Origin of the sequence: Allorhodopirellula heiligendammensis (genome assembly GCF_007860105.1) — a bacterium.
GTDB lineage: Bacteria > Planctomycetota > Planctomycetia > Pirellulales > Pirellulaceae > Rhodopirellula > Rhodopirellula heiligendammensis.
Genome location: NZ_SJPU01000001.1, coordinates 1,053,104 through 1,168,446 on the forward strand (window position 1 = coordinate 1,053,104; position 115,343 = coordinate 1,168,446).

Below are 115,343 nucleotides of genomic sequence, written 5' to 3' on the forward strand. Positions count from 1 at the left end.
AACTCGCCCACACCGAAATTGCGATCGAGCGTCTGCATACCTTGTCGACTGCCCGCGGTCTGAGGCAGCTGACCGCTTAGATCATAGGTGACGTCTCGTTCATGGATGCGTCCCCCGATCGCGGGCATAATCAGCAGCAACCATCCCGCCGCCAAAGTCCAGATCGGGTACCGAGTCAGCGCGATCGATGCAGCATTCCACGCTCGACTGCCACCATTCATTCGCCGGTGCTCCGTCACGCGATTTGCAGGTTGCTCGGCACCGCTCGGGCTGCGACTGGGCAACAGAGAAATGACGGGTCGGCGGTCGGAACTGGTGATCTTGTTTGGCCAGAACACGATCGGTCCTAACAGCCGTAGACATGCAGGGGTCAAGGTCATGCATACGAGTAAGCCGATGCCTAGGCAAATGGCAATGACAGGTCCCGTGTGGTGAAACTTGCCGAACTCAGCAAACCACATCATGCCGAGCCCCACGATCGTCGTCAGCGCACTGCCGAGCAGCGCACTGCTGACGCCTCCAAGGGCGCGTTCGCAAGCGACCGGCCATGGATGGATGGCGGCTTCCTCCCGCAACCGAGAGATCAAAAACAAACAGTAGTCCGTGCCGGCACCAAAAAGAATCACCACGACAAAAATTCGACTCGTCGTGTACACCTTCAAGTCCAAACCCAACCCCGGGCTACTCGCCGATATCCCCGCAAGTGTAGTCACGGCGGCGGTCGCCACCATCACGGCCACCGCAATCGTGACTAACGGAACTGCGACGAGCAAAGGGGCTCGGTACACTACCGCCAAGATGATCAAAATCATGATGATCGTGAACGATTCGGTATACGCGATCGCCGAACTCGCTGCCAACAAGGTCTCGCCGCCGATCGCGGCCGACCCCGTGATGCGAACTTGAAGATCATCCGCCTGCGCAAGTTCGTCGGCACGCAAGTATTCACGCTGATACTGAACGCACTGCTCGACAATCTGCCGTAGTTGAGTGAGCAGCTCGATATTGCCTGTTGCTGCCAGTTCACTGGCGAGCGGCAGCACGGCGATTCTCGCGTGGGTCCGCCGTAGTTGCGCGCCAATGACAGGTTCCTTCCAGCTGTAAACGTCCAGTAGAACTTGCCATTCATCGAGATCGCGCTCTGCGATTGGAATCGTGCTGGACTCAATGTTGGGAGCGAGTACCTTGGCTGACGCAAGGTCCTCTTCGATGAGCGCTGGATCGGCACAGCGAAACCTCGCTAGCTCTCCACGATCCTGATAGGCGATCGCCAGTCGTGGTTCGTAGGCGGTTGGGGCACGTGAGGGAACACGGTCTCCGAGCAGTTTATAGAAGTCTGCATCGATTTCGATCGCTTGATCGAATGCCTCCACCGCTGCGCCCAGCCAACGCTGGGCAGAGTTGCTCCTCTCGTCGAGAATCACTGGCTTCGTGTCGGCCGAATCCGCCGCGCCCTCTCCCGAGTTGGCACCCGCCTCGACAGTCAGCTCCGTTGAATCAACGATCGGAGTAACATCCCCCGATGCTGCATTGGGCAGCATATCAGGCTGAGGCAACATTGGTTCGTCAGGCGGTACGTCACCACAGGCGATGCGTTCGGATCGCTGCCAACAAACCTCACCTAAGCGGTGGTAAAGCCGCCGCAAAACGTCGAGACCGAGTAGATGATCCCGCGTGGCAAACGGCTCGTCATCTTTCGCGAAGACGAGCACCATTTGGCTACGTGCTCGTGTCCCCTTGAATGCCCGATCGAGCAGACGCCCACCGGCCACACTATTCTGTGTCGACGGCAGGTAGTCAAAGTCACCATCGAGCGCCACCGACTTCCACGACGGCGCCATACCCTTGGCGAGTACCGCGATGAGCAGCCACGCTATGACAATAAAACCAGCGTGCGCCATCACGCGGCGTGCGAATCTCATCGACAGCGGATTGGCTTTCAATCGATTTACTTTCTCGGTTAGCACAGGTTCAGAATGCTACCGATCTCCCTGTGGAGGACCACTTCCACCGCGGTCTCGACCGCCTCCACGCTCACCGCCGCGGTCGCCTCCCCGATCTCGGTCGCCGCCACGGTCCGAACGACGGTCTCTGCTGCCGCGATCATCGGTGCGTCGGTCAGAACTACGAAAGTCGGAAGCTCGACCTCGTGCCGATTCGCCCATCGTCGTTGTGCCTAACGCGGACATTGCCTGCCGCAAAGTTTCGGCCGAAATATCTCCGGAAAACGTGACAATCTCAATTTCGCCACCGGGCTGGGCGGCGCGATCGAGTTTTTCGATCATCGATACAATCAATTCTAACAGCGATTCACCTTCGGCGCTCACCAACAGCGTGTTGCCAAGCTCGTCGACACCAATTGATAACTTACCATTGAACGAAAAGTCATTGCCACCACCGCTACGACCGCTCTCAGAGTCTTCTAACCCGGAACCCTCACTGCGATTGCTCGAACGTTTGCTGCCGTTGTTGCCACCACCTCCGGCTGAGAACGCCTTGTCGTTACTGCTGAGCAAATCACGGTAGGCCTCTTTGACTGTCTCAGCAATTTTCTCACTACGACCATAGCGAACGGTGACAAGTTTCGTAAACCGGCTGAGTTTGGGATTGACTGGCTCGGCAACATCCCACAGTTCGATCAGCTCGCGAATCGTTTGCAGCTGCGCCCCTGAAGCACCGGTGACAATGATGGTTCCCGTATCCGAATTGGGTAAAAACCTCAGTTTGCCGCCTTTAGCAAGTCCCGTGGGTCCGTCATCGCTCGCATCGCCACCACCGAAGATCCAGCGATAAATATCATTTGAGTCATCATCCTTTTCCTCAGGATCTTCAAAGTAATCCTCCAAATCGAGTGTCAGCAACGTCACCGAGGCGTTCTTGATTTTGAAGACTTCATAAGATCGGCTCGGCGGTTTGATGTCGAGCATCAAATTCTCTAGCTTATCGAGCGCTTTCGTGTCGCTGCTCGACAGCACCAGGTTGCCCTGCGCGTCAAAACGTATTTCAACGGGGGCGGGATTGGCCTCGTCCGACTGGCTCGCAGCAGACTGGTCGGCGGTCAACATGACGGCGGCATAGGCCGCTTGATCCCGCGGCCAGGCACGAACGTCATTCCCGTCTTTCACAATAGGTTCGTCGTCGGACTTCTTCGACGGTTTGTCGGGCTCCGATTGGGAGTCCAGCGACTCTTCGGAACTATCCCCCTCCTCGGTCTCGGCACCGCTCCGGCCGGCAGGATCAGAAAGCTCGTCTTCACTCGGCAAGATCAACTCATTGGGTGACATGGCCTGCCACTGCGCTTTGAGCTGCCTCAAGTACTCGAGTGTCTCAGGATTGGCTGATGCTTCGATCACGCGGACGGTTTGCCCGCTGCCGCCGGGCGGTGGAAGTTCACCAAGCTTGATCAACAGCGAGCGCACTTCCTCCATTTCCGCCTCGTTGGCCCACAACAGCACCTGCCGGTAGCTCGTGTTCGCCGCGACGCGGAATTCGTCGTCGTCCGTATCCTCGTCATCGCCGCCTCCGAAACCGTAATACGAGTATCGGCTGCGACGACTGTTGTTGTCGTCCTCCTTGCTCTTGCCCATCAGAAATGAAATGGATTCAGTAACGGCAGCTGCATCAAGCCGCCGCAACTGCAAAACCTCAAATCGGCGTTTTCCGCCATCGAGGCGTTCGATCAATGATTTGATAATGAATCGATCTGCGGCCGCGCCGGACACGATGACGGCCTTGTTGTCCTTATCGACACGAATTCTCGTCGTCGGTTCGAGCACGTTCATCTCCTGAGCAATCTCGATCAGTTTCTCGGGATCCAACGACACCAATCGATAAACTTCAACGCGGCTGGTAGCGTCAGTGAGCGACTTCAGTGAACCGCCAGGCACGTCGATTCGCTTGATGAATTCTGCGGCGATGGCCACCCGGTCAATGGGTGCCCGCACGAGGACCGAGTTTTGCCGCACATTGGCCACGATCGAAATTTCCACTTCGCTTTTGGCTGGAGGAGGTTGTCCCCCCTGTTGCTGCTGTTGCTGCATCCGCCGCATCATCTCCATCTGATCGCGGCTCATTGGTGCCGCACTCTTCTCTTTGACGCCGAGGAACTCCTCGAGCAGCGTTTTCGCCTCCTCCGCTGGAATGTGACGCAACCGAAATTCGGGGGCCAAGGCATCGCGGCTGGCCGAGTCACGCTCTTCGCCCAGCAGACGGGCAACCTCGCGAAGATTGACCGCTGCGTCCATTGCCTCGATGCGGTTCGTCGTCGCCAACGCAGTCATCTTTCCTGAGCCACTGAGCATCGGTGCCAGCTCGACAGCCAGTTTTTCAGCCGACAGCCAGCCCGCGTCTAACATCGTTCGCACGAACGAGTGATTGGGCAGTTTCTGTAGCTCTTCGACAGTCACCCAGTGCACCATCCCGGGATTGATGGCGTCCGTCTTCACGATGGTAATGCCACCCTCCAGCTCGAGCATCGTGTAACCACGTGCCAGCAAATGACGATTGATCAGGTCAGCAGTGTCAGAGATCGACAGGCGCCCGGGACTGACGAGGTTGACAGCGTCACCCGGCAATTCTTGCCAATCAATTGGTTGACCCGAGATATCTGACAGCCATCCGACCAAATCAATCCAGCCTTGATTGCGGAACCGGAAACCCACCTTCCCGTCCTCGCCCACGGTGGCCTTGAGTTCGGCAGGATCTCCTTGAGGCAGGTCTAAACCGTCCCGACGAACAACTTTTGGCGGGTTGGATCCTTCGCCACCGTCTTTTTTGGCATCGCCCTCACCCTTAGCCTCGTCCGGCTTCTCCCCTTCTTTGCCGGGCTCAGTCGGCCCACCTGAACCTCCGGGCTGGCCCGGCGGAGGTCCGCCTCGCGATGGACGCACCATCCCGGGCGGTCCTTTGGAGAACGGATCTTGAGCCACAGCGGTGGAACATGTCGTCGTCAATAGCGCAGCGGTCGCCAGAATTGGAGCTGTGGCCAGTAACTGAGTCCAAAAAATACGCACAGTGAGAACAATCGCCAGCGGAAACTAAAGTCAGAGCGAACTCGACAGCCGAGAACTCTGGCCCACTAGTATGACTGTATTCTCGCCGAAAAACAAACCATTTTTGCGATGTAAGGGCAGAGTGATGTCCGGTGACGATTTAACGCCGGGGCAACCAACCAGCAACCGATGGTTGTTTTTTCAAGCTGATCTCTGATTCACACCGAAGATCGCGAGCGCCAGCTTCGAATCGCGCGAAAAACACCACTGCCTCCCCGACCGGCACCTTCTCGTGCCAGCGGATGGGGACTGTGATCGCGTATCCGCTCGCAGGGTTTGCCAAGCTCGATGTCTCAAGCTGCCGCAATTTCTCAGTATCAAAATCCCAGCGACCTAACTTTGCCTCGTCTCCGCTCTTGTTGGGATCCAGCGCGATGATGGTAAGGCGCGAGTTATTGGTAGGTAATGGACGTGGGGTCGCTGCATCGGGCGATCGCAGCGGATCGATCGGATCGTGCGTCCGGCCTAGAACGGCGATTGGATGGCCGAATTGATCGTCCGCCCGAATCGTCAGGTCCACTCCTTCGGTCACGACTACAGGCGTCCCCTCGGCAACACTCTGCTCACCACTGGGATTCCGCAACCTCGTTTCTTCTTCCGCGCTGATTCGCACCCGGCTGGTGGTGGCATCGATCCTAATCTTGGTAGGTTGAAGTTCAATTTTCGGCGTGGAACCCGCAACCGGCCCCAGACCGCCGAGCATGCTCACGCCTGGCAACTCAATCTTGCTCGGATCGTCATCGGACTGCCCATCACGTGAACTCGGCGGTAGCGGGATGCCAGGATCAATTGGCTCAATCTCCAAGTCCTCTGTGCCCGGAGGGACAGGGCCGCCCGGTGGCGGCAGCAACTGAAAGCCAGGAGCCTCGCTCTTGCTCTCACCGGATTCTCCCTTGTCTGGATCGGTTGGAGTAGGAATAGGAACGGGGCGTTGCAATGTCCCTGGGTCGACAAGCGTACCAGGATCGACCAGATCGCCGGGATCCACCAACTCTCCTGGCTCGATCAGTGCGTCCATGTCTGGGAGGTCATCATAGTCATCGTCCCTCGCGCGGTCCGTGTTCGCATCTGGCACCGGAGCCGCCGGCGGGTTCGCGTCCGGAGTCTTCGGTCCGGGAGGGATCGTTTCACGGGGAGGATCCCGCAGCGGCCTGCCACGGTTGGGGGCCCCCTTTGTTGTCCCTGAAGCCCCGCCATCGGTCCCGTCACTCGCCCGAAATTCAGGTGAGTTCGCAGGCACATAAGTTGGATCGGATTCTGCCGGATCTACCTTTCTCGACGCCGTGGAATCGGCGAGTCGCTCGCGGCGAAGTTTGTCGATCAGGATGCGGTTTTCGTAATCGGCTTCGTACAGCTGGTCCTCTAGCTGCCGTACCTCACGCTGCAGCGATTGCCGATAAAGATCCTCCTGTGCTCGGCCGCGACATCCCGTCAGCGTGAGCAGCACGCCCACGCACAGTACGCCTGCCAACGGCCATTGCCACGCGGCCTGGGCGGCACGCGATCGAGCTCCTTGGTCAGCGGTCGTAGGGCGGTCGGGAATGCGTTTCAACGGTTCGTTCGCATGGAAAGTCAATTGGCAGATCACTTAGTTACCTAGCGAACTATCAAATCCAACACCCAGCCGTCAACGGAAATTCGTCTCTGCGAGCGATGTGGACGATGTGATCAAGAAAAGTGCGCCCACGGTCTTGACGCACCTGCGGATGACCCGATAAACTCCGCCCCTCACAGGCCAACCAGGTTCACTGGGTGGCAACAACCTCGGGGGATTAGCTCAGTTGGGAGAGCGCCTGCATGGCATGCAGGAGGTCATCGGTTCAAGTCCGTTATCCTCCACTACCCGGAACATGAGCCGCTGATCAAATGCGATCAGCGGCTTTTTTTAAAGCCTTTTCGGTGTGAATCGCTGGTCGGAAAAAGTTCAATCAGTTCGTGCGATTTGGGGCATGAATTCGCAAGTGGTTTTTAACCAATGACTTGCGGGGTTTCACTGTCCACTATCCTCACCTCGTGTTTAAGCTTGTTTCAAGTCCGGCTCGGGGAGCTTGGCTTAGTCTGGTCACACTCCGACCCGTTAACCCTCGGTCACAAGTGCTTTTGTAGCGAAGGGTTATGTCGTTTAGAAGCGATGTCAGACATTCGGAATTGGCCGGTCGGAGAGTAGCACAGATGCACGCGTTGGTGAACTTCATGCCCTCGCGAGCCAAACGCTCGACATTCGGCATCTGCAGCACCGGCGTGCGGGAATTCGGCATCGAGTCATCCATAGCAATCCTAGACCCGTTCCACGCCCAGGCATCAATATGCAGAAGAACGATGTTCGGCTTCTCAGCGGCCAAGCCTGTGCCAGCCAGCAGAAATGCGAATAAGAAAGACAAACTCGCTTGAGCGATTGATCCCGCTGGATTCATGGAAGTTCCTGGATCGTTATGACTACACGTTGTTTGTTTACAGGAATTCAAATACTTATTCATTGGTCTTTGATCGAAACTTGCGAACACGAATCGATCGAAACGAAACGTGGCGTGCTTTCTCTGGTGACTTCTTCACACCGTGTACCTGCAGCGAGATCACGCCCGAAGGATACCTCGCATACGCTTCATCATCGGCGACATCCGCAACTTGTTTGCCATTGATCCAGGTTTGAATTCGCGGGCCGACGGCCACTACACGCAGCTTGTTCCATTCTCCGTTGACCATCAGCTCGTTCCGAGTCAGGTCTTCCTGGGGCGTGATCCAGGCACCATTGCCCTGGTTGAAGATGTGTCCGGAACGCCCCGGAGATTTTCCAATATCGACTTGAGGGCCGTGGGTCGATTCCCTCGCTTGGCCTTTCGCGTTCTTGCGAGTCAACCCGGTCCGGATTTGAATGCCCGAGTTCAAGTCCGTGTGGTGAAGTTTGACTTCCAGTTCGAGTTCGAAATCACCGTACTCTTCGACCGTGTGTAGAAACTGAGTCTGGCTGGAACTCGTGCCGACGATGACGCCGTCGACAATCGCGAACTGCTTGTTGTCGCGAGAACGTTTCCAGCCATCGAGATTTTTGCCGTCAAACAGCGTGGCCCAATTATCGGCGAAGGCGGAGCCACAGCAAAGCAAGATCGCAACGAGCACGATGGTTGAAAAACACCGTAGCGTTGTCGAAAGATTAGAACGACAGGATGAAGCGGAAAGCATTTGAGGTCCTTGGGCTAGACAGTGGGAAGCGCGAATTCGGGACGTCGTTCTTTGGTCAGCAATGCATTCGCCGCGTCATCGCCGATGACCTGCTCTTCGGTGGCATCCCAGTTGATTGTGCGGCCCGTAATCCGACAAATGTTGATCAGGTGCGCGACGCTGGTGATCAAATGCCCGACTTCAACGGGAGCATTGGGTTCCTCCCGTGACTCAATGCAGTCGAGCCAGTTGCCGACGTGATTTTCGGACTCCTCGCCTTCGAAAGGAGCAAGCAGCGTCGTCGGGTTGCAGGCGAAGCGTCCTCGGTTGATTTCCAACTTGCCTTTCTCGCCAATAAAGATGCCGCCAAAAGCCGGTCCATTGTCGCTTTCGAGTCGAACAACCGTGCCGTCAGGGTAATAAAGACGGACTCCGCTCTGGCGAACGTCTTTTGCATCCGTGATCGGCTCGATTCGCGTTGGCGCGACATTATCCCAGCCCATCGCCAAATGAACCATGTCCAGGGCGTGTGCACCGCGATCGCAAATGGGGCCTCCGGTAAAGGTATCAAAATTTCGCCACCGACGGTGAAGTTGCTCGTGGTAGTCGAGCAACGGCGCCCGGTCGCAGAATTGATCCCAATCCATGCCTTCGGGAATGTCCTGCTTTTCGAGACCCGTTGCCCCGCGCGAGCCGGAGTAGTTCTTGACGAGAATTGTGTGCACTCTGCCGAGGCCGCCGTTTCGAACAAATTCACAGGAATATTGGTTGTTAGCCGTGCTGCGTTGTTGCGTTCCGACCTGCAACACGCGTTTGTGCTTGCGAACGGTTTTGACTAACGCACGGCCTTCGGGAATGCTGAAGCTGAGCGGCTTTTCGGCGTAGATATCTAGCCCTTTCGCACAGGCGATAATCGCCGCCCGCACACGTACGTGATCCGGTGTTGCGATCATGACCGCGTCAAGCTCTTCTTGCTCGAACATCTGTTCGTAATTTTGATAACGTTTCCACGCTGCGCTGGCTTTTGGATCGTTCTTATAGTCAGCCGCAAGAACATCGATCTGCGGTAGATAACAATCGCAAACGGCGACCAATTCGGCTCGATGCGACTCGCGAGACAACGCGCGTATCAGCCATTTGGCTCGATTCCCCGCTCCAATCAGCCCGACTCGCAACTTGGCATTCGCCGATGCTGGCGAGGCAGCGTAGATTGCTGACGGCAACAGACCGGACGCAGCCAGCGTGGTGGTCGCGCCGAGCGATTTCAATGCGGTTCGACGTGAAGGGTGGTTCTGAGCGGAAGGATTCATGGTAGGTCCTGAGGTTCGGGTTGTTTTCATAATGTGAAAGGACTGGACGATCTCTTCTCTTTCCCTTGTTGGGTTTCCCTACGCTTCTTGGTCAGGGCGGAGGGAAGGGGCTGAGCGGCATCCTCGAAGCCGGGGACCAAGGCGCGGAGCTTTTTGACAGTACTGGCATATTTCGGGTTATCGATCTGGTTGGTCCATTCGTGAGGGTCCTTGGTCGTGTCGTAGAACTCCGCTTCTTCGGCCCCATAGCGGGTGTAGCGTCCGAGTTCGTGGCGGATGCTGATGTAGGCAAGGTCCGTTTTGGTTTTATTGCACAATCCGGTGATGGCGGTGCTTTGCCACGGAGCCTTCGGATCTCTAAGCAGGGGGACCAGCGAGCGTCCATCGATGTACGCGGGGGGCGTTAGACCGCAGAGTTCGGCTACGGTGGGGTAGATATCCAACAGGGATACGAACCTTTCCGACATGCCCCCGGCTGTGGTGACCTCCGGCGCGCGGAACATCAACAACGTGTGAGTCCCCTCTTCCCAGAGTGTGGTTTTTTGCCAGTGGTGCTTTTCCCCCAAGTGGAAGCCATGGTCGCTGAGGAAGACGACAATGGTGTTGTCCTTGTAGGGGCTTTTTTCGAGGGCATCGAGGACGCGCCCCATCTGCGTATCGACGTAGGTAGTCGTGGCCAAGTAGGCCTGCACCGCCTCTTTATGTTTGCCGGACTTAATCACCTTGTCGGCGAAGCTCCCGATCCCGTCACTCACTCCTTTCGCCAGGGGAGGAAGGTCATCCAGGTCATCCTCCTTCAGTTCGGGAAGGACAATCTGGTCCAGGGGGTACATGTCAAAATACGTTTGCGGGACATACCAAGGCATGTGAGGATTGAAAGAGCCGTAGGCCAGAAAGAATGGCTTATCGTGTTTTTTCTCTAAGACCGCGATGGCTCGATTGGCTCCTCCGGTGTCATTCATTTGTTCTTCGGTGAGGTGGATCGGTCCCCAGTCCTGCTCGCCCCCGCTGAGTTTGGCCAGAGGCGCACCGGGAGGAGCCGGATCTCTTTTGTGGCCGACTTTATCATCCCAGTGTTCTTTCTGGTCCCAGCCGTGGGTGATTTTGCCGTAACCGAAGGTGTCGTAGCCACTCTTCTTGAACAACCCGGCCAGAGATAGCACCGCATCCTGGTTGAGTGCCTCGCTACTGCTGATGGTCTGCGCGTTGTTGTAGATACCCGATTTCCAGGGGGCTACACCGGAAAAGAACGCCGTGCGAGATGGCGAACAAACCGGCGCGGCGGTATAAGCTCGCGTAAAGTTCACTCCACTGTTGGCAAGCTTTCGAAGATTCGGTGCGACCACCTTGCCTGCATAGCGATCCGCGTTTTCCAACATCCAGCTGTTCAAGTCGTCGGCAACCAGGAAAAGCACGTTCATCGGTCTTTCCGTCGGTGTCGCTGCCCCGACCGACTGTGTGAACAGCGCAATGATGGCACCGGCTAAGAATTGTATGAGTCTGAAACGCATCTATTGTTTGCTCCTGTTCTTTCTGTTCTTCTTTGTCTTTGGATCGTCCGCACCAGGAAATCTGCCAATCGGTCGACTGTTGGCTTCGAGTTCGCTGACCGCTTCGTTCATTCTGCATCGCAGGTCCGCCACAATTGCGGGCTGATCGGCTGAGACGTCTTGAGTCTCACCGGGATCGGCTTGGAGGTTGAAGAGCGAACCCGCTGGAGCGGATGGACGCTTTCCCTCTCGACCGCTCTTTCCGCCTGGCTTTAGGTCTCGGACAAGCAGCTTCCACTGCCCGTGACGAATCATCGAGCCTGGCACGATGAATGATTCGTGGATTGGTTTTTCAACCTTCTCGCTCTTCATGTAAGGCAGGATGCTTCGGCCGTCGATGACACGGTCGCCCGGCGGATCGACTTCGGCGATCGCGCAGAACGTCGGCAGCAGGTCGATGATTCCGGTGATCTGAGGGTTCGTTGAACCGGGTTTGATGGTGCCTGGCCAGCGCATGATGCACGGCACACGAATGCCGCCCTCAAAGTCAGTCCATTTGCCATCGCGGTATGGGCCAGCATCGCCGCCGTCGATGCCAAGCACGGGGCCGTTGTCCGATGCGAAGACGAACAGCGTGTTTTCCGCGATGTCATGTTCGTCAAGTGCGTTCATGAGTTCACCGACCTGCCAGTCGATTTCACGAATCACATCACCGTAAGTGCTTCGCCGGGAAGTCTCTTTGAAAAGCTCATTCGGAATCCACGGCGTGTGCGGCAACGGCGAAGCGTAGTAGAGAAAGAACGGGCGTTCTTTGTTCTCTTTGATGAAGCCAATCGCGGCGTCGAGCAGTTTCGGGGAATGCTTTCCGTCGGTCTTGTGCTTGATCGACTCAATGCGTTTCAGGTTCCGATAGATGCCCGTACCCTGGTCGAGATCGATCATGAAACCGTAAAAGAAGTCGAAGCCGTGACGAGTGGGATTAAACGCGTCCCATTCGCCCAGATGCCACTTGCCCACAATTCCCGTCGTGTAGCCGGCGGTCTTCAGCAGCTCTGGCGTCGTGACTTCGTCCGCGTGAATTCCAATGCGGTCTTTGTTGTAGATGACTTTGGTGCAACCCGCGCGGTGCGCGTGCGAACCAGTCATGAACGCCAGACGCGTCGGCGAGCACCGCTGATGCACATAAAAGTCGCTGAACTTCATGCCCTGCTTGCATAGCCGGTCGATGTTTGGTGTCTCAAGTGAATCCGAGCCGAAGCAACCGAGGTCGCCGTAGCCCTGGTCGTCCGTCAGAAAGACAACGATGTTCGGTTTGTCGGCGGCTTCCACGACGCCCGCAGTCCACGCGAAAAGCACAGCGCAAATCAGGCTGCGTACGCCCAATCGTAGGATTCGGTATCTCATTGGTCCGTTGATCAATTTACGTGTCATTATTTCCGTTCCACAGGCAGTAATTGCAAGGCGTCTATGATCACAAAACCCGTCGTGTCTGCGTTCGTTATTTGAATTTCTGTTTTCACATCCGCACTGAGATCGACCGTTCCGATCGGGCGAAAATGTTTGCCGTTTGGAAGCGGCACGGTTTGATCGACTTGGATGCCATGGCTGTGGGGACCGGACGAAACGGTCACGGGGACGTTCTCCGCACGGGTTTCGTGCGCCGAGTAAGCCATGAGCAACTGATATCGCCCGGACTTTGGCGCTTTGAATCGAAAGTTCGCGGTCGCTTTGCCATCGCCTCTTGATTTCGCATCGTTTTCTCCGCTGAAGATGTATCCGTCTTCGACGTATGGTTTGAAATTCGTTGATGGAGACCAATTGCCTGTCAGCTTCGCTTGCTTGTCGTCCAATACAATTCCGGAAAACGAATCCGCGGCAATGGAGCCGTTCGCGGATGGCTTCTCAGGCACTTTCGGCAATTCCAGAACCTGTTTTTGAGCAAGCAATCGCTCGCGCAGTTTCGTGTAGTTGAGTTTCTGCACGGGTACTTCGTCTTTCGCTGCCAATGCGGCCGCAACACCCGCTCCCTGGCCGATCACCATCCATGCGCCTTCGATCCGGAGCGACGAGATGCCCACGTGGGTGCATGACAGCGCGATGGGCACGAGCAGATTGTCGCATTGGTCCGGCTTCGGCAGTATCGCGCGGTAGGGTACGTGGTAGGCGTAGCCAACATGCTGACCCTTCACACGCACGGGGAAGATCGTGCCTTCGTTGATCACGCCGCCATCCTTCAGCGCGATGCGTTGGACGTCATGTGAGTCGATGGGGAAGGAAGAGATTGCGATCGGGTCGTCCTTGTCCGGCTCGTCGATGATGTCCCTTTGGCTGATGACATACATTCCCTTCATGCGACGCGATTCGCGGACATAAAGGGCGGGCGGGAAGTGATCGTGTTCGACGAACTCGTCCTTGCAAAGACCAAGCTTTGCATATTGATTGCGGATCTTCGCGGGGACTGCCGGGTCGGTAGTCAGGAAGTGGATGAACTCGAGGGTGTATTGTTTGTGGGCTTCCCAGATCTTCTTTCTCCCTGCTTCGTCGGCCGAGTGCCATTCGTTAGCGCCGCCGACCAGGCCGATTGAAAATTGTCGTCCGATCGAGTTGTTGCCATCGAACTTGTTGTTGGGAAGCTTCAACTGGCCGAGCCCAACATTTCTGACCGGCAGGGGATACCTGTCATAACCAACACTTCCACCGCCACTCTTCAAATAGCGGCGGATGATCTCAAACCGGGCCGGGTCGTAGTGGTCCGGTTTGGGCATGGGCACGCGGTTGTCCGCGCTGGCGGTGAGGCACAGTCGGAAACTGTAGGTCATGATGTTGTTGTCGCCCGCCTTGTCATCGCCTGCGTCATCAGTGGTGAGCAGCGGCAACAACTTTCCGTTCTCATCGAAGCCGTTGATGTTCATCTTCTCCTTCGGGTATTGCTTCCCGGCCAGCGACTCGCCGTATTCGTCACGCCCCTCGCGACCGATGGTCCAGTCGACACCAGCGACCGCCATCAGGTCACCTTCGTAACTGCCATCGATGAACGCTCTTGCCGTGAACGTGCCATTCTTCGTGACCAGCGATGTGATACGCGGGCCTTCTTTCGTGACCGACTTGAGATAGCGTTCGGTCAGCACCGTGACCCCGGCCTCGTTGAGCATCTTCCTGGTTACCCGCATCGCGACATGTGGCTCGAACGTCCACTTTGCAGTGTTCTTCTTCGAAGGCTGGTAAGGCGCTTCAAGACCGCGATCGGTGTAGTCTTTCACGATCCGAGTATGCCATTCGTCGAACAGGCCGATCAGGGTACTGCGGACCATCTGGTTCGAGTCGCAATGACTAAGTCCACCGGTGCTCAATCCGCCAATGTGGTTCGTGGGTTCGAGAAGAATGACCGATGCGCCTTCGCGAGCGGCAGCAATCGCGGCGCAGAAGCCGCCTGGGGTAGAACCGTAGACGATGACGTCCGCTTTGCGGGGTTCGTTCACGTGAGTGTGCGAAGGAAACAAAAGGAAAGCGGCGAAAGCGACAGCAATGAGGTGACAAATCTTCATGGGAAATCCAGTATTTATCTTTCTGTTTGACCCCGTTGGGGCGAGTTTGTCTTTGGAAGGTGTTTCTTTAGTCGCCCGATCACCTTGGTGTGCAACCCCGAAGGTAGCGGCTTTGAAGCAATGTTGTTCCACTCATTCGGGTCGGCTTGGTGATCGTAAAGTTCTCCGCTGCCATCGGCGTATCGGATATATCGCCAACGCTCGTCACGCATGGCGTGATTGTTCCGCCCCATCGTTGAAATGGCGACATGCTTCCAGTCCGCGTTTGGGTTCTCGAGCAATAGCTGGAGACTGACGCCTTCGAGCTTTTGATTCGCGGGCAGGCCGCAGAGCTCGATCAGCGTTGGGTAGATGCTCAACAACTCGACCGGCTTGCCGCATTTGCCTTTAGAGCCACCGGGCAGGCTGATGATGAGTGGGACGTGCGTCGTGCGTTCCCAAAGTGAAAACTTCGACCAGCGTTGTTTCTCGCCGAGGTGGTAACCGTGGTCGGAGAACAGGACAACGATGGTGTTCATTGCGTGCGGGCCCGTGTCCAGCGCATCGAGAACGCGGCCGAGTTGTTCGTCGGTCCACCGAACGCTAGCGAGGTAACAGTGAACCGCCTGTTTCCAGCGACCTTCTTTCCGCATCCAGTCATGTGTCGGAATCTTTGGATTGCTCATCGACACCTTGCGCGCAGCGTCGGGGATGTCATTCCAGTCATCCTCATCAACTCGCGGTAGTTGCACGTTCTTGAAACTGTCGTAAACGCGACGTGGCGGAAAGAACGGTACATGCGGACGGTAGAAACCAAAGCCGAGGAAAAACGGTTTGTCGTGTTCTGCGCCAAGTTGCTCGGTCACCCAGGTGGCCACGACGTGATCGGCGAACTTCGATTCGTCGTAGTCCTGGGGGCCGAAGTCCCAGATGCCGTGCCATCCTTTCGGCTTGTCGTGAACTTTCTTGTCGAGCCCCTTGCGCCAATGTCCCGGACGCGGCCCCACGACTTGGAAATAGTCTTTCACGGGAGCACTGCTGTGAAACACTTTGCCTGCGGTCAGCGTCTTGTAACCATTGGCTGCAAAATGGGCAGGCAGACTGACATGCGAACTCAAGAACTCGGGCTCTTCGGCAACGGGATAACGATTGCTGTAGAAGCCAGTCGAAGAAGGTCGACGTCCCCACAGCAAGCTAATCCGTGAAGGATTGCACATCGTCCCCTGACAATGTGCGTTCGTGAAAAGCATCCCCCGCGCCGCGAGGCGATCGATGTTCGGCGTTTGCGCCTGCGAGTGCCCACCGAGGCAGCCGACCCAGTCGTTCAGGTCATCGACCGCGATCAGCAGGACATTCGGCGACTCAGCTTGAACGCCGACCGTTCCTGAGCTCGCGAATATCAACAGGCAGCACAAGACCAACTGCAACAGCTTCAAGGTCTTCTGTTTTTTATGCCATCTGTTGGCAAAGTGAGGTCTTCGCAATTTGAAGTGGCCAATGCTCATCGTTCGCTTGCAACTCCGGCAGGACGTAGATTCTTTCTGAGTTCCGTTTCGAAGGTCGCTAGTTTCCGCTTCAGACGCCGGGCGATCTCGGGATGTTCGTCGATTAGGTTGGTATTCTCGCCGATGTCATCACTCAGGTTATAGAGAGTTTCAACGCTGACCTTCTTCGGCTGGCTTTCCGCGGCGGGTTGTTTCTTCGACTTCTTCACCTTTGACGGCTTGTCGGTGGCCATTCGATACTTCCAATGGCCGACGCGGATTGCATCAACGCTTCGGCCTCGCAGGTAATAGATCGCTTCGTGAGGTGACTTGGCGTCCGGCTTTTCGGCGAGCAAAGGCCAGATATCTTTGCCATCAATCACGCGGTCGTCAGCAACGTCACCGCCCGCAAGTCTTGTCAGCGTCGGCAGCAAATCCATGCCGGTGATTGCTTCGTCGGATTCTGTGCCCGCGGGAATTGTTCCCGGCCAGCAAGCGACGAAGGGGACTCGGACGCCGCCTTCGAGAGTCGAGCCTTTGCTGCCTTTCAACGCGCCGGCGCTGCCGCCTTTGCCAGTGTTGGGGCCCTTGTCCGACGTGAAAATGACCAGCGTGTTCTGATCGAGTCCAAGTTCCTTCAGGGACCGCAGAATCTCGCCGGTGCTCCAGTCGAGTTCCTGAATGGTGTCGCAATAGATGCCTCGTTTGCTGCTGCCCACGAACTTCTCGGACGCATGCAGCGGGATGTGCGGCATGTTGTACGTTAGGTACACAAAGAACGGTTTGTCTTTGTTTTCGGTGATGAAGCGAATGGTCTCACGCGTGTATCGCTGCGTGAATTGCGTCTGGTCCGCGGGAACTTCAATGACAACGTTGTCGCGAACAAGCGGACAGGCCGCCGTCTCTCGCTTGAGGATTCCGTCGCGAGTGTAACCTTCGCGAAACACGCAGTCGGCTGCGTACTTCTTAATCGTCGGGTAATAGAACTGGCTGTTGGATGACGGCGTTCCGTACCAATAATCAAACCCATGATTCAGTGGCTGAAACATGTCCTGGTTGCCCAGATGCCACTTACCAATGATGGCCGTCGCAAAACCCTGACCTTTCAACAGTTCCGGTAACGTGATTTCGTCAGGGTTCAGCCCATGATTGTTTCGCGGAAACATCACACCGCCAATACCTACCCGAGTCGAATGGCTGCCGGTCATCAGCGCCGCGCGAGTCGGAGAGCAAACAGCCGAAACATAAAAGCTGTTGAACTTCGCTCCCTCAGTCGCCATGCGGTCGATATTTGGTGTGGCAATATCCTTGGCCCTGAAGCACGACAGATCGCCGTATCCGAGATCATCGGCCAGGATGACGATGATATTTGGGCTCGTTTGGTCTGCCCTCGCATCACCGGGAGAAACCGCCGCCACGCAAATCACTGAAAGGCAAGCGATGAGCGCTCCCTGGATGACTGACCGAACGCGTTTATTCATAGGAACTCTTTTGCTGTGCATGTTAGCGTCCCGTCTTCGATTGATTCTGCTTCAGTGCGGGGTCGGTGTAGGGCAGATACTTTGGATGTGGAATGTAATTGCCTTTACCTTTCTCCCAGCGGAAGGTTTCGCCTTCGACGACCAGATCGCGACGCGAGTTGAGCTTAGGTTCTGGCTCGGCAAACTCGGTCGGTGCCGATTCCCGCCGCCTGGTGATAACGTCCGCGTACTGCGGATCAGAAGCGAGATTGTTCCACTCGTGCGGATCCTCCTTGACGTTGTACAGCTCCTGGTTCTTGTCATCGTAATGAATGAAACGCCAGTCGCGATTCATCAGCGTGTATTCGCCGGGGTTGATGTACGGAAGGTAGACGGTGCGGTCGTTTGCTTCGGCGGGCTCTTTCAGCGTCGATGCCAGCGAAACGCCTTCGAGTTTCTGTCGCGGTGCAGGAAGGTTGCATCGTTCAACCAGCGTTGGGTAGATGTCGATCAGGCTGACGGTCACGTCGGTGCGTTCACCTTGGGCGACGCCGGGGCCGGCCCAGACGAACGGCACGTTGGACGTTCGTTCCCACAACGTGTGCTTGCCCCACTGGCCTTTTTCGCCCAGGTGATAACCATGGTCACTCCAAAGCACGACGATGGTATTGTCGGCATAGGGGCTTGATTCGAGCGCGTCCAGAATCCGCCCGACCATCGCATCGGCGTAGCTCGTGCAGGCAAGGTATCCGTGCAGAGCGTCCTTCCAGGCTCCCATTGCGACGAGCTTGTCGTAGTGCACTTTCTTGCGATTCTGGCGTTGCTTACGAATCTTGTCAGGTAAATCTGCCAAGTCATCTTCTTTGAACGCCGGAGTCTCGATGGCGTCTCGATCATACAGATCAAAATATTTTTGAGGACAGTAATTGGGGTAATGAGGAGCATAAAAGCCGCAGGCCAGAAAGAACGGTTTGTCGTGTTTTCGACCCAGTTGTTCGACCGCCCAGTTGGCTCGGATTGTGTCGGCCATCTCCTCTTCCCGTTCTTTCGGAACTGCCCCCCATTCCAGGAACAGTCCGCCGGTAATCTCTTTGCCTTTGTTGTAAACGCTGGCCGGAAATGGCTGTGGCACGGGTGTGTCACTGCTCCACGATTCCAGCGCCCAACCGCCTTCACGCTGGAACTGATTTCTCAGGAAGAACTCTGTCCAACCACGCTGGTCGATTGCTCCGGCTGGATGATGGAACAGCTTGCCAGCGCCGAGCGTGGTGTAACCCGCTTTGGCGAAACTTGTTTGTAGCGACTCAATCTCCGGATGATGCACAAAGTAGTTCGGAGTCTCGTAGCATCCGGTTGTTGAAGCGTACTGGCCGGAAAAGATCGCCGCGCGACTGGGCGCACAGAAGACTCCGGCGGTATGAGCGTTGGTAAAGCACACGCCACGAGCAGCCAGCCGACTAATGTTGGGTGTGATCGCATTCGGTCGTGAATCGAGACAGCCAACAAAGTCGTTCATGTCGTCGACCGCCAGGAAGACGACATTCGGCTTGGTGTTGTCAGCACTGACCATCGCGGTAGGTAACCCTCGTCACCTGGATCACCTCGCATGTGCCACTTGCCAACGTGACCGCTGAGGTAACCAAGCGGCTCCAAGGCTTCGGGGATCGTCATTGTCCCTGGATCAATCGTCTGGTCCGAGACACATGGAATGACGGGAAAGTTCTTATACTGGCGGCCTTCGTCGTAATACTCTTGCCCGCGGGAATTCATGTAGACGGTGTATCCGTTCCTCGGCGACGACTGTCCCGTCTGAACACAAACTCGCGATGGAGAACACTGGGGCGAAGCGTACGCGTTGCGAAACTTCATGCCTTCCTTGGCCAATCGTTCGATGTTCGGCATCTCGAGGGCGGGCAGACGCGCGTGCTCAAGCGACTGGTCCAAGGTGCTTCGCTGGAAGAAGTTCTTCACACGCTGGTGAATGTGGCAGAAGAATCGCGACCCGACATGATTGCGTCGGTGCTGTTGGTCGACCGGAAAACTGGCTGCCTCCGAAATGGCGCGTCTCGCAAAATTCCTGAACACTATTGCCGGATTATCGAAGGAACGATGCCGGATCCAAATGCCGGCTCATGCGGCACGGCGGCATTCACTGGCAAACGCGTGATTGTGGAAGATATTAGCACCGATCCGCTTTGGGCCCGCGATCGCGAAATTGCGATGGATGCCGGTTTTCACGCGTGCTGGTCGGAGCCAATCATTAGCTGCCTGTCCGTCGCCGGCACTGCGCACGTATGGGCAGTCCAGAATCGAGATTGTCCGCCGCTGGGCAGTTGTTCGTCGCCGCGCTCGTGTTGATGCTGAACTCTCGGTGAGCTATGCCAATGGCATGCACCTTGCGATAATGGCATGCAGCCTGCGATACATGAAGCCCAGTTGAAACAGAAATCAGACGGCCAGCCCGCTTGTGTGGGATTGACTGCAAACACGCAGCCTGGACCACGCGGCACTCAACACATATAGGAATATCGAAATGCTCACCGCGACCACATCTTCCTCTCCAACTCAACTGATGAGTCCCCTCCAAATCGGCGAACTCACGTTGCGCAACCGAATCGTCATGGCTCCGCTCACGCGAGCCCGCGCGGGTGAGAGTCGAATCGCCAACGACTTGATGGCCGAGTACTACTCACAACGTGCGTCGGCGGGACTAATCATCAGCGAAGCAACCGTGATTTCCGAACAGGGAATCGGTTGGCCAGACACGCCGGGTATCTATAGTGACGAGATGGCAGATAGCTGGACGCGGGTCGTTGATGCAGTCCATGATCGGGGAGGCCGAATATTCCTTCAATTGTGGCACACTGGACGTGCGTCGCACAGCGAATTTCACGATGGCGAGTTGCCGGTCGCGCCGTCGGCGATTGCCATTGAAGGTGGCGAAGTTCACACGCCGACAGGCAAGAAGCCGTACGAGATTCCGCGAGCACTGGAAACCGACGAAATACCCGGAATCGTCGAAGACTATCGGCAAGCCGCAAGGCGCGCGATGTCAGCTGGATTCGATGGTGTCGAGATTCATTCAGCCAATGGCTACTTACTTGACGAGTTCTTGCAGGCGAAATCCAACCATCGCACAGACCGGTACGGCGGTAGTATCGAAAACCGATATCGCTTGCTGGGTGAAGTCGTCGATGTCGTGACAACGGTCTGGCCCGCCGATCGTGTTGGCGTGCGTCTCTCACCAAACGGTTCCTACAACGGCATGGGCTCGTCAAACTATCGAGAGCAGTTCACTCACGCAGCCCAGAAACTCGATGCGTACGACTTGGCTTATCTGCACATCATGGATGGAACGGGTTTTGGTTTTCACGAACTCGGACCAGCAATGACGCTGAACGATTTCCGCGAAGTGTATTCAGGGCGACTGATGGGCAACGTGGGTTATGACAAGGAAGCGGCCAACGCCGCCCTTGCCAGTGGGGCCGCCGATCTGATTGCATTTGGTCGCCCCTACATCAGCAACCCTGACTTAGTTGAACGGTTTGCCAACGACTGGCCGCTTGCGGAGACTGCAGACATGTCGTTGTGGTACACGCCGGGCGCACACGGCTACACAGATTTTCCGACGTACACCCCGGCCAAGTAAAACAGGCAGTCTGCACTACGTTGTTCTCAAGAAAGTGAAATGACCCAAAATTCCTCCGATCCCGCCGAGACGCTGATAGCGAGTCCCGGTTAACAGCGCTGCCCGAGACCCGGAGCACACTGCGCAGTCGACATAGAAGTCATCAAACACCATCCCCTCGGCCGCCATGTGGTCGATGTTAGGCGTCGTAACGTCTTTCGTCGCTGCTTCGTCTTGCGCACCAACGTCCGCCCAACCAAGATCGTCGGCCATGATGATGACGACATTGGGCAGAGTTTCGGCAAACGTTATACTGGGCGACGTTAATACAGCCAGAATTGCTAACGCGATCTGTGTCAAAACAGTTGAGGTAAATCTCAGCTGCGCAACAGTTGTCTTGATCATCATGGTTGTTCCTTTGCCTTGACTGCCACGCCGTACATCGTTGAGTGCATGCCGGCGGGTTTGCGATCAGGTGGGGGACCGAGTTTGAGTTCGCCCTTGCCGACCGACTTTTTCCAGACCTCAAATGTCATGTAGATGCCATCAGGTCCTGATTCAGCGTCTGGATGATTGGAGATTTCGCGATGCCATGGACCGGTGTGCAACCGGGTGCCAGTAGGCTCAAACTGAGACTGCAACCAATCAGGCACCTCGTTGGGAGCCACAAGCAAATAGACGTCGGCCGGTCCGTTCAAAACCAGCGACAGTTCGAAACGCTTGAAATAGCTGACGCGATAGTAGGTGCGAATCAGATCGGCTCCTTCCAACCAACTCGGAAACGGCTCACCCGGCATGGATGTCCAGACCGGGTTTTCCTTGTCTGTAAACGCCAAGGCGCCTGGTTTCATGCCTCCTCGCACCACACCGTAGAACCGCCTCAGTTCACCATCATGAAGATTGTCGTCAACTTCACGTACCACACCCGAGCTTGGTATTCCGGTCAATCCCGTGCGGTCTGCTGCGAGCGAAATCTGTTGCCAACGCTCGTGGCCGCCGCGGGCGGAAAATCGCAATGCTTCGCCTTCGGTCAGCGTGACGAATTCGCCCGAATTCGATCGCATGGCTGGATGGAATTCAACCGAACCGGAGAACACGGCAACCCGAGATTCACCGCTTCGGCCGGCTTCGATGCCAATCTCCGTACCCAGGTCGACGACTTCTCCAGCATCGGTAACGACAGTGAAACCTTTACCGTTCTCGCCGAGGTTAGCGCTCAGGCAGCCTGCGACGAGTCGAAGACGCATGTTGCTTTCAAACGTTGCCTCGACGGGCGTTACCAGTTCCAAACGCACACCAGACGCAAGCATCATCGTCAATGTTCCGGACTGAAGCTGGATATCCGTCAGTTTCAATTCGTCCCCGACACGCAGCGGAGATTCATATCCCGAGCGCAATCGAGAGACGAGATAGACTGCCTCACTGGCGAGTCGGCCTTGTCAATCAACACGCAGCTGCGGATCGGACTTCCAGACAAGGCTGTGCGTGGACCGCCTGAACTCGCTCGTAAAACGGAGCAAAAAGGCTGGATGCCCGGCATTCAGTTCTTCGCCACCTTAGGATGCCGTGAATATGCGTTTCATGTCAGGGAGACTTGCTGTTTGGAGATGGATACCCTGCCTAAGATCTCGGGTCCCGCCCACGCTGCGCCTCCTGCGTCACTAACAAAGGTTCCGCTCGGCAGTTCCGACGGAAATGGTTTGCAGCGATGTGTGACGCTGACGAGCCCAGGATTTTCGTTCTCAATGCACATGGAACTATCCTCATGATTGCCAATGACCACCAGCACGCTGCGACCGCGAGTACGGGCGCACAGGACTGCGTCCCGACCCCATCGACTCATCGCGACCGCGTTAGAAGCTTCCCAACGCACCTCAGCGGCGCCGTTGGTTTTCTAGCTCTATGCCTGGCTACGTCGGGGCTCGCCTACGATCGTTCGCTATGGGCCGCGGATAAGCCACGCGTGATCGTGACTAGTGACGGCGAAATCGATGACGAGTGCTCCATGGTTCGTTTCCTGCTGTATGCAAATGAGTTTGACATCGAGGGGATTATCACCTCCAGTTCGCAGTATCACGCACACGGTCACAATTGGGCTGGAGACGATTGGGCAGAGCCTTATCTGGCAGCGTATGCTGAAGTGTATCCGAACCTCGTTAAGCACGACCCCCGCTATCCGGCGCCTGAGTACCTGCAAGCCCGCACTCTGCTGGGTAACGTGAAGTCAGAAGGTGAAATGGATGAGGTCACTGCGGGCTCCCAGCGGATCGTGGAAGTATTGCTGAATGAATCGGACGCGCGTCCAATCTGGATCCAGGCCTGGGGCGGGACCAACACCATCGCTCGAGCATTGAAAACGATCGAGCAGCAGCATCCCGAGCGAATGGCCGAGGTGGCCGAAAAGATCCGCTTCTATTTGATCTGGGAACAGGACGAGACTTACCAAAACTACATTCGCCCGCACTGGGGAAAGTTTGGGATCGAGACCATCATCTCTGATCAGTTCATCGCCTGGTTTTACCATTGGACGAAGTACGTGCCCGCGGAAGAACAGAAATATCTGGACAGTTCCTGGATGCAGGCGAATGTTCTCAACGACCACGGACCGCTGTGTTGCCTGTATAAGGCACATGTGAAGGGCGACCGAGGGTTCAGCGCAGGCGATTTCCGATCTGAAGGAGATTCGCCCGCATTCTTCTATAACATCCCCAACGGTATGCGCAGTGATGAATCTCCAGGCTGGGGCGGTTGGGGCGGCCGCTTCGTCAAAGTTCGTGAGAACACGTGGCTCGATCCTGTGCTGGAACCGGGCTACCAATATCCTGAGGGTCGCTGGTACACAAATTCTGCGTGGGGTCGCCAGCGTTTGAAGCAAGAAATCCCTAGCGATGCCGAGTTGATTGCCTATCTCAAACCTCAATGGCGTTGGGTCGCCGCGCTGCAGAACGACTTTGCTGCGCGAGCGGATTGGTGCGTCAAGGAATTCAACGGAGCCAATCATGCTCCCATCGTCAGCGTAGACGGAGAATTGACGCGGCAGGTGAAGTCTGGCGAGATTGTGAACCTCGCTGCCACAGCAATGGACCCCGATGGAGACGAACTGAACGTCCGCTGGTGGCGTTATGACGAAGCGGATTCGGCGAAGGCAGCCGTCACCATCAACAAGAGTGACAGCCTGACCGAGGCCAGCTTCGTTGCGCCGAACGAACCTGGCAAACAAGTTCATATCATTCTCGAGGTCACCGATGGTGGCACGCCACCGCTGGTTCGTTATCAGCGTGTTGTTTGCAATATCCAGGGCGATTGAGTTGATTCCTTTCGTAGACCGCTGACGCACCGATTTTCACAAGCGATTCTCATGAGACAGTTCCATCACATCCTCTTCATAGTTTTGTCTTTGTTCGCCGTACAAGCCGCGGCGCAGCCAATTCACGTCAGTCCGTGTCGCAAGGTTGAACCCCTGCGCCTGGCTGACGTGCAGTGGACGGACGGTTTTTGGAAACAACATTTCGACACGTGCCGCGACAAAACGGTCCCGGCTCTGTGGGATATCATGCGAGGAACAAAGTACAAACCGTACCTGGAGCATTTCCGCATCGCCGCTGGTTTGTCAGAAGGTGGATATCACGGTGCGCCTTTCAACGATGGCGACTTTTACAAGTGGATCGAAGCAGTTTGTGCGATCCAAGCGACCGGGCCCGTCCCGCCATGGGATTCGCGCCTTGAGGAAATCATCGAGATCATCGGAAAGGCACAACGAGCGGACGGTTACATCCATACCCCGGTATTGATCGCCAATCTCAACGGCGATGAAACAGTCAAGCCATTCGGCGATCGATTCAACTTTGAGATGTACAACATGGGGCATCTGATGACAGCGGCTTGTGTGCATCATGATGTGACTGGCAAGGACAGTCTTATGATCATCGCCCGCAAGGCGGCCGACTTCCTTGACGAAACCTATCGCAATCCGACAGCCGAGCAAGCGGGACACGCGATTTGTCCGTCGCACTACATGGGCCTTCTCGATCTCTATCGCGCCACCGGCGAACCACGCTATTTGAATCTCGCCCGAAGGCTGATTCAAATGCGAGACGAAATCGTCAGTGGCGGCGATGACAATCAAGATCGACTGCCATTTGCTCGCCAGACCGAAGCGGTCGGTCACGCTGTCCGTGCCACGTACCTGTACGCTGGAATTGCTGACATGTATTGCGAAACCGGTGACGAAAAATTGTGGGAACCGTTGACAGCGATCTGGAATAATCTCGTCGAGAAGAAACTCTATATCACTGGCGGTTGCGGTGCTCTGTACGATGGTGCTTCGCCAGATGGATCAAAAAACCAGGCTGCGATCACACGAGTTCATCAGGCTTTCGGGCGTAACTATCAGCTCCCCAACACTACTGCCCACAACGAAACATGTGCGAATATTGGCAATGCGCTTTGGAACTGGAGAATGTTTCTCGCCAGCGGTGAAGCAAAGTACATCGATGTGATCGAGCGGGCGTTGTATAACTCAGTGCTCTCCGGCGTGAGCTTGGACGGAACGGACTTCTTTTATACCAATCCGCTGCGAGTATCTGAATCTGCTCCGGTGGACCTACGTTGGCCCCCGGAGCGGGTTCCGTTTGTAACGTCTTTTTGCTGTCCGCCAAATATCGCGCGGACGATCGCTCAGGTCAGCGGCTTTGCGTACGGAAAGTCTGACGACACGATTTGGGTGAATCTGTACGGTAGTAACGCACTTGACACTTACCTGGCAGACGGACGTCACATTGCCATCACGCAGCGTACTGCATATCCATTCGATGGCAACGTGCAGATCACCGTCACCGAATGTGACCGACAGCCGATGAAAATCAAGCTGCGGATTCCAGGTTGGGCAACTTCGGCGACGCTCAGCGTCGACGGTGAACCGACGGCACAGGAACTGATACCAGGCACATACGTTTCACTTGAAAGAGTCTGGCAGCGAGGCACCGAAATTGCACTGTGTCTGGCGATGCCCCCTCGGCTGATCGAGTCGCACCCTCTCGTGGAAGAAACCCGGAATCACCTTGCTGTCCAACGTGGCCCAATCGTGTATTGCCTGGAATCGATTGATCTTCCGACTGGGACATCGTTGGAGGAAGTGCGAATTCCTTCTGATATCACGCTGCGGTCGCGGCACGACACGAGCCTACTCGGCGGAGTCAGTGTTCTCGAGGGCACCGCCATCTCGAAACCCACCGGCGCCTGGCAGAACCAACTCTACCGAGAGTTCGACGCTTCTAACGCGACCCCAGTCCCGATCAGACTGATCCCCTACTACGCATGGTCGAATCGAGCCAAGTCCGAAATGTCCGTCTGGCTGCCGCAAGAGTAGCCCAGCAGCCCTACGCGCTTCCCCAATGAGGTACCCCATGAAGATTTCACGACGCCCGCGCATCTCCGCCCTACTCCATGTTGGGCTCGCAGTCGCAACTTTACTCAGTGCCAATCGTATGCTTCAGGCAGACTGCAACGCGGCCAGCAATCAGCTGGTGGGATGGGCTGCGGTTGCCGGAAACGGCTTGAAGACAACAACCGGCGGCGGCGATGGAGACGTTGTCACCGTTCGCTCGATTGACGCCCTGCGAAGCGCCGCGTCGAGTGACAAGCCGCTTGTCATTCGGATTGAAGGAACTCTAACCGGTGGTGGCAAGCTAAGCATTGCTTCTAACAAGACGCTGATTGGAATCGGCTCCGATGCGACGCTGAAAAAGACAGAACTCAATATGAGCGACGTATCAAATATCATCATTCGCAATCTCACGATCATGGATGCCCGAGATGCAATCGCAATGCGCCGAACACACCACGTTTGGGTTGATCACTGCGATTTGTCGGCGTGTGAGGATGGTTTACTCGACATCACCAATCAATCCGACTTCGTGACCGTTTCGTGGACGCGATTTTCAAAGCATCACAAAACGATGCTGATCAACAGCGGGACCTCGCACCCTGAAGATGAAGGAACGCTGAACACCACCGTTCATCACTGCTGGTTCGATGGATCTGATACCCGCAATCCGCGCGTCGGGTATGGGAAGGTTCATGTGTTTAATTGTCTTTACAATTCCAATGACTACGGGATTGGCTTGCATTCTCGCTGTCTTGTCAGGGCCGAACGAAACTACTTTGACCATACTCGCAACCCAATCAAGCAAATGTATCGTGAGAATCCTGCGGATATCCATCACGGCTTCTGTGAGTCAGTTGAAAACATTTTTACAAACTGCAGCGGCACGCAGGATAACGAGTCTCAAAGCTTCTCTCCCACAGATTTCTACCGGTACGACTTTGCGATGGATGCTGCCGCCGACGTACCGGGGATTGTGAGAGCCGGCGCGGGTCCAGCGACACAGTTTGAAACAATCCCACCGCCCCAATAAGCGTATTTTTGCTCCAACGAATACATAGAGGTGATCCAGTGTCAAGATTCCTAACAGGATGTGCAAAGAAACTGGGGATTTTTGTCCCGGCGATCCTACTTGCGATGCTTTCCCATCCGGCGTGTGGCGAAGAGCGACATCGCGTTGTCGTGTCGACCGATATCGGCGGCACGGACCCGGACGATTTTCAGTCCATGGTGCATTTGCTTGTGTACGCGGACGTCTTGGATATCGAGGGACTGATCTCATCGCCTTATGGTCCGGGCCGCAGACAGCATATTGAGGAGGTAATCGATTGCTATGACAATGATTTTGCCAATTTGAAAACTCATTCGGACGCTTACCCAATGCCGAGTGCCTTGCGAGCGATCACCAAGCAGGGAGAGACTGAAATTGCTCCTTACGGTGGAGTGCGTGAATCAACGGAAGGTTCGCAGTGGCTCGTGGAATGCGCACGGCGCGATGATCCCCGACCGCTGCACGTCTTGATCTGGGGTGGAATCGAAGACCTCGCCCAGGCACTGCACGATGCGCCGGACATCCTGCCGAAGCTGCGGGTCTACTACATCGGTGGACCGAACAAGAAATGGGGACCGCATGCGTATCAGTATATCGCCGATCACCATCCCAATCTCTTCATCATCGAAGCAAATTCGACATATCGCGGCTGGTTCACAGGTGGCAATCAGGCGGACGCGTGGGGCAACAAAGGGTTCGTGCAGCAGCATGTCGCTGGCCATGGAGCACTGGGCGACCTCTTCGATCAGAAACTCGACTCCATCAAGATGGGTGATACGCCGTCAGTCGGCTGGCTGCTTAACGGAACACCCAGTGATCCCTCCCGGCCCAGCTGGGGTGGCCAGTTCGTCCGCGCATGGGCACGACCCTACTTGCGACTCGACCGCGTTGCGACGACCGCTGACCAAATCGAGGTGTTTGGAATTCTCGAAATGGTGCTGAACATCAACGATGATTCGCTGGCAAATCCAGAAGCAGAGTTGATCGTTGAGAACCAAGAGATTCCCGGGTACGTGCCAGGCGACGGGACGATCAGGTTCCGCTTCTGCCCAAAGGCCATCAAAACTTACTCGTTTCGAATCCGCAGCAATATTGCCGCTCTTGACGAACAGACTGGCGGAATCCAGTCCAACGCTCCGCCTGTTACTCTGGCCCAGGCCCCCTCACCGAATCTTCCAAAGTGGTGGACCGATGATCCTGATACTCAGAACGCCGAGGGCGAGCACCATGGCGCGAAAACGGTTAGTCGCTGGCGCGGTGACTACCTCGCCGACTTCGCCGCACGCATGTTGAGATGTCAAACTCCGTCTGTGACGAAACCAGCTCATTAGCCGAAGTTCCATTTCGATGCCGCTAACATCGATGCCGCTATCCTGGATGACAACGGCATCGATCGCGGTACCTGCGAGGGACCGCTAGGCCAAGCCCATCGCGGCGGCTTCGTCGGTGAAGATCGTCTGGGCTCGATCTGGACCCACCGAGAGGATGCCGACGGGTACACCGACGAGCTCTTCGATCCGCTTGACGTAGGCGAGCGCGCCGGCGGGAAAGTCACCGACCGATCGCACATCGTCGACGGGTGAATTCCAGCCGGAGATCGTTTCCAGAATGGGTTTGCAGCGGCGCAGTTCATCCGCGTGGCTGGGGACATGGTGGATTTCTTTGCCGTCAAGTTCGTAGGCCACGCAAACCTGCAGTTCCTCGAAATGAGCGAGCACGTCCATCATCATCAGGGCCAGCCGTGTGACACCGGACAGGCGTGCGGTGTAGCGGACTGCGACGGCATCGAACCATCCGCAGCGACGTGGCCGCCCGGTGGTCGTGCCAAACTCATTGCCGAGTTTGCGAATCTTGTCACCGGTCTCGTCACTGAGTTCCGTGGGGAAGGGACCGCCTCCGACTCGAGTGCTGTAGGCTTTACAAACACCGAGCACATGATCGATCCACTTCGGCGGTACGCCCGCACCAGCGCAGACACCCACTCCGCTGCTGTTGCTGCTGGTGACGAACGGGTAGGTGCCGTGATCGATATCGAGTAATGCACCCTGGGCACCCTCGAATAGCAGTTTTTGATTGGCTTCGGCAGCGTCCAGGATCAGGTCAGTGGTGTCAGCGATCATCGGTGCCAGACGCTCCGCCCACGAAGCCGCCAAGGGAACCATCTTTTCCGGTGAGATAGTGGCCAGTTCTTCATCGGAGGCCCCGAGTTGTCGCAGCAACACGGTTTTTTGCTCTGCGACAGTGGCGATGCGTTCGTCGCGGGACGGTTGAATGAGATCCGTCATCCGGATCCCATAGGTACGCCCAACCTTGTCTCGGTAACATGGCCCGATCCCGCGATTGGTCGTGCCAATCGATTCCCCTTTGACACTGACTGCGTTGATCGTGGCATCTTCGATCATGTGCCATGGCATGACGAGGTGCGCCCGATCGCTAACCTTCAAGTTCCCTAGGACGTCGATGCCACGGGCGGTCAGCCCATCGATTTCCTCAAGCATCGTCGTGGGATTGATGACGACCCCAGGAGTGATGAAGTTCTGCACGTCACCATGCAAAATTCCAGAAGGGATATGGTGCAGTTTATAGACCTCGTCTCCAGCGACGACGGTGTGGCCGGCGTTGGCACCACCTTGGTAGCGGATGACACAATCAAAACGAGGTGCCAGCAAATCGACGAGTTTGCCTTTAGCCTCGTCACCCCACTGCAAACCAATCACGCATGTACCGGACAAAACGAAAAACCTTCAAAGAGAGAAAAGTAAGGGTGCAGGTAATAGTGAGGATTCAGAAATATTGGACTGGCGGGCGAGGGTAACGATTGTATCGCACCGAGCACGCTGTTCATTGACAAACCCTTCGCGGCTTCGACGTGGTCGCAAAGATCGAATGATCCGTCGGGCCCTTCGCCAGCCGGCGAAATGCGCAGGCTAACGAAGATGGCTACGGCTGTTGCTCTGCGTTCTGACGAACGCAGTTGCGTTACATTGTTTCTACTTTGCAGCTTCGACGACAGCGGCGGCATTGATGTGGAAGTGCTCGTAAACGGCATCGTAGGGGCCGCTGGCGCCGAAACTCTCCATCCCGACAAACTTTCCGGCCGATCCGATCCAGCGATCCCATGACATCCGGATGCCCGCTTCGATGGCAACGCGATTGGTGACGGTCGGTGGCAGAACTTCGTCGATGTACGACTGGTCTTGCTGGGCAAACAGGTCCATGCATGGCATGCTCACGACGCGTACTTTCTTACCAGCAGCGGTGAGGGTTTCTGCGGCGTCACGGGCCATGAACAATTCGCTGCCGCTGCTCATGAGGATCACATCTGGAGTGCCTTCGGAGTCGCTCAGGATGTACCCACCACGACGGCAGCCCGTGGCGGACGCATACTTGGTGCGGTCGAGCGTCGGCATGTTTTGCCGGGACAAAACCATTGCAGCGGGATGATGAGTGTCGAGCATTGCAGCTCGATAGCATTCAGCGACTTCGTTGGCATCACCGGGGCGATAGACGTTCAACCCTGGAATCGCGCGGCAGGCGGAAAGATGTTCCACGGGCTGGTGTGTGGGGCCGTCCTCGCCCACCCCGATTGAGTCGTGCGTGAGGATGTACAGCGTCGGCAAATGCATGATGCTGCTCAGACGCATCCCGCCTCGCATGTAATCGGTAAACACGAAAAAGGTCGCCGCGTAACCGCGTAGCCCGGACAGGCACAGACCGTTGACGATACCAGCCATCGCGTGTTCGCGGATCCCAAAGTGCAGGTTGCGGCCAGCGAATTGGCCGGGCAGGAACTCGCCGGCACCGTCGAAGGTCAGGTCTGACTTGTTACTCGGCGAGAGGTCAGCGGATCCGCCGATCATGAATGGCACATTGGCGGCAATTGCATTGAGTACCTTGCCGGAACTGTTGCGGGTGGCATCACCTTTTTCGCTCGGCTCAAAGACGGGAATGTCCTTGTCCCACTCAGCAGGCAGTTTGCCGTCAAACATTAATTGCAGTTCGGCCGCCTTCTCCGGTTCGGCGGATTGGTATTTTTCCCAAACCGTGTCCCAGGTCGCTGAGGCATCGGCGCCGCGGGCGCCAATTCCTTGAGCGAAGTGCTCCATTACACCGTCGGGAATGAAGAATTTCTCGTCTTCAGGCAGTCCATACGCTTTTTTCGCCAGGGCAACTTCATCCCATCCTAAAGGCGCGCCGTGGGCCCCGTGGGTGTTCTGTTTATGCGGGGCGCCGTAACCGATGATGCTCTTGACGATGATCAAAGTCGGTTTGCCCGCACATGCTTGAAATTCAGCCACGGCTTTTGCGAGCGCTTCGACGTCGTTGGCATCCGCAACCTTGATCACGTTCCAGCCGAGTCCCTCAAACCGTTTACCAACATCTTCGCTGAACGCCAACGAGGTCTCGCCTTCGATGGTGATGTGGTTGTCGTCGTAGATCCAACAAAGATTGTCGAGCTGGAGGTGTCCCGCCACGGAGGCAGCTTCATTTGCGATGCCCTCCATCATGTCACCGTCACTGCAGAGTGAGTAGACGTTGTAGTTGAAGAGGGTCAAATCGTCAGTGTTGTAGTTTGCGGCGAGCCATTTTTCGGCCATTGCCATCCCAACACTATTGCTAACGCCTGCTCCGAGCGGACCCGTCGTGGTCTCGATTCCCGCAGCATATCCGTACTCCGGATGCCCCGCACAGACCGAGTCAATTTGACGAAACTTCTTAATATCCTCGAGCGTCACCGCCTCTTTGTTGGTCGGCTTGCCGTGTTCGTCTGTCGCTTTGGTTCCGATCAGATGCAGGGTGCTGTAGAGCAGCATGGATGCGTGACCGCACGAGAGCACGAACCGATCCCGGCCAGGCCAATTGGGCCGAGCTGGGTCGTAATTCATCGTATTTTGGTACAGCTGATACGCGATCGGTGCCAACGCCATCGGAGTGCCAGGATGGCCACTATTGGCCGTCTGGACGGCATCCATGCTGAGCGTGCGAATGGTGTCGATTGCCAAAGTCTGAAGATCAGTCGAAGTGGCTGTCATGAACCGTGCCGAGGGGTCAGTGGAGAGTAGTCGAAATTTTGAAATCCTGGGAAAAAACGCGTCAATGGAATCATTTGCGTGATTTTCAGGCCCGCCAAAGCCTACTCACCCGGGCCCGCTCGGAAAAGGGGACAAAGGCGGCCACGCTACTGCAAGTCGTCCGCTACTGGCTGAATGCCAACATGGCCAACAAGTCAATTTCAGAACGAACGAGTTCTTCCCCAATCCGGCGGACCACCGCTGTTAAACGCACCGTAAGTATCGCAAGAATAAAGAGTTGCGGGGTTTTGGCAGGTGCACGCGAGAATGTGCCGCCAACAACGGTGAGGGGGTGAAGAGGCCAGTCAGAGGAGCCACTGATCAAGGTTCGTGTCGGCGCAGCGGCGCGGTCGGGAGGGGAGGATTCCAGCTTCCATGAGCCCGCCGAGCGGTGCGGCGCACATTCCACGGGTGGGCGGACGAGTACAGGCGGCTAGGGGCGAAAGCCAGCGCGCGAGTAGGAGCGAGGGTCAATAGTCGATCCGGCGGCAATGGCTTAGGATTGGGGGCGCCTGCTTTCCGCGAAGATTTCAGTCGACCCATCCATCATTCACCAATTCACCCCAATTCACTTGATGATTCTCGCGCCAGAACCGCTTTTATTCGTTTACTGCGTGTTCATCGTCATGGCTTCGATGATGGGCGGCCGGCTCTCGAAACTGTTTCATATGACCCACCTACGCACCCAGGTCCTGATGAGCGGAGTCGGGGGTCTGATGCTGGGAATCGCACTTTTACACCTGCTCCCCGACGCGACCGAAGTGCTCGGTTCGTCGTCCAAGGCGGGCGCAGCCGCGCTGGCAGGTTTGATCGCAATGTTTCTCTTGATCCGGTTATTCCACACGCATGACCACGGCGCCAAAGAGCATACCGACGAGGTGAGTCATCCGGGTGTATCTGATCATGATCATTCGCACGATCATGAACACTCCCATGAACACTCCCATGAACACTCCCATGAACACTCCCATGAACACTCCCATGGGCACGACCATGGGCATTCGCACGGTCACGGACACGCCCACGGACATCCGCACGCGCACAAGGGCCTGAGTTGGGCGGGAATGTTTTTTGGTCTGGCGCTTCACACGGTAATTGATGGAGTGGCATTGGCGAGCAGCGTGATCGCCGATGCGCACCACGGCGCTTGGTTGGGGTTGGCCGGATTGGGGACATTCCTCGCGGTGGCATTGCATAAACCGCTCGATGCGTTTGCAATTACCTCGGTGATGGCCAAACAGGGCTGGTCGTCGCGTGCTCAGACCATTGCTAACGCATGTTTTTCTCTGTCCTGCCCGACTGGGGCGTTCCTGATGTACGTCGGTGCTACCCACTGGACTGACAGCACGGCAATTCTCGGTTGGGGGTTAGCGGTGTCAGCGGGCTTCTTCATCTGCATTGCGCTCGCGGATCTATTGCCGGAGGTGGCCTTTCACGACCATGACCGCGGTAAGCTGACGGCTGCTTTGTTGCTTGGAATTGGAATCGCCGTAGCCCTTGAGAATCTTCCCGGCCACCAGCACAGCGCCGACGATGGCCATGATCACGCCTTTCCAGGCCTGCTCGATGAGGCACCCCCGGTAGACGAATCGACTGAGCAATCCTGAATCCGGGTCACGGTAGACTTGACCCTTTTACTCGTTGCGGTTGACTGCTGAGGCTTGAAGCTGTTTTCCAGCATGTGACAGCGAGGGCGGTTGTACACGGCGCGACTAGCGGGCGCTTTACTACTTTGGGATCAGTATCCGATGCGCCGGTCCACGGCATGTCACGCGGCTGATACGATCAATCCGTGACTCGCTCAGCGGGTATACTGTGGGCCCGCCTCACCTCCCGCCCTTTCACTACAAGTCTCCGAATGCTTCGCATTTCCTGTTGGTCGCGTATTTTCATTGCCTCGAGTCTCTGGTTGGCGAGCGGCGTCGCTGCGGTTTCGCGAGTCCACGCTGATCCGCCGAGTGATCGACCAGTCACCAACGTGAGCGAGACGGTCCCGGCTGTCCCTGTGGACTCAGACAGGTTTCATTTATTCATTTTGGCGGGCCAGTCCAACATGGCTGGGCGCGGTCAGGTCACCGATGCTGATCGGCAACCCCACCCACGCGTGTTATCGTTGGGAAAAGATGGTAATTGGGGGCTGGCGGTTGATCCGTTGCATTTTGATAAGCCCGCTGTGGTTGGGGTGGGAGTTGGCCGGTCGTTTGCACTTGCCTATGCCGAGCGACACCCTGGCGTCACGGTCGGTCTGATTCCCTGTGCGGTCGGAGGCTCCTCCATCGATACCTGGCAACCGGGTGGGTATCACGCGCAGACCCAATCGCACCCCTGGGATGACATGCAGTCGCGTGTACAGCATGTCGTCGGGCAGGGCGTGCTGAAAGGAGTGCTTTGGCACCAAGGTGAATCTGATTCCAACGATTCTGCTGCGGCAGTCTACGAAGCTCGCCTGAAAGAGCTGATTGAACGATTTCGATCGACTTTCGAGGAGCCACAGCTGCCTTTCCTGATCGGCCAGCTCGGCCAGTTTGCCGAACGTCCGTGGAACGATGCCAGGCGGGCGGTCGATGCAGCACAGCAGCGGACGGCTCAGCATGTTGCCAGGACAGCATTCGTCTCATCGGACGGTTTGACTGACAAAGGAGATTTAACCCATTTCGATGCCTCCTCACTGCGGACATTCGGTGTCCGGTATGCTGCCGCAATGCAGTGGATCGAGTCACGTGTGCCCGTGAAGAGTTTTCCCCCGGGCGACGGCAACCCACGCAACAGTGAGGGCGACTTTGTTCGCCTCGCCAGTGGCCGCATGCTTTACGTTTATACGAGATTCGAATCCGGTACGAGTGATCATGCATCGGCGACTCTGGTGAGTCGATGCAGCGACGATATGGCTGCGACCTGGAGTGACGACGACGTAACCGTGATTGAAAATGAGGGTGACATGAATGTCATGTCCGTGTCCCTGTTACGAATGGCGGACGGTCGTATCGCTCTGTTTTACTTGCAAAAAAACTCACTGACGGATTGCCGGCCGGTGGTTCGATTCTCAACGGACGAAGCCAAAACCTGGAGTGAACCTACCAAGATCATTCCGGACGCACAGCAGGGGTACTATGTCCTCAATAACGACCGCGTCATCCAGATGAGCAGCGGCCGATTGATCGTGCCGGTGGCATTGCACCGCTCGCCTGATCAAGCGGATCCAGATTGGCACGGGAAGGTAGGATGCTACTATTCGGATGATGACGGTATCGGTTGGAAACGCTCAGAATCACTGTTGATCGGGCGCTCTTCCGACGGGGTGCGGGTGAAGGCCCAAGAGCCGGGAGTCGTGGAACGACAGGATGGAAGTCTGCTGATGTGGGTGCGATCCGATCAAGGGACGCAGTACCAAAGCTCCTCATCAGATGGCGGGTGTACTTGGTCGTCTTTGCAGCCCCTGGCACTTTCATCGCCACTCTCTCCGGCCTCGATCGAACGGATTCCCGCTACGGGCGATCTCGTCGCGGTCTGGAATGATCACTCGCATCGGGACGTTCCTTCATCCGTGCGGACGCCCCTGTCGCTGGCGATCTCGAAAGATGATGGTGAGACGTGGTCACGCTCTATCCCAATCGCTGCCGATCCTACCGGCTGGTACTGCTACACGGCGATCGACTGGGCGGACGATTCATTGCTACTGGCGTATGTTGCCGGTCGTCAGGGACAGGGGCGCGAGCTGACCGCTTCGGTGATCACCCAACTGCCGCTGGCGGAAATTTATTCGCGACTATCGATCGCCGGCAACTGAGGGGTTCAGTGATTGGCAGGTGGGATTCGCAGATCACAGTTCGCTGGGCACGGGTCCTTGCACGCTCCTGCGACAACCGAGCCATCGCGTCAGAGCGTGCAGATCTGCACAGTGCCCTATTTCGGCGAGGTACGCCGCCATTCTACCGGCCGCGGGGGATATCGTTCGTAGCGGTGCTCACTCGTGGTGACTCGATCAAGCTCGGGCGTTGCACGATGGGCGTAGGCACATATTGGACTTGGCGCAGATCGCTACCCGGCGGGGCCCCATCGAGTAAGCTCTGCAGTTTCATCGGTGCAGTGGGTTCGCCTTGGGCCTCCGATCCTGGCGGACTGCCCCAAAACCAGCGCCGATTTTCCACACCAGCGATCTCCAGCTGCACGACGGGGTTTTGCCGGAGGTCACCATGGACGCCAATGCTGGTGATTTCCAGCTTTTCGCGAAGCGGGTTCAGCAAGTAAGCGAGCATCGCGGCAGCTTGGACGCGCGAATCTCCAAACTCCGCTCCCACGCCTCCGGTGGGGTAGGCACCGGGCACAATAATATGTAGGTAGTTGACCGTTTCCGATCTCGAAAAATCGCTTGGGGGCAGCAATACTCCTTCACCATCGATCGCAAAGAAGCCCGCACCGTCGTGCTCGGGGTGGCGACTGATAACATGCACCATGGCCACAGGCTGACGATACTCTAATCGGACGTTGAGGCGTCCGCCAGCCATCTTGCGCACGCCGACAACACGGCGAACCCAGGCATTGGATGCGAAAGCCGAAGCGACTTTTGCGCACGCTTGCTCGTCGAGCAGCGAGAGTTGATCCATGGCTGCATCACGGTAGACGGTCTTGATGATGTCGGACCGAACATAATTCGGCGGCGTCGTGACCTGGATCGCACTGGCCTGGACGCCGTAGTACTTGTGCGCAACATATTCGCTGCCCCAGTGCTGCCAAGCAGCATATCCCGAGATCAGTAAAATGGCCGGCCACAGGATCGAGAGCACGGCAGGCGCAGCAACCAGCGTCGCGATCCAGCGGATCTTCGACGGTGTGGCTTCCGTCTCGGTACCCCGGCGTGGTTTTGACGAGGCGCGTTTGGATGGTGTCGATTCGCTCACGTCGCGGCTCTACATCCTTGCAGGAAAAGCGACTCAGGTTGGACTTCAGAGTCTCTGACTACCAAATTTGCAAGTTCAACCGCAAGTCGATCCCGGTCTGCAAGAGCACCTGCTCGCGCACGCGGTCGATCAAGCGTAAACACTGGTCGCTGGTGGCATTTTCATGAGCGACGAGGTACTGCGGAGCTGATAGATCGAGCGAAACATCCCCCTCGCGCAAGCCTGACAGGCCCGTGCTGACGATCAGATCACGAGTCGACATGGAGTCTGGGTCAATGAAGGGCATCACAATTCGCGCGGTGTCGGACGGGCGACGCTGTCCCCGATGGATCCAAAGTTTCTGCATCCGCTTGGTCAGCGCTGCCACCTCCTTGCGTTCCAGTTCGAATTCCAAACTGAGGACGACGAGCCCATCGAGCGTTGACTTGCGATGTGAGAAACCGGCTTCCTCGGCGGACAGGGTTTTCGCGACGCCATTTTCATCGAGCACGTCAATCGAACGTACGACCGAGCCGATGTCGCGGCCCTCGGCAGAGGCGTTCCCCACCACGGCGCCGCCCACGCTGCCGGGAATACCGACCAGGTGTTCGAGACCTCCCAGCCCCTCACCTACTGTTTTAATTGCCGCGTGGGTCAGTTTGGCTCCCGCTCCCGCGCGGAGACAATTGCCGTTTATTTCTAAGCCGCTCGTCGCTGGACCGCTGAGGGAGATTACCAGGCCATCGAAGCCTGCTTCGCGGATGAGGACATTGCTGCCGTGGCCGAGAATACGGATCGCTAGGTCGTGTTGACGGGCGGCTTGGATCAGTTGCGAGATTTGACCGACCTCGACAGGTTCAGCCAAGAAACGAGCAGGGCCGCCAATCCCTAGCCAGAGGTGTTCGTTGAGCGGTTGGTTTTCGCCGACGAGATGCTGTAGTTCCGAGGGAAAGACGTCGGCGAGCGTGAGAGTGGATGAGGCAGACACGTGGCAGCAAACTCTTAGGGGAAAGGGGACAGACGGGCAGCCAGCGGCTCCGGTCGCGAAACATGCTCTCTGCTCACCTAGTTTGGCAGGCAGTGGCAAAATCCGCAATCGAGCCTAGAAATTCGCCATTCATTTGTCTTTGTGTTTTAAAAACTCGTACATATTAAAACGCTCGGGGAACGCGACCCCTGTCTCAGTTGCCCAGGCCTCCCATTTTGCAATCAATTCCTGTCGCAGTTGGGGTTCCTCACCAGATAAATCGTGCAGCTCGGTGCGGTCGTGGGCCAGGTCGTAGAGTTCCCATGGCTGCTCATATTCACGCACCAATTTCCAATCATTCCATCGCACGGCAGCATTCCCTTCATGCTCCCAGAAGAGCGGTTCGGTATGGATTGGGGAGTCTTCGCCGGCTATCAACGGCAGCATCGATTTCCCCTGGCACGCGGGGATTCCGGTGGGGTAGGTCGCACCTGCGACATCGATCACCGTCGCCATGATATCTTGGAGGTAAGCGGTCTGGCGAACCATCGTGCCTCGACTGGACGCCGGAATTCCGGCGGGCCATTGGACGAGCATGGGGGTGCAAGCTCCTCCCTCATGTACGAAGTGCTTGTACTTGCGGAACGGCGTGTTGCATGCCTCAGCCCATTGCAAGCCGAGCCGTACACCATCGGTCGTGGCCAGTGGTGGATTGCGAACCATCGCCTCGCCTCCGGAACCGAATTTCCCGCCTTCCTGGCAGGCGCCGTTGTCAGACATGAACATGATCACCGTGTTCTCATCCTGGCCGGTCGACTCCAAGAACTCGACGAGTTTCCCAATGTTCTGATCAATGGAGTCGATGCAGCCAGCATATGCCGCCATTGTGGCGTCGAGTCGATCGCGCTGTTTGTCGTTCAGTGATTCCCATTTCGGACCGTGGTGTGGGGCTGGCTCAGTGGCATCGGCAAGTAACCCGGATGCCCGTTGGCGTTCCTGACGCGCTTTCATCAAGGCCCGCCAACCAGCGGAGTATTTGCCCCGGTACTTCTCGAAATCTTTTACTTTGGCATTCAGGGGCCAGTGCGGCGCATTGTACGCCAAATAAAGAAAGAAGGGACTGTCACCAGCTTCGTTGGATTGCGAGATGTATTCAATCGCCTTATCGGTGAAGGCGTCGGTGGCGTACCAGCCCGCGGGCGTATCGACTGGCTCGTTGCCTTCGACGATGCCGCGGTTGCCACCCGGTTTGAAATAGTTGATCGCGCCGCTGATGCATCCATAGTATTGCTCAAAACCACGCTGCAAGGGCCAGCACTCCTGCCGGTCAGCGCCGAGATGCCATTTGCCAGTCATGAGCGTGCGGTACCCTGCGGACTTCAGCACCGCTGCCAGAGTCGTGCAGTTATCGTTTAAGTAGCCTTGGTATGGGCCGTCGATGCCGAGCGGCTGTCCGGGCGGCGCCGTCATGTGCCCGATGCCCACTTGGTGGGGTTGCAGTCCTGTCATCAATGCGGCGCGAGTGGGGCAACAACGCCCCTGATTGTAGAACTGAGTGAACTGCAGTCCCTGGCGTGCCAGTTTGTCAATGTGAGGCGTTTCGATTTCACTTCCGTAGCAGCCGAGGTCGGAGTATCCCATGTCATCGACCAGCACAACAATGATATTGGGACGGCTATCGGACAACTTGCTATCAGCCGCGGAAACGTGACGCGGTAGTGACGCCAGACCCTGGAAACAAGCTAGCAAGATAGAAAGCAAAAAATTCAGTCGCATGAAAAAACCAATATCAAGGGAAGTAAAGTTCGACGCGTCGAGCTGCCCGCAATTATAGGCAGAAATCCGATCACGAGGTTGAGTGGACCAGCCTCTATTTCACCGACGGTTTGAAGCTGAAGCTGCGTAGGCGGTCGATGGCCAGTAGCCGAGTCATGTCGTTGTTATCTGTCATCATTAAATAGCCAGCGTAAAATTCGATCGATTTGATTTCAAGTGAGTTGTTGCCCGACGCCGAACCGGGTGAGGTTTCGTACATATAGCTAACGGTAACATTGCGAAGGACCTTGGGGTCTCGCACGCGTACGACCGTCCAGGCCGCTCCGATAACGATAGCGCCCAATAGAAATCCGATGCAAAATGGTCTCGCCGCCGAGGAACGCGGAGGCCGTTGAGATGCAGTGTCCAATTGAGCGAACTCTTGAAAGGGGGCTGTTGGTTGGCAACGTTTTGCCACAGCGGACATGACCCTGCGAGTGGATTTCGATTCAGCAGCGACTGGGATTTGCAGGGAAATGACGCTACCGCGTCGCAGTGGTGACACACGTTGACATGCGTGGCGAGTTTGCCATGCCAGCATACCGAGTATACAAGATGGTTGCGTTTGCAACGCCCTGCAATCATTCTTAGGTGAGCGGCAGATCGCGTCGCTGCCTGTTGATTTACAAATCCGACTCGCCAGCGAGGTAGTCCAACTCCTCCATTGCTTTCGTCTTGTCTCGTCTCGGGCTTGCGCTTCGGTGTTGTATTTGTGCTTTTAGACAGCTGAAAGCAACTGACTCAGCAGGCTGGCAGGTGACTCGCACCGATGAGAACTTCGGCGCCGATGGGGGACACGCCACGAGAATCTGGGAGAACCCCTGCCGCTCTGACACGGTATATTGCTATTTGATGTTCGTTAAACACCCTTCATTTCCTCTAAAAGCCTGGATCCCCACCATGACCGTACCTCGTCCTTTGGACCGCCGCCGATTCTTGCAAGCCGCTACCGGTATGGGAGGTGCTGCAATGTTATCCTCCTGGGGGGGCCCCGCCGGTGCCGCGGACTCACCCAATGATCGACCCGTCTTTGCAACCATTGGTTTGCGGAACCAGGGTTGGAATATCACTAGCAAATCGACGCAGTTCGCCGATTTCGCTGCATTTGCCGATGTCGACGCGAACGTGCTGGGGGAAAACCTCGAGAAGCTCGAAAAGCAAACCGGCAAACAGGCGGAAGGGTACAAGGATTATCGCGAGATCCTCGATCGCGACGACATTGATGCGGTCATGATTGGTGCTCCCGATCACTGGCACACAAAGATCTCAGTCGAGGCGATGCTGGCGGGGAAGGACGTTTACTGTGAAAAGCCGCTAACATTGACCATCGACGAGGGCAAGCTGATTGAGAAGATCGTCAAGCAAACCGGGCGAGTTTTCCAAGTCGGAACAATGCAACGGACCGAAAACAATCAGCGTTTTCTCACAGCGATCGCGATGATCCGCGATGGGCGAATCGGTGATATCCGGCGCGTCACATGTGGAATCAATGGTGCTACAGGATCGCCGGAGATCCCCGCGATCGATGCCCCGAAAGGACTCGACTGGGACTTTTGGCTCGGTCCTGCTTCGAAGGTGCCCTACCGTGCTTTACCGGAGATGCGAAAAGGTTACGGCGGCGGAGTGCCACTGTATACCAATTGTCACTACGCTTGGCGAAATTGGTATGAGTATTCCGGAGGCCAAATGAATGACTGGGGGGCCCACCACGTCGACATCGCCACTTGGGCGTTGGGTGCGGGCGATACCGGACCGAACAAGATCACGCCGGTGAGCTATTCGCTACCGGTGGAATATAAGAACGGCTTTGCAACTGTCACCAATCAGTACAATACTCCCACGAATTTCGAGATCCACGTCAACATGCCCGGTGATATTCCTATGATCATCACTAGCGAAGGCGACAATGGAATTCTATTCGAAGGCACCAAGGGCCGATTCTTCGTCAACCGCGGCAAGTTAGCTGGGAAACCCGTTGAAGACTTAGAGAGCAATCCATTGCCCGAAGGTGCGGTGGAAGAGGTCTATGGCGGCCCGGTGAGTGCAAACCACACGGCGAACTTCATTGAAGCGATGCGGGCGCGAACTCAGCCGATTTCTGACGTCTGGACGCATAACCGGATGCTCGAGACCTGTCACTTGGCCAACATCTCAATCCGTTTGGGGCGTGAACTCAACTGGGATCCCGATGCGCGTCAGATTGTTGGTGACGACGAGGCCAATAGTTTTCTCTCGCGAGAAAGCCGCAAGGGATACGAGATCAACGTCTAGAGCGGCGCTAATCTCGCGCGAGGCAGCCCGATTAGGGAACAAGCGTTCCGTTGTTGGGCTGTCATCGCGAACTGTTTCGACACCGTCGCCAGGCGGTGGAGCGTGGCAATGACGCGAGTTGCTGCGTGCTGAGCGACGCCGCTGCCAGGGGCTTCGCAGCTACCTGGTACCTATTCGATCAGACCCTCCGCGTCGCAAGTTGCACGCTGCGATGCACGGAATGAATCATACTGATCGCAGTACCAGATCGCTGGGGTTGACCTTATGCCAGTGGCCGCACGACCGAAGTACTGCGGTAATAGTCCATCAGTGTTTCAGGCGAGAGCACTCCGCCGCCCAAGCCGCTCTTGTTGACGCCACCGTACGGAACACCCTGCGCGAACACGTTGTGTGCATTGATCCAGCTGTTGCCGGCTACCATCGCCTCTGCGACGCGGGCGGCGCGCTCATCGTCCTTCGTCCAGACGCTGTTGGCGAGACCGTAGTCAGTATCGTTGGCCATCTCGATGGCTTGTTCTTCGCTATCGAATTTCGCCAGATACGCTACGGGGCCGAAGATCTCTTCCTGAGCGGCAACATTGTCGAGCGATCCCGCCAAGAGCGATGGCTTGATGTAGTTTCCCGTGTAGCCTTCGACCTTCGCCTCACTGCCTCCACAGAGGCACTCGGCGCCACCGGCCTGCCCCTTATCGAGATATCCCAACACGCGGCTGCATTGCTTTGAATTAACAACCGGACCCATGTCGCTCGTCGGATCGAGTGGATGGCCGACCCGGATCTTGCTCATTCGATTGGTGCACTCAGTGACGAACTCGTCGTAGATGTTGCTATGCACGAACCAACGTGTGGCGTCACAGCAGACTTGACCGGAGTGAAATGTGATTGCGCCGACTAGTTTTTCAGCGGTCTCGGCAACGTCGACATCATCAAACACGACCGCTGCCCCCTTGCCGCCGAGTTCAAGTTTAACAGGCACCAGGTTACGTCCGCACGCCTCACCTACCATCCGTCCTACTTCCGGGGAGCCGGTGAACGACATGCGTTTGATCTGCGAGTTGTTCGACAGCGCCGCCCCGGCCCCGGCACCACTGCCGGTGACCACATTGATCACCCCATCGGGCACGCCTACCTCCTTGGCGAGTCTGGCCAGATAAATTGCAGACAATGAGGTGTCTTCAGCGGGTTTAATCACCACGGTGTTGCCAGCAGCGAGTGCGGGCGTGATACCCCAACCGATGAGCAGGAACGGAAAGTTCCATGGGAAAATAAAGGCGCAGGCACCCCAAGGTTGCCGATATTTCCACGCATCGTATCCCGGCGAGTCAATCTTTTCACGCAATTCAACCTTGCTCGCCAGGTCGATAAAATATCGCAGGGTGTCGACGAAGTTCTGCACATCTCCGTTCGCCTGGGCCTCAATCTTGCCGGCATCGAGGGCCTCAATCTGAGCGATGACCGGTTTATGTTTTTCAACGGCATCGGCTAGTTTTTTGAGAATGTCGCTCCGGTCGACTTGCGACAGGGCTGCCCATGCAGGAAATGCTGCTTCCGCGACTTCGACAGCCCGGTCGACTTCGACGGCGCTGAGATCGTGAATTTCGGCGATCTTCTCGCCAGAGCCTGGGTCGATCGTCACGATCGTATCACCGGACGAGGCGGGGAAATCCCGGCCACCGACGAAACTGGGAAAGGGACTCTGGCTCAGAAACGCTTCGACTTCAGGCAGCAGTTTCGTGCGGGTGGCGACAGTCATTTACGTTCTCTCACGAGGTAGGGGGATCAGGTGCGATAACATGCAGTGTAACGCTTTTCGTGGCCCAGATGAAGATTCCCATCTCACGGTTCGAAACCATCAGGCGGACATTCAATCGAGAGGGATGGCTGCGAAGATTTCTGATTTTGCGCGCGTCAGTGATGAACACACGTTCTAAATAAATCGTCGGCTAGTCAGTAGTCTACTGACTTTCTGACACCAATTACGCTTCGAAAAGCCGACATTTTCAGGACAATTGGAGCCCGTAGCCGTGCGTATCTTCCCTCTGGCGATGCCGCCCCGAATGATAACCGCTACTGGTCTTCTGCCAGCGGTTTTGAGATTGCCATCGAAATCCAGAATCTACCAGTTCGTCTTAGAATGCTAATCCGGGGGCCCATCCGTCGCGGCGATGCCGGCGGCTCTGCCAGTGCTGAATGCAGCCTGAAAGTTGTAACCGCCGATCCAGCCATCAACATCCAGCACCTCGCCAGCGATGAATAGTCCCGGGCAACGACGCGACCGCATCGTCCGTGGATCGACGTCTGCTAGCGAAACGCCACCGGCGGTCACTTCGGCCTTGGCGAATCCTCGCGTGTCATGTACCGGCAGTTGCCATCTTTTTAGATGATCGACGACTTGGTTCACGGACGTCGCTGAGAATTCCGCCAGCGTTTTATCTGCGTTGGCGGCTTTGGCACCGCATGATCGGGCCAGTTCCGCTGCCAACCGCGTCGGCAGCCAGCGAGCGAGCAGGCTCGAGACGGTTTGCTTTCCATGTGGCCCGCTGCGCTGAGCAAATAATTCCCGCAGGTCCGCTTCGCTTATCTCGGGGATGAGGTCGAGGTGCAGCCGTGTGTCACGGAACGAGGACGCGGCAGTGATCGTGCCGCTGACATCCATGGCCGCGGGACCCGAAAAGCCAAAGTGAGTGAATAACCACGATGCCCGACGGCGTGCCAGCGGCCTTTTCGACGTTGGTTTTGACGCGTCGTGCACTTCCGCGACCACGTCATCGAGAGTTAGCCCCGATAATGCCCGCGTCGCCTCGGTGCCGCCAACCAGAGGTACCAACGCTGGTCGTGTGCGAACGATCGTGTGGCCGAGTTCGGAAAGCCACCCATAGGCATCCCCTGTCGTCCCGCAGCCTGGCCAACTCTGCCCGCCCGCCGTCACGATCACATGATCGGCAGCACACTCGTGTTGACCATGGGGAGATTGCGCTGAGATCGTCCAGCCACCGCTGTGACCGGGCCGAACCGACTGCACGGCAGAACGCAGTTCGAGAACTGCGCCAGCGTCAATCATGTCGCGATGAAGGGCATCGCGAACGTCGATCGCACGGTTGCTCATGGGAAATATTTTCCCGGTCGACTCTCGTTTGGTCGCCACACCAAGTTGTTGGAAGTGGTCGATCGTGTCGCTCGGCGACCACTTGCCTACGCTCGGCTGTAGCCATCGGGCGGCGTGACCGAACGCTGTTGTGATTCCGCGAGCGTTCGTATCGTGGGTTAAATTGCAGCGTGTCCCACCGGACATCAATATCTTGACCCCGGTTTTACTCGACTTTTCCAACACGATGACTTCACCGCCACGTCGGGCAGCGACGGCAGCCGCCATCATACCCGCAGCACCAGCACCGATCACCACGATTCGAGGTCGCGTCGTAAACGCCATGTCAACTATTCATCCAGACGATGGGATGTTTGCTATTGAATCGGCAAGACATCGACGCTGACCTTTAGCAGTGGTTTTCCGCCACCCATCACGATACCACGCATGGGGCTGATATCGTCGTAATCGCGGCCGAGGCACATCGGGATATGATCCGTACCGGCACGGACTGCATTGGTAGGATCAAAGTCCACCCAACCAATCTCAGCCCCCGCATAGACGCCGATCCAGGCATGTGACTCGTCACAGCCGACCAAGCGAGGTTTGCCCGCCGGGGGATTCGTTCGCAGGTACCCGCTGACGTAACGCGCAGCCAACCCAAGGCTCCGCAAGCATGCGATCTGAACGTGCGCAAAATCTTGACACACCCCCGCCTTCTGCATGAACGCGGATTCGGTGGATGTATTCACATCGGTGGCTCGCGTGTCGTAGCGAAAGTCACGGTGAATATGTTTTGTGAGTGCGTCGACAGCGTCGATAATGCTGATGTGAGGTAGCATGATCTCGCGTGCATAGTCCGCAAACATCGCATTCAATTCGATTCTGCGAGATGCGAAGGTGTACTCACTCGCGTTCCAATTCGCCGGGTTTGTGCCGCGGCGAAGCATTCCCGCAAGCTCTCCCCACGGGGGAGCCGACGATAGATTGTTTGCATCGGGAATCGAAACCGTGACGTGACTGGCAACCCGCACACGTAGGGATTGATGCAGCGACTCGATCGAAAACGAATCCACCACATTCCCAAAATAGTCAGTGTGCTGGTGTCGTGCGGTTGGCTCGGGGACAATCTCTAAGTCGCACGAATGGCAGACGAGATGCGAGTGGTCTCTCGGCCGCATTCGCAATTGGTTTTGACAGAGTGCGACCGGTTCGCTGTAACGATAGGCTGTCTCGTGAACGATCTGATAATTCGCCGAATGCGTCATGGCGCGAAACCAATCGGCGCGTTGGTCATCGGAACTTGTTTAGCCGGCTCACCGGTGAGTGACTGTGAAACGGAAGTGTGGATAAGGTAGCGTGCCTCGATGGCATTAGCGAGTGTCGGCATCGCGGTACAAATTTTATCCAGTAGGTCAGCGAGTGCGTCGCGTTTCATCTCCGGTCCACAATGAGAGAGGTCGGTAACGTTAGCGACGAGGAGCCGCCGCATCAAGTCTGCAGCAATCCGCTCGTCTTCTCCGAGCCCCACATGAGCTGCTGAAGTGGGAAGTTCGAGAAGCACCTGTTCGATGTCTTGCATTTGAAATCGCAACGAACGCGGGTTTGATTCATCGGTCACCAGCAGATCGATTGTAGGCGCGGGCTGCATGAGAGAAAGATAACGTGAGCGATAGGTCATCAAACTGTCCGTGGCATCCAAGATCGCCTCACACAAGTTGCTTTCACTTCCCATCGGTTCGGTCATCGTCGCCAGCAGGAGTTCGGCGGTCTGATGGGCCCGCTCAATTCGCCTACCCAGCAGGACGAATCGCCAACCATGTGTCCGCGTAAGGCTCTCCGCGGCCAAACCGCTAAAGGCGAGAAGTAAGGTGATGCAGTGATTGAGTCTTTCAATTGCCGCGATCACATTCCCCCCTCGTGGACGACTTTGCACAACGACTTGGTTGTGCAGGGCTCGGAGGATGCGATAGGCATCGAGCGAAATACGATCTCTCACTGCCGATGCGTTGCGAAGGGCTCCCACGGCGGCGGACTGCAATCCACGCGATGTGCTGCAATCGAATACGCTATCTGGCAACATCACGTCGAGTCGTGGCATCGCTCCATTGAGACCTTCGATGGCGTAGTCGGGTTCCAACTGACCCATCGCCGCCAGGGCGGCGGTCAGACGCGGCATCTCTGAGAGTTCGTCGAGCTCGTCTTCGCCCGCGAGTCGAGTTAACGTCGTCCTTAAAAGTCGTGCGATCGACTCGCAACGCTCGGTATAGCGGCCCAACCAGAACAAATGTTCGCCGACCCGACTAGGTAGTTCTGCACCGCTGCGGCGCAAACGGATAGGTTCCGACTCCAGGGGGAGAAGCGTCGCCTCATGATCGACTGGATCGTCGGTGACAATCCAGCAGTCTTGCGTCATCTGGCCGCTCACCGCCGAGCCCCCGAGCAGCTCCGGACGTGGGCTCACGCGAGCCAGTCCGCCCGGCAGCACTTCGATGCCGTCGGCGGTTTGCAGCTGAAACGACCTCAACGTCAAATGCCAAGGACGAAGCTTGCCGTCGCTCCATACAGGTGTGAGGCTGTGTGATAGCCGCTCTTGACCAACGTATCGATGCGGTTGTGCTTTGATGCTCCGCACCAGCTCGCCTTTCTGCTCGGCCGTCATCTGTTCGGGAATCAGGGGCTCAAATTCCTTCACCGCGTAGGCGCCACGCACGATAAGCTTATCAAGATTGTTTAATACGTATCGGCATGGTCCTTCGTCACCGCACCAATAGGTCGCCACGCTGGGAAGCGTCAACTCTTCGCCGAGTAGCTTCCGCGCAGCGGCACCCAAAAAAGGCAGCAGCGCTGGCATCTCTGCAATCGTCGCGCCGATCGAATTGACGACTGCCACATTGCCATCGCGAATCGTCTGCAGCAAGCCCGTGCAACCTTCTAACGCGTTAGGATCCAGTTCAAGCGGATCGCAATTTTGATCGGAGACATGGCGCCACAGTACATCGATCGGCAGCAAGCCACCAAGCGTCTTCAAATTGAGTCGCTCGCCACGGACAGCAAGATCACGACCTTGAACTAGCGTGTAACCAAGATAACGCGCCAAATACGCATCTTCAAATTCTCGATAGCTACCTGAACCCGGCGCCAGCAGCGCCACGCGAGGGTTCTCGGCAGCATGCGGTGAGAGGGCGCGAAGATGTGATCGCAGAGACTCGAAGAAGGGGGCCAAACGGAGAACGTTGGCGCGGCGGTGAAGGTGAGGAAGTGCTCGGCTGAGCACAATTCGATTCTCCAATAAATGCCCCAGTCCACTGGGGGCACGCGTGCGATCCCCTGTCACCCACCATCGTCCGTTGTCGCCGCGTACGATATCGAATGCGGTGACGTGCAGTCGCTTCGCTCTGGCCGCCGCGGGGGCCCCGTTCGGAGTGGGAATTCCACCCGTCTGTTCGAGCCGATGGTAGGCACGGTAAAAGTGTGGGTTGCCCCACACGATCTCTCGCGGTACGACTCGATCACGCACCAGAATTTGGGAACCAAGCAGATCGTCGAGTACGGCTTCGAGTACGCGGACGCGTTGTGCTAGACCGCTCGAAAGCGCTCTCCAGTCATGATCTTCCAACGCTACGGGAACGGTCCCGAGTTGCCACGGTTTCTTATCGTTATCAAATTGAAATGTGAGGCCATGCTCGCGAACGAGCTGCTCAATCTGGACCGATCGATCACTCAGACCGCTGGCGCCGATCTGATTAAACAGATGCTCAATCGCCGCCCATTGGGGGCGGATGTGTCCTTCCTCTCCACGGCATTCATCAAATCGGCCGATCAGCTTGTCATAACTAGCCAGCGAAAAGGGCGTTGTCATCGAAGTCGACAAAGTTTTCTGGCCTGGGGAATGAATGTCGATAGGTGATCAGACATTCTAAGGCCGCCGCAAATCCATTGTAAGCGGGTAAGGCTCAGAACCGTGGAAGGTCGGCAGCTGCGGCACTTGCATTTCGCCACCCGTCATCGTGAAGGCATCAAATCTCGCGGTGCGTCGAGATTCGGCTTCCTTTGCATTGATGGGGAAATTGTCGCTGCAAATACCACCAGGATGGACGGCGTGGTAGGTACAACCCCCAACGCTCCGGCGAGCCTTCAAGTCGATCAAATCGAATCTGAGCGGCGTCTGAATTCCGATGGTGGGATGCAAGCATCTCGGCGGCTGCCAAGCACGATACTTGATACCGGCTACCGCTTGCCCAGTCACTCCGGTTTGATGCAGGGGCACGCGGCGTCCCGCACAGGTCACCGCATAACGCTGCGGGTCCATGCCTTCCACGAGAATTTGCAGACGCTCGAGAGACGAATCGACAAAGCGAGCGGTACCGGCCGACCCCGCCTCTTCGCCCATCACGTACCAGGGCTCGATAGCACTGCGAACTTCCATCCGTACGCCGTCAACAACCAGCTCGCCCATCACCGGGAATCGGAATTCATGGTGGGGGGCAAACCAATCGCCTCGCACCGGCGAACCGGCCCGCTGCAGTTCATTGGTCAACTTCTGCAGGTCCTGCCAAACGAAGTAGGGCAGTAGATACCTGTCGTACAACATCGGGCCCCAGTGCACCAAGGGATCGGTGTAAGGGGATTCCCAATACGCAGCGACGATCCCACGAATCAAAAGCTGCTGGGCCAAGCTCATCTGGGCATGGGGGGGCATCTCGAAGCCGCGAAGTTCCACCAAGCCCAGTCGCCCAGTGGAGCTGTCAGGGGAATACATCTTGTCGATACAGATTTCAGCTCGGTGAGTGTTCCCGGTCGTATCAACGAGAAGGTCGCGGAACAAGCGATCGACCAGCCACGGCGGTACAGCCGTCCCCACAGGAGGTAACTGAGCGAGTGCGATCTCCATCTCGTAGACAGAATCGCTACGGGCCTCGTCCATCCGCGGTGCTTGGCTGGTCGGCCCGATGAATTTCCCGCTGAACATGTACGACAGCGAGGGGTGGTTGTGCCAACATCGGATCAGACTGCCCAGCAGATCGGGGCGACGAAGAAACGGGCTGTCGGCCGGCTTGGCACCGCCCATGACAATATGATTGCCACCCCCCGTGCCCGTATGGTGACCATCGAGGTCGAACTTTTCAGTCCCGAGCCGCGATAATCTTGCCTCCTCGTAGAGCGTCTGAGTCAAATTCACAAGCGATCGCCAGGTCGGTGATGGTTGTGTGTTGACTTCAATCACGCCAGGGTCAGGAGTGATTTTGAAATAATCGATGCGATCATCTGCTGGGGGCAGGTAGCCCTCGACCACAACGGGCAGTTCTGTCATCGCGCAGGTCTGCTCGATCGCGGAGATCAAATCGAGGTAGTCCTCCAGACGCTGAGCTGGCGGCATGAATACGTGTAGTCGACCGAACCGAGCTTCCACACAGAGTGCTGTATGGACGACATCATCATGGGTCGGCAAGTCATCTTCGTCGACGTCATCAATCGTCTGTTCGTTGACCGTTGCGGAGGCTACGTCATCTCGGCTGCTAGCTCCGCCGGTGCCGCCCTGCCGAGCGGCGACGTAACTATCCATTCCGCGGATACTGCGCGCGTCGTCACCAATCGTGCGAGCAGATGTCGGCAGCGGTCCATGCTGCATCGTCGGATCAAAGGGCGTCGAGTAGAACGGCGCATCGCTGTATGAATCGGTCGGTAGCTTATCTAAAGGTAATCGCAGGCCAATCGGCGACTCTCCAGGAATGAGATAAATCTTTCCACTGCGAATCGGCCACTTACCACCCATCCAACCTGGCTGGGCTTGCCACCAAGCTCGACGCAATGGCAGCACGTAGCCAACGGGCGTGCCGAGACCATTGCCGAAGGTCCTCATTAACATCGCCCGCTCATTGGGATCCTTCAACCGCGGATCGGCGGGGTCGATATCGACCGGCAGCCGGTCCTCTTTCCACAAATAGTGGAAGATGTCTTCGTGGACGGGGAAGGTCATCTTGGCGCTGATGCCGAGCTCACGAGACAGGATGCGGATGAAACGCTGGGCCTCCTCATGAGTGTGCTTATAATCGCGACCTTCATCGGCGAGCCATTTCTCGTCGTGCCAAATCGGTTGTCCGTCGCGCCTCCACACACAGGTCAGGGCCCACCGCGGCAACTGCTCGCCGGGGTACCACTTGCCTTGACCGTAGTGCAGAAGACTGCCTCCGCCAATCTGATCCGAGGAGGCGAGCTTATCGCGAAATCGTTTTAGGAGAACGTTGCTCAGCACCCGCTTGTCTTCACCCACCGCGTCGGTGTTCCACTGCGGATGATCCATGTCATCGATCGAAACAAACGTGGGCTCACCGCCCATGGTCAGCCGTACATCGCCCGCCTCGAGTTGCTCGTCGATCTTGTCGCCAGCGGCGAGGATCTCACTCCAAGTTGTATCGGTGTACGGCTTGGTTACCCGCGGGTCTTCGTGAACCCGAGTGACCGTCATCTCGTGCTCAAAGGAGACCTCGCACGGCTCGTGCCCACCCGCAATAGGAGCGGCCCCTGAGTACGTCGGCGTGCATGCCAGCGGAATATGCCCCTCGCCAGCGAGCAGACCGCTCGTTGGGTCAAGCCCGACCCAGCCTGCACCAGGCAGGAACACTTCGGTCCAAGCGTGCAAGTCACAAAAATCTTCGGTGGGACCTGAGGGGCCGTCGAGCGATTCCTGATCGGTGGCAAGTTGAATCAAATACCCCGATACGAAGCGAGCCGCCAATCCCATCTGACGGAAGGTTTCGACCAACATCCATGCCGAATCGCGGCACGACCCGCTGCAGAGCGTCAATGTCTGCTCGGGTGTCTGCATCCCGGGTTCGAGGCGGATTTTGTAATCAATCTTTTCCTGGGCCGCGCGATTGATATCAACAATGAAGTCGATCGTCCGTTCGTTGGACTGCGGTAAAGACTCAATCCACTTTTTCAGCGCGGGTGTCAACTCGCCTGGTTCTAAATAGCTCGCCAACTGCTGACGAGTTTCCGCGTCATATTCAAACGGAAATTCTCCAGCGGCATCATCCACAAAGAAGTTGAACGGATTGATCACGGTCATGTCAGCGATCAAGTCAACTGTCACGCAAAAGTGATCGGTGGGTTTCTCGAAGATCAGTCTGGCGACCGGATTGGCGAACGGATCCTGCTGCCAGTTGACAAAATGCTGATCCGGCGAGACTGTCAAGCTATATGCTGGAATCGGCGTCCGGCCATGGTATGCCGGACGCAGTCGCACCAATTGCGGGCCCAGCATGATCTGTCGGTCGTAGTGATAAGATGTCTTGTGATGCAGCGCAACGCGAATCGTCATGAGAAAACCAAAAAGACTAGAGGAAGATGGACGCGGTTCGCGTGGTCGGACTACTTATGTGACGATTGGAAATAGTCTTCGGCAAGTGAATTGCCGATGTCGTTGAGTTCCCGTTGCAGATCGTCCACAAATTCATGCATCCCGCTGGCGAGTACATCGTCGACTTTCGCAGTGGCGAGGCGATGTTGGAGTGCGTCCATTTTCTCACTCGCGGGGCTGGCTTGGCGTGTTCGTGAGCACTGGTCAATCTCGCTGAGGGACCATCCCGCCGAGGCAATGCAGTGATGAACACTACGCGGGAAGGTGCGATTGAACAGAAAGAAATCGACAACGTTCTCGACGTCAATATCGTGGTGGTCGCGTCGATAGGCTTCGAATCCACTAATCGCTAGTAGCAGTGCAGACCACTGCAACTCATCGATCGCCGTTCCGACGTGATCGACACTTAACAGCAGGTTGAAGTACTTGACGTCGAGTATCCGCGATGTCTTGTCGGATCGTTCCAGCATCCGGCCAACGTTGGCAAAGTGCCATGTCGTGTCTTGGGCCATCGTACTCCCCAAAACACCGCTCCAAAGTAGCGCATGCTGGCGAATGTCATCAAAGAACTTGCTGTTGCGATCGAGCGATTCGTTTCGGGAGGCGTCGCGAACGAAATGATAAAACTCATTAATTTGCTCGAACGCTTCAGACGATAGCTTCTCGCGAACACCGCGAGCGTTTTCACGTGCAGCGCGCAGGCAAGTCAGCATTGAGTGTGGGTACTCGTCGTCAAAGGCGAGGAAGTGAACCACGTTCTCTTGATTGGGCGCACCGTATTTTTCTTTGAACCACTGTTCGTCCCCGGTCACGCGGACTAATGGATCCCAAGGATCGACGAGGTTTTCAGGTTGGTCCAGGATCAAGTGCAAGGTGACTTCGAGAAACCGAGCGATATTCTCGGCACGCTCGATTTGGCGACTCATCCAATAAACCGATTCGGCAACGCGGGAAAGCATGACGGTAGGTTGGTAATTAGTAGTGAAGCGGAGGGGCGACTCAGTGGCTTTGCCGTGACTTCAGCTGAAAGCTCTCGACGTGAGGACTTCAACAAAATTCACTTCAAGCCCTGCTACGGTTGAGCGACAGTCTGCCCGGGACTGGCGACGACCCAAGTGTCCTTGCTACCACCGCCCTGGGAGGAATTAACGACGAGTGACCCTTTCTTCAAAGCCACCCGCGTCAAACCGCCCGGCAAAACCCACACGTCTTCAGGGCTACGGCAGAGGATGTACGGACGCAGGTCGACATGGCGGCCCTCGAGAGTATCGCTCACCATCGTGGGCACACGCGACAACTGCAGTGTCGGCTGGGCGACGTAATTACGCGGGTTCTCGCGAATTTTCTCCGCGAACTCTGCACGTTCCTCGGGTTTCGCATGCGGTCCGATCAGAATTCCATAGCCGCCCGACTCACCGGCAGCTTTCACGACCAACTCATCGAGGTGAGCGAGCACATACTCGCGGTCCTCTGTGCGCTCGCACAAGTAGGTGGGAACGTTGTTAAGAATGGGTTCTTCGTTGAGATAAAACCGAATCATCTCCGGTACAAATGCGTAGACAACTTTGTCATCGGCAACGCCGGTGCCCGGTGCATTCGCGAGGGCGAGGTTGCCGGCGCGATAGGCTCGCATCAATCCGGGAACGCCCAGGACTGAGTCCTTGTTAAACACCTCGGGATCTAAGAACGTATCGTCAACCCGGCGGTAAATAACATCGACAGCCTGAAGTCCATCGGTCGTCCGCATGTAAACGCGATCGTTCTCAACCAAGAGGTCGCGACCTTCGACAAGTTCGACGCCCATCTGATGGGCTAAGAAAGAGTGTTCGTAGTAAGCGCTGTTGTAAACACCCGGCGTGAGCACCACCACCTTGGGATTGAGCATCCCACCGGGGCCGATTTGTCGCAGTGTGTGATACAGCCTCGATGGATAATCGTTGACTGGGCGGACACCCGAGTCCGCGAACGCGCGGGGGAAGTTCTTCTTCATCATTGCGCGATTTTGCAGTACATACGAGACGCCCGAAGGGCATCGCAAGTTGTCCTCGAGCACGAACACTGCGCCCTCGTTATCTCGCACCAGATCTGTGCCGGTGATGTGACACCAAACACCCGCCGGCGGTTTCAGACCCATGCACTGCGGGAGATAATGTGGGCAAGAGTCAACAATCCGCGCCGGAATCAATCCTTCGTTGATGATCCGTCGTTCGCTGTACACATCTGCGAGAAATTGGTTTAGGGCTCGAATTCGCTGTTTCAAACCCGCCTCGATTTCAGCCCACACGGCGGCGGAAAGAATTCGCGGCACAATATCAAAGGGCATGATTTTCTCGGTGCCCTCATTGTCGCTATACACAGTGAACGTGATGCCCATCTGGTAGAGAGATCGCTCGATCGCTCGTTGCCGACGCTGCAGTTCGCCTACCGGAAGTCGGTTGATCAGATCGACCAACGCGACCGAATCGGGACGGGCGACACCATCGTCCATGACCACTTCGTCATAGAATCCATCGCTCTGATAACCACTCAAGCTTGGTAAATCACCACCTTGAGATTGAGACTGGCCGCCGGGGAACTGTGACTGCGATTGCATAGATCGATCCATCTCTCGCGTCGATCAGCCGCCTCTGATAACGTGGAAGTTTTCGGTATTTGAAGGAGTGTAAGTGTACATCAAAGCTGCCCCCACGACAGGATGGTAAACAAAATGATTGCTAAGGTCTGATCGATCCACGCAAAGACGAGACCTGCGGTCGGATGCTGACCATGCCGGAGGTATCGATCGAGGGATCGCTAGGTCGCTGGCAGGCCTCCCGCTCGGGGCCGGTTCTCCCGTTCTGGGCCGGTTCTCCCGTTATGGGCCGGGGCGAGCGTTTCGCGTTGCAGAGAGGCGGTGGGCTAATGAGCGGCGCCATATGCTGCCGGGATTGCCGCACGTACGACCAGACTCAGCCAACGCGGGTGTACCAGATCAAGGCGACTTGATCCGCTTAATCGCCTTAACCACCAAACGTGGCAAGCCACGTTGGATCTCTTTCCACTGGAGCACAGCATCTTTCTTGGGGCGGACGATGATGTCGTATCCTGCTGGGATACGGATTTGCTGCGTGCGGAAGGATTCGCGAATCAGTCGCTTCCACTTGTTCCGTACAACAGCGTTCCCCGTTTTTTTGGGGATCGTGACTCCGAGTCGAGTCGTCGGCTCATCGCCCTGGGATCGTGCCAATGCAAACACCACGAGCGTACCATCGGCGGCGCATCCCCCACGTCGCATGGCTTGCGTGAAGTGGTCGCCTTTGACGACACGGTGTGACTTTGAGAAGCGGAGGTCCGGCATCGACGCGATACAAGGAGACAGGGACTGATTAAAAACGGCTGTCGCCGCAATATCGTACAGTTTGCTGAGCTGAGCGACATTCAACGCGTGAGCACAACGTGTCAGTCGTCACCTCGCGTAAACAGGACGGTGACAGCGGCGTACAAGCCACGAAGGACAATGATGACACACACGGCAGTGTAACGTAGAATGAGTTCGGTGCGGAATGGCGACTTTGCTCCCAACAATCGCACCCCCACTTCACCTGCTTTCGAGCCGCCGACTTGCCCATCACTCTGCACACCATTGCTGAATCCAATAGCGGGCCAATCCATCTGGTTATCGGCGGCTACCGTTCCCGTCCGACCGCCAACTTGCTTCGCTCCGCCGGCCTTGCCGGCTCCACCTATGCTGTGCACTGGGCTTCGGGGCGGTGGAGCGAGGCGGGAGCATCAGTCGGTGTCGCTGCGCGAGGAATTCGATTCGGGATCCCGGCATTGAAAGCCGGACGTACTTTGCTGGGGATCGGTTCTCTCGCTGGCGGAGCAGGCGGCGCGCTCGTGATGGGTGCTGGACAGTTTCGCCACCGTCACTTTTGCGCTCGCCGCGACGGCGGCTTGCTACCGGCGATGCTGCGTGAAATTCCAGGAATCACGAAGCGGCCATTGATTCTGTACGGCCACTCCCTGGGCACCGTCGTGATCCGCTCTGCATTGGAATCGCTGGACGAGCACCATTACCGGATCGAGGACGTGGTGCTGATGGGCGGGATGGCCTCGCGACGTGGTTGGGAACCGCTAGCGGAACGCTTTGCTGGACGCTTGATCAATCTGTATTCACCTCGCGATAGCATTTTGTCGATCGCGCCAGTATGGGATCGGGTCGTGGGCACGGGCGAGGTTCATCGGGCGTGCGAGAAGCTACTAACCGGTGATCGTGTAATCAACCACAATATCAGCGGCCTGCTACCTCATCCGCTCAACGCCGTTGCCCATCATAGTGGGTACTGGCGTCATTTCGGTCGCTATGTCAACCGTGACGAACAGTCATGAGTGAAGCCGTGTCCACTGCTCTCACCATCGCGCACCTGAATGTTCGCGCGGCGGGCACTGAGCTGTTACGCGATGTTTCGCTCCACGTGCCTGGCGGCAAGATCACCGTGTTGGTCGGCGGCAGTGGTGCGGGGAAATCAGTACTGCTGCGGCTGCTCGCTGGCATTTTGCCGCGTGGACAATCACCGGTGTATTGGGAGGGCGATCTGCGTTTCGGTGGCGCCGCGCTCGAGTCGGGCTCGCACGGACGGACGGGGATCGTCTTTCAGCAGTTTGCCTTGTTCGATGAGCTCACACCGACTGCGAACGTGCAGTTTGCGATCGATCATCGCGCCGACCGTTCGCAGCCGCCACGGTACTCCTCCTCTGAGTGGTTGGAATTGCTCGGCGTGCCGTCCGCTCCGCCGGTCGCAGCACTGAGCGGTGGCCAAAAACAGCGTCTGGCGATTGCACGCACGCTTGCTGCCGATCCGGACATTATTCTCTACGACGAGCCGACCTCGGGATTGGACGCGGCGACGGGACATCGTGTGGCAGAATTAATCCAGGAAACGCAGCGGCGTTTTGAACGGACGAGCCTGGTGGTCACCCACGATTACGCAACATTGTTACCGATCGCCGACGAGGTCCTGTTGCTCGATTCACACAATACGACCATTGTTTCGGTGCCACGCGACCAATGGAGTGAGATCCCGGAGAGATTGAAAGCTGCGGCGATGCATTCAGCCTCACCAGCCTCTGACCGGACAACCGCTTCGACTCGGTCGTGGTGGGGTGTCACTGGAGATGCAACCGCCAACGCCTTTGGAAATTTTCTGGGCGCGACCGGAGCTGCCCTACAGGCGATCGCGAGGCTGCCGATTGACGCGTTTCCCACCGTCCCGCGTCTGCGCTGGGCGGGTCGGTTTCTATGGCATTTCTTGGGATTGATCGGCGGTCCGACAGCATGCATCTATCTCGTTGTCGCGGGCGTGATTGCGGGGTTCACAACGACATATTTTACACTGCGGTTTTTGCCCTTTCGATTATATACCCAGCCCTTGCTGATTGATGAGTTGTTGGCGGCGATCGGATTCGCCCTCTATCGAATATTGGTGCCGATCTTAGCTACGGTGTTGATCGCCGCTCGCTGTGGAGCTGCAGTCGCTGCTGATGTGGGGGTCAAGCAGTACGGCGGGCAGATCGACGCGTTGAAGACGTTCGGTATTCGCACTCCAGCCTACCTGCTCGTGCCGATTTTAGGGGCGTTTTTAATCGCGACCCCGATCCTCGAGTGGCTCGCGTTCACCGCCTCGCATTGGATTAGCCGACTGACCTTTGTGCTGTCGTACCCAGAAATTGGGATTCATTTTTGGTACCAGCACTTCTTTCGGGCAGTCGTGCTACCGGCGGACACGTTGGGGCAGACACCGTGGGGTTCCCAGCTACCGGTGCTCGGCCTGTTTTTGTTGGGCAAGGGGTGGGGATGGGTGCTGTTGAAAAATCTGCTCTGTGGATTTGGCACCGCCGCCATTGCTTATCACTGTGGAATCACGGCCAAACAGTCGGCAAGTGATGTCAGCCATAGCATCACATCGACCGTGTTATGGGCAACACTGTATGTCTTGGTGATCCATTTTGTGGTAGCTTTGCTAGAGTTTTGAACACCCCCCCTTCCTTCACCACAGCTGGTATGGACAAAAAAGCCAAGAAGCGACTCGATATCATCAATAAGAAGCTGCAAACGCTCCGGCCCCGCTTAGCCGGCTCGAAAGAACAGGCTGACGATCCCAGCGAGTTGGCGGAGCTGGAAAACGAGATCGCCAAACTCGAAGCCGAAGCGACCGAACTCCGCAAGTCATAGCGCGGGACCGCAGCCCGTCCGAACGCCGGTTCGCTGTCGTTGATAGGCTGATCGCAATCGGCCGTCGTTACTTCGGGCCATAGATATTGGGCCTTACCGATCGAATTGGCGTCAAAAAATCGACAGCACCGCCATGATCACCGCGACGTTGATCAGTACTGCGATCCAGAACCGCACTCGGAATGAACGCTTTTGCGTTTTGTGCCGGAATTTTTGCGACGCCCACCATGCCCCCGGCCAGCCCCCGATCAAGGAGACGACGAGCAGGGTTCGTTCAGGGATGCGTTGGTAGCGGTCGGAGCTCGGGCCTGCATTTTTTCGTGCCAGCCGCTTGTCCCACCAGTACAAAACAATGGCTAGAGCACTGGCGAGAATCATTTCAATGGCGATGATAGGGAGATAGCGCATGGGCACCGAGTCCATTAATAGTTTCAGTTTTCCGCCCGGACTCATCGCATGTCGGCACGTACTCGTAAAGGTCGATCCGCTACAGCGGACACCTCCCAACCGAAAAAACGTACTCAGGATCGCACCTCCAGCGGACATGAGGTACGGCTAGGGCAAGCTGCTGACTCGTTTGGCGACGGTATCACCGCTGGCAGTGGAAAATCGGCGAAAAGAAAAAAGGCTTCAAAACACGCCAAACTCGCCGACGCGTCTGATTCACCGCCGCGGGTTGTGCCCTATCCCCACGGTTTGCCCACCGACCGCCCGCTCGACGTCAATGATTATTTTGATCAGCTTGCGTTGTGGTTGGATCTCGAAGCGGACGCTGAGCGGGCACGGCTTGCTCGGCTGCGGCAAATTCGTAGCGAACGCGACGTCGAGAGTACGGGTCAAGCGATCGTGGGGCTCGACCTGATCGACTATCACACGGGCCTAGCCGGGCGGTATCTGTTGGACTTGGCCAAGCCTGCGGGCCAGCAACTGCCGATGAACCGGCTCAAAGTTGGCTCGCCCGTCGTTCTTTCCAACGATGCCGATCCGTCGGACGAGGGCATTGCTGGAGTCGTCAGCCTCCGCAAAAACGATCAAATTCAAATTGCGACGGAGGTGTTCCCAGATCCAGATGCCCACCACGTCAAGACCGGCAAAGCTAGTAAGCACCGAAATTCGTCGATCGGCGACATTCGTTATCGATTGGATCTGTCCCCCGATGAAACGACTCGCAAACGTCAGCTCGTGGCGATGGCCAAGGCCCGGACCGAACGCGGTCGTGGAGGTCGACTTCGTGATGTGCTATTGGGAATCGATTCGCCACGGTTCGATGGTCGAAAACTCAGTGTCGGACCGGTCAGCGAAGACGCGATCGCTGAAGAGCGAGCCGAAATTCGGTTTCGAACGGAGCTCAATGGTCCGCAACAGGATGCGGTCGCATTTGCGTTGCTGGCTGATGACGTGGCCATCATCCACGGCCCACCCGGAACTGGCAAAACCACCACGCTCGCCGAAGTGATCGCGCAAGCCGTCGAGCGAGGCGAACGTGTTCTCGCGTGCGCAGCTAGCAACACAGCGGTTGACAATCTTCTCGAGCGGTTACAGCGACTCGTTCCCTACGTGGTCCGTGTCGGCCACCCCGCGCGCGTGTTCGAACATCTCCGCGATTACACACTCGACGGCCAAGTCGAAAAGGATCCCTCGAGCCAGGTGATCAAAGATCTGCGTCAGGAACTCGAGCAATGCTTGCGGATGGCACAGCGCTCCAATGGCGGACGTCGGGAGCGTGGCGAGTGGTTCGCCCAGGCGGGACGGTTGCGTGGCCAGATTCGTTCGTTGGAGAAATCGATCGTGCGGGGTGTTCTCGATCGTGCTGACGTGATCTGTACGACCACCACCATTGACGAAGAGTTACTGGGGGATGAACGTTTTGATCTCATTGTCATTGACGAGGCTTGCCAGAGCACCGAGGGCGGCATGTGGCAAGCGATTCTTCGCGCCGATCGGTTGATTATCGCGGGGGACCATTGCCAACTGCCACCTACCGTACTCAGCGATGAGGCCGCCAAAATCGGCATGCGTGATTCGTTGATGCAGCGTCTTGTACAACGCTTTGGCGAGCCAGTGTACAGGCGTCTGACGGTGCAATACCGCATGCATGAATCAATCATGAGATTCAGCAGCGATCATTTCTACGAGGGGTCATTGGTTGCCGACGCATCGGTCCGGGGGCATCTATTGTCTGATATCCCCGATGTGGACAGGACACCCCTGACCGATACACCGCTGCTGTTCATTGACACCGCCGGAGCTGGCCACGAAGAGCAGCTGGAGCCGGATGGGCAGAGCAAGATGAATCTGGGCGAGGCAAACGTGATCGTAGACCTCGTCCGCCAGCTGGTGGATGCTGGGATCGAGGGCGACGAGATTGCGATCATCGCTCCCTACGCCGCGCAGGTGCGGCTGCTTCGTTCACGCCTTGATCTCGACGGACTGCAGATTGACACCGTCGACGGTTTTCAGGGACGTGAGAAAGAAGTGGTGCTGCTGACGATGGTGCGAAGTAATCCCGAGGGCATCATTGGATTCCTCGCTGATCGACGGCGTAGCAACGTCGCGATGACGCGGGCGAAACGCAAACTCGTGATGGTCGGCGATAGCGCGACATTGTGCATCCACGATTTCTACGCAGATGTGCTGAAGTACTTTGAAGAAAATAATGCCTACCAGAGCGTGTTCGAGCACGACGCCTGCGTGTAGGCTGCCGTTCAGCTTGTCCAGTTCTTGAGGCGGTGGACTGTTGGCTGGCGACCCAACCGATCTGCTGGTCGACTTGGATGCGGGCACTCGCTGTGTTCTGAGTTCCCAAGCATCCACGAAGATCTACGACAACCCTCGAGCATTACCGTGTAGTCAGAAGATGCATGTGCGTATCGCCTGCGACTCCATTTTCACATTGGCTCCGGAACCCATCAGCTGATTCGAATCACGCTGTCAATGCAGCGGCTTCAGACGGGGGACGCAACATGAACGATAGCCCGATCGCGAGCAACCCAAAACAAACGGCGACAACTCCTACCAGCCAATACTGCGTCAATGGTCCTCCCGGATATACCTCGCCGATGATCGAACCGGAGATGAGTGGACCGATACCGGTTGCGAAATGTGACATTGCCGTATTGAGACTCGTGAACGCTCCCCGAGACTTTGGGTCGGCTGAACGCAGCATCATCGCTTGTGCCGGCACCATCCTGCTCGATGCAACGCACATGAAGAGTGTCGTGACGAGGACCGCAATGACTAAGCTAACCGGTGGTAGGTTGGTGATCACTAAGGTCATCACGATCGCCGCGCCTGCCGCACCAGCAAAGACTCGGCGGGGCCCGAAATGATCAGTCAACCAGCCACTGAAGTTCATCACAAAGAGTGAAAAGATTCCGGCGACGGCGTAGACAAGTGGCAGATTACCTCGAGATAATCCGCAGTTCGCCTGCAGGTACGGCGCAATGTAGGGAACGATCATGAAGGTTCCGAATATCATCGTGATCATGAAGGCGAATGACCAAAGGTGGTTCGCTTGGCGAGCGACATGTACCAACGTCTTCATGGGATGGACATGTAAATCGCGATGGGTCCCGGGGAGCGACGGTAGCAGCAGCATCGTTGCGGCGAGTACCAACGTCCCGAATATTGCGATCGCAATGAAGGGAGTGCCGAAGTGATGCGAGGCATTGGCGAGCGCTAAACCGATCGGAAGCCCGATGGTGGACGCAAACGCGAATGATGAAGTCACGGCGCCGATCGCACGGCCGCGACGTTGCTCTGGAATCAATTCGACGATAAATGCCATTACCGTCGAAGCCACGATGCCACCGCATAATCCCGACAAGCCCCGAGCGATCAGCAAATGTGTGTAACTTGGCGCGAGACCGCAGTACCAGGTCGCTGCTAGAAAACCGACGAACGACCACAGCATCGTTTTTCTTCGATCAAATCGGTCAATCACGGTCGACGCGATGATCCCTGTGATCGTCGCACAGATGCCGTACGCCGAGACGATATAACCGAACTGCCGAGGCGTGATGGAGAGTTCGTGACGCAACTGGTCCCCCAGCGGCATCACAATCACGAAATCCAAGATGTGCGTGAAGTTAATTGCAGCAAGCAACAGCACGAGCTTCCACTCCGCAGAGGTCAGAGGACTGGGCTTCGATTTCGGCTCCACAGAGGGCTCCAGCAGGCGACATGTGATAACAGGCGAGCGGTAGATCAATCCGGCGAGGGGTTAGACGTAACTGCTCTGCGAAAGACATGACATTGTGTCGAAGTCCAAGAGCATCGAGAACCTCAAATGGTTCACGGGGTGGTCGTGTAACCAACAGTGCGGATCCGTGGGAGAAATACCGCCCCGTAACCAGGCCATCGCCCACGGCAAGCCCGCCTGCCATACGTGGCAGCAAAGATGGCTGATGTTCGACTCGGCCGGCGTGTGGTTTCAACCTCGTTAAACGAACAATCAAGTCGGCGGACAGTTGCATCGCCCGAGTTTGGGACTAGTTCACTCCTAGCGAACCGACGCGACATAATCGGGGGCGAGTTAGTGCGTTACCCTTTGTTTCGGCGAGTCTGCGAGCATTTTCCAGCACATCAGCTGCATGCGCGGCATGTGGAAGGGGCCCTTCCAGAGGTTGCCTTTGAGCATCGAGCTGATGCTGCCGTCTCGGTGCAGATAACCGAACCACTCGCCGTGCACTGGATCAGGGAAATGGTCATACGCCCAGTCGTGGATCATTTGGTGCCAGGTGGCATATTTCGATTCACCGGTGAGTTGATGGGCGAGCAATGTGGCGATGATCGTTTCATTCTGCGGCCACCAGAATTTCATGTCGTGCCAGTATTCCTGGATGGGCCGACCCTTCACGTCGACAAAGTATAGGATTCCCCCATGCTCCTGGTCCCAACCCCGTTGCCACATCCAGTCAAGCATCTGGCAGCCAGTTCGAATGAGTGAGGCATCCCCGCGAAGCTGTCCTTCCTGCATGATGAACCAAGCACCCTCGATCGCATGACCGGGATTGAGCAACCGTCCGTCGAAATGGTCGACCAAATCACCCGTCGGGCTCACCGTCTCCATGACGCATTGGATATCTTCCTTGAAATGATAGTGCTTGATGTCGTCAATACTTCGATTAATCCACGCGTCGGCATCGGGCAGCCCGATGGACTCGCGGAGCTCCTGGGCGGTCACAAGGGCAATCATTGGAAATCCAATGCCCCGGGTCGGTCGCGTCGAGGTGAATTTTGGCTCGACGCCCTGGGGATTCAGGTTGTGGTTTATAAATCGTTGAAATGTGCGGCTCGCTTTTTCGGCGTATTGGTCCTCGCCGGTCGCCTTGAAAAGTTCACCGTAGGCAATCGCTGCAAAGCTCTCCGAGAATGCATAGCGGCGTTTGCGGATTGGCTTTCCGTCACGGGTTACATGGAACCACATCCGACCATCTGATGAATCGAAACAATGATCGTCGAGAAATCGAGCGCCGTGCTTCGCCAGTTCCAGCCATTCTTCACGGGGTTCGACGTTGTTGTATAGCTCACCCAGTAGCCAGGTGAATCGGCCCTGCTGCCAGACGCCCTTGTCGGTATCGATCACGGCACCGTCGCGATCGAGCGACATCATGAAACCTCCGTGCTCGCGATCGACGCAGTGATTGATCCAAAACGGCAAAGTGTCGTTCAGCAATCCATCGCGATAGGTGGCAAGCAGTTCATTCCGCCGAGTTTCATCCATTTCGGTCTGCTGTAGTCTAAGTTTTGTCGTAGTCCACGTTGCTGGTCTGCAGATGTTTGTCTTCCAACTGGCAGACTGCGTCACGCTTTCGGTAATGTATGAATGGTCAGCCCACTGAGGTCACCAGTGGGCTGCTGTGAGATGAGACTCGTGAAGTAACCGACGACCAAGCATGTTGTGATTCCGCATGTCGTATACAGGTAGCCGTTAACTGCAGTGAATTTCCACAGGCTAAACATCACCGCGGCCCCGACCAACGCTCCCGTCATTGCTCCGGTGGAATTGGCTCGGATTGTTGTACCACCTAGCACGAACAGCCCACCGAGCACACCCATGAACAAGCCGATCACGACCAGAAAGGTGTCGAATAACGATTTGATGTCCGGGTTGACAAACACGAGTCCCAGTAGCGTCCCAATCACTCCCATCACGAAGGTCAGTCCGCGAGCGGCATTGAGGTAGCCATGCTTGGACTTACAAATATGGAATGGTCGCAGGAAGTCAGTCACCAAAGCCGTCGCGGTGGAGTTCATGCTGGTCGAAACAGTCGACTGGGCTGCTGCAAACACACCCGCGACGACCAGCCCGGCCAAACCTATGGGCATTTCGCGAGCGATGAAATAGGGAAATACTTGATCCGTCGAAATCGTCGGGTCCAACCGGCCGGGATTGGATTGATAGTACGCGAATAGTGCCGTGCCGATGCCGAAAAACAGCAGTGTCGCCGGAATCGTCAGCGCGGCATTCGTCCAGATCGAGCGGGCTGCCAGATTCTGATCGGCGGTTGTCATGTAACGCTGCACGACAGCTTGGTCGGCAGTGTACGAAGACAGGTTCTGTCCGATCGCTCCAACAATAATCACCCACAGTGCGATCTGGGCGTTTGTCGGGCTGAGGTGCAAGTTGGCGATTCGAAATTTATTGGCATCCTCTGCTGCAGTCAGAAAACCGCTTACACCACCCTCTGTTCCCGTCACCAAAAGAAAGATCGCCAGCATCGCCCCACCGAACAGTACGACCGTCTGGATGGTATCCGTCCAGATCACTGCTTCGACGCCACCCATCGTACAGTAAAGGATGCTGAGCACGCCCATCAGCAACACGGACTGCGCAGGACTCAAGGGGGTTGCGACCGCCATCGCTAATCCAGTCAGCGACATGACAACCGCCATGCGAAAGAGGTGAAAGAGCGTGAAGCTGGCACTTCCGAATAGTCGTACTGGACGACTGAATCGCTTCTCCAGATATTCATACGCACTCGTGGCATCGATCCGGCGGAAGAACGGCATAGCGACGTACACCGCAACAATGGCGACTACTGGAATCGTGAAGTTGCCAATCGAATACACCCAGTCCTGCGCGTAAGACTTCGATGGAATACCGGTGAAGGTTAGCGAGCTCAGCATCGTGGCAAAGATGCTGCAACCAGCAGCCCACCATGGAATATTGCTACCGCCGCGAAAAAAGTCGTCGGTGTTCTTGCTCTTTCTAGCAAAGTATACGCCGACGCCAACCATCGACGTTAGGTACACGAAGAGGACAACGTAATTGACGACGCCAAAGTCGTGGCTGGCGCGATTGACGGCAACGCGATAGACGTTCGGCGTTCGCGTTCGGGGGCGAATCTCGCCAGTCGGCACGATGATATCATGGCCCCATTGAACCGCAGTTGTCGTCACCTGGGTGACGGGATTCACTCCCGCGGAAACCCAGGTATCGGTGATGGTGTGGTAGGCTGCTGAATCATGGCCGAAGCCTGGATGGTCATCCTGCAGTTCGTTGCTTTGGAAGAATAGATCCCCCGTCGATCCGCCGAGCACGAGCACATGACTCTGGCCGTATTTGATGCTGGTGCCGGCCATCCAACATCGAGGTGCGTCGCTTCGTTGCCGCCACACACCGGTGCTTGGATTGAACTCCCACACATCGCGGAGAAATTCAAAGCTGGTTTGATCTTCCGCTGGCCCATTCTGTCGCCGCCCGCTGATGACGTACACGCAATCGTCATATCCATTGTGCTGACTGACGGTCAGGTTCAATGCTCGCGGAGGTCCGGGCCAAGCTGGCAACTCTTTCCAAACGAATTCCTCAGTCGCTGTCTGCGCGGACAGATCCAGCGACCAGAAGTTTGTCATGGCGGTGTCTAGCGACTGGCCACTTTGCCCTCCAGCAAGATAGATTACCTCGCCGATGATTGTTGCGGCAGTGAATGCGCACGGTTTGGGAAGCGACGGATATTCTCTCCTCGTGATCTGTTCGGATGCCGGATCCCAGCTCAGCAAGAACACGTCGTCAAATGTCTCTTCGGCATTGTTTCCACCGATGCATACCACGCCTTCGCTGGTAGAGACTGACGCCCCATATGCGATTGTACGATGGAGAGTTCCGCCGTCTTTCCAGGCATAGTCGTCACCGTCTTTAGTCATCACGTAAATGCGGTCATGCCAGACCTTTTCGCTCTCCCAGATAGGCTTGGGAAAGTTCGCACCTCCAGCGACGATCATGGTATCGTTGTGAATTCCTACATACGGCCCCGCCAAGCCCAGCTTGTCGGGCATGGGGGGCAATTCACTCCATGACAACAAGTCCTCTGCCGTTGCGAGTGCGGATGTCGTGAAGGCTGCCACGATGAGCAGGATCGGTAGAAATCGTTTCATATTCTCTATCGTCTTGAGGGCCACACATTTCCGTGCGTCGTCGGCTGCGATTAAGGGTTCAGCGACAGGCTGGCGGCGTGTCCGAAGTCCATTCCAATGGCGCTCAACTCAGAACGCAGGGAGTCGGACTGGGATGGGGAAAGCCGGCCCTGCGGCAATCGACAACCACCGACATGGAACCCCTGCATTTCAAGGATGGCTTTCATGGCGGGGTGAAACGGGTAGCGCCCAATCGTCCGAATCATCTCGATTGAAAGAGACTGCCCTTTTCGAGCCTGGGCAAAATCCCCAGCTTCGAACGCGGCCATGATTTGGAGATACAACGGAGCCGCGATGTTGTAGGTGCTGCCGATACCGGCACGGGCACCGGTTGCCAATGCGCCCAACAGCATTTCGTCGCATCCCCAGACGACATCGAAGCGGCCTCCCTCCAATTCCATGCAATGCTGAAATTCGAAGAGTTTGGTGTCGGTGTATTTCAGACCGACTAAGTTGGGAATCTGGTCACCGCCTCTCTGCAAGAAATCGGCCATCTCAATCGTCGAACCGGTCAATGCAGGAATGTGGTAGTAATAGAATGGCAGGTCGGGAGCGCCGCTGGCCAACTCCGCCATGCAGTCCACCAATGCCGCCACGCTGGACACTTTGAAGTAGGACGGGCACGTAGCCGAGATCACGTCTGCACCGACTGCCTGTGCATGGCTGGCGAGTTGCCGCGCTTCGTGCACACTGTTGTGACCAACTTGCACAATAACGGGGACTCGACCGGCGGTCGCCTCTACGTATGCTTCGGCAACCTTCCGCCGTTCCTCACTCGTCAATGACATGCCCTCGCCAGTGCTGCCGCAGACGTATAATCCGGTGATGCCATTGCGCAACAGGTCTTCAACCATCGGACCGATCGCGCTGAGGTTCAAGTCTCCGTGCGGATCCAGCGGTGTGTAGGTTGCCGCAATCAGACCATTCAGCTTCATAGGATTCTCAATTCGTTGGTAATACAGGTTGCCAGCCTGTGGTTTATGAATGTTGCAGGCTGGCAGCCTGCTCTTGGTGATTTCAGTTTCATGCCTGCATTGCGTTCATGCCGTAAACTTCCGGTTGCCATTTTGCGGTACGGATACTGCGTGGTACGTGATAGCGTTTGCGTAGGAAGAAACATCATCGACTTAAAACGGCTTCCTATGCCGGGTCACTTCATGAAGATCGGCCTTGGAACCATGACCCGAACGTGTACCAAAAAAGTTGTCGAACTGCGAGTATTTCAGGCCATGATCTGCCAGAGCATTCAGCGATGGAGTGCGGGCTTCGCCTCCAAGGCAACCGAGGTCCGAAAAGCCGAGATGGTGGGCGACGATCAGTAGGATTGCGGGCCGGTCGTCACCCTGCGTCTGCACACCCGCCAGCGTCGCGAAGAGGAAGCAAATTGGGGCGATCAAGAGCGAGTGCCGCTTCATGGCTGCTGTGCGTCGTGAGCGCGTTCGTTTGTCATCAGCTGTGACTGTGTCACGACCACAAAGACGATCGATTCGTACGGACTGCGTTGTCCCGCTTCAAACAGCACCCCGTATCGAATTGCATCGAGTCGAACCATGTCGCTATAGGCGGCAGGCCCAGCATATATCAGCGGACCATCCTGCCATGTGCTGGTCTCATCGGTTGAGAATCGAACCCGTAAATCACTCCGTCCCTTACCGCTGGGACCGTTCTCGTCAGGACCTGAGAACAGAATTAAATCGTGTGCGTCACCGTTGAGCGTTGACGCGGCGCGCAACAATGAACATTGGACGACAGGCGGATCGAGAATCTCCGGTGAAGGCTGGAAAAACTGGTACGCCGAGACCGACGAGGGGTCGAACGACGCGCCTGCGTCGCTGCTGAACGCTTCGCCACGTGAGCCCCGAGCTGCTCCGTTTTGGTCTCGGGTGTTGAAGTACAGTCGACCGTCGTTCAGTTCCACAACTGCCGTCTCGTTCGCATGCAGATCATCTTCGTAGGTGTCATCAACTGCTCCGATTCGCCAGGACTTGCCGTGGTCGTCGCTCAGAATCGCATGCGCACCGTTGGCACCTTTGTCCGCCCCATCGTCACCGAGGCGATGGTCGCAGGGAACGACCAAACGGCCTTTGTTCAACCCGCGTTGCAATTGGATCGCGTGAACCGGCCCCGGTGCGTACCATCCCCATTCCGGCTTTTTGACAGTGTCGGTCACCTCAACTCGTTCCGCCCAAGTATTGCCATGATCATCGCTGTAGGTTACGAACACGCGATCGTTCTCGACTGTGAACGGCAGCCAGATACGACCCGCATGCTCAGGATCGAGATGGTCAACCACGGGCGTCGGATTGCCCACACTGATCTCGCGTGACGGATCCTTGTAGAAGCTACGAAAGGCATCGCTCGGCTGCACTATTTCAATCCCGCCCCATGTCTTGCCCTGATCACTCGATCGTTTCAGTACAAGATCAATCTCGCTTGCATCACCTCCTTGCCGAGCTTCGCAGAATGCCAACAGATCGCCATTAGCGGCGGTAACGATGGCCGGAATACGGAATACTTTATACCCGTCGCTACCGCTACGAAAAACCGTGACAGGATCGAGCGGTACACTCGTCTCCTGTCCGCATGCTATGCCACAGCAAAGTGCCAGGCACACGGCTAAAGTTTTCTGGGTGATCATTGTGGTCTCCAAGGGGATGTCGAAGGGACGCTCGAATTTCAGGAAGGTCTCGCGTCTCAATATACAGTCTGCGTCTTGCTTGTCGGTGAGATCAGGGACCCTCGTTGCTGAGAGGTGCAGGTGCTATTCCTGCGTTCTGGAACATGTCGAGGTGCTGCAATTAAAAAGCCAAGCCGCGTGCAGGATTTGGTTCGGTATTCCTGCAGTTCAGCGACGACGGTTGTGCTGTGGGCTCTTCCGATAGTCGGGTCGCAAATCTCTGGCTGGAAACGCTATCGCTGACCAACGCCACGTCATTGGAATGGATTCTTGCAATATCCATGCGGAAACCGCCAGCGAACGATTCCGCTTGGGAGCCCCTACGACGCCGATCAATTGTCCTGGGTGGAGAATGGCGATGCAGGCAATCCTTCGCTGTTGACGAGATTGACGGGGGGATCAAGATACGGTAGCCATGCATATCGAACATGGATCGGCCGAGTGACCTTGGGGCTGGAGACGGAAATTGTAGCGTAGCTGCAGGGCGTGGCGACTGCAGGATGGAAGATACCGTCCTGGCCGCACACTTCGAAGTAGCGGAGAGCATCGCCATCCGATGAAGTCAGATCCTTTCCGGATTGCTTGAATGAGACGATCATCGTGTTTCCTCTGCGCTCTGCACGCTCAAAGAGCGGCCCCGAATAGGTCTCATGTATATTTGATAAGTAAGTCGTGCCCAGTGCCAGCCTTGCGAGCCGTTCGCCTACCGGCTTTTTCAGCTTCGGATGAACATCGGTCGGGTGCCCGGTGTCAATCGTAACCGCCATGCCGATGTTGTTGATTCGGTCCAGAGATCGACGTTGTCCATCGCGAAAGAGTGGCCAGTCAGGTCGGTCGATTGCCGGCAGTTGGACGAACAGGAACGGGAAGTCACCTTGATTCCAGTGCTGGCGCCACTCGCGGATTAAAACAGGGAATAGTTTCTCGTGTTGACGTACCCGCTCCGGTGTTTCGGCGTTTGATTCACCCTGATACCAAATTGCCCCTCGAATCGCGTAAGGGATCAGTGGTTCAATTCCCGCAGACCATAGAAAACCAGGCTTGAAGGGGTGGTTGGGGCCGAGCTGATCCCCGGGAACACGCGCACCTGATTGGATTGCTGCCAACAGGTTCTGTTTGCCTCGCAGGGGGCAGAACTCGCCGAGCACTTCGCTATGAAGCCAATTTCCAGCGACAAGGTTATTCAATTCAACATCCCGCTCCATCGCTTCCAGAGGTATCCATGATTCTGCCGGAGAGCCGCCGACCGCAGGGCAGATCAAACCAACCGGCACCTTGAGTTGACGTTGTAGATACCTACCAAAGTACCAGGCAACAGCAGAGAACTTGCGGGCTGCGTTGACCGACGCGACCGCCCACTGCCCGTCAATGAATGTATTGGGTGCCAGTCGCGAGAGATCGGCAGGCAAATAGTTCTGGGGTAGGCCGCGCGGTCCGTCGGTCAGGTCGAGCAGACGTAGGCTATCGTTAGCTTGACCGGCGAGCATATCCAGTTCGCTTTGGCCACTGTTCGACTGATCCAACCGCCACTCCATATTCGACTGTCCGGCGCACACCCAGACTTCCCCAATGAGTACATCCTGAAAGGAAACCTGCTCATCGCCCGATTGAACGGCAAGTGTGGTAGGAACATGCGACGCCTTCTGAGACGCAAAACGGACCTGCCATTGACCATCGTCGCCTGCCGTCGTGGTGAGGGCGTCATCGCCAAGGGTCACGGTGACGTTGCTGTTCGCCAAGGCCTTACCCCATACCGGCAACGGTGCCTCCGCCTGCAGCACCATGTGACTGCCAAACACTTGAGGAAGTTCCAGGTTTGTCGAACTGGCGGCCGTCGGCTCGCTGGCATCCACGTGCTCCAAGTCGCTGTTGTGCGAACCATCGAGGATTTCAATGAGTGGAATCCGTTGGAACGTCAGGTGAGCCTGACTGCCTTCGTACAGGATTCCGACGGTGTGGTCATCGATCATGGACATGCACGAGTACCCGGCCCCATTATCTTCGTCGAGGAGAAGTCGATGTTGCTTCGGCCACGTCCTACCGCCATCGGAGGAGGCCTTGATCGTCATATGGTTGCGACCGTGCAGACTATCGGGATTGGAGAACAGCACCCATCCTCCAAGATCGCTGCCAGCTTCTTGGTCGGCACCAATGAGGCTGGCCATGCACGCACCAGGTTCGATTAATGAGATTTCGGACGAGGGGTGCTGTTGCCAGGTTTTTCCCATGTCGCGGGTCGTCATCACAACACGCGACGACGCACGGTTATACCGACAGTTCAGCATCAACACGCCTGGTTCCGTCTCGATGACCTGAGCCTCCGTAGTGTCATCGAAGGCGCCCGTGCCTGTTTGCCAAGTTGACCCGTGGTCCTTGGAGTAAATGATCGTTGAACGCGGAAGTCGCTGCTGACGAGGATGGTCCTGGTACTGGGCGGCGAATACGATCGTACCATCTTGCATCGTGATGCCTTTGCCAGGTCCTTGCAGGAGGAGGCTCCAGTCTGGATGTTTCACCTGATCGGTGATGTTGATTGGCTCTGACCAAGTGACACCTTCGTCGTCACTGCGGACCAATATCAATTGCCCTGTCTCCTCGGGAGTGAGCCCTGGTCCAGAGCCATGCCATCCTCGATCGCCATGACTCCATAACCCCGCCACCCAAATGCTATTCGTGCTGCGATCTACTAGCACCGCTGGGTCGCCAATGCCGTCGTATTTCCAGTCGGGGTTGTCGCCCATGTCCATAATGGCTTTCATGGGCTCCCATGTACGACCTCCATCGACTGAACGCGACATGCCAACATCAATGTCTCCCGGGAGATCACTGCCGCGCCGTCTGCGAATATCATAAACTGCGATTAATGTGCCTCTGTTCGTGGTGGCAAGTCCTGGGATGCGATAAGTGTGGGCGCCGTCATCTCCGCGTTGTCGCAATGCGATCCCCATCCGCTGGCTCGAAACTGGCGCTTCTAGCTCAATCGTTTGCCCGTTTGAAAAGGTGACTTGTTCAATGGCTGCGCCGACTCGCAGATCGATGTTAGCGTCCGGTTTGAGCTGGCAACGAAGCCAGACAATGTTTTCGCCTGCCTTCAGTTCCTGTGACACTTGGAGTGCTTTGATGGCAGGCTTGACGTGCTCTGCCGTGGAAACGGGGGCGCCGTCGGCAACCTGCAGTGTTTGGATTTGTTCGATGCCTTCGAGCCGAGCTCGTATTTCCGTCAGAGAGATTGGATCCACGACTCCGGTTGCCATTATCTTCAGCTTTGCCAGTGGACAGGTTTCGGCACCGACGAGTGCTGGCAGCGAACAGGGCACCACCTCGACACTGGCAATCTGTTGTCGTTCGGCGGGTCCGATGAGAATATCATCGATCAAGATCCCAGCATTTGGAGGACTTTTGCAAGTAATGCGGAGCCGCTCAATCTTATCGTCATTGAGCGGCACGGTGACTTGGCTGAGAAACGCTCGGCCTACGCGAACGCTGGCGTCACCCTCGTAGATTTCCTGCCAACCATCCCCGGAGTTCTGCTCGATGCGAAACGAGAAGGGCGGGCGACTCGTCCAGCGCTCTGCCCTGAACGAAAGCACTCCGGAGGTGTCCACCGCATCGTCGAGATGCAGCGTGACAACAGACGTTTCATCGCCGGTCAGGTGCAGGCATTGCTGACCGGTGCTGGCATGCTTGGCATCAACGATGGCGACTCCGGCCTGCGATGTCCACTTGCCGACCTCGGTGTTGAGCTGCTCGAATCGGCCCGGTTTCGCATCTTCAAAGCTGGTGGATGCGGTCGAGGACGAACGCTCCTCGGCAATTCCGGACTCCCTAGCAAAGGAGACGTCATGGAGCGTACTGAGGACGCAGAGAGAGATCCCGATCACGCGGGGCAGAAAAGCATGGTAGAACGTCATGTCTTGGCTCACAGGATCGAGTGCAAGTATCTAGGATTGGGGCGTATTCTACAGCAGGCCTATCTTCAGTTGGCGCGAGCTTGCGTGCTCTCGGCCGACCGAAGACTTGGCTGAGCAAAATCTGTGGACCTAGAAATCCAGGCTAACAATTTCGCGACCAGCCTTCGTTCCCAACGCCCCCCAAACTCCGTACGGACTCGCCGATCCAGGCGGCAGCGTACCGGCGGTACCATTGTGCGACACCATACCTCCTCCACCAGACTCGATAGAGTCGGTGATGAACTTGATCGCACCGTCGCCCATCAGGACGTGGCAACCACCTTGATGTCGGCTGCTAGGCGAAAAGATACCCCATCGGAAGATGTCAGTGAGCGACGTGTCATAGACAATCGGAGCGTTGGGGGGCAGGATCGTCGTCATGCCGGAGAAGACGGCGAGCCCATAAGACCATTTAAAGCCTCGCATCTCTTCTTCGCTTCCATTGACCCGAGCAGCAGGATCCCAAAACTGAGGCCGCAAAGGATCGGTTTGCTCGTAGGCTTTTTTAGGGTCTAGATGATGCCCCGTAACACCAGCTCTTGGTTGAGTGGTCACATGGCGATCACCTAAGTCCGTGTTGAACTCGCCAGCCATGATTGTATTGGAAAGCCCGTCTAGAACATCACGGAACTTTGGATTGAGCAGGCCATGTGCGAACATACCGCGCTGCGTACTCATGGCGCTGGCAGCGGAGGATGCACGCTGTCCATATTGATCGGTGATCCCATTGTACTGGTAGTACAGCGAGTCGCCGAGACAGACGCCGTAGTTCGTCCGACCCTGTGCTGGCAGCCCCTCACCGGGGTCGCTGGGACATCGGTACGAGGGAATGCTGGTTAACCAGGGTGTGTACTCACCTTGGACGGTGTGGTCCGCCAGCAGCATCCAGGGACTCGGCCCCAAGGGTGCATAAAGACTTCCGGACGCAATTCGATAGGGCGTGCTGATCTGTTGCCAAAGTGCCTGTTGCTCGATAAAGGGTGTGATGCCAACCAACGCACTGAGCTGATTCAGATTGGATCCTCCACCACTGGCGGTCGGTGTGTAAGTCGAGTCCCAACTGGCCCCAGGGTTTCGTTTGGTTCCACCGGCCTGCGCGGGGAGTTGGTCAAAGGCGGAATGGTAGTTTTGGAACGCAAGTCCGATCTGCTTGAAGTTATTGCTGCAACTCATTCGTCGGGCCGCTTCACGGGCAGCTTGTACTGCGGGAAGCAGTAAGCCCACCAGCACACCAATGATGGCGATCACCACTAGCAACTCGACCAGAGTAAAACCGCGATTTCGTCGGACGTTCATAGGACACCTTTGCAAATCAGTAAATACGTTACGAGTGACTTCTTTTACGTGTTATCGGCTGCCCGTTCCGGGGAGCTCTGCTGGTCCACTGAGGCCCTCCGGCTCTTTCTGGCCACCCCGTGCTGCCGCCTCCGGATTCTCCTGGAGATATCTCTCCAATTCACCCGCCTGCGGGGACTGCACCTCGCGACCGCCACACCCCACGGTGAACAGGCACAGGGAAAAAATGACCAACGTTTGTGTGCTCGATCGCATTGCGAATCTCCTGAGAGTAGGCATGAGCTAGGCTGTGTTATCACATGATATAACATCGGTGAGGATGTGCAAATAGAAAAGTCTGAGGAATTTCGATTTCACCTCTGTCCGGCCCAAAGCAACGCACGAACGCGTAATAATACGCCCGTCCGCATAGTTATCGTGACGTACAAGCCAGGCTTCCGTCGCTTGGGAGAGTGGGGCGGACACCGGATGGCGTCAAATGCTCGATGCCGAGCCCACCAGGTCAAATCCGGTCTCGGCCCTGCTGGCTAAGAAAACCAATGACGGTTTTGCGGCCGCGTTGAATTTGGTCACTCATCAGTTGTTGTGCCCGTTTGGGGTCGCCGTCTCGCAGTGCTTGCAGCAACTGTGCCTTCGACTCGCACGTCTGCTGCGCAACCTCAGCGGTCAACAATCGTGGATCGTTTCGTTGAGCTTCGAACACCGTGCCAATCGCCCGATTGTCGTTCACCACTTTGGCCAGCAGCGGATTGCGTGACGCCTCGATCAACAGTTCATGGAACTGCTGCTCGTCATCCATCCAGCGATCCAACTGGCGTTTGCTGCTGTGACCTTTGGATTGCCGCGTAATCTGATCAGAGGTCTGTCTGGCCCGATCAAGAATCGACTCGAGTTCTTCGAGCTGATCGGCGGTAATGTACTGTGCAGCCTCAGCCGCGGCGCAGCTTTCGAGCGCATCTCGCAAAACATAGAGATTGTTTAGGTCCTGACGATTCGCTCTGCGAACGTAAGCACCGGCGCCAGGAACGTGATCCACCAAACCCTCGCTCGACAGCCGATTGATCGCCTCACGCACGGGAATCACGCTCACCCCGATTGCTTGTGCGAGAGTTCGATTGACCAACTGCTTGCCCGGCGGAAACTCTCCGCTGGCGAGCTTCTCTCGAATGTATTCGTATGCCCGTTCCGCAAGACTTTGATCCACAGGTTTGCTCAATGTTGATTCTGGGTGGGGAGGAGCCAGCGACGTGGTTCGACGATAATCTGGTAGCTGAACGCGTCAAGAGTGTCCGCACTTCCAAGGTTAGATCACTCGGGAATTCTCGAAACTGCCATCGCCCAACTGCGGTCGACGCATTCAATCCAGCATCGCGGACAATCCTTACGCACCAATGTTATAACGTCATGTTTGGCGGCGTCCATGAAGCATGGAGAAACAATGCGGGATGCATGCCAGTTCGAACCACTGCGTGATGCTCCGTCAATCAATCGATATTTCATCGATGTACATTCCGCCGTTCTCGACAGTCGTGAGACGAATGGTATTCGCACCGCGTTGAAGACGAATCGGAACATCGACGGTTCTCCAGTCACGCCCCCAGTTCGCCGCGTTGGGCAGCAGCAGTCGCTCCTTCACAACTTGGTCGTTCACCGACAGCTGAATAAGCCGCCCCGGTTGTTTCGGATGTTTTCCACTGTAGCGGATCACCAGTTTTGCCTGCCGAACGTCGCCGTCATTCTCCTGGTACCATTCCGCATAGCCCCCTCGTGACTGGCCAAAATCGATAAACCCTTTCCCATGAAATCCTTGGCCCTGCGATTTGATCTTGGCGCCATTGAGGGTAGCGTCTTCGGCTTGTTCACTCCCGGGACGAGACGTGCTAGTCGTACCGGACGGCTCATTCCACACGAACCCTTCGTCGACCGCGAAGCGCTCATGCAAGGCCTGTAATGGTTTGCCGTCTACCATGACGAGCGCTTTGACGGTCGTGCCCAGCGGTACCGAGAATGCATCGGTGTATGGAGTCGAGTCTGGAGTAGGTGTTTCACCGTTGGTTGTGTAGAAGACTTCCACGTCAAGGCTGGGAATGTTACCACGCAGTGCGAGCACCTGTGTTTCGATACTGACCTCGCTGGATGTAATCTGTTTCTTCTCACCGAGGATGCCGCTCGCGACCAACGCGATATCGCCTGGCTGACCGGTCGCCTCCACGTAGGCCCGGGTCAGTCCGTAGAACGCAATACGGCTGTCAGCCTTATGGTGCGGTTCCACGTCCACGGGACTGCCGTTGTCGAGAGCGCGGATTCGCCCAGGACCAATTACCTTGAAAAAGGTGCGGTTTTCGCCGTAGGGATACGTTTCACCATCGGCATCCGTGGTCGTCACACGGACCTGCACGATGTCTTTTCCCACGGAGGTCAACGGCTCGCCGTCAACCGAGAGCGTAAACTTTGACGGAGCATCAGCGGTGCGAATCATCGTTTGCGCGACCTTCTTGCCACCGCGGTAGCCTATTGCCCGGAGTTCTCCTGGCGTCCACGGAATCATCCACTCGCACTGCATTTCATTCCATCGTGTACCCGGCCGCTGCTTCCCGAGCGACTTCCCGTCCACCAATAATTCGACTTCTGCACAGTTGGAGTAGACCCACACCGGAATGGGAGTGCCTTCCTGAATGGTCGGATGCGTCCAGTGCGGCAGGATGTGGACCATGGGAGTTTCGGTCCACTGGCTCTGATAAAGATAGAACAGGTCCTTTTCAAAGTTGGCGAGGTCGATCGCACCTCCCATAAAAGCTCGGAAGGGCCAGCCTCCATGCACATAGGATGCTTCGCCGATATAGTCGTGACCCGTCCAGCGAAACGAGCCAGCAAATTGTGGAATGTCGCGTAATTGCTCAATGTTATGGCGAGCGGTCGTGCGAACGGTTGCGTTGTCATAGCTGGAATTGAATACCTGTTTTCGGTGCCCGCGATCTGCGTCGTCAATCCAATCGTGCGTGAAGACTTCGGTTTTTGTGAGATCTGGGATCTCGTGGACGGCTTCGTTGACGTCCGGCCCACCGTCGCGGTACCAAGTATTGGTGCGGTAGTAGCCACGCACCTGCCAGGTGTGCGTGTTTTCCGTCCCGATAAAGACGCGGTCGGAATTTAGGTTTTCGAACCAGCCCACCTTCTCACTGCTGCCGTTGACGCCGAAAACATCCATCCATTGGGACCCCGAATGTCCCGAAGTGACGGGGCGCGTGGGATCGAGCTGATGACAGAGAGCGACCAGATCGGCGGCGATTGGCCCGCCGGTTTCATTGCCCAGGCTCCAGATCACGACGGACGGATGGTTGCGATCACGCTGCATCCAATCGCTCAGATCACGTTGCCACCACTGGTCGAAGAAATAGCGGCCGTAATCATGCTGCGCTTTCTTTTTCCATCCATCGAAAATCTCATCCATGACCAGCATCCCGACCTCGTCACAGATGTCATAAAAGACAGGCGTCTGTGGATGGTGTGCTGTGCGGATGGCGTTGCAACCCATCGCCTTGAGCTGCTCGATGCGAAACCGCAGGATCTTATCAGGGACCGCTGCACCGAGAGCGCCCGCGTCCTGATGGTTACAGACGCCCTGCAGCTTGACGTTCTTTCCATTCAGCCACATCCCCGTTGCAGGTCTCCATTCGATGTCGCGAAAGCCGAAGCGGGTCGAGCTCATATCGACCGTTTGACCGTCCGCTTCTAATGTCACGACTGCGTCGTAGAGATGAGGTGAATCGAGATCCCAACGAAGGTGGTTGGGAGCCATCAGCTCGAACCGGGAGAACTGATTCGAGTGCGGGGCAACAATCACAGAGTTTCTTTGCGACGTCACCGTTTTGCCGGACGGATCGACGATCGCCACATTGACATCCATCGCCCTCGTCTCGTCCGTGGTGTTGCGAACTTCCGCATCGAGATTGACTGTATTCGCCTGGGTGCGGACAAAGACACCGTCGCGAGCAAGGTGGACTTTGTCTTTCACATCGATCCATGTGTGAGCATAAATACCGCTGCCCGTGTACCACCGCGCCGACGGCTGCTTGTCGTTATCCACGCGAACTGCGATGGTGATCGAATCGGCGGTGTCGACCGCTCTGCTGATGTCATACGCAAATGAGCTCCAGCCGTAGGGTCGCGTGCCGAGCTCTTGCCCGTTTGCCCAGACAGTGCTATTCATGTACACGCCGTCAAATGCAATCTCGACATGTTTCCCCTTCCAATCATTGGGAACCTGGATCGTCTTGCGGTACCAGCCAATTCCAGCAGGCAGATAGCCGCCGGTTCCGCCCATCGGGTTGCCTTTGCGATACTCGCCTTCGATGCTCCAGTCATGTGGAATATCGAGCGCACGCCAATCGGCATCGTTGAAAGTGCTCGCCTCCGCACCGGGGACGTCACCTAGCTGAAACTTCCATCGGGCATCAAAACTTGAGCGTTCTGCCTGAGCCAGATTGGCAATGAACAACAGGATCAACAACAGCTTCTTCAAGGGACTCTCCATGCGGAAACGAGAACGTTCGACCTATCTTAGCACCGAATCCATTTCCCAGCAGGCATTACGTATTTTCGATGCGATTCCAGCTCACCTATCCCACCACTGAGACGCCCGCCACGCGAACGTATTGGGTGGTGCACAACGCGTTATTGGCAGGAGCGTATCCGGGCCAGCCGGATCACGCACAGCATCACGCGAGACTGCAATCGCTATACGATGCAGGGATACGAACTTTCATCAACTTGCAAGAAGAAGGTGAGGCGAACAACGCCGGGCAACCCTTCGTCCCCTACGAAAAAGATCTTCGTGAAATTGCTAAAAAGCGAGGCGACACGGTCGCCCACCTGCGGTTTCCCATTCCCGACGGCGGCACGACATCGGCCGATCGCATGCGATCCATCCTCAACACAATCGACCTCTCGCTAGCGGCCAATCGAGCCGTCTATGTGCATTGCTTCGGGGGTATGGGAAGAACGGGGACGACCATATGTTGTTGGCTGATGCGGCACGGACATGTCGATCGCAGTAACGTTCTCGCCACGCTCACGCGGCTGCGGAAAGCCGACAAAGAGCGTGCGGATTGGAAAGCTCCTGAGAATGCCGATCAAGAATCATTTGTGCTGAACTGGGCGGAGTGATGTCGCGACGACCGTGCATCCTTTTCGTTTGCAGCAAGAACCAATGGCGAAGCCCAACGGCCGAAGCGGTCTACTGCAACGACGATCGGATTTCGGTTCGATCGCGGGGAACAGCGAGGGCGGCGGTGCAATCGATTCGATCGAGCGACATCGTTTGGGCAGACGTGATTCTGGTGATGGAAGACAAGCACCGTCAGCGAATCCAGGCAAACTTTCCTGGCGAATCTAAGTACAAACCAGTGCACGTGTTGGTAATTCCCGACGACTACCCGTTCATGGACGCTGAGTTGGTGGATTTGATCAAGTCTGCGACGGAGTCGATCATCGTGACGCTCCAGCAGAGCTGATTTGGATGGCTGGCCCGAGCAACCACCACATTGTTGAACCTAGCGGAGCAGGATGTGAAAATCGATCGTGTGAATCGCGCGATCGATCAGAAAGCGCGACCGAAACGTGCGATGACGAGGACGACGCTCCCGAACCATGGCAGGCGATTACCGATCCGAATGCAATGAAGCCGCGTGAATGCCGCATAGCGGACGACTGACGATGGGAATGTACTGTACTGCCGGTGGGAGTCTGCGATGAGGCGGAGTGGCGCGTCAGGTTCCACAGAAGGTTGCCTGCACAACCTCCTCTGGCAGCGGCGCCGACTCGTACTCGGCGAACTCCGGCTGCGCGGTGAACGGCTGCTGCAACAATTCAGTGAGGCGATGAAAGGGCGTGAAGTCGCCCGCGTTACCCGCGACGATGACTTCCTCGATGCGATGGTTGCGTGGTATGAAGATGGGATTGGTCCGCCGCATCAGCCCAATCGCTTGGCCGTGGTCGCAATCACGCAGCCGCTTCCGCCACTGGCCAAGCCATTGAGTGATCGCCCCGGGTTGGTCGAACAGTGCGATGACCTGGTGATCGTCGCCGCTCTCCAGAGCGTCCGAAAGATAACGAAAGACCAGCGTAAAGTCGGCACCGCTCTCTGACATTGCGGCCAGCAAGTTTTCCGCCATTTGCATGTCGCACTTGTCACCCGCTTCGATCCCAATTTTGGCTGTCAAACGCCGCTGCCATTCGGTTTGGTGGATGGCTGCGAACGCGTCAAGAGCACGTTCGGCTTGGTCCACCGCTTGCTTTGTATCCGCGTGCAAAAGTGGCAGTAAGGTTTCGGCGAAGCGGCAAAGGTTCCACCGGCCGATCGGGGCCTGATTCATGAAAGCGTAACGCCCCTGGTGATCAATTGAGCTGAACGTTTTCATCGGATCGTAAGCGTCCATGAAAGCGCAGGGACCAAAGTCAATTGTCTCGCCGGAGACATTCATGTTATCCGTGTTCATCACGCCGTGAATGAATCCAAACTGCATCCAATGTGCGATCAATTTTGCTTGCCGCTGAATGACTTGTTGGAGCAGAGCGAGGTACGGGTTCTCCTCCTGTTGCACGTCCGGATACAGGCGTTCGATCACGTAGTCGGCGAGCAGCTTCACGTTCACTTGATCCTGGCGGGCAGCGAACCATTCAAAGGTGCCGACCCGGATGTGCGACGCCGCCACCCGAGTGAGAATTCCCCCGGGCATCAGACGTTCGCGCCGCACCTGCTCACCTGTCGCGACTGCTGCGAGCGAGCGGGTTGTCGGCACGCCTAAGGCCGCGAAGGCTTCCGAGACAATGTACTCACGCAGCACGGGACCGAGTGCTGAGCGTCCGTCGCCACGCCGCGAAAAGGGTGTCGGCCCCGAGCCCTTGAGTTGCATGTCGTAGCGCGCACCATCCGGGCAGATGACCTCGCCGAGCAAAATGGCACGACCGTCACCGAGTTGCGGTGAAAAACCACCGAATTGGTGTCCTGAATACGCCATCGCCAAAGGCTGGCCGCCCGCCGCCGCTTCGTTCCCCGCCAGGATAGCGAGACCTTCGGAGGAATGCAGCTGGGCGAGGTCGATCCCCAACTCGACTGCCAAAGGATCGTTGAGCCGAATCAGCACCGGTTCCCTGACTGGAATCGGCTCGGTCCGCGCAAAAAATGCATCTGGCAAAGTGGAATAGCTGTTGTCGAAATTGAAAAGCATCGGTGCCAAGGTGAGAGAAGGGAGTCAGCCAGTAGAACAAATGTGCGGCAGTGACGGCGGCAGACTGGCCTACACCGCCAAAAGCATAACAGCGCGAAAGCCGCACCCGGCTCGTAAACCGCAATACGGGAGTGAGGATTCCCCACACGACCGACTTAGGAAACCTGATGTCTGGATGAACACGGTAAACCATGATGGCAAGTCCGTCTGGTCGCACACTTGTCAGCATTGGCCGCTGTTGCCTCATCGGACCGCTCTGAGTGGTGAGAAGGCGGGTTGCCCGGATCTGGTTCGGCGACGCAAGGGAGCCGATTTCAGCGGTGATGCCACTTGGACGGACTTAAGTTATCTTAACGCGGCCAGCGACTTTCCGTGTCCCCGTAAGTGATACTCCTGCGTCCGCAGCCGATCGTTCAACTCTTACGTCAACTTCTGCCTTCAAACTATCATGACCACTCCCTCTCCACACAGCTTTGCCGGGTGTCTGCTCGCGATATCGGCATGCATCAGTACTCTCCTTTTATCGGCATCATCCGACGCTGCCGATGCGTGGCCCGTGTTTCGTGGCCCGACGGGGAATGGTATCGCAGAAACTGGATCAAGCGTGCCGACAGAATGGTCGCAGGAGAAGAACGTTGTGTTTCGTACTCCACTGCCCGGTCAAGGCTGGTCCTCCCCCGTCGTCGCGGATGGTCGGATCTACCTATCGGCGGCCATCCCCCTTGACGAGGAAGCCGATTCCAACGAGATACCGTACGCACTGTCCTTAATCATCTTGGACGCAGCGAGTGGTGAGCTTTTAAAGTCTGTGCCTTTGATGGAACAGACCCCAGCGAAGAGTCACAAGATTCATAAGAAGAATTCGCATGCGAGCCCGACACCGATTGTTAACGGCGATCGCATTTTCGTTCACTTTGGCTATCAGGGAACCGCGTGCGTTGATCGAGATGGAAATCTGATATGGAAGAATCGGGATCTGTTTTTCGAACCCATCCACGGCAACGGCGGCACGCCGATTTTGGTAGGCGACAAGTTGATTTTCACATGTGATGGCGAAAGCGATCCCAAAGTGGTGGCCTTGGATGCCGAGACGGGCGAAGTTGCGTGGGAAGTGAAACGCCCGAACGATGCCCAGCGAACGTTCTCCTTCTGCACGCCAACGTTGATCGTCGTCGATGGTGCGCAGCAAGTCATTGCACCGGGAAGCGACTGCGTGTTGGCGATTGACCCTGCCAGCGGAAACATCATTTGGCAGTTGCTGTACTCAGGATATTCGGTCATCCCTAAGCCGATCTACCACCACGGGATGGTCTATCTTTCGACAAGCTATGACACTCCCAGCATGTTGGCAATCGACCCCACGGGCCACGGCGACGTGACTCGGACGCATTTGAAATGGTCGCTCAATAAGAACGTTCCTCACACCGCGTCAATGCTCGCTTACGAAGGATTGATCTACTCAGTCAGCGATGGTGGGATTGCGATCTGCGTCGATGCTCAGACTGGCGACGTCATCTACAGAAAACGTATCGGCGGCGGATTCTCTGCATCTCCTGTCCTGGTTGATAACAAGATTTATTACACCAACGAATCGGGTGTTACGACCGTGATCGCTACCGGCCGCGAATACAATATGCTAGCGGAGAACGATCTGGGTGAACGAACACTCGCTTCCGCAGCGATCGATGGCAACGCGTTGATCATCCGAACGGCTGACGCGATCTATCGCATCGAAGAATAGTCCTGCGAGAAGGCGTTTGTCATAGCCGCTCGCTGCGGTGTCCGGTACGGTGAAGCTCGAAAAGTTGACAGAATCTCCCTATCAATTATCACGAAACAACGAAAGTAAGCTGCCATGCAAAAACAATTTCATTCCATTTGCCGGACGACCGTCGCCGCAATGCCCGGCTTGCTGATCGTTGCCCTACTGCCGAGCATGGCGACGGTTCTGTCCGCTCAAACAGTACCACCTCGGTCCATTTTGGGAGACACCACGCTGCCGTCTTCAGACGACGTGTCGCAAACGTTCCCCTATGGCATCTCAGGCAAGACGCCGCCGTCTCTGACCAAGATCAACTATGCCGGGCAACCTCCCTACCACAAGCATCGCATCAATCTACGGGTTTTCCAGGGCTGCCCGCAGGTGGAAGTCTCCGCGGGCGGCCGACTCTGGGCAACTTGGTTCGGCTCTAACGTCCAAGCAGAACGAGCACCGTTTCACAAGGGCCAGTTCTCAGTCATTTCTACCTCTGCAGACGACGGCAAGACTTGGAAAGAGGTCTTTGTCTTCGACCCGAGCGAGCTCCTCGGTGGAGGCGCGTCGGACCCGATGCTCTGGAAAGATTCCCAGGACAACATCCGCTTCATCGGCCTCAGGAACATCGACTTCAAGGGCCAAGACGAATTTGCTACCTCAGCGTGGGAATTTACGATGCTCGACCCAGAAAACGAGCACACCCCTTGGAGTGAACCACGCTTGCTAGGAAATAAAAACATCTCGGTCATGAAGCCGCTGATTTTCCCAGACGGAACCGTGATGCGTTCGATGGATGACTTCAAACTTGTCGGAATTCCCGACAAGGTAAGGATTCGTTTTTTGAAAGAAGGCGTCGACGGATCGCCAATCTTTGTTTCCGAATTTCCCATCGACAATGATGCTGGGTTTGCCGAGCAAATGCCCATCATCCGCAAGGATGGTAGTCTGTTCACTTTTTACCGTGCTAAGGAGGGACAGAAATTCGCAGAATCTTTCGACGGTGGGAAGACTTGGAAATTAGGTGGGTACTACCCAATGCAGTTTTCGATCAACACGAAATGCATCCTCAAAACACTACCCTCAGGAAGAGTTTTGCTAGTTGCCAACGACGTCCAGATGAAAGAAGAGAATGGTAGAAGACTGTATTACTATACCGACGAAGACGGGACCGAACACGCTCTTGAAAAACGCAAAACCGCACGCACTCGCATGACGGCCTATCTCAGTGACGATGATGGCAAAACCTTTCCGCATCGCATGTTGTTATGCGACGACGGCCAGATCAGTTATCCCTCGGCGACGCTGGGCCAGGACGGATCGATCTATATTGTTTACGACCAGGGACGTGGCGAAATCGGCCAGCACACCATCTTTTTGTCGAAGGTTTCCGAAGCAGACATTCTTGCGGGTCAACTCGTTCAAGGCGAGAGTTTCTTGAACAACATCGTCAGCCGGCCCAGCGATCAGGGTGGTGGTCGCCGCGAAGGCGACAAGCTGTAAAAGCGTACTGGCATTCGCATGTAAGCATGCACCAGTCTCTGGCCGCCGGTCATCCGGCAATTAAGGATCACAGATTCTGGCTTGTGGCCATGCCCAATGTCTCGGGAGTGATGTCGTCTTCGCTATCGACCCGTAATTCTCCCAGCATACTCGCAGACGCGAGAGAACTGGGGCCATCCGACGGAAGCGTCCTCCCTCATTGTGGTGTTTCATCCGAGTCCTGCGAAAGACGTGGTAGGTGGATACTTGGAGGGCCAAGATGGCCTCAAAAATATTGTCACTCCGATTCTAGTAAATGCTGACGGCAGGCGTGACCTTCCGCCAGGCGCGAAACACCACCGGCGTGCCGTCGACCAGGCTATCACTTGCCAAATTGCGCGTCCGCGTATCGTGGCTCTGTTTGTGGCGGCAGTTCCAATCGAATGTTCGCACTTAAATTTCCACAATGAATCACTAGATGCTTGAGGCATGCCCGCAACACTTTCGGTGCAGGCTTCGCATGACAGCCCAGAGTCTGTGCGAGCACGCGGGAACGGCCGACTGCGGAATGAAAACAAGCGTGTGAAGTCTGGCTGGGACGGTGACTACCTAGCAAATGGAGTGTTCGCAGCACGCCTTGCGGTGCAATCGCTCGCGCAAGTCGGAGGCTCATTCTCATCGCGTATTTACCCAATCTTCTCCATTCCTTCGCTTGCAAATTGGAGTCTGCTGGATTCTCCTTCTCCTCGACCTTTCCGAGTGTCCAACCAATTGAACTTTCGTCCTTTGAGTAACCGTAATGAACCCATCTCGACTTCATAGCTCTGCTCTCGCAGGGCTCCTTGCGTCCGTCATCGCGGTGCCCGTTTGGGCTCACGAGGGGCACGAGCACACGACAAAACAATACCCTGTTAGCAAGTCTCCGAAATCGACTGTGTCGGGCTACGTTTTTCAAGACGCGAACGGTAATCAGCGACGCGACGAAAACGAAGCCGGTTTGTCGGATGTGAAGGTTTCCAACGGTCGCGATATCGTGATGACTAACCAGGACGGCAAGTATGAGATTGGCGTTGACGACGACACTATCGTCTTCGTCATCAAACCGCGTGGCATGATGACACCGCTAAACGAAGTCAATTTGCCTCAGTTCTACTATATCCACAAGCCGGCTGGTTCACCGCCGTCGAAGTATCCCGGCGTTGAGCCGACAGGTGATTTGCCGAATTCGGTCGATTTTCCATTGCAGCCGCAAGACGAGCCGGACCAGTTCCGAGCGTTGATGTTCGGTGACACGCAGCCGCGCAACGTGCAAGAGGTCGAATACATGGCCCACGATGTAATCGATCAGATTGTGGCCGCCGATGCCCATGGTGCATCTCTGGGCGTGACCTTGGGCGACATTGTTTTCAATGACTTGAGCGTTTTCGAGCCGCATAACCAAGCTGTGGCGCTGATTGGCATTCCTTGGTATAACGTTCTCGGCAACCACGACATCAATATGGACGCAGCCAATGACGCCATGTCTGATGAAACGTTTGAGTCGATCTACGGTCCGGCCTACTATTCGTTCGACTATGGACCGGTTCACTTCATGGCACTCGACGATGTTATGTGGCACGGTGCGACTGACGATCAGCGCGGGCATTATACGGGAGGTCTTGGCGAAGCTCAGATGGAGTTCATTCGCAATGATCTGAGTATGATTCCAGAGGATCAGCTCGTCGTATTGATGATGCATATCCCATTGATTCAAGTGGAGGATCGGCAAGAATTGTACCGGTTGATTGAGCAACGCCCCTTTGCCATGTCGCTTTCCGCGCACACGCACTTCGTGAAACACCATTTCATTGACGAGGCAGATGGGTGGAAGGGACCGAAACCGCACCACCACGTGGTCAACGTGACCGTATGTGGCAGTTGGTGGCGTGGTGCGCCCGACGAACTGGGGATCCCGCACGCTACGATGAGCGACGGTGGCCCAAACGGCTATTCCATTCTTTCATTTGACGGGACTCAATATGATTTGGAGTTTCATGCCGCGCGCCGTCCGGAAGATTATCAAATGAATATTCATCTGCCGCCAGTTGTCGACGTGGCGGAAACGCTGCAAACTCCGGTGATTGTAAACGTGTTCAATGGCACGACGATGTCCAAAACTCGCATGCGAGTGTTGCCGGACGGAGATTGGCGGGAGATGGAGCGAGTCGAAGGCGTCGATCCCTATTTTGGCGATCTGAAAGAGTCCGAACTGGGAGAAAACCCGCCGCAAGGTTCGACCTTGCCCGGCCCATCTTTGACCGATCATCTGTGGCGTGCATTCTTGCCAGCTAGTATGCCTGCCGGAACTCACATGGTCGAAGTCGAAACGACTGATATGCACGGCAAGACCTATACTGACCGTGAAAGCATTCGCGTCGTTGCTCCGCCAAAGCGACAGCGTTAAGCGTCACCAGGTCCTCAGGATCGAGATTCGTGGCGTCGTTCCGGACGCCACCAGCGTTGAAAGCGGGTGCTGCGCAGCCGCTTTGCCCTCACGCAGCAAACGCGTGCACGCTAGCCTCGATGATAGATGGACTTCCAAGAGATGCGTGAATCCGCTACTGTCCCGATGAAGACTGAGTGCGAAATTCGCTTTTATTGAGCGGATTGGCTTACTATGGATTGCGGGACGAGAGCGTTGGAGCGGAAATGAAGAGTTGGTCACATTGGTTGCTGTTGAGCATTGTATGCATCGTTCCGGCGTGCCGCTCCACTGCAAAGTCTAACCCCGACCTCTATTCAGAGCTGGCCAACCCAGACAGCGGAGAATCAACATGGAAGCCGATTACATTTGTAGACAGGCCTGAGCTTCAGGAAGGAACGGGTGCCATGAATGTGGAATCCGTCCCCGAGTTCTCGGCGACCGATTCAGGACTCAAGTATCGGATTCTGCGAAACTCCGAGGGCGAAAAGCCAACCGCCGCCAGCACCGTAACGGTTAACTACCGTGGCTGGCTCAATAGCGGGAAAGTGTTCGACAGCTCCTATGAACGAGGTGAGCCGACTACGTTCCCGTTGCAAAATGTCATTGCAGGTTGGACAGAGGGTATGCAGCTCGTAGGTGAGGGCGGGATGATCGAACTGTGGGTGCCGTCCCGGCTCGGTTACGGCGAACGTGGTTCCCCAGGATCCATACCTGCGCACTCGAATCTTCACTTCATCGTGGAACTCGTAACCGTCGAATGAACCGGATTCCAAGTGGTGTTGTTTCATTAGGCGATTGCAGCTGATTACCAGCGTCAATTCACCGCTGAGTTTTTGTTCGCGAGCCCAATCGATCGGGCGTGCATGAAATTTCGTATTCGGGAATATTTCTGTGAGGAAGTGAGGGACCGGTCGCGAGTTCGGCAAGGGCTTGCCAATTCACTCGCGCGGCTCACGCATTCGATCGATGGCCACGGCTGTCAAGATTACACCGCCTTTGACAACTTGTTGCCAGAACGGCGATACATTCAGCAGCACTAAGCCGCTGTTCAAGACACCGATAATCAGGCAACCGATGACGGTACCGATGATACTTCCGCGGCCGCCTGAAAGCGACGTCCCTCCAATGACGACGGCGGCAATGCTGTCGAGTTCATACCCCGTGCCCGCGTTGGGCTGAGCCGAGTCGAGTCGCGACGTCATGATCAGCCCAGCGACAGCAGACAAAGCCCCAGCGAGTGTGTATACGATGACTTTGATGCGATTGACGTTCAGACCGGATAATCGGGCGGTCTGTTCGTTGCCTCCGACGGCATAAATATAGCGTCCCAATTTCATCTTCTTCGTAAACAGGGCGGAGAGGCCGACGAGACTTGCTGCAACCCAGACTGGAACTGGGAGGCCAAGCACCGAGCCAGTTCCGATGAACGCGAAGCCATCACCGAGGCCGGTAATCGGAAAACCTTTGGTCCATAACATTGTCATTCCGCGAGCAATACTGAGCATGCCGAGAGTCGCGACGAAAGGCGGGATCTTGAGTCGTGTGATCATCTGCCCGTTGAACCAGCCAAGTAGCACGCCCACGCTCAGGCCAGCGAGGATCGCCCCCCCGGTCGTGAACTGAAATTCCACTCCCAGCCAGGTCATCGGAATAGCTGATTTGATCAGCCCCGCGGTAATCGCGCCGGAGAACGCCAGCACCGACCCAACTGAAAGGTCGATGCCGCCGGACAGGATCACCATGGTCATGCCAATTGACAGGCAGACGTTGACTGAGATCTGCCTCATGATATTTAGGCCATTTGCCTGCGTCAGAAAGCGATCCGATAGCAAACTCATCGTCACGATCATCAAGACCAAGACGAGCAGCGACTGGAAGCGAGTTGCAAGTTGCCAAAATTGTGAGTTGTCACGCATATTCGATAGTTGCCAGATTGCTTGAAATCATTCCGAAGGCCGATTCCCGACCGCCGCACCAGGTACCGCCGCTCGCATCAATAACTCTTCATTCGCGATGGCTCTCTCGAATTCTCCCGTCAAGCGGCCCTCGCACATCACGATGATTCTGTCGGCAATACCCAGTAGCTCAGGGAGCTCGGATGACACCACGACGATCGCTATACCCTGCTGCTTTAACTGATTGATCAGACCATAGATTTCTCGCTTTGCGCTGACATCAATGCCTCGCGTCGGCTCGTCCAGCATCAACACCCCTGGTTTCCTGGAGAGCACTTTTGACAGAACAACCTTCTGCTGATTGCCTCCGCTGAGAGTATCAACCGGCTTCATCACATCAGCTGTCCGAATTGAGAATTGCTTAACGAACGATTGGGCGTGCTCTCGTTCTCGCGCACCGCTGAGCAGGCCGGCAGTCTCCAAATCCGAAAGATTTGATAGGCTAATGTTCTCTTGAATGCTCATCCCCATTATCAATCCCTGATGCTTTCGGTCTTCCGGAACCAGCCCCAGGCCACTGCGCAGTGCCTGTTCGGGAGACTCGCAAATTCCGCTCACGCCATCGACTTCAATACCACCTGTCACGCGACTCGCATGAAGGCCGAAGATCGATTCGAGTAATTCGGTCCTGCCGGCACCCATTAGCCCGAAGATTCCGAACACTTCGCCGCCGCGTACGGAAAAGGACACACGATCAACGCGCGGGCGCCCCCTGTGCTCGCTATCGAGAGTCAGCGATTGCACGCGTAGACGCTCAGGTTGGGCCGGCACAACGGGTGAGTGAATATAGAGGTCATCAAGTTGCCGGCCAACCATCAGGCGGATGATTAGATCTCGATCGGCAGCAGCGGTCTCGACCGTCTCGACGTGCCGACCATCGCGCAGGACAGTGACACGATCGCTAATGCGCATCAGTTCCTCCAGTTTGTGCGAGACGTAGACGATCGAGACGCCCGAGTCCCGCAGCGAGCGGATCAGACCCAACAACGATTCAACTTCCTGATCGCTGATCGCCGACGTCGGCTCGTCCATGAAGATCACGCGTGCTTTGGAATTGATCGCCTTGGCAATCTCGACGACCTGCTGCTGCCCGACTCGTAACCGATGAACATCCGCACGAGGATCGATCGTATCATCCAGATCGGCCAGCAACTTACGACATTGCTCGTTCTGGTCTCGCGAGCGAATGAGTCCAGCCCTTGAGACGAGCTCGCAACCGAGAAAAATGTTGTCTGCAACCGAGAGACGTGGAACGAGATTCAATTCCTGATGCACCAACGCGATACCACGATCCGACGCTTCACGTGGATTGGCGAACTGAACGGGTTCGTCATCCAACCGGATCACACCTTCATCAGCGCGATGCGCCCCCGCCAGAATATGCATCAGCGTCGATTTTCCAGCGCCGTTTTCGCCGATCAACCCGTGGACTTCTCCAGCTCGCACGTCAAAGTGGACGTGATCGAGCGCCAACACGCCAGGATAACGCTTGACGATTCCCACACCCGCCAACACGACTTGGCTCTTCGCCGCGGACTGGATCATGGAATTATTTCAGTAGCGGTATGTTTGTCTAGACCAGCGTTGGCGTCGTCGGTGCCGTGCGTCTGAAGTTGAATAGGAATCAGGCCCAACGGGTCAAGGTCCGACTTACCGCCAATCTTTGCACAGCCGACGAAATCGACGCCCACACCTTTCTTCAGCAATGCCCGGTTCGGCGCGATCACCTCCCGTTCAACGCGGCGATTTAGCTCCGATGAGACTGCGTTGAAATCTTGTGAGTTCGCGAAGTCACTGGCATTCACACCGATCGCTTCTCGAACCGTGTTGTCGACAACGACTCCAAGTTGAAGACAGACGCGCCGTAAACTATCCCTTACCGTAAGGACAACGCGGTCCTTCTCCACTGTCTCGACGGTGCCCTGCCCCCGAATACAAAAATACCATGCCCCACCAAGTCCAGCCTGTCGGCCATATTGGCTTCTCGCTCTGGCTGCGTCGGCTTCAAAACCATCCCAGATTTTAGTCACGTTTGTTCCAGCGTCGCCCATCCTCAGTGGTCCGTCCCAAATTTCGCGTGCGAACGCGGCCGGATCAGCAGAAACTGATTGGCGAGGCGTTGCGGCCGGATCTCCGGACTCTCTCGGATCTGCATCCAATGGTCGGATATGGAAGAGTGGGAAGAACCAGCAGACAAGGCCACCGACAATCAGCAGCGAACCATATCTCGTCAATCTCCTGCTTGACACGCCTATTCCTTCTTTCCATAGCCAGCGAAGTCGTCGATGTTCTCTTGCGAGACGAGATCGACGTTGACGGGAATCTTTTGATCGAAATCGCGTTTGCCGTTGGCTAGGTACTCGTGCGCGTATTCGGCAGATGTTTGGGCCATGATCTTGGGATACTGCATCACGGTCGCAGCGATCTTTCCTTCGCTGATCGACTTGACGGCGTCGTCCGATCCGTCATACCCGAACACTTTTACTTGATCGGCCTTGCCTGCTGCCAGCAATGCCTGGTAGGCCCCCATCGCCATCGCATCGTTCCCGCAGAACACGGCATTGAAGTCTTTGTGTGATTGAAGAATCGACTCCATGACCTCCAGTGCCTTGTTGCGATCAAAGTCGGCACTTTGTTGGGCGACCATTTTCAGCCCTGCATATCGATCGACGACGCTGTGAAAACCTTGGGAGCGATTCCAGGTATTGTTGTCTCCCACCAGTCCCAGCAGTTCAACATACTCCCCCTTCTCGCCAAGTTTCTCGACGAAGTACTTGCCAAGTTCTACGCATCCCGAATAGTTGTCGGACAACAACTGAGCGGTCGCAGCGTCGCTGGAATTGATCTCCCGGTCGATACAGAAGACGGGAATGCCTGCCTCTGTTGCTCGTCTCACGTTCGCAATCGAACCGTCTGCGTCGGTCGGATTAAACAGAATCGCTGAATAGCCAGCCGCGATCACGTTGTCAAAGTGCTCCGCTTCCTTGGCTGTATCGTTTTGTGAATCGAACATGTTGGCTTCGTAGCCGAGTTCAAGAGCCCGGTCGCGTGCGGTTTCTCCCAAAACGACGAACCACGGATTGTTGAGAGTTGAAATGATCACGGCAATCTCTTGACGTTCTTCGACAGTCCCGATGGACGCGCTGCTATTGATGTCTCTTGTGCAACCTATCACGGCGAGAGACAGGAGGCAGATGAGCAGATGGACCGCTGGAGAGCAGGATTGGAATCGATTCATAATAATGGCTAGGTTCGCTGTCATAGAATTCGGCTGGAAGGAAATTAAAAGACGACGCCGGACCGAAGGATAACATTTGCATAGGGCGTACATTCACCCGTCCGCACAAAAACTTCGCTTTCGCATGATCTTCGCTTGAAGTCTTCATGAGAAACCTCGGTCACCAGGGGGTTCATTCCGTGGCGTTCGATCACGTCCATTAGTCCCCGAAAAATCTCAGTGTTGTGTTGGTGAATCTCCGACGCGACCACAATTTCCTCGATCATCATCTCACTCAACAGGGCATCAAGTGTCCGTAGGAAAGACGGATAACCCGGTTCGATCGCTAAGTCGATCCGTTTGATTCTGGACGGTATCGGCAGTCCGGCGTCGCACAACGTGATGGACGCCGTATGTCCGATTCGGCTGATCTCGTAACTCAGTTCGCTGTTGAGTAGTCTGGTTCGTTTCATGGAGCACCTGCAGTCGTATATTTCCCCTACCTCTCACGCCTTGTGCGGCACGACCTCGATTTTGACGCATTCGTCGAAATTGGTCACCGTGCCGAATCCATCTACCAGTTCGTCCAGGCTGAAACGGTGCGTTATTAACGCGGGGAAATCATAGCGATTTGACTGTTGTTGCAAGACGTTCAGCACCGGCCGCCAGTTGGTTCCGCAATGGAAGACCGAGTGGATGTGCAGATTCTTGGAGTTGATGTGTCGCATCACATCGAGCGGGACCGTTTTACCGAGATCAACCCAGTTGCCCACCTCGATTACCGTCCCGCCTTTGCGGACCATTCTCAGGGCCTCAACGAAGACTTCCGGCTCGCCGGCCGATTCAATCACCAGATCCGGCCCGACGCCTTCAGTCAGTTCTCTCGCCCGATGAATCCGTTCTTCCACGCCCACCTTGGACGCATTGATCGTGACGTCGGCATACAGCTTCTTGGCAACCCCAAGTCGCAGATCCGACAGGTCTGTCGCAATCGACAACCCGGCTCCCTGAATTCGTGCCATGACGCCGTGCAGGATACCCAGCGGACCGTTGCCCAACACCGCCACCGACATCCCCGGGCCGAAGCCTTCATTGACCGGAGCAAACGGCCCGCTCGCACGGGCTAGAGCGTGATATGCCACGGCCATCTCTTCGACGAATACCGCAACGTCCGTCGGCATCTCTTCAGGAATCTTGAAGAGATGCGTCCGCGGGCGAATGTACATGTACTCGCCGAAGCCGCCTCTCACGTGCGGCGGCGTGTCGGCATTCGGGTGTAGGCCATAGGCCTGTACCTGGTTCTCGCAAGTGGTGTTGTTGTAGTGATTACGGCAATACCAGCACTCGCCACAGTTCACTTCGACCGCGATCGCCACGCGGTCGCCGGGCTGAAGCAGTTGGCCGTCGTAATCCATCGTCCGCGCGGCGTTGTCACCGATCTCGACAATCGTCCCGATGACCTCATGCCCGCCGATGTAAGGATAGATCGACTTGCCACGCAACTCAGTGGCCTCACCTTTGAAGATGTGCCGATCGGTTCCGCAGATGCCCGTCATATCGACTTTTAAGATTGCGGAGTCGTGATCCATCGTCGGAAAGGGATAGGTTCGCATCTCTGTTTTGCCGGGAGCTGTCATCGCGACCGCTCGGACGGCTTTGGGAGTTGCGTGAGTCATGGATTTCTCGGCGTTCTGCAAGGTTGATGATGGGGTCATTATTTTTCGCTGGGGTAAGAGTCCGTTGGGGATGACGTCGCAAGTCTCGTTAACAGCGAATTCTCTCAGGATTAATGCAGGCGGTCTCCCGCGAAATTGGCGAACATTCACGAAATACTAAGGTGCCGGTCTCTCGAGCACGCACCCTGCGTGCGTCAGCCCATCTACTTCTTCATATCCGCGATCACGCGCCGATAACGCGTCAAACGAGGTGCCCCATGGGCGGCGATTGCGAGGATACTATGCATGGAACAGACGCTGGACATCATACGGCCGGATGGGACGTCGAAGGATGTCTTGACCTAGTCGAAGTTCTTGATCGGTACTGGCTGTCCGGTGATTCCGGACGACGTCAGCAGCACGCCGGCTTCACCGTAATCGAACCAATCATACGACAATGCATCACCGTTGAAGGATCGACCTCGTAGCCCCGAGACCTTCAATGGCGAAATGCGTCGCGTAGGTCCGCATGCGTACGATCGACATCGCATCGTCATATTCGTTTCACCGTCGGCGAGTGTAAAGACTCGTGGCTTTTCAACATCAGCACAGGTGTTCAGAAATACTGAAATCGCAACTAGAAGACTGGGTATGCATATCATGCGTTTTTCTTCAGTGGGGACCATTCGTTGACTTCCTTCAAGGTTGGAAATGCAGTCTGAGTGCCGATACGAGTCACTGAAATAGCTGCAACGGTACTGGCCCAGCGAGCGGATTCAGTCAGAGTCATGCCGTCAACCAGTGAGACGGTGAGCGCTGCGGTAAAGGCATCGCCGGCGCCGGTCGTATCGACAGCCTCCACCTTGATCGCCGAAATGTGAGCTGATCCTGAGTCGTCAAGAAGGAAAACACCGTTGCCGCCCATCGTCAAAGCAACGCGTTTTACTCCACGTTCACGAAGGAGTTCCGCTGCTCGCAGTGCATCGGCTTCGGTCTCGACCGGCTGCCCGGTCAGCGTCGAGATTTCTAACCTATTTGGAACACAGACGTCACATAGTGCAAGCAGTTGGTCAGTGACGTGTTCGGCCGGCGCGGGCGTGAGTACCGTCAGCACGTCTAAAGTTCGGGCAAGGCGGAACGCTTCGACTGCAGCAACCACTGGCGTTTCCAACTGACAAAGAACGGCATCGGATTGTTCGATCATCGACGACGCAGCTTTGACGTCCTCGGCGTTGAGTCGCCCATTTGCTCCCGCGACAACGATAATGCAGTTTTCGGCATGGTCGTCGACCAGGATCGCAGCGGTTCCGGTCGGCTGGTCTTCTGCCCGCCGCATGACTGATGTCTGAATTCCCTCCGCCTCATAAGCGTCAATGGCTGCCTTTCCGAAAGCATCGTTTCCAACACAGGCGATGAACGTCACATCAGTTCCCAAGCGGGCCGCGGCCACAGCCTGGTTGGCGCCCTTGCCGCCCATGCCCTGATGCTGGGAATAACCAGTCAATGTTTCGCCGGGTTGTGGAAACCGGGGCGTGCGAAACGTTAAGTCAATGTTGGCCGAGCCAACTACGCAAATACGGCGAGCAGATTTCATGGACTCACTCCTACTTTTCTAGTCGGCCGAGATCACTTGACGTTGATAATGACGCGGCGGTAGGCGTAGAGATTGGGATTTCCGTCGTCATGAAGTTCTAAAATCATGTGCAAGTTCTTGCCACCCGCATTTGACGGAATGTTCACCTTCGCTACTGCGGCGAAAGTGTCTTCAATTTTCACTGCCCCCGTGTAGGAACTAGGTTCCTGATAGAACGACCATGCGTAAAACAACGCATCCTCATCAGGATCGCTGGAACCAGCCGCGCTTAAAACGACCGTTGAACCAGGTGCTGCGGTGACTTCTAAGACTCGACGAGAAATGTCGCCGTTGACAACGGCGATCGGGTGGTGGTTGGCGTCGGAGTATGTGTCGGTGATGCTCCAGTCCATTCGCGCCGCGAAGTCGTTATCGTAGGCGATGCTCCAGCGTTTGATTGCGTTCATACCTTCCGCCGAGTTTCCAAACATAAGATAAGGGTCGAACTCGCCCTCGTTCGTGACTGGCTTCATGCTGCGGATACCGGCCTTCTTCGCTAGGTCAAATCGTCCGCCCCAACTACCTTGGTCGATCTTTTCGGGGTCGTTCAAACCATTTGGATAGACGTGCATGAAAGCTGGAGTATCGCCTTCGGTCGCCCATTTCCTGTCTGGGTAGACGGCACCGAGCGGTCCATGGCTCTGAATGTGCTCCTTCAGGTATTCATCCGAAGGCGCCCAACCATAGACACTGGTAGCGCGGATGTACAACACTTCCGGGAAGTTCTTCGCAATCCAAGCTCCAGCGTCGTCTTGTCCCAGGATGTCGAACACTCGCAGTTTGCTGAGAAACTGCGACAACTCCTCGTTCGACCGCGTTGCTCGGACTTTCCAAATCGCTTGCGCGACATTGTTCGTTCCACCCCAGCCTCCGACCCAAACCGGTCGCGGATCATCCGTATCGACCGAGGCAATGATAAGTTCCGATCCGGGACTGTCTTTACCGTCGCCGACGTCGCTCATGCCGTAGGCTAGTTGGCCCATAACCGAAATTGATTTCAAGTACTGGGCTGATGGAAACCCGTCGGCATGCACCTTCAGATTATCAACACACTGGCCATATGCGTTTACCAACGTGTCGAGCATCTCGGTGTCGCTTTGATTCTTCTTCCAGCATCCGGTCGAGACGATCAAGCCTTCGATATCGAATTCGTTGGCACAAACCAACAGGCGGACCATTGACTGTTCATCATCAGGATCGGCCCCGAGGTCGGTGGTCGTGATGATTCGTGGTTTATTACCATTGGGGTTTGGCTTGCCTGCCTCGGCAATACCGATGCTGGTCACAATTGTGAACAAAAAAACAGCGTAGCGAGTTTGCATTAGTAATCATTCCGTTGGAGTGGTGTCAGCTTCCAGCTTGCGCATTGCGGTAAACGCAAGCTGGACGCTTACGCAATTAAGTTGGATCTGAACAAGCGTTTTGCGAAGTCTGCGAGAAAAACGTCAGCCAGCGGCTCACTGATTTCACGCTTTGGCGTTCGCCGGCTCCAAACTGAGACGCGGCATCATCGGCCCACCGATTCGGGTTGCTAAGAGACGGATCTTCTAAAACCCTGGCGAAAGGAGCGACGGACTTGACCCCGCAGGTCTTTCCGTCGAGCGCAGCGACATTACTTTGGATTGTGAACGGGTAGGTCTTTGCGGCTTTCGGGCAGATGCAAAATCTCACGGTGCCGTCGCCCGGAAAGTGGCTGTGAATCGACACGTTGTCAGACATGAGCTGGGCCTTGGGGAGCTGGGCCTCGGGGAGCTGGGCCTCGGGATTTTCCGTCGTGTCGTCACTCAGCAGCAGCACTAGTGCGAGAACACTAAACACTTCCACGTGATCGTCTGGTGTAGTGAGTCGGTCGAATTGCGAGTACGGCCGCTTCCACGCGCTGGCGAACTGACCGCCCCACCCAGGTTGTGACGGATTGTCTGGCATCCCGTACGTCAGCCAGCCCACTTCCGTTTGGCGTGTAGATGGCAACTGGTCCTGGTTGTCATCGCCGATTTGGTCTCCCATCTGTATCAACCGCTCCGCGAGATTCAGGTAGCAGGCTTCGCCAGTCGCTCGACACAGATCCAGCACGCTCATGAAGTGCGACGGACAGATCTCACATCCCGCCTGTTGGGGTGTCCGATGGCGATAGGCTTCATCCAGAAAGTCGGCTCCTCTACGAATGATCGTCAACAGGCTGGCCTTTGCGCTCACGTCATGATTCACACAAGCATCCGTAATCAGATGGCACATAATGTACATCTCAAAGTTGACGAGATCGCTAAATCGCTTTTCAGTTGTGTTGCCGTTGTGATTGGCAATCAGCACGGGATGGTGTAAGTAACCATTCGTTCGCTGTGCCCGCCCGATGATCCCGACGATTTCGACGAGGCGTTGATCCCACTGAGAATCTGGTTTAGTTGCCTGCAGTGCACAGACCGCTTCCATCCCTACGTCGGACTCGCCATCGTTGACCGGGGCACCGTGGTTGGTGCCCTCTGACACCCCGGCAACGATGTGAAGTTCTTCCAGGTACTGCGTCCCCCGCATGTTTTCTTTCGTCTCGGGGGCCGTTTTGACCTGGCATGTGTCCAGCCGTTGCTGCCCGAAGCCGTCCGCCCAGTTAACCTCGGTTAAACGAACTGTTGCAACTGCGGGACGAGGTCTATGGGCAACCGCCTGCGCCGACGCTAGCTCTGCAACGCAGCAAGCGATTGCCAATAGTAGAAGATGCGTGTAGCTCAATGGCATGGTTTGTAGTTTTTCGCGAGCTGGAAGTAGCATACGCCACGGATGAATCTAATGCTGTTTGATGTCGCAGACGACGCGTTGATAACCAACGAGTTCTGGAGTGCCGTTGTCGGTCACTTCAAGAATGATGTGAACTTGTTTGCCCGGATCGTCCGGGGCGACGAAACTTGCCTCGTTCGCGGAATCGCTTTGCGCGATCGTGACGCGCGCCTCTGCCGAATCCGCATCGCTGTATTGCCACCAGCGGAACGTCACTTTGTCTCCGTCGGGATCGGTCGCCACGGCCCCGAGCATCACCGTTTCACCGGGCTTCACCTGACGTTGGTTGCTGCCCTTGAGCTTAGCCACCGGCGCGTGGTTCGCGTTTGCAAAGTCATTCACGCACCAGTCCATCCGCGCGGCGAAATCGTTTTGAGCCGCTGGAACCCAGCGCCAGAACATCTTGTGCGAGTCCCCATCATCGGTAAGTGATTTGTCGGTGACGTGATTGGGGAACTTCGGATCGTCGTGCGCGGCTCGTCCGCCCCAGCCACCTAACGTGTAGTCCACATCCGCGGCGAGCCCATTGTTGATCAGGTTCAAGAAGGATGGCGTGTCTCCTTCGCTAATGTACTTTTGCGGCGTCAGGGCACCTAACGGTCCGTGCCCATTTTTGACATGCTCGTTGACCCATTCGTCTTTCATATATGCTTGTATCGCAGGCGGGCTTGCACTCACCCGGCCTTGCTTGCGCGCATGGTCGTAACTTTCATAGTCCCAGACATCGTCCCAGCCATATGCTTCGTAAATGCAGGCGCTGGGAATGTTCTCCTGAATCCAGGAACCACCCCCGTCCTGATACCAGATGCAGTAGATGCGGATACGCGATACGGCGTAGTCAAAGTTTTCTTTGGGATAGTCGGTCTTCAGTTTCCAAAGCGCCGAAGCCGTTGTGTTTGCACCGCCCCACGAAAGAACATGTACGGGCCGCGGATCATCATCAAGCAACGTGTCGATAATCAATTGGGCGCCCGCAGTATCTTTGGTGTGCATGTCGGGCGGAGCGATCCAAAGATCTGACTCCGTCTCGTTGCCGACGCGCATCACGCTTCGCAGCGACTCTGCGTCAGGGTAGTCAGTGTTGTGCTTCCGCAAATTCGGTAGTACCTGTTCATAAGCATCGAGTTGTGTCTCAATCCACTTCTTGTCGCTGTGTCCGTGCTTCTGGTACTTGGAGTTAACCTGGACGATGCCGGCGACGTCAAAATCGCAAGCGTAAAGTAGAAAGCGAATCATGGAACTGCGATCATCCACTTCGCCATCTGTGGTGGCAATCACTCGGGGTCTTGTCTGCTCTCCGGGCTCAACGGCCAAAGCCAACCGAGCAGAAGCCGAGGGAGTGGTAACCAAGGCCATAGCGCCGAGCAGCCAAACAAACTCACGTTGATTCATGTCTCGTCCTGTTCCATATTCAAAGTTGGGGTTTCGATGCCGCGTAGGCTTTGTAGGCTTCTGCGATTTTGGCAGTGTTGTCGTCACCCTCGTGGAAGATAATCCGATGACGGAGTAGGACGTTCTCGCCGTCCTTCAGCGTGAACGCGCCGGAGTCAGCACTTTCGTCGAGACTGTGCTGTCCAAACGCATTGGCCGTGAACAGCCCGTAGTCGCGCACATGCCAACGAGTTGGATGACGGAAGCTTGACGGATGATTCAGAAACGCGACGCCAAGATGTTCGCCATCAACAGGGCCGTGGTAATCCACCCAAACCGCCGGTTTTGACCACGTATCACCGTCGCGATCACCCACGCTATTGATAATGTGTCCTTTGCCATCAGTTAGCGACAGGGAAGTTGGGACGCGGACATTTAACCCGGCGTCTTTCATGTCCTGCAACTCGATATTGCCGTACTTGCCAAGCAACCTAATATCAAAGTCGAGTAGGAGTTGGCCATTGGACATGTGAAACACTATCGATCGCTCGTCCGCCATGAGTTGCTTTCCAGCGGAATCCAGGTAATCATTCGTTGAACAAATCACTGCCCGATCGGCGTTGGCCGAGATTTCCGTGAATGCGGTGTGAGCGATTGTGCCCAAACTCGCCAAAAACTCTTCTTGTTTTTCGTCCTTGAGATTCTTCGAGGCCGCTTCGAGCCAGGTATCAGCGCCTCCGACGCCTTGGTGACCAAACCATACACCACGGTGGTGCGGATGGTCATGCTGTTCACCGTCGATGATTTCCATCGGAAATGCCCGGGTCATCGACTTACCCTTGGGACCGAGCACTGGCCAAAAGTATGGCTTCCTAGCATCGGTGTCTCGATAGTGATACCTGGTGACAAGGTTACCATCGTACTCAATCGTTACCTGAGACTCCTCGCACGAGATCGAAAATCCATCAGCACGGACCTGCCAATGCATGCCAAGCAACATGGCTAAGGCAGTTGCTGCGAAAACGATTTGCTGCATGTGTTTCAATCTCATTTCAGTTACCTTTGATGTTGCAGATGACGCGTCAGTGGCCAACGAGTGGTGGCGTTGCGTTGTCGGTTGCTTCGAGGATGATATGAACCTGTTTGCGCGGTTCGTCTGGCGCGAAAAACTAGCCTCACGCGCCGAGTCGCTTCCAACGATGCTACTCCTCGTGCGTCTTGAGTGGCCGAGCGAAGGTGTTCGTCCCGCCCCGCGCATGTTTCCACACCGGACACTTGTTCGATGCGTCCAGTAGTACGTCCACAATCCGCTGCGAACCTGCGGTGACGTCCGCCATCTCCTGTGACAACACGCGTGGCTTGGTCGAGGCATCCAGAGTATCGCTCTGGCCGATTACCGTCACAGGAAATAGTAGCATCAGAGTTGGAATACTCAGACTGTGATGCCAATTATTTTCCATGGGAGTTCTCCAACGCACTGATGTTATTTTCTGGACTTGAATAGTCGACGAAGATTGTTGGATCAGTACCGTTGAGGTATTCTTCAATGTTGGTGTAGCCATCGGCATCGTGATCGCGAGCGTTGTCATTCCTATCGTTGGGGTCCAAACCGTACTTCGTTTCCCAGTCGTCGGGCATTCCGTCATCGTCGGAATCTTGTGGTACTGCTGCGGATTGCAGTGCCGGCCAACCGCCAACGTCTTCCTGTGTGGTGATGATTCCATTCCTGCCGTGAGTTGCTGTACCGCTTCTGACCTCCTCAATGATGCGCGCATCGATTGAATCTCGCTTAGGAAGTGAGCAACCCGCATGATGAAGGACGGATGTGTAGGCGTCCGTTGCGGATTGCTGACGAATGGGCAACGCGTCCCAAGGCGCCGGCATTGGTTGATAGGTTTTCCCTTTGACGCCCAACCAATTATCCGTCGTGACTTGAGGATAGCCATCGACATAATTGTCGCCCACATACCAACTGCCGTAATCGCCATCTCCTCGCGACGAAGGATTCACGATGTTGTCTTTCACGTCCGACCGTGTAGCGGGCCCCGACTTATAGTAATTGGCGATCATGTTGACTGTGGAGAACTCGATCGGGGGTTTCCGTCGGTCACCTTTTTGGTGTGCTTCGCCACCGTAAGCGCTTTGATAACCCCAGTTGAAGACCACGTTGTTGCGGTAGTCGTTATACCCACAACCCGAGGCCCAGCGGGGATTGCGGCTATCATTGTGAGCAAACAGGTTGTGATGATAGGTGCTGTAATGGTTTCCCCAGATGCCGCCGAAACGATGTGACCCGTCCTGCTTTGCGCAGGCTTCGGTAATCATGCACCATTGGATCGTGACGTTTTCATTGTGGTAGAGAGAGAACACTTCATCGCTGCTCCAACTTGCTGACACATGATCCACAACGATATTTTTGTGGTACCTTCCACCCAGTGCGTCGCCGTCATGATCAGTTCTGACCCTGATATAGCGGATGACAACATCATCGGCGTCGATTGCAAGATTGCCTTTGATGGTGATACCATCTCCAGGAGCCGTTTGTCCTGCGATGGTGATAAAATCGTGCTTGATTTTTACATCACCGTCAATTGTTCCGGAGACGTTAAAAACGACAATTCTTGGCTCGGTGGCATCACACGCTGCTTGCAGGCTTCCCGGTCCCTTGGCGTTGAGGTTAGTCACGGCGATCACTGTGCCGCCCCGGCCCCCACGCGTCGCTGCGCCATATCCTTCGGCGCCGGGAAATGCAGCGATGGTGCTTGGGCTGCTTGCATCGTCAGCGACACTGGATAGCCGGGCCATCGTTCCTGCCAGTACCAGCAGGAAGATTGAAATTGTAAGGATCTTCATGTCTTTTCCTATGTGGAATGTTTTGCGTAACCTGGATGAGTATGCCATGGTTTCATTGGGCACGATCTGAGGTCGCTGATCAAACTACCTGCACGCTCGCCGCGAATCTCCCTGTTGGAGTGTGTTCTTTCACGGTATTCTAAGATTATGAAGCAGTTCGATACCAAACGCCCGGAGTTCTCACCCTACGGTTTCGCTTGCGAGTCGTGGAAGCCGACCCGTATGACTCGTCCCGACCGACACAACGAGATTGAGCTAAATCTGCTCACTGCCGGTTCGCTGACCTACCTGCTGGGCGGTCAGCGGACGAAGATCGAGGCGGGGAGGCTCGGAATCTTTTGGGCAGCGATCCCGCATCAGATCGTGGAGGTCGAAGGGGACACACCCTACTACGTTGTCACAGTGCCGCTGAGTGAGTTCCTGCGGGTGGGACTCGATCTCAGTTTCATTAATCGCATTTTACAAGGTGAACTTATCGTCGATTGTGATCACTACCCATGGGACGAACTGGTGTTTCGACGATGGGAGTTGGACCTCAAGGCGGACGATCGAGTTCTGCAGCGTGCGGCGAATTTGGAAGTACAGTCGCGGCTGTTGCGATTTGCTCACGGCATTAACGACGGGAAATTGGTACCTTCGATGGCCGCGTTAACACGGGCTGATCAGATCGCCTGTTACATAGCGCGGAACTACCAACAGCCGTTGACGTCTCAATCGATCGCCAACGCCATGGACGTCCACGCCAACTACGCTATGACGCTATTTCGAAAAACATTTGGCACCACGATGACGGCATTTATCACTCAACACCGCATCTCCCATGCTCAAAGACTCCTGGTCACAACTGACAACGCGATACTGGATGTCGCATTGGACTCAGGTTTCCAGAGTCTCAGCCGATTCAATGAAGCATTTAAAGCGGGATGTGGTTGTGCTCCGCGAGAGTTCCGGAAAACACACCGTCCCGCCTCCCCAAGCCGTTGAAGGTGACGTTGCCCATGCGATCGGTAAGGCAATCCCACGGGGGAGTAGCTGATTCGAGCTAACCTGATGACCGAATCTCGCTCCACCGCAGCTCATGCGGCATGACCAGGCGCTGAATCGAAACGGCAGCTGCACGTCCTGCCGCTTCGCCCATGGGGACGGAGTTTCCCGTTACCCGGTAGCTCGAGTGGGCGACAAAATCACCGCTAATACAGCGGCCAGCCAGCAGCAAACCATCGACATCTGCGGCGATCAGAGCGGGATAGGGTATATCGTACGGTTGATGTCCGCCCTGCTTGAACTCGCGGCTGATCTCCTTGTTGCCGTGCGTGTTCAACGCGTGCACATCGATGGGGAACTTTGCTGTGCAAACAGCTTGCTCGTGCTTGAGCCCCGCGGCCAAGTCATCGGCCGTGATCTGGTAGCGACCACGGATGCGACGACCTTCGCGGACTCCAATCTGCTCGGCGGTTGCTACTATGGAAATGTTCTTCCAGGGGCCACCTATGTGGCGTAAGCCTGACACGAGATCGTGGACTTCGCGGCGCGCTCGAATGGTCGCTTCGCTAATCGCGTTAGCGTCAAACGCGGACACACCGTATTCATGATTGGTCATGATCGAAAAGATATCACTGTGCAGATGACGCAGAGTTGGTCCTCGGTAGGATGGCGACATTCCATGTTGTTCCATGAGGCTCAACAGCAAGCTCTTTGCCGATGATGCGGTCTCGCGGATATAGGGGCGCACCTTATCGGCGTCGAGCCCGGTGAGCAGCGCCATCATCGACATTGGCTGACATTCGCAAGCCTCGCCCACCCCGAGATCGAATCGACAGCCCGCGTGTGCTGCGAGATCACCATCACCGCTGCAGTCAACGAAACGTTCCGCAAGCCAGGCTTCCCGGCCCGATTTCGACTCTGTTAGCACCGCAATGACTCTGCGATGGGAGTCTGTTACTGCGCCAACGAGTCGCGTGTGCAAGCGAATTTTTACGCCCGCTTGGAGGCATCGTTCCTCCAAAACCAGTTTCGCAACTTCGGGATCGTAAACGGTGCCGTTGGTTTGGTTCGCTATTGCGCTTCCACGTTCCGAGAACGCCCGCAGCAGTTCCGCCATAATCCCGGACTTATTCTCCGAATCGAGAATCTTGGTTAGGAGACCGGCGGTCCAAACACCACCGAGACAACCGGCGACTTCGATCAACTGAACCGTAGCGCCTGCGCGTGCGGCGGCCAATGCGGCAGCAATGCCTGCCGGACCACCGCCGCAAACGAGCACGTCACTCTTTCCTACTACGGGAACCTCGCGAGGTTGCTCACGCAATACCTGAGCGTCTGGGGAAAGCTCAGCTCGCGTACGCAACACGTCACCACTGAGCGGATTGGCAACTCGGACTGCTGGGCCTGCTTCGGCCGCGTTGGTGTCAGCGGAGGTGAGCGAAGCAGATACGATGAGTCCGCCCGCAGTGGCTTGGAGAAAGTTGCGGCGTGACGGTTCGATGCGTTCCATTTGCGGCTTTCATTGCGAGATCGTTAGCGAGCAATCCGAGTCGTGTGGCGCACGGTGCGTTACCATCTTCGGCTCCAATCCTTGCCACGGTCACGCATAGTTTAACCGCATTCACAATCGCGTGCACGAAACCTATTGATGGGGTTCCCAGGCCATGTTCACGGTATTCATAGGCCGAGCTCCACAGTGTGTGGCCCGGCACATAGGCACCGTCGGACCGAGTACACTTGGGGGCAGAGGCGACTGGCCTTATAGAGCCGATGCGGCGTACCGACAGGGATCTCCAGCTCGCAATCTTCTCATCAATGCACCATGCAGCTTCCCTGTAGCGCTACCAATTCACAACGGAGAGAACACCATGATGAACCGCCGCAAAATTCTTCAAGCTGGGATAGGTTTGACAGTGGCCGCGCCCCTATTGGCTGCCGTTAAGCAGGGCCGTTACGATGACGCAATAACGGTATTGGGCCGTGCGACCGAATCAGGTCAGGTTGCAGCTGCAACACTCTGTGTGCGTCAGGAAGAGGAAGTCTGCTCGCAAGCATTCGGTGACGCCATATCGACGGATGCCAGTTTCTTACTGGGTTCGATCTCAAAGCCGATCGCTGTCACCGCACTGATGTCGCTACTGGACGCTGGAGAGTTTAAGCTCGATGATCGGGCTGTCAAGTTTCTACCTGAGTTCCATGGCGATGGTCGGGAAGGCATCACGATGCGACAGTTGCTGACTCATAACTCTGGGCTACCCGATCAACTGCCAGAGAATGCAAAACTGCGATCAGCTCACGCCCCCTTGTCTGAGTTCATTTCCGCTGCCACGCACACCCCCTTGTTGTTCGCCCCTGGAGCGAAGTACAGCTACTCAAGCATGGCGATTTTACTTGCCTCCGAAGTCGCTCAGCGAATCTCCGATAAACCGATTGCGACTCTGGTGGACGAAGTCGTTTGCCAACCACTGGCTTTGAAGCACACGGCTATGGGAGTTGGGCATTTGCCGATCGAATCGCTGATGAAATGCCAAGTCGAGTACGCCGCTCCAGAATCCGGTGCGGGAGACCCAAGTACACAGACCTGGGATTGGAACAGCGATTACTGGCGTCAACTCGGAGCTCCCTGGGGCGGTGCCTTTTCCTCAGCGAGCGACGTTGCTCGGTTTCTAAGTGAGTTTCTGCATCCTCAGGCAGGCATGCTCCAACCAGAAACGGCTCGATCAATGGTTCGGAATCAAAACCCTTCCAGCATGAAAGCGCGTGGGCTTGGATTTGATCTGGGTGACAGTCTCTATGGTCCCGCTCGGGACACTGTCTTCGGACACACTGGCTCGACGGGCACGCTCTGCTGGGCGGATCCCACCACAGACTCTGTTTGCGTCGTGCTGACAACACTTCCCGGCCGCGCCGTCACTCCGCATCCACGTGAACAAGTCTCCCGCCGTGTGCTCGCGACGTTAAGTTCCTAGTATGATGGTTGGATGCAGCACAGGGCGTGCAACGGCACTGGGAGTCACCGTCCAGCACCGCAGTGGCGATGGCTGTGTCGCCGAGGAAACTCCGCTTTCGCCGTCTGAATACACAAATACGAATCCGCAGCGCCAGCGAGGAACACGCTGGACTGCCTCGTTGACGCGCCACGTTAGCCAGTTAAGTGAGCCTGGATTCCGCAGCGCAAACATCGGCTCAACGTATTCATTTCACCCGATCGCCATCATGACGATACCTCAATGTAGAACGTGACTCGCGATCGTCGATCGGGAGCGTGAAATCATGATACAATCCAGTCCCCTCCTGGCGGCTGTTGATATTGGATTCGCGTTACTGAAAGTTGAAATCACAGTCGTCACCTCCCACCTTTGAATTTACTATCTGCTGTGATCGACAAAACAATCGCATGCAAGGCGATGCGCTGCTACGTTTTGGGCATGCTTGTATTAGGCTATCTGAGCATGCGAGTGTGCCAGGTCCATGCGGCGGATCGCGTTAACGTGCTAGATCGTAGCCAACTGGTAGCTTGGTGCATCGTTCCCTTTGACGCGAAACAACGATCCCCGGCTGAGCGTGCCGCAATGTTGAACGAACTCGGCATCACTCGCTGCGCCTACGATTGGCGGGCCCAGCACGTTCCCGAGTTCGAGCAGGAGATCCAAGAGTACCGAAAACAGGGGATCGAGTTTTTTGCATTCTGGGGAGTTCACGAGGAGGCCTTCAAACTCTTTTCCAAGTATGACATGCATCCACAGATCTGGCAGACCCTTCGAGAAGGTGTCGGCGAGAGCGAGGCAGCTAAAGTCGAATCCGCAGCGCAACAAATGCTCCCGCTGGCACGTCGCACTGCGGAAATGGGATGTGAACTCGGGCTCTACAATCACGGCGGTTGGGGCGGTGAGCCCAAGAATCTAGTGGCGGTATGTCAACGCTTGCATGAGCTAGGTCACGATCACGTGGGCGTCGTATACAATTTCCACCATGCCCACGGGCACATCGCGGACTGGGCCGCCTCATTTGCGATTCTAAAACCTTTCTTGCTTTGTCTGAATCTCAACGGGATGAATGAGCAGGTGCAGCCAAAGATATTGGGTATTGGCAAAGGGGATCATGAGTTGGAGATGATCGGGGCGGTGATAGACAGCGGATACGATGGGCCGCTTGGAATTCTTGACCACCGCGAATCTCTGGACGCTCGTGAATCACTCCTTGAAAACCGGGATGGACTCGCTTGGATTGCCAAAGAACTCCAGGCAGCTGGCAGCGGAGGTTCACTACCGCCCACACCGCGAGTGTTCGTCAATCCAGACGCATCCGACGATATTGGCGACAATGACCGCTCGACGCCAACCCCCCTCGGTCATCTCTATCCGGGTTCGGACGACTATCGGAACACGCCCATTACGGTAGAAGTCCGCGCGACCATACCGCGACGCGACCGTTACAACATCCTGGTGGCGAGTGATCCCAAAAAATCAGCGGACCACTGGGAGCTGTTCTCGATGCGTGGCAGTGGACGATTCACCGCGTACTTACCTGGACGAACTCCTGACCATGTGCATTCCAACGAGATGATTTGCGATGGTCAGCCGCACTCGCTTTCAATGATCTACGAGGACCACCGCATCCAACTTTACGTAGACGGGAAACGAGTTGCCGACCAACGCGTCAGGCAAAACGGAAATCGATCGAAGAGCCCGGGCGATATCGGGGTTGGCAGGCTTGTCGAGGGGCCGTTCCGATGTGATGGGAAGATCCATTGGGTACGCATTTCCAAGGGAGTCCGTGAGGTCGCCGGCGAGCCGCTCATCCGACCTACCAACGATGCGACGACGCTGAAGTTGTGGGAATTCGAAAATGAGCATCCGACCGCCTTGTCGGAGGCTACCGCGGAACGGTTTGTAGGGGATGCGAATGTCGGTCATCTCGCATTGGAATATGAGCCAACCTACGTCGCGAGACTTGTCAGCCAAGCACGCGATTCTGGCGATGCCGTGCGAGGGGCAAAAGTCTTTGCAGATGCCAAATTCGCTTGCCTGTCTTGTCACCAGGTTGGATCACATGGGGGATCGATTGGACCAGACCTGTCCACCATCGCTAACGTCCGCAGCTGGGACCAGATGGTCGAGTCGGTACTTTGGCCGCAACGAGAGGTTGCCCCGGATTACGTGACATGGAAGATCTTGACGACCGATGGCGATATCGTCTCGGGATTGCAACACAGTTCGGACGACGCGTCGGTGGTCGTCCGAGATTCAGCATCGGGAATACTGACCTCGGTTCGCAAAGATGAGATTGAAGAGCAAGTTCCTGGCGGCTCTGTGATGCCCGGCGGGCTGGTTGCTGCGATGACACCACAACAGCGGTTGGATCTGATTCGATTCTTGGGGGAATTAGGGCGAGATGGAAAGCCTCTCCCGGATTCGATTCAGCAGGCGATTGCTCATAGCCAGATGCATGGCCCGGTGGAGTTCCCGGTCTCCCATGCCCCGCTCCAACCCGCCAATTGGCCCCATGCCTCAGATTGGGTAAATCGAGATCGGTTGTACGATTTCTATACGAAGCAAGCGGAGCATTTCCGCCAGCAACCACATCTACCCATGTTGATCAATGCCTATCCGGGGCTCGACGGTGGGGAGCGGGGACACTGGGGGAACCAGAGTGAGATGGATTGGGCGGATGATCGGTGGAACGAAACAAAGCTAGGCTGTTGGCAGGCAGGTGTGTTTCGGGCCGATGGGATCACCGTGCCGCGCGGCGTGTGCGTTCGTCTCGGTGACGAGGGCGAAATGTCGGCGTGCTTCAACCCAGAAACGTTGTCTTTCGATGCCGTCTGGACAGGCGGTTTCGTTAAGTTCGAATCGGCCCGCATGGGATTTCTTGGAGGGCTACGCCCTCAGGGGGTGCTGATTGCGACGCCACGGAAAGAGAATGCCAAACGAGATTTTCAATACCATGGGTTTTACCGGAGTGCCGAACGAATTGTCTTTTCTTACACCATTGAGGGCGTGAAGTATCTCGATTCAGCATGGGTGGAAGACGGTGAGTTCATTCGTGACGTCGCACCCGCAGACGAACATCCTCTGCGGCATCTTACGAAGGGAGGGCCACGACAATGGCCCGCAGTAATCGAGACGAGTATCACGCTGGGCAACGAACGTCCCTATGCGATCGATACCATCGAATTGCCACATGTCAATCCATGGAACTCGCTCATGTTTTGTGGCGGCCACGACTTTCTTGATGACGGGAGTGCGTTGGTGTGCACGATGCAAGGAGATGTATGGCGAGTGAGTGGTTTCGATTCAGATGCGAATCGACCGGGTGTGGCGAAATGGACTCGGTTCGCCGCGGGGCTTCACCATGCTTTGGGATTGGTGGTGGCGGACGGGCAGATCTATGTTCAGTGTCGAGATCAATTAACTCGCCTGACGGATCTGAATGACGATGGTGAAGCGGATTTCTACGAGTGCTTCAGCCATGCGATGATCACATCGCCCGCCGGACATGATTTCATTTGTGGTTTGCAACGCGACCGACAGGGCAACTTCTACACAGCTTCAGGCAATCAAGGCTTAGCATGTATCTCCGGTGATGGAGAGACGGCGACTGTGGTTGCCACTGGCTTTCGCAACCCCGACGGTTTGGGGATGCTGCCTGACGGGACCGTGACCGTGCCAGTTTCTGAAGGCGGATGGACGCCTGCATCGGCAATCCACGCCGTCCGGCAATCGTCGTCACAACTGCCCGATAGGCCACCTCATCACGGCTATGGTGGGCCTCAAAACGGTGAGCCGCCAGAGTTGCCGCTGGTGTATCTGCCCCGCGGACTTGATAACTCCAGCGGCGGTCAAGTTTATGTGGACAGCGAGGCTTTTGGTCCCCTGGCGAAGCAGTTGCTGCATTTCTCATTTGGCACGGGCTCCTGGTTTGGCGTGCTCCGCGATGAGGTTGACGGCCAACTTCAAGGCGCAGTCATTCCCCTCGCTGGCGATTTTCTGTCGGGGGTACATCGCGGCCGTTTCCATCCGCTCGATGGGCAACTATACGTTTCCGGGATGACTGGCTGGGGATCGTATACCCGTGACGACGGTTGTTTCCAACGCGTGCGATTTACTGGGGACGCCGTGCAAGTGCCGATTGGGTTTCACGCTCACGAAAATGGCATCCGAGTCACGTTTGCAGAGCCACTTGAAGTATCGATTGCAGAGGACGCGGGACATCATTTTGCACAGTGCTGGAACTATCGCTATGGCGGTGGGTATGGATCACCCGAGTATTCACGCACCCATCCAGGAACGCCGGGGCACGATCCGTTAAGGATTCAGTCGGCTCATGTTCTGGCCGATGGTCGTTCGCTGTTCCTAGAAATCCCACAACTGCAGCCTGTCAATCAGTTGCACTTGCGGATGCGCGTCAACCATCGCGAGTCGCTGTCTTGCAATCCTGCAGGTAGTGATCACGACCTCTTCGTGACGCTTCACAAGCTTGACTTAGCGTTCACTGATTTCGCGGGCTACCAGCCCGCCGAAAAGCAGATTGCAGCCCATCCGCTGCTTATCGACTTAGCCTCCATGGCACAGCGGAAAACGAATCCTTGGCATCAGGAAATTACGAATGCACGAGAAATCAATATTTCGACGGGTAGCGATCTCAGTTACGTCACACATGAATTCACCGTCAGCCCAAATGAGTCGCTGGCGGTGACACTCGCGAATCCTGATGTAGTACCCCATAACTGGGTGCTCGTTGAGCCGGGGGCGATGCAACAAGTAGGTGAACTTGCGGAGCAGATGATCGCCGACCCAAGTGCCTTCGCAAACCAGTACGTTCCTAGCTCGGATAAAATTCTGGCACATACTGATATTGTCGCTGCCGGCCATACCGACACGATCTACTTCGTCGCTCCTTCCACACCCGGTCGCTATCCTTTTCTCTGCACGTTTCCCGGTCATTGGATGATCATGAATGGAGTGATGGTAGTGACTGAGTAAGTGCCGAGATCGACCTTGCACGGCGGGGAGTTGCATCAGACACCAGTCGGGGGAAGTGGGCAGACGAACTTGAGTGACATCGTTGAGGGCCTATCTCCAGATTTTTGTCGTCGGCAAGCGGCGCTTGACACCCTTCCCCGGGACCCAGAAGATTTGGGAATGGTGGTCGCCAGCATCTCCAGCTTTCGTAACCACTACTCCATGACATCCACTACCCCATGACACCCACTACCAGAGAAACATTGATGAGAAAGAGTTTTGTAGCCGTGATATTGATCGGGCTTCTAGCGAACTGCGGCACAATCACCACCGCCGCCGACGCTGAGGAGGGGTTCACCTCTCTATTCAACGGCGTTGACCTGACAGGATGGGTCAAACGCGGTGGCTCCGCCGAGTATGCAGTTGAGAATGGGACTATCGTCGGAAAGTGCATTCCGAACACGCCCGGTAACACGTTTCTATGTCCGGAACAGGAATATGGAAACTTCGTTTTAAAGCTGCAGTACAAGTTCTTGGAAGCCGGCAACTCCGGAATCCAATTCCGCTCCGCCGCCCGTCCACAAGGTGATGGAGAACGCGTCTTTGGCTATCAGTACGAGATTCGTCCCGGTGGTGACATGACAGGTCGGATCTACGATGAGGGACGTCGCGGCCACCAGCACGGCATCATTTGGCTCGACGCGCATACTCCCCAGGATCGTTTGGACGTTGCTCAGGCGAGCTGTCATGTTGATGAGTGGAATGATGTGGAAATTCAATGCGTTGGACCGTCAATCAAAACTTGGCTCAACGGCAATTTGGTTGTCGATATGTTCGATAGCGAATCAATGAAGGGGTTTTTCGGACTACAGATTCACGCCGGCAAATCAGGCTCCGTCGCTTGGAAGAACATCCGAGTCAAGAATCTAGGTGAGAGCAAGTGGGAATCGTTTTTCGATAAAGATAAGGAGGGCAACTATCAGCTCGCCAATGCCAAGTTCGTACTTCCGGAAGAGTGGTCGTTCACCGACGAGGGCGTCTTGCATGGCGTCCACTCCAAGAGCCAAGGCAAAGATGGACTGGTTATTTCCGATCGGAACTACGACAACTTCATCGCGCGTGTGACCTACCGCATGCATGGTGGCAACAGCGCCTTGTATTTCCGGGCCGAAGAAACCAGTGCCCCGTGGGTGTTACGCGGCTTTCAGAATGAAATTGCTAACAATGGCAAGGACTCCGCGCTCTGGCACACGGCTGGAATTGTCGACGGCAAGACAATCCCCGGTCGTGGCTGGATCGTCCAAAACGATGAGCTGGTCGAGCAGGTCCGCAACAAAGACGATCAGTGGAATACGACGTGCACTGCCGCGTACGGAGATCGTCTCGTCCAGATACTCAATGGATTCTGCACCTCTGATATTGTTGACGAAGATTGCGAGAAAACCGGCAAGCTCGGTCTACAAATGCATGGAGGAACCGACTGCGAAATGTTCTTCAAGAATTTTGAGGTCATGCCGATCACTCCAGACATGATGGAACTCATCGAGCGAAAGTAGGTCGGCTCCATTGCCACCTGGAGATGGACGCCGTCAAGTTCTGAGCCGGCAAGGAGGCCGGCGTTGACGGCATGCTACTAGGACTCTACCGATCGAGGTTCACGCGGTTCGTCCATCGTTCCAAGACCCTGAACGCACTGCTTCGACTCGAAAGACATCAACCATCCGGATTCTTAATCGCGAACGGGGGACTCTGTTTGGTGCCAACTCTAAGAACAGAATCGACAATGAAATTCTCAGCGCCAACTTCTGCATCTGGTGCTTGACCGGAAACACGGCCACCGAAACAGGCTGTCGCAACGAAGTAGATTAGGAGTGCGGCGATCAACCTATCATGAGCAGGCGAGTTCACAGGTTCCGTCCCAAAAAGCTCTCATGTTACGGGTGCTGAGAGTTTTCAGCAACAACAGATGTGTTGACGTGACGGGACACCGCTGGTGTGACAGGACACTGTCCTGGCTGCACGAGAAGTACTTTGATCGCAGCCAATCTACTCAGCACGTTCGGCGTGGTGAGACTTTACTCGCTCAATCGCTTGTTTCAATTGGGCGAGTTGAGCGCTCATGCCGCTCGCTGATGCCAGCCGCATGAGCTCCAAGGATTGTTCGCTCATTGGACTACTATTCAACAGCGATATGACCGCACTACGGACGTCCCCATCGTCGGCAATATAAGCAGAGAGCCAATACCTCATGACGAGCGGATGGGAGGTTTGAATCAATTCTCGAAGTGGTAGCTCAAGCCGGATTGCCAATGTGATCAGTTTATCGGCGACGCTTGCGTTTGAAATGGGATTACCCAGCACATTTATCAGCGACGCGTAGGCGGACTCAGCCTGGCTTGCATCTGCCCACCTGCAGTATATCTCCAGCGCAAGATATCGACTGCCGTCGGGCACCAGCATGACGGG

The 115,343-nt window shown here is 56.1% G+C and carries 83 protein-coding genes, 1 tRNA gene and 1 pseudogene (2 of these 85 running past the window's edge); 27 read left to right on the forward strand and 58 right to left on the reverse strand.

Annotation, left to right across the window (positions count from 1 at the left end; all coding sequences use genetic code 11):
* From Poly21_RS04050 to Poly21_RS04060, 3 genes are all read right to left on the reverse strand, one after another.
* On the reverse strand, positions 1-1,943 hold the 5' portion of the coding sequence (locus tag Poly21_RS04050; RefSeq protein ID WP_436967472.1) for an MMPL family transporter. Its footprint begins 1,042 nt before the window's first position; only the first 1,943 of its 2,985 coding nucleotides appear in the window; the start codon lies at positions 1,941-1,943; the stop codon falls past the left edge of the window.
* A 36-nt stretch (positions 1,944-1,979) separates the two neighbouring features.
* Entirely contained in the window at positions 1,980-4,892 is a 2,913-nt protein-coding gene (locus Poly21_RS04055; RefSeq protein ID WP_146406840.1) for a secretin N-terminal domain-containing protein, read from the reverse strand.
* A gap of 259 nt (positions 4,893-5,151) precedes the next feature.
* Entirely contained in the window at positions 5,152-6,603 is a 1,452-nt protein-coding gene (locus Poly21_RS04060) for a hypothetical protein (RefSeq protein ID WP_302117468.1), read from the reverse strand.
* Positions 6,604-6,817: 214 nt separating this feature from the next.
* Between Poly21_RS04060 and Poly21_RS04065 the strand changes: the two genes are divergently transcribed.
* Positions 6,818-6,890: transfer RNA gene (locus tag Poly21_RS04065), tRNA-Ala, on the forward strand.
* Positions 6,891-7,520: 630 nt separating this feature from the next.
* On the opposite strand, the gene Poly21_RS04075 is transcribed toward Poly21_RS04065, so the two are convergent.
* The 9 genes and pseudogenes from Poly21_RS04075 to Poly21_RS04115 all read right to left on the reverse strand — a co-directional run.
* Positions 7,521-8,231, reverse strand: coding sequence for a 3-keto-disaccharide hydrolase (locus Poly21_RS04075; protein WP_146405697.1), 711 nt, complete (start codon positions 8,229-8,231; stop codon positions 7,521-7,523).
* A gap of 14 nt (positions 8,232-8,245) precedes the next feature.
* A complete protein-coding gene (locus Poly21_RS04080; RefSeq protein WP_146405698.1) occupies positions 8,246-9,520 on the reverse strand; it encodes a Gfo/Idh/MocA family protein in 1,275 nt (424 codons plus the stop codon).
* A 26-nt stretch (positions 9,521-9,546) separates the two neighbouring features.
* Positions 9,547-10,941 (reverse strand): sulfatase, encoded by a 1,395-nt coding sequence (locus Poly21_RS04085; protein ID WP_302117470.1) that lies wholly within the window; start codon positions 10,939-10,941, stop codon positions 9,547-9,549.
* A 90-nt stretch (positions 10,942-11,031) separates the two neighbouring features.
* Positions 11,032-12,441, reverse strand: coding sequence for a sulfatase-like hydrolase/transferase (locus Poly21_RS04090; RefSeq protein WP_146405700.1), 1,410 nt, complete (start codon positions 12,439-12,441; stop codon positions 11,032-11,034).
* Positions 12,441-14,555, reverse strand: a complete 2,115-nt coding sequence (locus Poly21_RS04095; protein ID WP_146405701.1) for an FAD-dependent oxidoreductase — start codon at positions 14,553-14,555, stop codon at positions 12,441-12,443. Before Poly21_RS04095 ends, Poly21_RS04090 begins: the two co-directional genes overlap by 1 nt.
* 14 nt (positions 14,556-14,569) lie before the next feature.
* Positions 14,570-15,970, reverse strand: a complete 1,401-nt coding sequence (locus tag Poly21_RS04100) for a sulfatase (RefSeq protein ID WP_146405702.1) — start codon at positions 15,968-15,970, stop codon at positions 14,570-14,572.
* A gap of 65 nt (positions 15,971-16,035) precedes the next feature.
* Complete coding sequence (locus tag Poly21_RS04105; protein ID WP_302117475.1) at positions 16,036-17,499, reverse strand: sulfatase family protein; 1,464 nt, start codon at positions 17,497-17,499, stop codon at positions 16,036-16,038.
* Positions 17,500-17,521: 22 nt separating this feature from the next.
* A complete protein-coding gene (locus Poly21_RS04110; RefSeq protein ID WP_302117476.1) occupies positions 17,522-18,994 on the reverse strand; it encodes a sulfatase in 1,473 nt (490 codons plus the stop codon).
* 59 nt (positions 18,995-19,053) lie between these two features.
* A pseudogene (locus tag Poly21_RS04115) lies at positions 19,054-19,398 on the reverse strand (sulfatase-like hydrolase/transferase); the annotation flags it as partial.
* Positions 19,399-19,401: 3 nt separating this feature from the next.
* Here Poly21_RS04115 and Poly21_RS04120 point away from each other — a divergent pair.
* Both Poly21_RS04120 and Poly21_RS04125 read left to right on the forward strand, forming a co-directional pair.
* Positions 19,402-19,836 carry a GAF domain-containing protein gene (locus Poly21_RS04120; protein ID WP_302117478.1) on the forward strand — a complete coding sequence of 145 codons (435 nt, stop codon included), beginning with the start codon at positions 19,402-19,404 and terminating at the stop codon, positions 19,834-19,836.
* A gap of 214 nt (positions 19,837-20,050) precedes the next feature.
* Positions 20,051-21,127 (forward strand): alkene reductase, encoded by a 1,077-nt coding sequence (locus Poly21_RS04125; protein ID WP_302117480.1) that lies wholly within the window; start codon positions 20,051-20,053, stop codon positions 21,125-21,127.
* 15 nt (positions 21,128-21,142) lie between these two features.
* Here Poly21_RS04125 and Poly21_RS04130 read toward each other — a convergent pair whose 3' ends face one another.
* Positions 21,143-21,514, reverse strand: coding sequence for a sulfatase-like hydrolase/transferase (locus Poly21_RS04130; RefSeq protein WP_302117483.1), 372 nt, complete (start codon positions 21,512-21,514; stop codon positions 21,143-21,145).
* Positions 21,511-22,503 carry a FecR domain-containing protein gene (locus tag Poly21_RS04135; protein ID WP_367302521.1) on the reverse strand — a complete coding sequence of 331 codons (993 nt, stop codon included), beginning with the start codon at positions 22,501-22,503 and terminating at the stop codon, positions 21,511-21,513. Before Poly21_RS04135 ends, Poly21_RS04130 begins: the two co-directional genes overlap by 4 nt.
* A 39-nt stretch (positions 22,504-22,542) precedes the next feature.
* Here Poly21_RS04135 and Poly21_RS04140 point away from each other — a divergent pair, with 39 nt between their 5' ends.
* The 5 genes from Poly21_RS04140 to Poly21_RS04160 are packed head-to-tail and all read left to right on the forward strand — an operon-like array spanning position 22,543 to position 28,871.
* Positions 22,543-22,875, forward strand: coding sequence for a hypothetical protein (locus Poly21_RS04140; RefSeq protein ID WP_146405706.1), 333 nt, complete (start codon positions 22,543-22,545; stop codon positions 22,873-22,875).
* Entirely contained in the window at positions 22,872-24,413 is a 1,542-nt protein-coding gene (locus tag Poly21_RS04145; protein WP_146405707.1) for a DUF1593 domain-containing protein, read from the forward strand. Before Poly21_RS04140 ends, Poly21_RS04145 begins: the two co-directional genes overlap by 4 nt.
* 51 nt (positions 24,414-24,464) lie before the next feature.
* Positions 24,465-26,474: an aceric acid hydrolase gene (locus Poly21_RS04150; RefSeq protein WP_146405708.1), complete on the forward strand. Its 2,010-nt coding sequence runs from the start codon at positions 24,465-24,467 to the stop codon at positions 26,472-26,474.
* Positions 26,475-26,511: 37 nt separating this feature from the next.
* Complete coding sequence (locus Poly21_RS04155) at positions 26,512-27,522, forward strand: pectate lyase family protein (protein WP_302117489.1); 1,011 nt, start codon at positions 26,512-26,514, stop codon at positions 27,520-27,522.
* A 38-nt stretch (positions 27,523-27,560) separates the two neighbouring features.
* The gene (locus Poly21_RS04160; RefSeq protein ID WP_302117491.1) at positions 27,561-28,871 is read left to right on the forward strand and encodes a nucleoside hydrolase-like domain-containing protein; all 1,311 of its coding nucleotides are present in this window, start codon (positions 27,561-27,563) and stop codon (positions 28,869-28,871) included.
* Positions 28,872-28,955: 84 nt separating this feature from the next.
* Here the strand turns inward: Poly21_RS04160 and Poly21_RS04165 are convergent, their stop codons facing one another.
* Positions 28,956-30,272, reverse strand: a complete 1,317-nt coding sequence (locus tag Poly21_RS04165; RefSeq protein WP_302117493.1) for an adenylosuccinate synthase — start codon at positions 30,270-30,272, stop codon at positions 28,956-28,958.
* Positions 30,273-30,530: 258 nt separating this feature from the next.
* Positions 30,531-32,573 carry a transketolase gene (tkt, locus tag Poly21_RS04170; protein ID WP_146405710.1) on the reverse strand — a complete coding sequence of 681 codons (2,043 nt, stop codon included), beginning with the start codon at positions 32,571-32,573 and terminating at the stop codon, positions 30,531-30,533.
* 614 nt (positions 32,574-33,187) lie between these two features.
* Here tkt and Poly21_RS04175 point away from each other — a divergent pair.
* Together Poly21_RS04175 and Poly21_RS04180 are read left to right on the forward strand one after the other, a co-directional pair.
* Complete coding sequence (locus Poly21_RS04175) at positions 33,188-34,219, forward strand: ZIP family metal transporter (protein ID WP_302118447.1); 1,032 nt, start codon at positions 33,188-33,190, stop codon at positions 34,217-34,219.
* 251 nt (positions 34,220-34,470) lie between these two features.
* The gene (locus Poly21_RS04180) at positions 34,471-36,399 is read left to right on the forward strand and encodes a sialate O-acetylesterase (RefSeq protein WP_146405711.1); all 1,929 of its coding nucleotides are present in this window, start codon (positions 34,471-34,473) and stop codon (positions 36,397-36,399) included.
* A gap of 142 nt (positions 36,400-36,541) precedes the next feature.
* Here the strand turns inward: Poly21_RS04180 and Poly21_RS04185 are convergent, their stop codons facing one another.
* The 4 genes from Poly21_RS04185 to Poly21_RS04200 all read right to left on the reverse strand — a co-directional run bounded on the left by Poly21_RS04185 (position 36,542) and on the right by Poly21_RS04200 (position 40,575).
* Positions 36,542-37,510, reverse strand: coding sequence for a cell division protein FtsQ/DivIB (locus Poly21_RS04185; protein WP_146405712.1), 969 nt, complete (start codon positions 37,508-37,510; stop codon positions 36,542-36,544).
* A gap of 58 nt (positions 37,511-37,568) precedes the next feature.
* Positions 37,569-38,477: a UDP-N-acetylmuramate dehydrogenase gene (locus Poly21_RS04190; protein WP_302117498.1), complete on the reverse strand. Its 909-nt coding sequence runs from the start codon at positions 38,475-38,477 to the stop codon at positions 37,569-37,571.
* A gap of 129 nt (positions 38,478-38,606) precedes the next feature.
* Entirely contained in the window at positions 38,607-40,232 is a 1,626-nt protein-coding gene (locus tag Poly21_RS04195) for an arylsulfatase (RefSeq protein ID WP_146405714.1), read from the reverse strand.
* Positions 40,233-40,326: 94 nt separating this feature from the next.
* Complete coding sequence (locus tag Poly21_RS04200; protein ID WP_302117500.1) at positions 40,327-40,575, reverse strand: hypothetical protein; 249 nt, start codon at positions 40,573-40,575, stop codon at positions 40,327-40,329.
* Positions 40,576-41,171: 596 nt separating this feature from the next.
* Here Poly21_RS04200 and Poly21_RS04205 point away from each other — a divergent pair.
* On the forward strand, positions 41,172-42,542 hold the full coding sequence (locus Poly21_RS04205; RefSeq protein WP_146405716.1) for a Gfo/Idh/MocA family protein: 1,371 nt from the start codon (positions 41,172-41,174) through the stop codon (positions 42,540-42,542).
* 262 nt (positions 42,543-42,804) lie between these two features.
* On the opposite strand, the gene Poly21_RS04210 is transcribed toward Poly21_RS04205, so the two are convergent.
* From Poly21_RS04210 to Poly21_RS27005, 9 genes are all read right to left on the reverse strand, one after another.
* Positions 42,805-44,295, reverse strand: coding sequence for an aldehyde dehydrogenase family protein (locus Poly21_RS04210; protein WP_146405717.1), 1,491 nt, complete (start codon positions 44,293-44,295; stop codon positions 42,805-42,807).
* A 384-nt stretch (positions 44,296-44,679) separates the two neighbouring features.
* Complete coding sequence (locus tag Poly21_RS04215) at positions 44,680-45,972, reverse strand: BaiN/RdsA family NAD(P)/FAD-dependent oxidoreductase (RefSeq protein ID WP_146405718.1); 1,293 nt, start codon at positions 45,970-45,972, stop codon at positions 44,680-44,682.
* 32 nt (positions 45,973-46,004) lie between these two features.
* Positions 46,005-46,895, reverse strand: coding sequence for a transglutaminase family protein (locus tag Poly21_RS04220; protein WP_146405719.1), 891 nt, complete (start codon positions 46,893-46,895; stop codon positions 46,005-46,007).
* The gene (locus Poly21_RS04225; RefSeq protein WP_146405720.1) at positions 46,892-49,489 is read right to left on the reverse strand and encodes a circularly permuted type 2 ATP-grasp protein; all 2,598 of its coding nucleotides are present in this window, start codon (positions 49,487-49,489) and stop codon (positions 46,892-46,894) included. Before Poly21_RS04225 ends, Poly21_RS04220 begins: the two co-directional genes overlap by 4 nt.
* A 57-nt stretch (positions 49,490-49,546) precedes the next feature.
* Entirely contained in the window at positions 49,547-52,951 is a 3,405-nt protein-coding gene (locus Poly21_RS04230; RefSeq protein WP_146405721.1) for a transglutaminase family protein, read from the reverse strand.
* 50 nt (positions 52,952-53,001) lie between these two features.
* Positions 53,002-53,949, reverse strand: a complete 948-nt coding sequence (locus Poly21_RS04235) for an alpha-E domain-containing protein (protein WP_146405722.1) — start codon at positions 53,947-53,949, stop codon at positions 53,002-53,004.
* A 113-nt stretch (positions 53,950-54,062) separates the two neighbouring features.
* Positions 54,063-55,583, reverse strand: a complete 1,521-nt coding sequence (locus Poly21_RS04240) for a circularly permuted type 2 ATP-grasp protein (RefSeq protein WP_302117506.1) — start codon at positions 55,581-55,583, stop codon at positions 54,063-54,065.
* 378 nt (positions 55,584-55,961) lie between these two features.
* Positions 55,962-56,411 (reverse strand): ribonuclease P protein component, encoded by a 450-nt coding sequence (rnpA, locus tag Poly21_RS04245; RefSeq protein WP_436967473.1) that lies wholly within the window; start codon positions 56,409-56,411, stop codon positions 55,962-55,964.
* A gap of 17 nt (positions 56,412-56,428) precedes the next feature.
* Entirely contained in the window at positions 56,429-56,725 is a 297-nt protein-coding gene (locus Poly21_RS27005; RefSeq protein ID WP_302117508.1) for a hypothetical protein, read from the reverse strand.
* A gap of 78 nt (positions 56,726-56,803) precedes the next feature.
* Here Poly21_RS27005 and Poly21_RS04250 point away from each other — a divergent pair, with 78 nt between their 5' ends.
* The 3 genes from Poly21_RS04250 to Poly21_RS27010 are packed head-to-tail and all read left to right on the forward strand — an operon-like array spanning position 56,804 to position 59,201.
* A complete protein-coding gene (locus Poly21_RS04250; RefSeq protein ID WP_302117510.1) occupies positions 56,804-57,358 on the forward strand; it encodes a DUF726 domain-containing protein in 555 nt (184 codons plus the stop codon).
* A gap of 8 nt (positions 57,359-57,366) precedes the next feature.
* The gene (locus Poly21_RS04255) at positions 57,367-59,001 is read left to right on the forward strand and encodes an ABC transporter permease (protein WP_146405726.1); all 1,635 of its coding nucleotides are present in this window, start codon (positions 57,367-57,369) and stop codon (positions 58,999-59,001) included.
* 29 nt (positions 59,002-59,030) lie between these two features.
* A complete protein-coding gene (locus Poly21_RS27010) occupies positions 59,031-59,201 on the forward strand; it encodes a hypothetical protein (RefSeq protein ID WP_302117512.1) in 171 nt (56 codons plus the stop codon).
* Positions 59,202-59,312: 111 nt separating this feature from the next.
* Here the strand turns inward: Poly21_RS27010 and Poly21_RS04260 are convergent, their stop codons facing one another.
* On the reverse strand, positions 59,313-59,609 hold the full coding sequence (locus Poly21_RS04260; RefSeq protein ID WP_302117513.1) for a DUF1294 domain-containing protein: 297 nt from the start codon (positions 59,607-59,609) through the stop codon (positions 59,313-59,315).
* Between the two features lie 48 nt (positions 59,610-59,657).
* On the opposite strand from Poly21_RS04260, the gene Poly21_RS04265 reads away from it, so the two are divergent.
* Together Poly21_RS04265 and Poly21_RS28205 are read left to right on the forward strand one after the other, a co-directional pair.
* Positions 59,658-61,898, forward strand: a complete 2,241-nt coding sequence (locus Poly21_RS04265) for an AAA domain-containing protein (protein ID WP_146405728.1) — start codon at positions 59,658-59,660, stop codon at positions 61,896-61,898.
* A 40-nt stretch (positions 61,899-61,938) separates the two neighbouring features.
* The gene (locus Poly21_RS28205) at positions 61,939-62,118 is read left to right on the forward strand and encodes an urease accessory protein UreD (protein WP_367302522.1); all 180 of its coding nucleotides are present in this window, start codon (positions 61,939-61,941) and stop codon (positions 62,116-62,118) included.
* A gap of 6 nt (positions 62,119-62,124) precedes the next feature.
* On the opposite strand, the gene Poly21_RS04275 is transcribed toward Poly21_RS28205, so the two are convergent.
* From Poly21_RS04275 to Poly21_RS04290, 4 genes are all read right to left on the reverse strand, one after another.
* Positions 62,125-63,312 (reverse strand): MFS transporter, encoded by a 1,188-nt coding sequence (locus Poly21_RS04275; RefSeq protein ID WP_146405729.1) that lies wholly within the window; start codon positions 63,310-63,312, stop codon positions 62,125-62,127.
* Between the two features lie 423 nt (positions 63,313-63,735).
* Positions 63,736-64,926 (reverse strand): AGE family epimerase/isomerase, encoded by a 1,191-nt coding sequence (locus tag Poly21_RS04280; protein ID WP_146405730.1) that lies wholly within the window; start codon positions 64,924-64,926, stop codon positions 63,736-63,738.
* Positions 64,927-65,006: 80 nt separating this feature from the next.
* Entirely contained in the window at positions 65,007-67,583 is a 2,577-nt protein-coding gene (locus Poly21_RS04285) for a sodium:solute symporter family protein (RefSeq protein ID WP_146405731.1), read from the reverse strand.
* Positions 67,584-67,633: 50 nt separating this feature from the next.
* Positions 67,634-68,557 (reverse strand): dihydrodipicolinate synthase family protein, encoded by a 924-nt coding sequence (locus Poly21_RS04290; RefSeq protein ID WP_146405732.1) that lies wholly within the window; start codon positions 68,555-68,557, stop codon positions 67,634-67,636.
* Between the two features lie 243 nt (positions 68,558-68,800).
* Between Poly21_RS04290 and Poly21_RS27015 the strand changes: the two genes are divergently transcribed.
* Entirely contained in the window at positions 68,801-68,944 is a 144-nt protein-coding gene (locus Poly21_RS27015; RefSeq protein WP_302117514.1) for a hypothetical protein, read from the forward strand.
* A gap of 89 nt (positions 68,945-69,033) precedes the next feature.
* On the opposite strand, the gene Poly21_RS04300 is transcribed toward Poly21_RS27015, so the two are convergent.
* The 6 genes from Poly21_RS04300 to Poly21_RS04325 all read right to left on the reverse strand — a co-directional run bounded on the left by Poly21_RS04300 (position 69,034) and on the right by Poly21_RS04325 (position 80,067).
* Positions 69,034-70,260 (reverse strand): sialidase family protein, encoded by a 1,227-nt coding sequence (locus Poly21_RS04300; protein ID WP_146405734.1) that lies wholly within the window; start codon positions 70,258-70,260, stop codon positions 69,034-69,036.
* Positions 70,261-70,631: 371 nt separating this feature from the next.
* A complete protein-coding gene (locus tag Poly21_RS04305) occupies positions 70,632-74,210 on the reverse strand; it encodes an exo-alpha-sialidase (protein ID WP_146405735.1) in 3,579 nt (1,192 codons plus the stop codon).
* A 129-nt stretch (positions 74,211-74,339) separates the two neighbouring features.
* Entirely contained in the window at positions 74,340-75,545 is a 1,206-nt protein-coding gene (locus tag Poly21_RS04310; RefSeq protein ID WP_146405736.1) for a DUF1559 domain-containing protein, read from the reverse strand.
* 51 nt (positions 75,546-75,596) lie between these two features.
* On the reverse strand, positions 75,597-75,800 hold the full coding sequence (locus tag Poly21_RS04315; RefSeq protein ID WP_146405737.1) for a hypothetical protein: 204 nt from the start codon (positions 75,798-75,800) through the stop codon (positions 75,597-75,599).
* 247 nt (positions 75,801-76,047) lie between these two features.
* Positions 76,048-76,761 (reverse strand): GntR family transcriptional regulator, encoded by a 714-nt coding sequence (locus Poly21_RS04320; protein ID WP_302117520.1) that lies wholly within the window; start codon positions 76,759-76,761, stop codon positions 76,048-76,050.
* 264 nt (positions 76,762-77,025) lie between these two features.
* The gene (locus tag Poly21_RS04325; protein ID WP_302117521.1) at positions 77,026-80,067 is read right to left on the reverse strand and encodes a glycoside hydrolase family 2 TIM barrel-domain containing protein; all 3,042 of its coding nucleotides are present in this window, start codon (positions 80,065-80,067) and stop codon (positions 77,026-77,028) included.
* 80 nt (positions 80,068-80,147) lie between these two features.
* Between Poly21_RS04325 and Poly21_RS04330 the strand changes: the two genes are divergently transcribed.
* The gene (locus Poly21_RS04330; protein WP_146405739.1) at positions 80,148-80,711 is read left to right on the forward strand and encodes a protein-tyrosine phosphatase family protein; all 564 of its coding nucleotides are present in this window, start codon (positions 80,148-80,150) and stop codon (positions 80,709-80,711) included.
* Positions 80,711-81,058, forward strand: a complete 348-nt coding sequence (locus tag Poly21_RS04335; protein WP_146405740.1) for a low molecular weight protein tyrosine phosphatase family protein — start codon at positions 80,711-80,713, stop codon at positions 81,056-81,058. Before Poly21_RS04330 ends, Poly21_RS04335 begins: the two co-directional genes overlap by 1 nt.
* A 255-nt stretch (positions 81,059-81,313) precedes the next feature.
* On the opposite strand, the gene Poly21_RS04340 is transcribed toward Poly21_RS04335, so the two are convergent.
* Positions 81,314-82,774, reverse strand: coding sequence for a protein adenylyltransferase SelO (locus tag Poly21_RS04340; protein ID WP_146405741.1), 1,461 nt, complete (start codon positions 82,772-82,774; stop codon positions 81,314-81,316).
* A 448-nt stretch (positions 82,775-83,222) separates the two neighbouring features.
* Between Poly21_RS04340 and Poly21_RS04345 the strand changes: the two genes are divergently transcribed.
* A complete protein-coding gene (locus Poly21_RS04345) occupies positions 83,223-84,515 on the forward strand; it encodes an outer membrane protein assembly factor BamB family protein (protein ID WP_146405742.1) in 1,293 nt (430 codons plus the stop codon).
* A 114-nt stretch (positions 84,516-84,629) separates the two neighbouring features.
* Positions 84,630-86,030, forward strand: a complete 1,401-nt coding sequence (locus Poly21_RS04350) for a sialidase family protein (RefSeq protein WP_146405743.1) — start codon at positions 84,630-84,632, stop codon at positions 86,028-86,030.
* Between the two features lie 288 nt (positions 86,031-86,318).
* On the opposite strand, the gene Poly21_RS27020 is transcribed toward Poly21_RS04350, so the two are convergent.
* Positions 86,319-86,462: a hypothetical protein gene (locus Poly21_RS27020; protein ID WP_302117522.1), complete on the reverse strand. Its 144-nt coding sequence runs from the start codon at positions 86,460-86,462 to the stop codon at positions 86,319-86,321.
* Between the two features lie 346 nt (positions 86,463-86,808).
* Between Poly21_RS27020 and Poly21_RS04355 the strand changes: the two genes are divergently transcribed.
* On the forward strand, positions 86,809-88,452 hold the full coding sequence (locus Poly21_RS04355; RefSeq protein ID WP_146405744.1) for a calcineurin-like phosphoesterase C-terminal domain-containing protein: 1,644 nt from the start codon (positions 86,809-86,811) through the stop codon (positions 88,450-88,452).
* 176 nt (positions 88,453-88,628) lie between these two features.
* The gene (locus Poly21_RS04360) at positions 88,629-89,234 is read left to right on the forward strand and encodes an FKBP-type peptidyl-prolyl cis-trans isomerase (protein ID WP_302117525.1); all 606 of its coding nucleotides are present in this window, start codon (positions 88,629-88,631) and stop codon (positions 89,232-89,234) included.
* A 177-nt stretch (positions 89,235-89,411) separates the two neighbouring features.
* Here Poly21_RS04360 and Poly21_RS04365 read toward each other — a convergent pair whose 3' ends face one another.
* The 14 genes from Poly21_RS04365 to Poly21_RS04430 form a co-directional block, all read right to left on the reverse strand.
* Positions 89,412-90,389 carry an ABC transporter permease gene (locus Poly21_RS04365; protein ID WP_146405745.1) on the reverse strand — a complete coding sequence of 326 codons (978 nt, stop codon included), beginning with the start codon at positions 90,387-90,389 and terminating at the stop codon, positions 89,412-89,414.
* A 27-nt stretch (positions 90,390-90,416) separates the two neighbouring features.
* Positions 90,417-91,973 carry a sugar ABC transporter ATP-binding protein gene (locus tag Poly21_RS04370; protein WP_146405746.1) on the reverse strand — a complete coding sequence of 519 codons (1,557 nt, stop codon included), beginning with the start codon at positions 91,971-91,973 and terminating at the stop codon, positions 90,417-90,419.
* Positions 91,970-92,677, reverse strand: a complete 708-nt coding sequence (locus Poly21_RS04375; RefSeq protein WP_302117527.1) for a DUF2291 family protein — start codon at positions 92,675-92,677, stop codon at positions 91,970-91,972. The genes Poly21_RS04370 and Poly21_RS04375 overlap by 4 nt, the downstream gene beginning before the upstream one ends.
* Before the next feature lie 2 nt (positions 92,678-92,679).
* Positions 92,680-93,531, reverse strand: coding sequence for a D-ribose ABC transporter substrate-binding protein (locus Poly21_RS04380; RefSeq protein ID WP_302117529.1), 852 nt, complete (start codon positions 93,529-93,531; stop codon positions 92,680-92,682).
* A gap of 179 nt (positions 93,532-93,710) precedes the next feature.
* Positions 93,711-94,118: a D-ribose pyranase gene (gene rbsD / locus Poly21_RS04385; protein ID WP_146405748.1), complete on the reverse strand. Its 408-nt coding sequence runs from the start codon at positions 94,116-94,118 to the stop codon at positions 93,711-93,713.
* A gap of 33 nt (positions 94,119-94,151) precedes the next feature.
* A complete protein-coding gene (locus Poly21_RS04390; RefSeq protein WP_302117532.1) occupies positions 94,152-95,360 on the reverse strand; it encodes a zinc-dependent alcohol dehydrogenase in 1,209 nt (402 codons plus the stop codon).
* Between the two features lie 302 nt (positions 95,361-95,662).
* A complete protein-coding gene (locus tag Poly21_RS04395) occupies positions 95,663-95,962 on the reverse strand; it encodes a hypothetical protein (RefSeq protein ID WP_146405750.1) in 300 nt (99 codons plus the stop codon).
* Positions 95,959-96,894: a ribokinase gene (gene rbsK, locus Poly21_RS04400; protein WP_146405751.1), complete on the reverse strand. Its 936-nt coding sequence runs from the start codon at positions 96,892-96,894 to the stop codon at positions 95,959-95,961. Before rbsK ends, Poly21_RS04395 begins: the two co-directional genes overlap by 4 nt.
* 32 nt (positions 96,895-96,926) lie before the next feature.
* On the reverse strand, positions 96,927-98,255 hold the full coding sequence (locus tag Poly21_RS04405; protein WP_146405752.1) for a DUF1593 domain-containing protein: 1,329 nt from the start codon (positions 98,253-98,255) through the stop codon (positions 96,927-96,929).
* Positions 98,256-98,331: 76 nt separating this feature from the next.
* Entirely contained in the window at positions 98,332-99,666 is a 1,335-nt protein-coding gene (locus tag Poly21_RS04410) for a beta-L-arabinofuranosidase domain-containing protein (RefSeq protein ID WP_302117535.1), read from the reverse strand.
* A 48-nt stretch (positions 99,667-99,714) separates the two neighbouring features.
* A complete protein-coding gene (locus Poly21_RS04415) occupies positions 99,715-101,097 on the reverse strand; it encodes a DUF1593 domain-containing protein (RefSeq protein WP_302117536.1) in 1,383 nt (460 codons plus the stop codon).
* Positions 101,098-101,116: 19 nt separating this feature from the next.
* The gene (locus Poly21_RS04420; protein WP_302117537.1) at positions 101,117-102,127 is read right to left on the reverse strand and encodes a DUF6807 domain-containing protein; all 1,011 of its coding nucleotides are present in this window, start codon (positions 102,125-102,127) and stop codon (positions 101,117-101,119) included.
* A 151-nt stretch (positions 102,128-102,278) separates the two neighbouring features.
* The gene (locus tag Poly21_RS04425; RefSeq protein WP_146405755.1) at positions 102,279-102,536 is read right to left on the reverse strand and encodes a hypothetical protein; all 258 of its coding nucleotides are present in this window, start codon (positions 102,534-102,536) and stop codon (positions 102,279-102,281) included.
* Positions 102,526-103,929, reverse strand: a complete 1,404-nt coding sequence (locus Poly21_RS04430) for a pectate lyase family protein (protein WP_302117538.1) — start codon at positions 103,927-103,929, stop codon at positions 102,526-102,528. Before Poly21_RS04430 ends, Poly21_RS04425 begins: the two co-directional genes overlap by 11 nt.
* A gap of 147 nt (positions 103,930-104,076) precedes the next feature.
* Here Poly21_RS04430 and Poly21_RS04435 point away from each other — a divergent pair, with 147 nt between their 5' ends.
* On the forward strand, positions 104,077-104,913 hold the full coding sequence (locus tag Poly21_RS04435) for a helix-turn-helix domain-containing protein (protein ID WP_146405756.1): 837 nt from the start codon (positions 104,077-104,079) through the stop codon (positions 104,911-104,913).
* A 58-nt stretch (positions 104,914-104,971) separates the two neighbouring features.
* Here the strand turns inward: Poly21_RS04435 and Poly21_RS04440 are convergent, their stop codons facing one another.
* A complete protein-coding gene (locus Poly21_RS04440; RefSeq protein WP_146405757.1) occupies positions 104,972-106,423 on the reverse strand; it encodes an FAD-dependent oxidoreductase in 1,452 nt (483 codons plus the stop codon).
* A 358-nt stretch (positions 106,424-106,781) separates the two neighbouring features.
* On the opposite strand from Poly21_RS04440, the gene Poly21_RS04445 reads away from it, so the two are divergent.
* The 3 genes from Poly21_RS04445 (at position 106,782) to Poly21_RS04455 (ending at position 114,433) form a co-directional block, all read left to right on the forward strand.
* On the forward strand, positions 106,782-107,882 hold the full coding sequence (locus tag Poly21_RS04445) for a serine hydrolase domain-containing protein (RefSeq protein WP_302117541.1): 1,101 nt from the start codon (positions 106,782-106,784) through the stop codon (positions 107,880-107,882).
* A 390-nt stretch (positions 107,883-108,272) separates the two neighbouring features.
* Positions 108,273-112,898 carry a DUF6797 domain-containing protein gene (locus tag Poly21_RS04450; RefSeq protein ID WP_302117543.1) on the forward strand — a complete coding sequence of 1,542 codons (4,626 nt, stop codon included), beginning with the start codon at positions 108,273-108,275 and terminating at the stop codon, positions 112,896-112,898.
* Positions 112,899-113,143: 245 nt separating this feature from the next.
* Complete coding sequence (locus Poly21_RS04455; RefSeq protein WP_146405758.1) at positions 113,144-114,433, forward strand: 3-keto-disaccharide hydrolase; 1,290 nt, start codon at positions 113,144-113,146, stop codon at positions 114,431-114,433.
* Between the two features lie 490 nt (positions 114,434-114,923).
* Here Poly21_RS04455 and Poly21_RS04460 read toward each other — a convergent pair whose 3' ends face one another.
* Positions 114,924-115,343 carry the final stretch of a hypothetical protein gene (locus tag Poly21_RS04460; RefSeq protein ID WP_146405759.1) on the reverse strand. It continues 1,014 nt past the right edge of the window, so the window shows 420 of its 1,434 coding nt (coding positions 1,015-1,434); its start codon lies beyond the right edge, outside the window — the gene reads right to left on this strand; its stop codon occupies positions 114,924-114,926.

What these genes read in the sequence shown, in the direction of transcription:
- Poly21_RS04260 (WP_302117513.1), bottom strand. Translation starts at nt 59,609, where the DNA reads ATGCGCTATCTCCCTATCATCGCCATTGAAATGATTCTCGCCAGTGCT.
- rbsK (WP_146405751.1), bottom strand. Translation starts at nt 96,894, where the DNA reads ATGAAATCTGCTCGCCGTATTTGCGTAGTTGGCTCGGCCAACATTGAC.
- Poly21_RS04425 (WP_146405755.1), bottom strand. Translation starts at nt 102,536, where the DNA reads ATGGAAAATAATTGGCATCACAGTCTGAGTATTCCAACTCTGATGCTA.
- Poly21_RS04230 (WP_146405721.1), bottom strand. Translation starts at nt 52,951, where the DNA reads ATGACGATTCGCGTTGCGCTGCATCACAAGACATCTTATCACTACGAC.
- Poly21_RS04280 (WP_146405730.1), bottom strand. Translation starts at nt 64,926, where the DNA reads ATGGATGAAACTCGGCGGAATGAACTGCTTGCCACCTATCGCGATGGA.
- Poly21_RS04215 (WP_146405718.1), bottom strand. Translation starts at nt 45,972, where the DNA reads ATGGCGTTTACGACGCGACCTCGAATCGTGGTGATCGGTGCTGGTGCT.
- Poly21_RS04420 (WP_302117537.1), bottom strand. Translation starts at nt 102,127, where the DNA reads ATGAGATTGAAACACATGCAGCAAATCGTTTTCGCAGCAACTGCCTTA.
- Poly21_RS04415 (WP_302117536.1), bottom strand. Translation starts at nt 101,097, where the DNA reads ATGAATCAACGTGAGTTTGTTTGGCTGCTCGGCGCTATGGCCTTGGTT.
- Poly21_RS04370 (WP_146405746.1), bottom strand. Translation starts at nt 91,973, where the DNA reads ATGATCCAGTCCGCGGCGAAGAGCCAAGTCGTGTTGGCGGGTGTGGGA.
- Poly21_RS04355 (WP_146405744.1), top strand. Translation starts at nt 86,809, where the DNA reads ATGAACCCATCTCGACTTCATAGCTCTGCTCTCGCAGGGCTCCTTGCG.
- Poly21_RS04240 (WP_302117506.1), bottom strand. Translation starts at nt 55,583, where the DNA reads ATGCAATCGCAGTCACAGTTCCCCGGCGGCCAGTCTCAATCTCAAGGT.
- Poly21_RS04205 (WP_146405716.1), top strand. Translation starts at nt 41,172, where the DNA reads ATGACCGTACCTCGTCCTTTGGACCGCCGCCGATTCTTGCAAGCCGCT.
- Poly21_RS04440 (WP_146405757.1), bottom strand. Translation starts at nt 106,423, where the DNA reads ATGGAACGCATCGAACCGTCACGCCGCAACTTTCTCCAAGCCACTGCG.
- Poly21_RS04085 (WP_302117470.1), bottom strand. Translation starts at nt 10,941, where the DNA reads ATGAACGTGCTTTTCCTGGTTGCCGACGACTTGAACAGCTGGATGTTG.
- Poly21_RS04410 (WP_302117535.1), bottom strand. Translation starts at nt 99,666, where the DNA reads ATGCCATTGAGCTACACGCATCTTCTACTATTGGCAATCGCTTGCTGC.
- rbsD (WP_146405748.1), bottom strand. Translation starts at nt 94,118, where the DNA reads ATGAAACGAACCAGACTACTCAACAGCGAACTGAGTTACGAGATCAGC.
- Poly21_RS04390 (WP_302117532.1), bottom strand. Translation starts at nt 95,360, where the DNA reads ATGACCCCATCATCAACCTTGCAGAACGCCGAGAAATCCATGACTCAC.
- Poly21_RS04265 (WP_146405728.1), top strand. Translation starts at nt 59,658, where the DNA reads ATGTCGGCACGTACTCGTAAAGGTCGATCCGCTACAGCGGACACCTCC.
- Poly21_RS04395 (WP_146405750.1), bottom strand. Translation starts at nt 95,962, where the DNA reads ATGATATGCATACCCAGTCTTCTAGTTGCGATTTCAGTATTTCTGAAC.
- Poly21_RS04365 (WP_146405745.1), bottom strand. Translation starts at nt 90,389, where the DNA reads ATGCGTGACAACTCACAATTTTGGCAACTTGCAACTCGCTTCCAGTCG.
- Poly21_RS27010 (WP_302117512.1), top strand. Translation starts at nt 59,031, where the DNA reads ATGGACAAAAAAGCCAAGAAGCGACTCGATATCATCAATAAGAAGCTG.
- Poly21_RS04300 (WP_146405734.1), bottom strand. Translation starts at nt 70,260, where the DNA reads ATGATCACCCAGAAAACTTTAGCCGTGTGCCTGGCACTTTGCTGTGGC.
- Poly21_RS04210 (WP_146405717.1), bottom strand. Translation starts at nt 44,295, where the DNA reads ATGACTGTCGCCACCCGCACGAAACTGCTGCCTGAAGTCGAAGCGTTT.
- Poly21_RS04225 (WP_146405720.1), bottom strand. Translation starts at nt 49,489, where the DNA reads ATGACAACGCCCTTTTCGCTGGCTAGTTATGACAAGCTGATCGGCCGA.
- Poly21_RS27015 (WP_302117514.1), top strand. Translation starts at nt 68,801, where the DNA reads ATGACCCGAACGTGTACCAAAAAAGTTGTCGAACTGCGAGTATTTCAG.
- Poly21_RS04155 (WP_302117489.1), top strand. Translation starts at nt 26,512, where the DNA reads ATGAAGATTTCACGACGCCCGCGCATCTCCGCCCTACTCCATGTTGGG.
- Poly21_RS04315 (WP_146405737.1), bottom strand. Translation starts at nt 75,800, where the DNA reads ATGCGATCGAGCACACAAACGTTGGTCATTTTTTCCCTGTGCCTGTTC.
- Poly21_RS04150 (WP_146405708.1), top strand. Translation starts at nt 24,465, where the DNA reads ATGAGACAGTTCCATCACATCCTCTTCATAGTTTTGTCTTTGTTCGCC.
- Poly21_RS04335 (WP_146405740.1), top strand. Translation starts at nt 80,711, where the DNA reads ATGTCGCGACGACCGTGCATCCTTTTCGTTTGCAGCAAGAACCAATGG.
- Poly21_RS04145 (WP_146405707.1), top strand. Translation starts at nt 22,872, where the DNA reads ATGATTGCCAATGACCACCAGCACGCTGCGACCGCGAGTACGGGCGCA.
- Poly21_RS04195 (WP_146405714.1), bottom strand. Translation starts at nt 40,232, where the DNA reads ATGCGACTGAATTTTTTGCTTTCTATCTTGCTAGCTTGTTTCCAGGGT.
- Poly21_RS04345 (WP_146405742.1), top strand. Translation starts at nt 83,223, where the DNA reads ATGACCACTCCCTCTCCACACAGCTTTGCCGGGTGTCTGCTCGCGATA.
- Poly21_RS04095 (WP_146405701.1), bottom strand. Translation starts at nt 14,555, where the DNA reads ATGAAGATTTGTCACCTCATTGCTGTCGCTTTCGCCGCTTTCCTTTTG.
- Poly21_RS04125 (WP_302117480.1), top strand. Translation starts at nt 20,051, where the DNA reads ATGAGTCCCCTCCAAATCGGCGAACTCACGTTGCGCAACCGAATCGTC.
- Poly21_RS04110 (WP_302117476.1), bottom strand. Translation starts at nt 18,994, where the DNA reads ATGAACGACTTTGTTGGCTGTCTCGATTCACGACCGAATGCGATCACA.
- Poly21_RS04350 (WP_146405743.1), top strand. Translation starts at nt 84,630, where the DNA reads ATGCAAAAACAATTTCATTCCATTTGCCGGACGACCGTCGCCGCAATG.
- Poly21_RS04090 (WP_146405700.1), bottom strand. Translation starts at nt 12,441, where the DNA reads ATGACACGTAAATTGATCAACGGACCAATGAGATACCGAATCCTACGA.
- Poly21_RS04330 (WP_146405739.1), top strand. Translation starts at nt 80,148, where the DNA reads ATGCGATTCCAGCTCACCTATCCCACCACTGAGACGCCCGCCACGCGA.
- Poly21_RS04075 (WP_146405697.1), bottom strand. Translation starts at nt 8,231, where the DNA reads ATGCTTTCCGCTTCATCCTGTCGTTCTAATCTTTCGACAACGCTACGG.
- Poly21_RS04435 (WP_146405756.1), top strand. Translation starts at nt 104,077, where the DNA reads ATGAAGCAGTTCGATACCAAACGCCCGGAGTTCTCACCCTACGGTTTC.
- Poly21_RS04180 (WP_146405711.1), top strand. Translation starts at nt 34,471, where the DNA reads ATGCTTCGCATTTCCTGTTGGTCGCGTATTTTCATTGCCTCGAGTCTC.
- Poly21_RS04055 (WP_146406840.1), bottom strand. Translation starts at nt 4,892, where the DNA reads ATGGTGCGTCCATCGCGAGGCGGACCTCCGCCGGGCCAGCCCGGAGGT.
- Poly21_RS04405 (WP_146405752.1), bottom strand. Translation starts at nt 98,255, where the DNA reads ATGCAAACTCGCTACGCTGTTTTTTTGTTCACAATTGTGACCAGCATC.
- Poly21_RS04080 (WP_146405698.1), bottom strand. Translation starts at nt 9,520, where the DNA reads ATGAATCCTTCCGCTCAGAACCACCCTTCACGTCGAACCGCATTGAAA.
- Poly21_RS04105 (WP_302117475.1), bottom strand. Translation starts at nt 17,499, where the DNA reads ATGAATAAACGCGTTCGGTCAGTCATCCAGGGAGCGCTCATCGCTTGC.
- Poly21_RS04175 (WP_302118447.1), top strand. Translation starts at nt 33,188, where the DNA reads ATGATTCTCGCGCCAGAACCGCTTTTATTCGTTTACTGCGTGTTCATC.
- Poly21_RS04130 (WP_302117483.1), bottom strand. Translation starts at nt 21,514, where the DNA reads ATGATGATCAAGACAACTGTTGCGCAGCTGAGATTTACCTCAACTGTT.
- Poly21_RS04340 (WP_146405741.1), bottom strand. Translation starts at nt 82,774, where the DNA reads ATGCTTTTCAATTTCGACAACAGCTATTCCACTTTGCCAGATGCATTT.
- Poly21_RS04290 (WP_146405732.1), bottom strand. Translation starts at nt 68,557, where the DNA reads ATGAAGCTGAATGGTCTGATTGCGGCAACCTACACACCGCTGGATCCG.
- Poly21_RS04235 (WP_146405722.1), bottom strand. Translation starts at nt 53,949, where the DNA reads ATGCTTTCCCGCGTTGCCGAATCGGTTTATTGGATGAGTCGCCAAATC.
- Poly21_RS04455 (WP_146405758.1), top strand. Translation starts at nt 113,144, where the DNA reads ATGAGAAAGAGTTTTGTAGCCGTGATATTGATCGGGCTTCTAGCGAAC.
- tkt (WP_146405710.1), bottom strand. Translation starts at nt 32,573, where the DNA reads ATGACAGCCACTTCGACTGATCTTCAGACTTTGGCAATCGACACCATT.
- Poly21_RS04310 (WP_146405736.1), bottom strand. Translation starts at nt 75,545, where the DNA reads ATGAACGTCCGACGAAATCGCGGTTTTACTCTGGTCGAGTTGCTAGTG.
- Poly21_RS04220 (WP_146405719.1), bottom strand. Translation starts at nt 46,895, where the DNA reads ATGACGCATTCGGCGAATTATCAGATCGTTCACGAGACAGCCTATCGT.
- Poly21_RS04445 (WP_302117541.1), top strand. Translation starts at nt 106,782, where the DNA reads ATGATGAACCGCCGCAAAATTCTTCAAGCTGGGATAGGTTTGACAGTG.
- Poly21_RS04285 (WP_146405731.1), bottom strand. Translation starts at nt 67,583, where the DNA reads ATGAAACGATTTCTACCGATCCTGCTCATCGTGGCAGCCTTCACGACA.
- Poly21_RS04430 (WP_302117538.1), bottom strand. Translation starts at nt 103,929, where the DNA reads ATGAAGATCCTTACAATTTCAATCTTCCTGCTGGTACTGGCAGGAACG.
- Poly21_RS04305 (WP_146405735.1), bottom strand. Translation starts at nt 74,210, where the DNA reads ATGACGTTCTACCATGCTTTTCTGCCCCGCGTGATCGGGATCTCTCTC.